This is a genomic window from Nitratireductor arenosus (assembly GCF_009742725.1).
GTDB classification, from domain to species: domain Bacteria; phylum Pseudomonadota; class Alphaproteobacteria; order Rhizobiales; family Rhizobiaceae; genus Mangrovimarina; species Mangrovimarina arenosa.
This window is the reverse complement of record NZ_WPHG01000002.1, coordinates 676325-787829: the sequence shown is the minus strand read 5'-3', so window position 1 is coordinate 787829 and position 111505 is coordinate 676325. Positions and strand designations below refer to the sequence as shown.

Annotated in this window: 113 protein-coding genes (2 of these 113 cut by a window edge); 47 read left to right on the top strand and 66 right to left on the bottom strand. The window is 64.3% G+C overall.

The annotated features are described in order from the left end of the window. The 3 genes in view from ntrC to dusB are tightly spaced (each overlapping or abutting the next) and all read right to left on the bottom strand, a layout consistent with a single transcriptional unit that may run on beyond the window. Positions 1-512, bottom strand: the beginning of a protein-coding gene (gene ntrC, locus GN330_RS10775; RefSeq protein WP_156712655.1) for a nitrogen regulation protein NR(I). It extends 958 nt beyond the left edge of the window; 512 of the gene's 1470 nt are visible here — the first part of the coding sequence; it begins with the start codon at positions 510-512; its stop codon lies beyond the left edge, outside the window. Beyond that, positions 509-1651, bottom strand: coding sequence for a two-component system sensor histidine kinase NtrB (locus GN330_RS10770; RefSeq protein ID WP_156712654.1), 1143 nt, complete (start codon positions 1649-1651; stop codon positions 509-511). The genes ntrC and GN330_RS10770 overlap by 4 nt, the downstream gene beginning before the upstream one ends. Next, positions 1648-2673 (bottom strand): tRNA dihydrouridine synthase DusB, encoded by a 1026-nt coding sequence (dusB, locus tag GN330_RS10765; RefSeq protein WP_156712653.1) that lies wholly within the window; start codon positions 2671-2673, stop codon positions 1648-1650. The genes GN330_RS10770 and dusB overlap by 4 nt, the downstream gene beginning before the upstream one ends. A gap of 161 nt (positions 2674-2834) precedes the next feature. Between dusB and GN330_RS10760 the strand changes: the two genes are divergently transcribed. Then, complete coding sequence (locus GN330_RS10760) at positions 2835-4046, top strand: bifunctional 2-C-methyl-D-erythritol 4-phosphate cytidylyltransferase/2-C-methyl-D-erythritol 2,4-cyclodiphosphate synthase (RefSeq protein ID WP_156712652.1); 1212 nt, start codon at positions 2835-2837, stop codon at positions 4044-4046. Further along, positions 4043-4531: a CinA family protein gene (locus tag GN330_RS10755; protein WP_156712651.1), complete on the top strand. Its 489-nt coding sequence runs from the start codon at positions 4043-4045 to the stop codon at positions 4529-4531. Before GN330_RS10760 ends, GN330_RS10755 begins: the two co-directional genes overlap by 4 nt. On the opposite strand, the gene GN330_RS10750 is transcribed toward GN330_RS10755, so the two are convergent. The 12 genes from GN330_RS10750 to GN330_RS10695 form a co-directional block, all read right to left on the bottom strand. Further along, entirely contained in the window at positions 4506-4982 is a 477-nt protein-coding gene (locus GN330_RS10750; RefSeq protein ID WP_156712650.1) for a type II toxin-antitoxin system RatA family toxin, read from the bottom strand. The genes GN330_RS10755 and GN330_RS10750 overlap by 26 nt on opposite strands. Before the next feature lie 6 nt (positions 4983-4988). Then, positions 4989-5960, bottom strand: coding sequence for a lipoyl synthase (gene lipA / locus GN330_RS10745; RefSeq protein ID WP_156712649.1), 972 nt, complete (start codon positions 5958-5960; stop codon positions 4989-4991). Positions 5961-5986: 26 nt separating this feature from the next. Then, positions 5987-6271: a GlsB/YeaQ/YmgE family stress response membrane protein gene (locus GN330_RS10740; RefSeq protein ID WP_156712648.1), complete on the bottom strand. Its 285-nt coding sequence runs from the start codon at positions 6269-6271 to the stop codon at positions 5987-5989. Between the two features lie 100 nt (positions 6272-6371). Beyond that, complete coding sequence (gene lpdA, locus GN330_RS10735) at positions 6372-7817, bottom strand: dihydrolipoyl dehydrogenase (protein WP_156712647.1); 1446 nt, start codon at positions 7815-7817, stop codon at positions 6372-6374. Between the two features lie 87 nt (positions 7818-7904). Continuing rightward, positions 7905-8543 carry an SGNH/GDSL hydrolase family protein gene (locus GN330_RS10730; protein ID WP_156712922.1) on the bottom strand — a complete coding sequence of 213 codons (639 nt, stop codon included), beginning with the start codon at positions 8541-8543 and terminating at the stop codon, positions 7905-7907. A gap of 24 nt (positions 8544-8567) precedes the next feature. Then, positions 8568-9125: an HdeD family acid-resistance protein gene (locus tag GN330_RS10725; RefSeq protein ID WP_156712646.1), complete on the bottom strand. Its 558-nt coding sequence runs from the start codon at positions 9123-9125 to the stop codon at positions 8568-8570. 47 nt (positions 9126-9172) lie between these two features. Continuing rightward, complete coding sequence (locus GN330_RS10720; protein WP_156712645.1) at positions 9173-10594, bottom strand: pyruvate dehydrogenase complex dihydrolipoamide acetyltransferase; 1422 nt, start codon at positions 10592-10594, stop codon at positions 9173-9175. Positions 10595-10607: 13 nt separating this feature from the next. Next, entirely contained in the window at positions 10608-12053 is a 1446-nt protein-coding gene (locus GN330_RS10715; RefSeq protein WP_156712644.1) for a pyruvate dehydrogenase complex E1 component subunit beta, read from the bottom strand. Positions 12054-12065: 12 nt separating this feature from the next. After that, positions 12066-13118 (bottom strand): pyruvate dehydrogenase (acetyl-transferring) E1 component subunit alpha, encoded by a 1053-nt coding sequence (gene pdhA / locus GN330_RS10710; protein ID WP_156712643.1) that lies wholly within the window; start codon positions 13116-13118, stop codon positions 12066-12068. Between the two features lie 182 nt (positions 13119-13300). Beyond that, a complete protein-coding gene (locus GN330_RS10705) occupies positions 13301-13627 on the bottom strand; it encodes an FtsB family cell division protein (RefSeq protein ID WP_156712642.1) in 327 nt (108 codons plus the stop codon). A 90-nt stretch (positions 13628-13717) separates the two neighbouring features. Further along, positions 13718-14992, bottom strand: a complete 1275-nt coding sequence (eno, locus tag GN330_RS10700) for a phosphopyruvate hydratase (RefSeq protein WP_156712641.1) — start codon at positions 14990-14992, stop codon at positions 13718-13720. A 142-nt stretch (positions 14993-15134) separates the two neighbouring features. Continuing rightward, positions 15135-16127: an isopenicillin N synthase family dioxygenase gene (locus tag GN330_RS10695; protein ID WP_246188609.1), complete on the bottom strand. Its 993-nt coding sequence runs from the start codon at positions 16125-16127 to the stop codon at positions 15135-15137. A 147-nt stretch (positions 16128-16274) separates the two neighbouring features. Between GN330_RS10695 and GN330_RS10690 the strand changes: the two genes are divergently transcribed. Then, positions 16275-17087 carry a dienelactone hydrolase family protein gene (locus GN330_RS10690; protein ID WP_156712640.1) on the top strand — a complete coding sequence of 271 codons (813 nt, stop codon included), beginning with the start codon at positions 16275-16277 and terminating at the stop codon, positions 17085-17087. A gap of 9 nt (positions 17088-17096) precedes the next feature. Here GN330_RS10690 and GN330_RS10685 read toward each other — a convergent pair whose 3' ends face one another. Genes GN330_RS10685 through GN330_RS10670 form a run of 4 tightly spaced genes read right to left on the bottom strand, consistent with a single transcriptional unit; the run spans position 17097 to position 19866 of the window. Beyond that, the gene (locus tag GN330_RS10685) at positions 17097-17966 is read right to left on the bottom strand and encodes an alpha/beta fold hydrolase (protein ID WP_343040536.1); all 870 of its coding nucleotides are present in this window, start codon (positions 17964-17966) and stop codon (positions 17097-17099) included. Continuing rightward, positions 17963-18718: an alpha/beta fold hydrolase gene (locus GN330_RS10680; RefSeq protein WP_156712639.1), complete on the bottom strand. Its 756-nt coding sequence runs from the start codon at positions 18716-18718 to the stop codon at positions 17963-17965. Before GN330_RS10680 ends, GN330_RS10685 begins: the two co-directional genes overlap by 4 nt. 26 nt (positions 18719-18744) lie before the next feature. Continuing rightward, positions 18745-19254, bottom strand: coding sequence for a DUF192 domain-containing protein (locus tag GN330_RS10675; protein ID WP_156712638.1), 510 nt, complete (start codon positions 19252-19254; stop codon positions 18745-18747). Positions 19255-19269: 15 nt separating this feature from the next. After that, positions 19270-19866, bottom strand: coding sequence for a cold-shock protein (locus GN330_RS10670; protein ID WP_156712919.1), 597 nt, complete (start codon positions 19864-19866; stop codon positions 19270-19272). 277 nt (positions 19867-20143) lie between these two features. On the opposite strand from GN330_RS10670, the gene gloA reads away from it, so the two are divergent. The 5 genes from gloA to GN330_RS10645 all read left to right on the top strand — a co-directional run bounded on the left by gloA (position 20144) and on the right by GN330_RS10645 (position 24312). Continuing rightward, positions 20144-20584: a lactoylglutathione lyase gene (gene gloA, locus GN330_RS10665; protein ID WP_156712637.1), complete on the top strand. Its 441-nt coding sequence runs from the start codon at positions 20144-20146 to the stop codon at positions 20582-20584. 136 nt (positions 20585-20720) lie between these two features. Further along, entirely contained in the window at positions 20721-22253 is a 1533-nt protein-coding gene (locus GN330_RS10660) for an acyl-CoA carboxylase subunit beta (protein ID WP_343040535.1), read from the top strand. Positions 22254-22335: 82 nt separating this feature from the next. Beyond that, entirely contained in the window at positions 22336-22839 is a 504-nt protein-coding gene (locus tag GN330_RS10655; RefSeq protein ID WP_156712635.1) for a LysM peptidoglycan-binding domain-containing protein, read from the top strand. 85 nt (positions 22840-22924) lie between these two features. Beyond that, positions 22925-23599 carry an RHS repeat-associated core domain-containing protein gene (locus GN330_RS10650; RefSeq protein ID WP_197435115.1) on the top strand — a complete coding sequence of 225 codons (675 nt, stop codon included), beginning with the start codon at positions 22925-22927 and terminating at the stop codon, positions 23597-23599. 341 nt (positions 23600-23940) lie between these two features. Then, complete coding sequence (locus GN330_RS10645) at positions 23941-24312, top strand: hypothetical protein (protein WP_156712634.1); 372 nt, start codon at positions 23941-23943, stop codon at positions 24310-24312. A gap of 122 nt (positions 24313-24434) precedes the next feature. On the opposite strand, the gene GN330_RS10640 is transcribed toward GN330_RS10645, so the two are convergent. Further along, a protein-coding gene (locus GN330_RS10640) for an IS630 family transposase (protein ID WP_210252320.1) occupies positions 24435-25381 on the bottom strand; the annotation gives its coding sequence in 2 pieces (ribosomal slippage) (positions 24435-25042 and positions 25042-25381; 948 coding nt in all). A gap of 455 nt (positions 25382-25836) precedes the next feature. On the opposite strand from GN330_RS10640, the gene GN330_RS10635 reads away from it, so the two are divergent. The 4 genes from GN330_RS10635 to GN330_RS23465 all read left to right on the top strand — a co-directional run bounded on the left by GN330_RS10635 (position 25837) and on the right by GN330_RS23465 (position 28149). Next, positions 25837-25980: a hypothetical protein gene (locus tag GN330_RS10635; protein ID WP_156712633.1), complete on the top strand. Its 144-nt coding sequence runs from the start codon at positions 25837-25839 to the stop codon at positions 25978-25980. Continuing rightward, on the top strand, positions 25980-26765 hold the full coding sequence (locus GN330_RS10630; RefSeq protein ID WP_156712632.1) for an RHS repeat-associated core domain-containing protein: 786 nt from the start codon (positions 25980-25982) through the stop codon (positions 26763-26765). The genes GN330_RS10635 and GN330_RS10630 overlap by 1 nt, the downstream gene beginning before the upstream one ends. A gap of 29 nt (positions 26766-26794) precedes the next feature. Next, a complete protein-coding gene (locus GN330_RS10625) occupies positions 26795-27400 on the top strand; it encodes a hypothetical protein (protein ID WP_156712631.1) in 606 nt (201 codons plus the stop codon). Positions 27401-27708: 308 nt separating this feature from the next. Beyond that, complete coding sequence (locus GN330_RS23465) at positions 27709-28149, top strand: RHS repeat-associated core domain-containing protein (RefSeq protein WP_197435114.1); 441 nt, start codon at positions 27709-27711, stop codon at positions 28147-28149. A 748-nt stretch (positions 28150-28897) separates the two neighbouring features. On the opposite strand, the gene GN330_RS10615 is transcribed toward GN330_RS23465, so the two are convergent. Then, positions 28898-29323, bottom strand: a complete 426-nt coding sequence (locus GN330_RS10615) for a hypothetical protein (RefSeq protein ID WP_156712630.1) — start codon at positions 29321-29323, stop codon at positions 28898-28900. On the opposite strand from GN330_RS10615, the gene GN330_RS23460 reads away from it, so the two are divergent. The 4 genes from GN330_RS23460 (at position 29252) to GN330_RS10595 (ending at position 31793) form a co-directional block, all read left to right on the top strand. After that, complete coding sequence (locus GN330_RS23460) at positions 29252-29803, top strand: RHS repeat-associated core domain-containing protein (protein ID WP_197435136.1); 552 nt, start codon at positions 29252-29254, stop codon at positions 29801-29803. The two genes, GN330_RS10615 and GN330_RS23460, sit on opposite strands and share 72 nt — an antisense overlap. Then, a complete protein-coding gene (locus tag GN330_RS10605; RefSeq protein ID WP_156712629.1) occupies positions 29796-30701 on the top strand; it encodes a leucine-rich repeat domain-containing protein in 906 nt (301 codons plus the stop codon). The genes GN330_RS23460 and GN330_RS10605 overlap by 8 nt, the downstream gene beginning before the upstream one ends. Positions 30702-30876: 175 nt before the next feature. Continuing rightward, on the top strand, positions 30877-31020 hold the full coding sequence (locus GN330_RS10600) for a hypothetical protein (protein ID WP_156712628.1): 144 nt from the start codon (positions 30877-30879) through the stop codon (positions 31018-31020). Continuing rightward, a complete protein-coding gene (locus GN330_RS10595; protein WP_156712627.1) occupies positions 31017-31793 on the top strand; it encodes an RHS repeat-associated core domain-containing protein in 777 nt (258 codons plus the stop codon). The genes GN330_RS10600 and GN330_RS10595 overlap by 4 nt, the downstream gene beginning before the upstream one ends. Positions 31794-32414: 621 nt before the next feature. Here the strand turns inward: GN330_RS10595 and GN330_RS10590 are convergent. From GN330_RS10590 to GN330_RS10570, 5 genes are all read right to left on the bottom strand, one after another. After that, on the bottom strand, positions 32415-33875 hold the full coding sequence (locus GN330_RS10590; RefSeq protein WP_156712626.1) for an amidase: 1461 nt from the start codon (positions 33873-33875) through the stop codon (positions 32415-32417). A 90-nt stretch (positions 33876-33965) separates the two neighbouring features. Beyond that, entirely contained in the window at positions 33966-35453 is a 1488-nt protein-coding gene (gene gatA / locus GN330_RS10585) for an Asp-tRNA(Asn)/Glu-tRNA(Gln) amidotransferase subunit GatA (protein WP_156712625.1), read from the bottom strand. Continuing rightward, positions 35450-35920: a GNAT family N-acetyltransferase gene (locus GN330_RS10580; RefSeq protein WP_156712624.1), complete on the bottom strand. Its 471-nt coding sequence runs from the start codon at positions 35918-35920 to the stop codon at positions 35450-35452. Before GN330_RS10580 ends, gatA begins: the two co-directional genes overlap by 4 nt. A gap of 5 nt (positions 35921-35925) precedes the next feature. Further along, entirely contained in the window at positions 35926-36213 is a 288-nt protein-coding gene (gene gatC / locus GN330_RS10575) for an Asp-tRNA(Asn)/Glu-tRNA(Gln) amidotransferase subunit GatC (RefSeq protein ID WP_156712623.1), read from the bottom strand. Between the two features lie 111 nt (positions 36214-36324). After that, entirely contained in the window at positions 36325-37032 is a 708-nt protein-coding gene (locus GN330_RS10570) for a metal-dependent hydrolase (RefSeq protein ID WP_156712622.1), read from the bottom strand. Positions 37033-37111: 79 nt separating this feature from the next. Here GN330_RS10570 and ruvX point away from each other — a divergent pair, with 79 nt between their 5' ends. After that, a complete protein-coding gene (ruvX, locus tag GN330_RS10565) occupies positions 37112-37597 on the top strand; it encodes a Holliday junction resolvase RuvX (protein ID WP_156712621.1) in 486 nt (161 codons plus the stop codon). Here the strand turns inward: ruvX and GN330_RS10560 are convergent. Continuing rightward, a complete protein-coding gene (locus GN330_RS10560) occupies positions 37564-37875 on the bottom strand; it encodes a DUF6105 family protein (RefSeq protein WP_156712620.1) in 312 nt (103 codons plus the stop codon). The two genes, ruvX and GN330_RS10560, sit on opposite strands and share 34 nt — an antisense overlap. Beyond that, positions 37875-38459 carry a hypothetical protein gene (locus tag GN330_RS10555; protein ID WP_156712619.1) on the bottom strand — a complete coding sequence of 195 codons (585 nt, stop codon included), beginning with the start codon at positions 38457-38459 and terminating at the stop codon, positions 37875-37877. Before GN330_RS10555 ends, GN330_RS10560 begins: the two co-directional genes overlap by 1 nt. Before the next feature lie 214 nt (positions 38460-38673). On the opposite strand from GN330_RS10555, the gene GN330_RS10550 reads away from it, so the two are divergent. Next, positions 38674-39612 (top strand): AEC family transporter, encoded by a 939-nt coding sequence (locus GN330_RS10550; RefSeq protein WP_156712618.1) that lies wholly within the window; start codon positions 38674-38676, stop codon positions 39610-39612. On the opposite strand, the gene GN330_RS10545 is transcribed toward GN330_RS10550, so the two are convergent. Continuing rightward, entirely contained in the window at positions 39594-41222 is a 1629-nt protein-coding gene (locus GN330_RS10545; RefSeq protein WP_156712617.1) for an acyl-CoA dehydrogenase family protein, read from the bottom strand. The two genes, GN330_RS10550 and GN330_RS10545, sit on opposite strands and share 19 nt — an antisense overlap. A 341-nt stretch (positions 41223-41563) precedes the next feature. Between GN330_RS10545 and GN330_RS10540 the strand changes: the two genes are divergently transcribed. From GN330_RS10540 to dprA, 4 genes are read left to right on the top strand one after another with little or no spacing between them, the layout of a single operon-like run. After that, positions 41564-42526 (top strand): aspartate carbamoyltransferase catalytic subunit, encoded by a 963-nt coding sequence (locus GN330_RS10540; RefSeq protein ID WP_156712616.1) that lies wholly within the window; start codon positions 41564-41566, stop codon positions 42524-42526. Next, the gene (locus GN330_RS10535; protein WP_156712615.1) at positions 42523-43806 is read left to right on the top strand and encodes a dihydroorotase; all 1284 of its coding nucleotides are present in this window, start codon (positions 42523-42525) and stop codon (positions 43804-43806) included. The genes GN330_RS10540 and GN330_RS10535 overlap by 4 nt, the downstream gene beginning before the upstream one ends. A gap of 30 nt (positions 43807-43836) precedes the next feature. Continuing rightward, the gene (plsY, locus tag GN330_RS10530) at positions 43837-44451 is read left to right on the top strand and encodes a glycerol-3-phosphate 1-O-acyltransferase PlsY (protein WP_156712614.1); all 615 of its coding nucleotides are present in this window, start codon (positions 43837-43839) and stop codon (positions 44449-44451) included. After that, positions 44451-45578: a DNA-processing protein DprA gene (dprA, locus tag GN330_RS10525; protein WP_156712613.1), complete on the top strand. Its 1128-nt coding sequence runs from the start codon at positions 44451-44453 to the stop codon at positions 45576-45578. Before plsY ends, dprA begins: the two co-directional genes overlap by 1 nt. Positions 45579-45670: 92 nt before the next feature. On the opposite strand, the gene GN330_RS10520 is transcribed toward dprA, so the two are convergent. Beyond that, positions 45671-46321, bottom strand: a complete 651-nt coding sequence (locus GN330_RS10520; protein WP_343040594.1) for a YiaD family glycine zipper/OmpA-like lipoprotein — start codon at positions 46319-46321, stop codon at positions 45671-45673. Positions 46322-46448: 127 nt separating this feature from the next. After that, complete coding sequence (locus GN330_RS10515; RefSeq protein ID WP_156712611.1) at positions 46449-46880, bottom strand: Fur family transcriptional regulator; 432 nt, start codon at positions 46878-46880, stop codon at positions 46449-46451. A 159-nt stretch (positions 46881-47039) separates the two neighbouring features. Here GN330_RS10515 and GN330_RS10510 point away from each other — a divergent pair, with 159 nt between their 5' ends. Genes GN330_RS10510 through GN330_RS10495 form a run of 4 tightly spaced genes read left to right on the top strand, consistent with a single transcriptional unit; the run spans position 47040 to position 50585 of the window. Continuing rightward, a complete protein-coding gene (locus tag GN330_RS10510; RefSeq protein ID WP_156712610.1) occupies positions 47040-47930 on the top strand; it encodes a metal ABC transporter substrate-binding protein in 891 nt (296 codons plus the stop codon). Beyond that, positions 47927-48877 (top strand): manganese/iron ABC transporter ATP-binding protein, encoded by a 951-nt coding sequence (locus GN330_RS10505; protein ID WP_156712609.1) that lies wholly within the window; start codon positions 47927-47929, stop codon positions 48875-48877. Before GN330_RS10510 ends, GN330_RS10505 begins: the two co-directional genes overlap by 4 nt. Beyond that, on the top strand, positions 48874-49737 hold the full coding sequence (locus GN330_RS10500; protein WP_156712608.1) for a metal ABC transporter permease: 864 nt from the start codon (positions 48874-48876) through the stop codon (positions 49735-49737). Before GN330_RS10505 ends, GN330_RS10500 begins: the two co-directional genes overlap by 4 nt. Continuing rightward, positions 49734-50585: a metal ABC transporter permease gene (locus tag GN330_RS10495; protein ID WP_156712607.1), complete on the top strand. Its 852-nt coding sequence runs from the start codon at positions 49734-49736 to the stop codon at positions 50583-50585. Before GN330_RS10500 ends, GN330_RS10495 begins: the two co-directional genes overlap by 4 nt. A 30-nt stretch (positions 50586-50615) precedes the next feature. Here the strand turns inward: GN330_RS10495 and GN330_RS10490 are convergent, their stop codons facing one another. Then, positions 50616-50825: a hypothetical protein gene (locus tag GN330_RS10490; protein ID WP_156712606.1), complete on the bottom strand. Its 210-nt coding sequence runs from the start codon at positions 50823-50825 to the stop codon at positions 50616-50618. A gap of 278 nt (positions 50826-51103) precedes the next feature. On the opposite strand from GN330_RS10490, the gene GN330_RS10485 reads away from it, so the two are divergent. Next, a complete protein-coding gene (locus GN330_RS10485; protein ID WP_156712605.1) occupies positions 51104-51640 on the top strand; it encodes a GNAT family N-acetyltransferase in 537 nt (178 codons plus the stop codon). A 22-nt stretch (positions 51641-51662) separates the two neighbouring features. Here the strand turns inward: GN330_RS10485 and GN330_RS10480 are convergent, their stop codons facing one another. The 12 genes from GN330_RS10480 to GN330_RS10425 all read right to left on the bottom strand — a co-directional run bounded on the left by GN330_RS10480 (position 51663) and on the right by GN330_RS10425 (position 64172). Then, a complete protein-coding gene (locus GN330_RS10480; protein ID WP_156712604.1) occupies positions 51663-51995 on the bottom strand; it encodes a hypothetical protein in 333 nt (110 codons plus the stop codon). Positions 51996-52114: 119 nt separating this feature from the next. Continuing rightward, entirely contained in the window at positions 52115-52804 is a 690-nt protein-coding gene (locus tag GN330_RS10475) for a L,D-transpeptidase (RefSeq protein ID WP_156712603.1), read from the bottom strand. Beyond that, positions 52789-53748 (bottom strand): ABC transporter substrate-binding protein, encoded by a 960-nt coding sequence (locus GN330_RS10470; protein ID WP_246188608.1) that lies wholly within the window; start codon positions 53746-53748, stop codon positions 52789-52791. Before GN330_RS10470 ends, GN330_RS10475 begins: the two co-directional genes overlap by 16 nt. 186 nt (positions 53749-53934) lie before the next feature. Further along, the gene (glpK, locus tag GN330_RS10465) at positions 53935-55425 is read right to left on the bottom strand and encodes a glycerol kinase GlpK (RefSeq protein WP_156712602.1); all 1491 of its coding nucleotides are present in this window, start codon (positions 55423-55425) and stop codon (positions 53935-53937) included. 111 nt (positions 55426-55536) lie between these two features. Then, complete coding sequence (locus GN330_RS10460) at positions 55537-57258, bottom strand: ABC transporter substrate-binding protein (RefSeq protein WP_156712601.1); 1722 nt, start codon at positions 57256-57258, stop codon at positions 55537-55539. Positions 57259-57326: 68 nt separating this feature from the next. After that, positions 57327-57593, bottom strand: coding sequence for a DUF2160 family membrane protein (locus tag GN330_RS10455; protein ID WP_156712916.1), 267 nt, complete (start codon positions 57591-57593; stop codon positions 57327-57329). 140 nt (positions 57594-57733) lie between these two features. Continuing rightward, positions 57734-58582, bottom strand: coding sequence for a carbohydrate ABC transporter permease (locus tag GN330_RS10450; RefSeq protein WP_156712915.1), 849 nt, complete (start codon positions 58580-58582; stop codon positions 57734-57736). A gap of 22 nt (positions 58583-58604) precedes the next feature. After that, positions 58605-59471 carry a carbohydrate ABC transporter permease gene (locus tag GN330_RS10445; RefSeq protein ID WP_156712600.1) on the bottom strand — a complete coding sequence of 289 codons (867 nt, stop codon included), beginning with the start codon at positions 59469-59471 and terminating at the stop codon, positions 58605-58607. Then, positions 59468-60559 carry an ABC transporter ATP-binding protein gene (locus GN330_RS10440; protein ID WP_156712599.1) on the bottom strand — a complete coding sequence of 364 codons (1092 nt, stop codon included), beginning with the start codon at positions 60557-60559 and terminating at the stop codon, positions 59468-59470. Before GN330_RS10440 ends, GN330_RS10445 begins: the two co-directional genes overlap by 4 nt. Next, positions 60546-61652, bottom strand: coding sequence for an ABC transporter ATP-binding protein (locus GN330_RS10435; RefSeq protein ID WP_156712598.1), 1107 nt, complete (start codon positions 61650-61652; stop codon positions 60546-60548). The genes GN330_RS10440 and GN330_RS10435 overlap by 14 nt, the downstream gene beginning before the upstream one ends. 14 nt (positions 61653-61666) lie before the next feature. Next, positions 61667-63196, bottom strand: coding sequence for a glycerol-3-phosphate dehydrogenase (gene glpD / locus GN330_RS10430; RefSeq protein ID WP_246188607.1), 1530 nt, complete (start codon positions 63194-63196; stop codon positions 61667-61669). A gap of 211 nt (positions 63197-63407) precedes the next feature. Next, positions 63408-64172, bottom strand: coding sequence for a DeoR/GlpR family DNA-binding transcription regulator (locus GN330_RS10425; RefSeq protein ID WP_156712596.1), 765 nt, complete (start codon positions 64170-64172; stop codon positions 63408-63410). A gap of 507 nt (positions 64173-64679) precedes the next feature. Between GN330_RS10425 and GN330_RS10420 the strand changes: the two genes are divergently transcribed. Both GN330_RS10420 and GN330_RS10415 read left to right on the top strand, forming a co-directional pair. Beyond that, positions 64680-65051 carry a hypothetical protein gene (locus GN330_RS10420; RefSeq protein ID WP_156712595.1) on the top strand — a complete coding sequence of 124 codons (372 nt, stop codon included), beginning with the start codon at positions 64680-64682 and terminating at the stop codon, positions 65049-65051. Then, a complete protein-coding gene (locus tag GN330_RS10415) occupies positions 65048-65245 on the top strand; it encodes a helix-turn-helix transcriptional regulator (RefSeq protein WP_156712594.1) in 198 nt (65 codons plus the stop codon). The genes GN330_RS10420 and GN330_RS10415 overlap by 4 nt, the downstream gene beginning before the upstream one ends. A 67-nt stretch (positions 65246-65312) precedes the next feature. Here the strand turns inward: GN330_RS10415 and GN330_RS10410 are convergent, their stop codons facing one another. Then, on the bottom strand, positions 65313-66224 hold the full coding sequence (locus tag GN330_RS10410) for an alpha/beta hydrolase (protein ID WP_156712593.1): 912 nt from the start codon (positions 66222-66224) through the stop codon (positions 65313-65315). A 48-nt stretch (positions 66225-66272) separates the two neighbouring features. Between GN330_RS10410 and GN330_RS10405 the strand changes: the two genes are divergently transcribed. Next, positions 66273-66725, top strand: coding sequence for a MarR family winged helix-turn-helix transcriptional regulator (locus GN330_RS10405; protein ID WP_156712592.1), 453 nt, complete (start codon positions 66273-66275; stop codon positions 66723-66725). Positions 66726-66758: 33 nt separating this feature from the next. Here GN330_RS10405 and GN330_RS10400 read toward each other — a convergent pair whose 3' ends face one another. After that, the gene (locus GN330_RS10400) at positions 66759-67601 is read right to left on the bottom strand and encodes an AraC family transcriptional regulator (protein ID WP_156712591.1); all 843 of its coding nucleotides are present in this window, start codon (positions 67599-67601) and stop codon (positions 66759-66761) included. A 125-nt stretch (positions 67602-67726) separates the two neighbouring features. On the opposite strand from GN330_RS10400, the gene GN330_RS10395 reads away from it, so the two are divergent. Continuing rightward, positions 67727-68932 carry an MFS transporter gene (locus GN330_RS10395; RefSeq protein WP_156712590.1) on the top strand — a complete coding sequence of 402 codons (1206 nt, stop codon included), beginning with the start codon at positions 67727-67729 and terminating at the stop codon, positions 68930-68932. A gap of 93 nt (positions 68933-69025) precedes the next feature. Here the strand turns inward: GN330_RS10395 and alaS are convergent, their stop codons facing one another. The 5 genes from alaS to GN330_RS10370 form a co-directional block, all read right to left on the bottom strand. Next, positions 69026-71683, bottom strand: a complete 2658-nt coding sequence (gene alaS / locus GN330_RS10390) for an alanine--tRNA ligase (protein ID WP_156712589.1) — start codon at positions 71681-71683, stop codon at positions 69026-69028. A 266-nt stretch (positions 71684-71949) separates the two neighbouring features. Next, positions 71950-73035 (bottom strand): recombinase RecA, encoded by a 1086-nt coding sequence (gene recA, locus GN330_RS10385; RefSeq protein ID WP_156712588.1) that lies wholly within the window; start codon positions 73033-73035, stop codon positions 71950-71952. A gap of 181 nt (positions 73036-73216) precedes the next feature. Then, the gene (locus GN330_RS10380; protein WP_156712587.1) at positions 73217-73567 is read right to left on the bottom strand and encodes a hypothetical protein; all 351 of its coding nucleotides are present in this window, start codon (positions 73565-73567) and stop codon (positions 73217-73219) included. An 81-nt stretch (positions 73568-73648) separates the two neighbouring features. Further along, complete coding sequence (locus tag GN330_RS10375) at positions 73649-74164, bottom strand: hypothetical protein (RefSeq protein WP_156712586.1); 516 nt, start codon at positions 74162-74164, stop codon at positions 73649-73651. 126 nt (positions 74165-74290) lie between these two features. Continuing rightward, positions 74291-75184, bottom strand: a complete 894-nt coding sequence (locus tag GN330_RS10370; RefSeq protein ID WP_156712585.1) for an IS1595 family transposase — start codon at positions 75182-75184, stop codon at positions 74291-74293. A 208-nt stretch (positions 75185-75392) separates the two neighbouring features. Here GN330_RS10370 and GN330_RS10365 point away from each other — a divergent pair, with 208 nt between their 5' ends. Both GN330_RS10365 and GN330_RS10360 read left to right on the top strand, forming a co-directional pair. Further along, positions 75393-76367, top strand: a complete 975-nt coding sequence (locus tag GN330_RS10365) for a carbohydrate kinase family protein (protein ID WP_156712584.1) — start codon at positions 75393-75395, stop codon at positions 76365-76367. After that, a complete protein-coding gene (locus tag GN330_RS10360) occupies positions 76364-77287 on the top strand; it encodes a pseudouridine-5'-phosphate glycosidase (RefSeq protein WP_156712583.1) in 924 nt (307 codons plus the stop codon). Before GN330_RS10365 ends, GN330_RS10360 begins: the two co-directional genes overlap by 4 nt. Before the next feature lie 36 nt (positions 77288-77323). Here GN330_RS10360 and cckA read toward each other — a convergent pair whose 3' ends face one another. Next, positions 77324-79912: a cell cycle histidine kinase CckA gene (gene cckA / locus GN330_RS10355; RefSeq protein ID WP_156712582.1), complete on the bottom strand. Its 2589-nt coding sequence runs from the start codon at positions 79910-79912 to the stop codon at positions 77324-77326. Positions 79913-79942: 30 nt separating this feature from the next. Here cckA and GN330_RS10350 point away from each other — a divergent pair, with 30 nt between their 5' ends. Continuing rightward, positions 79943-80944 (top strand): flagellar biosynthetic protein FliO, encoded by a 1002-nt coding sequence (locus GN330_RS10350; RefSeq protein ID WP_343040529.1) that lies wholly within the window; start codon positions 79943-79945, stop codon positions 80942-80944. A 117-nt stretch (positions 80945-81061) separates the two neighbouring features. Here GN330_RS10350 and dksA read toward each other — a convergent pair whose 3' ends face one another. Continuing rightward, the gene (dksA, locus tag GN330_RS10345) at positions 81062-81478 is read right to left on the bottom strand and encodes an RNA polymerase-binding protein DksA (RefSeq protein ID WP_156712581.1); all 417 of its coding nucleotides are present in this window, start codon (positions 81476-81478) and stop codon (positions 81062-81064) included. A gap of 211 nt (positions 81479-81689) precedes the next feature. Between dksA and GN330_RS10340 the strand changes: the two genes are divergently transcribed. The 4 genes from GN330_RS10340 to GN330_RS10325 all read left to right on the top strand — a co-directional run bounded on the left by GN330_RS10340 (position 81690) and on the right by GN330_RS10325 (position 85518). After that, positions 81690-82199: a SixA phosphatase family protein gene (locus GN330_RS10340; protein WP_156712580.1), complete on the top strand. Its 510-nt coding sequence runs from the start codon at positions 81690-81692 to the stop codon at positions 82197-82199. Positions 82200-82284: 85 nt separating this feature from the next. Beyond that, entirely contained in the window at positions 82285-83748 is a 1464-nt protein-coding gene (locus GN330_RS10335) for a YcjX family GTP-binding protein (RefSeq protein WP_156712579.1), read from the top strand. Then, positions 83745-84839 (top strand): YcjF family protein, encoded by a 1095-nt coding sequence (locus GN330_RS10330; protein WP_156712578.1) that lies wholly within the window; start codon positions 83745-83747, stop codon positions 84837-84839. The genes GN330_RS10335 and GN330_RS10330 overlap by 4 nt, the downstream gene beginning before the upstream one ends. Before the next feature lie 139 nt (positions 84840-84978). Continuing rightward, the gene (locus tag GN330_RS10325) at positions 84979-85518 is read left to right on the top strand and encodes a hypothetical protein (protein WP_156712577.1); all 540 of its coding nucleotides are present in this window, start codon (positions 84979-84981) and stop codon (positions 85516-85518) included. 54 nt (positions 85519-85572) lie between these two features. Here the strand turns inward: GN330_RS10325 and folK are convergent, their stop codons facing one another. The 3 genes from folK to folP are packed head-to-tail and all read right to left on the bottom strand — an operon-like array spanning position 85573 to position 87305. After that, positions 85573-86088 (bottom strand): 2-amino-4-hydroxy-6-hydroxymethyldihydropteridine diphosphokinase, encoded by a 516-nt coding sequence (gene folK, locus GN330_RS10320; RefSeq protein ID WP_156712576.1) that lies wholly within the window; start codon positions 86086-86088, stop codon positions 85573-85575. Next, complete coding sequence (gene folB / locus GN330_RS10315; protein WP_156712575.1) at positions 86072-86431, bottom strand: dihydroneopterin aldolase; 360 nt, start codon at positions 86429-86431, stop codon at positions 86072-86074. The genes folK and folB overlap by 17 nt, the downstream gene beginning before the upstream one ends. A 10-nt stretch (positions 86432-86441) precedes the next feature. Continuing rightward, entirely contained in the window at positions 86442-87305 is an 864-nt protein-coding gene (gene folP / locus GN330_RS10310; RefSeq protein ID WP_156712574.1) for a dihydropteroate synthase, read from the bottom strand. 117 nt (positions 87306-87422) lie between these two features. Here folP and GN330_RS10305 point away from each other — a divergent pair, with 117 nt between their 5' ends. Further along, positions 87423-88037 carry a DUF922 domain-containing Zn-dependent protease gene (locus GN330_RS10305; protein ID WP_156712573.1) on the top strand — a complete coding sequence of 205 codons (615 nt, stop codon included), beginning with the start codon at positions 87423-87425 and terminating at the stop codon, positions 88035-88037. 107 nt (positions 88038-88144) lie between these two features. On the opposite strand, the gene GN330_RS10300 is transcribed toward GN330_RS10305, so the two are convergent. The 4 genes from GN330_RS10300 to GN330_RS10285 all read right to left on the bottom strand — a co-directional run bounded on the left by GN330_RS10300 (position 88145) and on the right by GN330_RS10285 (position 92213). Next, positions 88145-89932, bottom strand: a complete 1788-nt coding sequence (locus GN330_RS10300) for a methyl-accepting chemotaxis protein (protein WP_197435112.1) — start codon at positions 89930-89932, stop codon at positions 88145-88147. A gap of 321 nt (positions 89933-90253) precedes the next feature. Next, a complete protein-coding gene (locus GN330_RS10295) occupies positions 90254-91273 on the bottom strand; it encodes an NAD(P)/FAD-dependent oxidoreductase (protein WP_156712571.1) in 1020 nt (339 codons plus the stop codon). 147 nt (positions 91274-91420) lie between these two features. After that, positions 91421-91741 (bottom strand): 2Fe-2S iron-sulfur cluster-binding protein, encoded by a 321-nt coding sequence (locus tag GN330_RS10290; RefSeq protein ID WP_156712570.1) that lies wholly within the window; start codon positions 91739-91741, stop codon positions 91421-91423. A gap of 97 nt (positions 91742-91838) precedes the next feature. Further along, on the bottom strand, positions 91839-92213 hold the full coding sequence (locus GN330_RS10285; protein ID WP_156712913.1) for an Hpt domain-containing protein: 375 nt from the start codon (positions 92211-92213) through the stop codon (positions 91839-91841). Between the two features lie 273 nt (positions 92214-92486). Between GN330_RS10285 and GN330_RS10280 the strand changes: the two genes are divergently transcribed. The 3 genes from GN330_RS10280 (at position 92487) to GN330_RS23975 (ending at position 99193) form a co-directional block, all read left to right on the top strand. Beyond that, positions 92487-98474 (top strand): apolipoprotein A-IV repeat region-like domain-containing protein, encoded by a 5988-nt coding sequence (locus GN330_RS10280; RefSeq protein WP_156712569.1) that lies wholly within the window; start codon positions 92487-92489, stop codon positions 98472-98474. Positions 98475-98733: 259 nt separating this feature from the next. Then, positions 98734-99027: a pyrroline-5-carboxylate reductase family protein gene (locus tag GN330_RS10275; RefSeq protein ID WP_156712568.1), complete on the top strand. Its 294-nt coding sequence runs from the start codon at positions 98734-98736 to the stop codon at positions 99025-99027. Positions 99028-99064: 37 nt separating this feature from the next. Further along, complete coding sequence (locus tag GN330_RS23975; RefSeq protein ID WP_281349392.1) at positions 99065-99193, top strand: hypothetical protein; 129 nt, start codon at positions 99065-99067, stop codon at positions 99191-99193. Positions 99194-99328: 135 nt separating this feature from the next. Here the strand turns inward: GN330_RS23975 and GN330_RS10270 are convergent, their stop codons facing one another. The 4 genes from GN330_RS10270 to GN330_RS10255 all read right to left on the bottom strand — a co-directional run bounded on the left by GN330_RS10270 (position 99329) and on the right by GN330_RS10255 (position 103595). Next, positions 99329-99952: an ABC-type transport auxiliary lipoprotein family protein gene (locus GN330_RS10270; protein ID WP_156712567.1), complete on the bottom strand. Its 624-nt coding sequence runs from the start codon at positions 99950-99952 to the stop codon at positions 99329-99331. Positions 99953-100016: 64 nt separating this feature from the next. Beyond that, on the bottom strand, positions 100017-101540 hold the full coding sequence (locus GN330_RS10265) for an MlaD family protein (RefSeq protein WP_156712566.1): 1524 nt from the start codon (positions 101538-101540) through the stop codon (positions 100017-100019). After that, positions 101540-102388, bottom strand: a complete 849-nt coding sequence (locus GN330_RS10260; protein WP_156712912.1) for an ABC transporter ATP-binding protein — start codon at positions 102386-102388, stop codon at positions 101540-101542. Before GN330_RS10260 ends, GN330_RS10265 begins: the two co-directional genes overlap by 1 nt. 19 nt (positions 102389-102407) lie before the next feature. Continuing rightward, positions 102408-103595, bottom strand: a complete 1188-nt coding sequence (locus tag GN330_RS10255) for an ABC transporter permease (RefSeq protein ID WP_156712565.1) — start codon at positions 103593-103595, stop codon at positions 102408-102410. Between the two features lie 86 nt (positions 103596-103681). Here GN330_RS10255 and dgcA point away from each other — a divergent pair, with 86 nt between their 5' ends. Next, positions 103682-104665, top strand: coding sequence for an N-acetyl-D-Glu racemase DgcA (gene dgcA / locus GN330_RS10250; RefSeq protein WP_156712564.1), 984 nt, complete (start codon positions 103682-103684; stop codon positions 104663-104665). Between the two features lie 66 nt (positions 104666-104731). On the opposite strand, the gene GN330_RS10245 is transcribed toward dgcA, so the two are convergent. Further along, on the bottom strand, positions 104732-105550 hold the full coding sequence (locus GN330_RS10245) for a UDP-2,3-diacylglucosamine diphosphatase (RefSeq protein WP_156712563.1): 819 nt from the start codon (positions 105548-105550) through the stop codon (positions 104732-104734). A 150-nt stretch (positions 105551-105700) separates the two neighbouring features. On the opposite strand from GN330_RS10245, the gene GN330_RS10240 reads away from it, so the two are divergent. The 4 genes from GN330_RS10240 (at position 105701) to GN330_RS10225 (ending at position 111177) form a co-directional block, all read left to right on the top strand. After that, the gene (locus GN330_RS10240) at positions 105701-106480 is read left to right on the top strand and encodes an SDR family oxidoreductase (RefSeq protein WP_156712562.1); all 780 of its coding nucleotides are present in this window, start codon (positions 105701-105703) and stop codon (positions 106478-106480) included. A 40-nt stretch (positions 106481-106520) separates the two neighbouring features. Further along, a complete protein-coding gene (locus tag GN330_RS10235; RefSeq protein WP_156712561.1) occupies positions 106521-107363 on the top strand; it encodes a fumarylacetoacetate hydrolase family protein in 843 nt (280 codons plus the stop codon). 185 nt (positions 107364-107548) lie between these two features. Continuing rightward, the gene (locus GN330_RS10230; RefSeq protein WP_156712560.1) at positions 107549-109852 is read left to right on the top strand and encodes an NADP-dependent malic enzyme; all 2304 of its coding nucleotides are present in this window, start codon (positions 107549-107551) and stop codon (positions 109850-109852) included. Positions 109853-109959: 107 nt separating this feature from the next. Then, a complete protein-coding gene (locus GN330_RS10225; RefSeq protein WP_197435110.1) occupies positions 109960-111177 on the top strand; it encodes a DUF2865 domain-containing protein in 1218 nt (405 codons plus the stop codon). Here GN330_RS10225 and gltX read toward each other — a convergent pair. Next, positions 111095-111505: the end of a glutamate--tRNA ligase gene (gene gltX, locus GN330_RS10220; RefSeq protein ID WP_156712558.1), read on the bottom strand. Its footprint extends 963 nt past the window's final position; only the last 411 of its 1374 coding nucleotides appear in the window; its start codon lies off the right edge, out of view; it ends in the stop codon at positions 111095-111097. The two genes, GN330_RS10225 and gltX, sit on opposite strands and share 83 nt — an antisense overlap.

Genomic DNA, 111505 nt, shown 5'->3' with positions numbered 1-111505 from the left:
CCCGATTCGCCGGTGATCATCACCGTCAGATCGGTCTGCATCATCCGCGCCAGCATGCGGTAGATGTCCTGCATGGCGGCCGAGCGGCCGACCAGCGGCATCGTCTCGGGCTGGTCGTCGGGGCGCGGTTTTTCCGCCGGCTGTTTCGGCTCCGCCAGGGCGCGATTGACGATCGCCAGCAGCTCGGTCAGGTCAAACGGTTTCGGCAGATATTCGTAAGCGCCCTTTTCCGAGGCCCGGATCGCGGTCATGAACGTGTTTTGCGCGCTCATGACGATGACGGGCAGTTGCGGCCGCGCCTTCTTGATGCGCGGCAGCATGTCGAAGGCGTTTTCGTCCGGCATCACCACGTCGGTGATCACCAGATCGCCCTCGCCCGCAGACACCCAGCGCCACAGCGTGGCCGCGTTCGAGGTGACGCGCACGGTATGGCCAACCCTCGACAGCGCCTGGCTCAGCACGGTGCGGATCGCCGCGTCGTCGTCGGCAACGAGGATGCTGCCTTGCGTCATGCCGCGTCTCCCGTATTTGGTCCGCCGTCGACCGGGTCGCCCTGGCCTTTCCAGGCCGGCATCAGCACGCGAAAAACGGTGCCGCGCGGCGAGGAATCGCATTCGATTACGCCGCCATGCTCGCCCACGATCTTGGCAACCAGGGCGAGTCCGAGGCCGGACCCGTTCGGCTTGCTGGTGATGAAGGGGTCGAACAGGATCGGCAGAATATCGTCGGGCACCCCGCCGCCATTGTCGTGCACGCAGAATTCGAGCGGCAGCGACACCCGGTTGCGCGTGCCGGGCACGGCGATCCGGATGCCCGGCCGGAACGCGGTCGACAGCGTGATCTCGCCGTCCGGGCGCGCCGCGATCGCCTCGGCGGCGTTCTTGACCAGGTTCAGGAACACCTGGACGAGCTGGTCGCGATTGCCGAACACCGGCGGCAGCGAGGGATCGTAATCCTCCACGATGCGGATTTTTCGGGCAAAGCCGTTGCGGGCGATCGCCTTCACGTGGTCGAGCACGACGTGGATGTTGACCGGGCCGCGTTCGATCGGTCGCTCGTCGGAAAACACTTCCATGCGGTCGACCAGCGCGACGATACGGTCGGTCTCGTCGGTGATCAGCCGGGTCAGCGCGCGGTCCTCGTCGGATGCGGCGGTCTCCAGAAGCTGTGCGGCGCCGCGTATGCCCGAAAGCGGGTTCTTGATCTCGTGCGCCAGCATCGCCGCCAGCCCGGTCACCGAGCGCGCCGCGCCGCGATGGGTCATCTGGCGGTCGATCTTGTCGGCCATCGAACGTTCCTGGAACATGACCACGACCGAGCCCGGCATTTCGGGAACCGGCGCGACCAGGATGTCGACAAGCCTGTCGCCGCCGAGTCGCGGCGAGGAAATGTCGACGCGATACTCGTTGACCGGCGACTGGCGCGCGCGCACCTCCTCGACCAGGGTCAGCAACGGACTGCCGAACGGCACGAAATGATCGAGCGGGTTGCGCGCCAGAATGACGGCGCTGGAGCGGAAAAACACTTCCGCGTCGGCATTGGCGAAGGCAATCCGGCCGTCAGGGTCGAGCATGATGACCGGATGGCGGATCGTGTTGAGCACGATCTCGGCCAGACCGGGCTGCGCCGCCGGGACTGAAACCGGTCTCATGCCGCGATCCCCGCGCCATGATCGGCGCCGGCCTCGAACAGGTCGGCAAGCCGTGCCAGCACCGCGGCCGGATCGTCGGCGATCATGATCGCCTGGCGGTCGAGCGCGGCCAGCGCCGGCGCGTGCCGGTCGAGATACCAGCCGAGATGTTTGCGGGCGTGGCGCACGCCCCTGTCGTTGCCATAGAGCGACAGCATCGCCTCGTAATGCGCGCCGACATAGTCGGCGAGCGCGGCCGGGCTCACCGGAATGCCGGTTGCGGTACCGCCCGACGACGCCGCCGCGATCGCGCCGGCCGTCCACGGCGCCCCGTAATGGGCGCGGCCGATCATGATCGCGTCGGCACCCGATTGCTGGAGGATGCGAGCGGCACCGGCGGCATCGGCCACGTCGCCATTGGCCACCACCGGGATCGTCACTGCGTGCTTGACCTGGCGGATCGCGCGCCAGTCGGCTTTGCCCTTGTAGAACTGGCAGCGGGTGCGCCCGTGCACGGTCACCATGCGCGCGCCGACGGCCTCGGCCCGGCGCGCCAGCTCGGGCGCGGCGAACTCGGTGTCGTCCCAGCCGAGCCGCATCTTGACGGTGACGGGAACCGGAACGGCGTCGACGGCAGCCGCGATCAGCGCTTGGGCATGGTCGAGGTCGCGCATCAGCGCCGAGCCGCAATAGCCGCCGGTGACCTTCTTGGCCGGGCAGCCCATATTGATGTCGATGATCTCGGCCCCCTCGCCCGCCGCGATGCGCGCGCCCTCGGCGATCCAGCACGCCTCGCGGCCGGCCAGTTGCACGACATGCGGCCCATCACCGGCCGGCGCGAGCCGGCGCGCCGATTCAGAACGCCCACGTGCCAGCTCGCCGCTGGCGATCATTTCCGACACCACCAGCCCGGCGCCGTGCGCGGCCGCCCGCGCGCGAAAGGCGCTGTCGCTGACGCCCGACAGCGGCGCCAGGAACACGCGATTGCGGATCGTCACGTCGCCGATCGCCAAGGGGCGCGAAAGCGCCTCGAATGCCAACATGCACAATTTCCGCGCAGCCAATCAATTTGCATATTCTTTAGCCAAGAGATGACGATGGTGCAATGCAAAATACAGGCGCTGTGCCCGACGCCGAACAAATATCTGGCCATTGCCCGGCGCGCTCGCTAAGCCTCACGCGAACCAACAGGGATGTGTTTTTCATGCTCGATCGGCAGGTCAACGGGATCGCCGTCGTGATCGTGGCGGCCGGACGCGGCGAGCGCGCCGGACAATCGGCCGAGGGGCCGAAACAATATCGCCGTATCGGCGGCCGCGCGGTTCTGGACCGCACCATCGCCGCCTTTCGCGACCATCCGGCGGTCGGCCGCATCGTGGTGGCGATCCACCCCGACGACCAGATGCTGTTTCGCGACGCCGTCGCCGATCCCGGCCGCCAGGTCTCGGTCGTGCATGGCGGCGCCAGCCGGCAGGCCTCCACGCGCCTGGCGCTGGAAAGCCTGGCCGATGCCGCGCCCGCCCATGTCCTGATCCATGACGGCGTGCGCCCATTCGTCGATGCCGCCCTGATCGACCGGGTCGTGGCCGGGCTGGCCGAGTGCGACGCCGTGCTGCCGGCGCTCGCCGTCGCCGACACGTTGAAGAAGGCGGACGGCGACGGATGTGTGGTGGAGACCGTGCCGCGCGCGGGCCTGTTTTCGGCCCAGACGCCGCAGGGTTTTTCCTTCGCGCCGATCCTGGCCGCGCACCGGCGCGCCCACGCGGCGGGCCTGGCCGATTTCACCGACGACGCGGCGATCGCCGAATGGGCCAAGATCCCGGTACAGATCGTGGCCGGCGCGCCCGACAACGTCAAACTCACTTTCGCACGGGAGATCGCGATGGCGGATGAACGCCTCGGCACCGCTCGAACCGGCTTTCCCGACGTCAGGACCGGCAACGGCTACGACGTCCACAGTTTCGGCCCGGGCGATCATGTGACGCTGTGCGGCGTGGCGATCCCGCACGACAGGGCCCTGTCGGGACATTCGGACGCCGATGTCGGCCTGCACGCGCTGACCGACGCCTTGCTTGCCACCTGTTCGGCCGGCGATATCGGCACGCATTTTCCGCCCTCCGACATGCAGTGGAAGGGTGCCGCCTCGCACATCTTCCTCGAACACGCCGCCCGGCTGGTGCGCGACAAGGGCGGGCGGATCGCCAATGTCGACGTGACACTGATCTGCGAGGCACCGAAAATCGGCCCGCATCGCCAGGCGATGGTCGCGGCGATGGCGGCGATGCTCGGCCTCGACGCCGGCCGGGTTTCGGTCAAGGCGACCACCAATGAGCGGATCGGTTTCGTCGGCCGCCGCGAGGGCATCGCCGCCATCGCCACGACGAGCGTGGTCTTTCCGGGCGAGTTGCCGGCATGAGCCCGCACGCGGAACTGGCCGAGGCGGTGCTGGCGGCCTGCAAGCGGCAGGGCCTGATGCTGGCCACGGCCGAATCCTGCACCGGCGGCATGATCGCGGCCGCCTTGACCGATATTGCCGGCTCCTCGACCGTCGTCGACCGCGGTTTCGTCACCTATTCCAACGAGGCCAAGATGGAGATGCTCGGCGTAACCAGCGCAACCCTCACCGCCCACGGTGCCGTCTCAGCCGAAACGGCGTGCGAGATGGCGGCCGGCGCGCTCGCCCGCTCGAGGGCGGGGCTCGCCGTTTCCGTCACCGGCGTTGCCGGTCCCGGCGGCGGCTCGGCGGCAAAACCGGTCGGACTGGTCTGGTTCGGGATCGCCCTCACGGGCCGGGAACCGGCTACGCACCGGAAAGTGTTCGCCGATCGGGATCGCGACGCGGTGCGCCAAAACACGGTCAGGACCGCGCTTGAGCTTATCCTTGCGAGGCTGGCGCGCTGACCGGCACGCCATAAATCTCGTCGGCGCGCTTTTCGAAGGCGCCGGCGAACATGCGGAAGGCGCGGTCGAACATCGCCCCCATCATCGCACCGAGAATCCGGCTCTTGAATTCGTAGTTGATGTAAAAATTGATCTGCGTGCCGCCCTTGCCGTCCGGCTCGAAACGCCAGCGATTGTCGAGGAAGCGGAACGGCCCGTCGAGATATTTGACGTTGATGGCGTTGTCGGCCTCGCGGGCGATCACCTGGCTGGTGAAGGTTTCGCGGATCGCCTTGTAACCCACCGTCATGTCGGCGATCGACACGACGACGCCGTGCGCCTGCTTGCGCGAGCGCACCGAAAGCGCCTCGCACATCGGCAGGAACTCGGGATAGCGCTCGATATCGGCGACCAGCGCGAACATCTCCCGCGGCGCGTGGGCTACGTTGCGGACGGTTTCGTATTTCGGCATGGCGTTCTACTGGTCGGCGGTCTTTGCCAGATGCGCCGCGCGCGCCGCCTGCAGCCGGGCGAAATCCTCGCCCGCATGGTGCGAGGAGCGCGTCAGCGGGCTGGCCGAGACGAGCAGGAAACCTTTTGTGTAGGCGACCGTCTCGTAGGACTTGAACTCCTCCGGCGTGACGAATTTCTTCACCGGGTGATGTTTTCGCGTCGGCTGCAGATACTGGCCTATGGTCAAAAAGTCGACATCGGCCGTGCGCAGATCGTCCATCAGCTGCTGCACCTCGTTGCGCTCCTCGCCGAGGCCGACCATGATGCCCGACTTGGTGAACATGGTCGGGTCTAGCTCCTTGACGCGCTGCAGGAGCCTGATCGAGTGGAAATAGCGCGCGCCGGGTCTGACGGTGAGATAGTTCGACGGCACGGTCTCAAGATTGTGGTTGAAGACATCGGGCTTAGCCGCAACCACGATCTCCAGCGCGCCGTCCTTGCGCAGGAAATCCGGCGTCAGCACCTCGATGGTGGTTTCTGGCGATTCGGTGCGGATCGCCCGGATGACTTCGGCGAAATGGCGCGCGCCGCCATCGGCCAGGTCGTCGCGGTCGACCGAGGTGACGACGACGTGGTTGAGGCCCATCTGCCGCACGGCGGCCGCGACATTTTCCGGCTCGTCGGCGTCGAGCGCGTTGGGCCGGCCGGTGGTGACGTTGCAAAACGCGCAGGCGCGCGTGCAGATCTCGCCCATGATCAGGAACGAGGCGTGCTTCTTGTCCCAGCACTCGCCGATATTGGGACAGCCGGCCTCCTCGCACACCGTCACCAGCTTGTTGGTGCGCACGATGTCGCGGGTTTCAAGATAGCCGCGCGAGGTAGGCGCCCTGACCCGGATCCAGTCCGGCTTGCGCAGCACTTCCTGGTCCGGGCGGTGCGCCTTTTCGGGATGGCGCGGGCGCGGCCGGTTGGCGAGGGTGTCGATGACGGTGACCATGTCTTGTCCTTGCGACTTATGGGGCGTTAACGGCGCGTACGCGCTTTCGAGCGCCCGAAAATCCACAGAATCAGGATCGCGCCGGCGATCGCGACGACCAGGCTGCCGAGAAAACCCTGATAGTGGATGCCGAGCAATCCCGCCAGCGTGCCGCCGACAAACGAACCGGCAATCCCCACCAGCACATTGGTGAACAGGCCGTGGTCGCGGTTCATCGTCCGCTCGGCCACGTAGCCGGCGAGAAATCCAACCAAAAGCATGCCGAAAAAGCCGACGCCGGGCATGCCCATGAAACCTTGCATCTCTTGCATCTCTTGCATTTCCTATCCCGTTAGTCGGTTGCCATCCGTCCGGGCCTTTGCATCACACTGTGCATATAAGGCATTTGCGCGCCGATTGAACCGGCCGGTCCTAGGCATTCAGCGCCTTGCCGTAGGCGTCGAGCACGCTTTCCTTCATCATTTCCGACAGGGTCGGATGCGGGAAGATGGTGTGCATCAGCTCGGCCTCGGTGGTCTCCAGGTTCATCGCCACCACGAAACCCTGGATGAGTTCGGTCACTTCCGCGCCGATCATGTGCGCGCCGAGCAATTCGCCGGTCTTCTTGTCGAAGATCGTCTTGACCAGCCCCTGGTCCTCGCCAAGCGCGACCGCCTTGCCGTTGGCCACGAACGGAAACCGTCCGACGCGGATGTCGCGGCCGGCTTCCTTGGCCTTGGCCTCCGTCATCCCGACCGAGGCGATCTGCGGGTAGCAATAGGTGCAGCCGGGAACCAGGTTCTTGTCGAGCGGGTGGACGCCCTTCTGGCCGGCGATCTTTTCCACGCAGATCACGCCCTCGTGCTCGGCCTTGTGGGCCAACATCGGCGGGCCGGCGACATCGCCGATCGCGTAGACGCCCTCCACAGTGGTGCGGCCGTAGTCGTCGATGACGATGCAGCCGCGCTCGGTCTTCACGCCGAGCTCCTCAAGACCGAGATTCTCGACATTGCCGGTCACGCCGACGGCCGAGATCATGCGCTCGGCGGTGATCTTTTCCACTTTGCCACCCTTGGTCTCGACATGGGCGGTAACCGAATCCTTGGCCTTGTCGACCTTGACCACCTTGGCTTCGAGCAGGAATTTCATGCCCTGTTTTTCAAAACGCTTCTTGGCCAGTTGCGAAATCTCGGCGTCTTCCACCGGCAGGATGGCCGGCATCAGCTCGACCACGGTCACCTCGACGCCGAGCGTGCGGTAGAACGAGGCGAACTCGATGCCGATCGCGCCGGAGCCGACCACGATCAGCGATTTCGGCATCGCCTTGGGCACCATCGCCTCGAAATAGGTCCAGATCAGTTCGCCGTCCGGCTCCATGCCCGGCAGCGCGCGTGGCCGCGCGCCGGTGGCCACGATGATATGCTTGGCGGTGTAGGTGCCCTCGCCTTTGGTGTTTTTGGGCGCGGGATGCTGCGGCTGCATCGGTTTTTTGGTCGGTTTCGACACGACGATCTCGCCGCGCCCCTTCAGCCTGGCCTCGCCCCAGATGACGTCGACCTTGTTTTTCTTCATCAGGAAGCCGACGCCGTTGTTCATCCGCCCGGCGACGCCGCGCGCGCGCTCGACCACCGCCTTCAGGTCGGCGGTCAGCTTGCCTTCCAGCTTCAGCCCGTAATCGGCGGCGTTTTCGCCCAGATGCATCACCTCGGCCGAACGCAGCAGGGCCTTGGTGGGGATACAGCCCCAATTGGAACAGATGCCGCCCAAGTGCTCGCGCTCCACCAGCGCGGTCTTGAAACCGAGCTGCGCGGCGCGCACGGCGGTGACATAGCCGCCCGGACCGCCGCCGATGATGATGACGTCATAGCTTTCCGACATGCCTGCTTCCTATTCTGTTTACGCGCGTCCACACAGCGGGGAACGAACATCTGCCTGCCTGCTTATCGGCTCGTCGCATCCGCTCACTCAGATCCCCAGCATCATGCGCACCAGCGGTTCGACCCCGCGACCGATGGTGCGGGTGTTGGCCGCGTCGAGATGGACGCCGTCGAGCGGCGAGGTCTCGGCCACCGATCCGGCATCGAAAAAACCGCAGCCGGCGACGTCGGCCAGGTCGGAATAGAGGCTGCCCAGCATATGCGACTGCTGGATGGCGCCGGCAAACAACGCGGCGAAATCCGGATCGCCGGTCTCGCGGATCGCCGGCGGCGCGACGATCAGGATTTCGGGCTGCTCCTGGTCGAGCGGCCAAGAATGGCCGCGCACGATGTCGACCAACCGCTCCATGCCCTGCTTGGCGGCGATCGCCGCGCCGGCCAAGAACGGCTTCATGTCGTTGGTGCCGAGCATGATGATGACGAGGTCGAGCGGCGCGTGCGTGGTGAGCAATGTCGGCAACAGCCGCGCGCCATTGCGGTCGGCCGGCCCGACATGGTCGTCGAACGTGGTGGTGCGTCCGTTCAACCCCTCTGCGATCACTTGCGCCTTGCCGCCCAGGGCCGTCTGAAGCACGTTCGGCCAGCGATCCTCCGGCGCATGGCGACCCGGCCCCTCGGGGTCGTAACCCCAAGTAAGCGAGTCGCCATAGGCAAGGATCGTTTTCATAGCGCTCACGCGGCTCCCGACCGTTTAGGCTGTCTGGCGTAGCCGGCGCAGGCCAAGCGCGACGAACAGGAACAGGACGCCGTTCGACAACAGTTCGACGCCGAGCAGGATGCCGAGGATGGAGGCGGCCGAGGCCGGGAAATCGGCCAGGATCATGATGCCGAGCGCAACCGCGATCAGGCCGGACACCAACACCCAGCCCCAGCCGGAGATCGGCCGTAGCGAAAAGGCGTACATCAGCTTGATCGCGCCGATGATCAAAAACAGCACCGCGACCAACAAGGTCAGCGAGACCATGCCCGCGAGCGGGTTGAAGATCAGCGACAGGCCGACGACAAGCGTCAGAATACCGAATAGCAGCGCCCATATGAAACCGCCCCAGCCCTTGTCCTGGAAGGCCTGAACGATCTGCAGGACGCCGACCAGCGCGAAGGTCCAGCCGGCAAGCAGCGTCGCGGCCATTGTCGCGGCAAACGGGTTGAGCAGCGCCATCACGCCGCCGATCAGCGAAATGACCGCAAACAAAGCCATCCATATCCAGGACCGGCCGACAGTCGCACTATGCATTTTCGTCTCGCTCATAGTCGCCTCTCCGGATGGTTGAAACGGCGGGCCTGAGGTTTTGATCCCTAGACCAGCATCGACATCGGATTTTCGACGAACCCCTTGAAGGCGGCCAGCAGTTCGGCGCCCAGCGCGCCGTCAACGGCGCGATGGTCGGTCGACAGCGTCGCCGACATGATCGTGGCCACGGCGACCGCCCCGTCCTTGACCACCGCACGCTGTTCGCCGGCTCCGACCGCCAGAATGGTGGCGTGCGGCGGATTGATGACGGCGGAAAAATCCTTGATGCCGAACATGCCCAGATTGGACACCGCCGTGGTGCCGCCCTGATATTCCTCCGGCTTGAGCTTGCGGTTCCTGGCGCGCGTGGCCATGTCCTTCATCTCGTTGGAGATTGTCGACAGCGTCTTTTGCTCGGCCTGTCTGACGATCGGCGTTATCAGCCCACCGGGGATCGACACCGCGACGCCGACATCGGCATGGCTGTGCTTGACCATGTTGGCGTCAGTCCACGACACGTTCGCCTCCGGCACCGCCTTCAGCGCCAGTGCCATCGCCTTGATAACCATGTCGTTGACCGACAGCTTGTACGCCGGCTCTTCGCCCTTGTCGGTCTTGACCTTGGGCGCGGCGTCGTTGAGCTGCTTGCGCAGCGCCAGCAGCGCGTCGATGTCGCAGTCGATCGTCAGGTAGAAATGCGGGATGGTCGATTTCGCCTCGACCAGCCGGCGGGCGATCGTCTTGCGCATATTGTCGTGCGGAACAAGCTCGTAACTGCCCTCCTCGAACAGTTTCAAAACCGCGTCGTCCGACATCGGCTTGGCGGCCGGGGCGGCGGGCGGCGTGGGCGCGGCCTTGGCGTCGGAGGTTTTCTTGGCGCCGCCATCTGAGGCGGCGACTGCCTCGACATCGGCCTTGACGATGCGGCCGTGCGGGCCCGAGCCCTTGATGGCCCCAAGGTCGACGCCTTCGGACTGGGCGATGCGGCGGGCGAGCGGCGAGGCGAAGACGCGCTCGCCGTTCCTGCTCGGCGCCGGGCCGGCCTTTACGTCGTCGGGGATCGCGGCCTTGGCCGCCGCTTCCTTATCCGCCTTATCCGCGCCGCCTGTCTCGGCGGCCGGCTTGGCCGGCGCTTCGGCGGATTTTTTGGCGGAGGGCTCGGACTTCGGTTCGGACTTGGTTTCGTCCTTGCCGCCGCCGTTGCCGCCGCTGGCGGCGGCCTTGGCCGCGTCCGCGGCATCCTCGCCCTCGCCGGCCAGCACGGCGATCAGCGCGTTGACCTTCACGCCCTCGCTACCTTCCGGCACGACGATCTTCGCCACCGTGCCCTCGTCGACCGCCTCGACCTCCATGGTCGCCTTGTCGGTCTCGATCTCGGCGATCACGTCGCCGGGCGCGACCTGATCGCCCTCCTTGACCAGCCATTTGGCAAGATTGCCTTCTTCCATGGTGGGCGAAAGCGCCGGCATGGTGATGTTGATCGGCATCGTCTCGCCCTCCCTAGGCTTTGTAGCTGACGGCCTTCACGGCCTGGATGACCTCGGCCACGTTGGGCAGGGCCAGCTTTTCCAGATTGGCGGCATAGGGCATCGGTACGTCCTTGCCGCAGATCGTAACCACCGGCGCGTCGAGCCAGTCGAAGGCGCGCTGCATAATCTGACTGGCGATGTGGTCGCCGACCGAGGATTGCGGAAAGCCTTCTTCCACCGTCACCAGGCGATTGGTTTTCTTCACCGACTCGATCACCGTATCGAGGTCCAGCGGCCGGATGGTGCGCAAATCGATCACCTCGACGTCGATCCCCTCGCCCGCCAGTTCCTCGGCCGCCTTGACCGCATAGGTCATGCCGATGCCGAACGAGACGATGGTGGCGTCGGTGCCCTGCTTATGGATGCGCGCCTTGCCGATCGGCAGCACGAAATCGTCGAGCTTCGGCACGTCGAAGGTCTGGCCGTAGAGGATCTCGTTTTCCAGAAACATCACCGGGTTCGGGTCGCGGATCGCGGCCTTCAAAAGCCCCTTCGCGTCGGCGGCGGTATAGGGCTGCACGACCTTCAACCCGGGTATATGGCTGTACCAGGCGGCATAACATTGCGAGTGCTGGGCGGCGACGCGCGCGGCCGCGCCGTTCGGGCCGCGAAAAACGATCGGCGCCCCCATCTGGCCACCCGACATGTAAAGCGTCTTGGCGGCGGAATTGACGATCTGGTCGATCGCCTGCATGGCGAAGTTGAAGGTCATGAATTCCACGATCGGCTTCAGACCCGCCATCGCCGCACCGACGCCGACGCCGGCGAAGCCGTGTTCGGTGATCGGGGTGTCGACGACGCGCCGGGCGCCGAATTCCTGCAACAAGCCTTGCGTGATCTTGTAGGCGCCCTGGTATTCGGCGACCTCCTCGCCCATGACCAAGACATCTTCGTCGCGGCGCATTTCCTCGGCCATAGCGTCGCGCAACGCCTCGCGCACGGTGGTCGGCACCATTTCCGTGCCGTCGGGAATGTCGGGATCGGACGCCACGTCCACCTTTTTCGGCTCGGGGTGCACCTTGCCTTCGGCAGGCACGCGACGTTCGTCCATGTCGGCGACGGCGTCGCCGCTCGCGGCGGCCGGCTTTTCCTCGTCCGCCGGCTCGGAGGCCCCTTGTTCCGCCTTGCCGTCCGGCTTGGCGGCGCCGGCCTTGCCGATATCGTCGGCGCTTTCGCCCTCTTCAAGCAGCACGGCGATCGGCGTGTTAACCTTCACACCCTCCGCGCCTTCCGCGATCAGGATCTTGCCCAGCGTGCCCTCATCGACCGCCTCGACCTCCATGGTCGCCTTGTCGGTTTCGATCTCGGCGATCACGTCGCCGGCGCTGACCGTGTCACCTTCTTTCTTCAGCCATTTGGCCAGATTGCCCTCTTCCATCGTCGGAGACAGGGCCGGCATGAGAATTTCGATCGGCATGGCGCCCCTCCCTCAGATCAGAATGTCGGTATAAAGCTCGGACACGTCCGGCTCCGGGTCGGTCTGGGCAAATTCGGCCGCGTCGGCGACGATGTCGCGCACCTGCTTGTCGATCGCCTTCAACTCGTCCTCGTCGGCCCATTTCTTCTCGACCAGACGCGCCTTGACCTGCTCGATCGGGTCGTGTTCGGAGCGCATTTTCTGCACTTCGTCCTTGGAGCGGTATTTCGCCGGATCGGACATGGAATGGCCGCGATAACGGTAGGTCATCATTTCCAGGATGATCGGCCCCTTGCCGTCGCGGCAATGCGCCAGCGCCATCTCGCCGGCCGATCTGACGGCGCGAACATCCATGCCGTCGACCTGGATGCCGGGGATCTTGAAGGAAATACCGCGATGGGAAAAATCGGTTTCCGCCGATGAGCGCGCCACCGAGGTTCCCATGGCGTAGCGGTTGTTCTCGATGACGTAAATCACCGGCAGCTTCCACAGCGAGGCCATGTTGAAGCTTTCATAGACCTGACCCTGATTGGCCGCGCCGTCGCCGAAGAAGGTTAGCGACACGGCCTTGGTGTCGCGGTAGCGGTTGGCGAAGGCAAGTCCGGTGCCGAGCGAGACCTGCGCGCCGACGATGCCGTGGCCGCCGTAAAAATTCTTCTCCTTGGAAAACATGTGCATCGAGCCGCCCTTGCCCTTGGAGTAGCCTCCCCGGCGCCCGGTGAGCTCGGCCATCACCCCGCGCGGCGACATCTCCATGGCCAGCATGTGGCCGTGGTCGCGGTAGGCGGTGATCATCTGGTCGCCATCCTCCATCGCCATCTTCAGGCCGGTGACCACCGCTTCCTGGCCGATATAAAGGTGGCAGAACCCGCCGATGAAGCCCATCCCGTAAAGCTGGCCGGCCTTCTCCTCGAAACGGCGGATCAAAAGCATGCCACGATAGGCGTCAAGCTCGTCCTGCTTGGAAAAATTCGCGGGTTTCGGCGTGCTCATGGCCGGAGCCAGGCCGCTTTCGGATTTGGGTTTCGAAGAGCTGCGCTTCGTCCGTTTCGGCGCTGCGGTCATGCATCACTCCCTGATGGCGTCTCTTTGGCGGACACACGGGAGGCGGCATGATCCCACCTCCCACATTCTTGATAGGGAGGCTATCATGCGCACACAAAAACGGCCATGCGGAAAAACGCATGGCTGACATGCAGCTAAACCATTCTAATTCTTGAAACTATCAAGAATTAACTTGCTTCCAGTTAATTATCGCTTCCGAACGGGCGCATAATGGTGATCTCGTCGGCGGCCGACACATTGAGCGCACGCCGCGCCTGCTCGTCGAGCATGTCCTTTTCCAGCGTACCGTCGCGCATCAGCGCCACGCGCTCCTCCAGCGCCAGCCGCCGCGCCGTCGTCTCGGCGAGTACCTTTTGCATCTCGGCGGTGCGTTCCTCCAGGCGATATTTGGCATAGATGCCAAACTCGCCGTTGAAGGCGTGGTAGCCGAAATAGCTCAAAAACAGCGCGGTCAGCGCCGGCACGATCAACTTGCCGCTGTTGCGCTTTTTGTGCTGACGCGTCCACATGGGCGGGGGAATCCTTTCCCCGTCACCATGCCTGCTTTGTGCTTAACACCCGGTTACGCGGCGCCGTCGGCGCCGCGCAGAACACGGATTTCAGCCGCGCAGGATCGACGCGCCGGCATAACGCGCCTGGCGGCCGAGCTCTTCCTCGATGCGCAGCAGCTGGTTGTATTTGGCCAGCCGGTCGGAGCGGGCGAGCGAGCCGGTCTTGATCTGTCCGCAATTGGTGGCGACGGCCAGATCGGCGATGGTGGAGTCCTCCGTCTCGCCGGAGCGGTGCGACATCACCGCCGTGTAGCGCGCCTTGTGCGCGGTTTCGACCGCATCGAGCGTTTCCGACAGCGTCCCGATCTGGTTGACCTTGACCAGGATCGAATTGGCGACGCCCATCTTGATGCCGTCGCGCAGGCGCGCGGAATTGGTGACGAACAAATCGTCGCCGACCAGCTGACAGTTTTTTCCGGCGAGATCGGTCAATTGCTTCCAGCCTTCCCAGTCGTCCTCGGCCATGCCGTCCTCGATCGAGATGATCGGATAGTCGGCCACCAGCTTGGCCAGATATTTCGCCTGCGCTTTGGGATTGCGGGTCTTCTTCTCGCCTTCGTAGACGTAGTCTCCATCCTTGAAGAACTCGGTCGCGGCGCAGTCGAGCGCGAGCGCAACGTCGTCGCCCGGCCGGTAGCCGGCCTTCTCGATCGAGGCCATGACGAAGTCGAGCGCGGCCTGGGCGTTCTTGATGTTGGGGGCAAACCCGCCCTCGTCGCCGACATTGGTGTTGTGCCCGGCCTCCTTGAGCGCCTTCTTCAGCGTGTGAAAGATTTCCGCGCCCCAGCGCAACCCCTCGCGGAAACTGTCGGCGCCGACCGGCATGATCATGAATTCCTGAAAGTCGATCGGGTTGTCGGCATGCGCGCCGCCATTGACGATGTTCATCATCGGCACGGGCAGCACATGCGCGCCGGCGCCGCCGACATAACGGTAAAGCGGCAGGCCGGACGCCTCGGCCGCCGCCTTGGCCAGCGCCAGCGACACGCCCAGAATGGCGTTGGCGCCCAGCCGGCTCTTGTTGGGCGTGCCGTCGAGCTCGATCATGATCTGATCGAGATGGAGCTGCTGCTCGGCCTCCATGCCCGACAGCGCGTCGAAGATCTCGCCGTTGACCGCGTCGACGGCCCGCTCGACGCCCTTGCCGAGATAGCGCGGCCCACCGTCGCGCAGCTCGACCGCCTCGTGCGCGCCGGTCGAGGCGCCCGATGGCACCGCGGCGCGACCCATCGAGCCGTCTTCCAGCACCACGTCGACCTCGACGGTCGGATTGCCCCGGCTGTCGAGAATTTCGCGGCCGATAATGTCGATGATGGCGGTCATGGTCGGGTATCCCTCGCTGCGGCGGAAAATCGGGCTTGTCTTAACGCAAGCCGGTCAAAAGGCAATGCGCGGCGCGCCACAGCGGGGGCCGGAACGCGCCCCGTCTGCGGCCTCGGGACTGGCCGGCACCGGACAGCCCCTGTCAGGCCGCCTTCACCGTCGACTTGAACTTGCCCATCAGATAGGGCCCCGACAGAACCGGTTCGTATTTCGGCGTCGTGCCCGGCTCCAGGCAGGACGGGATGCAGGCGATCTCGTAGTCCCAGTTCGGCTGGTGGAAAAAGGCGAAGGACTGGCGGCGCGCAGAGCCCGATCCGTCCGGCTCGGGGTTGACCACCCGGTGCAGGGTCGAGACCCAGCGGTCGTTGGTCCACAGCGCCATCAGGTCGCCTATATTGATGACGAAGGCGCCCGGCACCGGCGGCACGGCGCGCCACTCGCCTTCCGGCGTAAAGATCTCCAGCCCGCCCGAACCGACCTGTGGCAGCAGGATGGTCAGGCTGCCATAGTCGGTATGCGCGCCGGCGCGCAATTGTCCCGGTTCGGGCGGTGTCTCCTGGTCTGGATAGTTGAGCGCGCGCAGGGCGCTGATCGGCCGGTCGATCGCGGCGGCGAAAAAACTTTCCGGCAGGTCCAGCGCAACGGCGAAGACGCGCATGATGCGCGCGGCCAGATCCTCCATCGCCGCGTAATAGGCCTGCCAGGCGTCGCGAAACCCGTCCGGCGCTACCGGCCAGATCGTCTCGGCATAGCAGAAGGCGAGCGCGTCCTTGTCGGTCAGCCCGCCGGGCACGGCGGCCGGCCCGCCGTTAAAACTCTCCTTCAGATCGGGCGGCGTGTCGACATTGCGCGACTTGGCGAGCGCCTCGGATTGCGGCCCGAGATAGCCATAGGGATAACCGGCATAAGGCGCCCGCGCCTCGTTTTTCTCCTCGGCCGGGCGGTCGAAGAAATCGCGGGCCGCGTTCCAGGCCTTATCGATGGTCGCCTGCGGAACCCCGTGGCCGCTGACGGCCAGAAAGCCGGTGTTGCGGCAGATCGCGTCGACCTCGGCGCCGAGCCGCCGGCGTTCCTCGGGCGCGGCGTTTTCGAAACCCGACAGGTCGAAGACGGGAAAATCCGGGACGGCCATCATGTCATCCTTCTTGCCAGTGTTCACTTGAGTTTAGAACCCGGACCGACGTCGCGAAAGCATCGGGTCTTGGTCCAAGCCGAAAAGCGTCCGCGACCCAACTCTCCAGGGACCGCGTGCGCCAGGACGCAAACCGTGGTTTAAAACCGCATGAGCAGACCCGCACGCCTGACATCGTTTTTCATCCTGGTCGTTGTTCTGGCGCTGGGCGCCGCGACGCCGCCGGCTGCGGCCACGTCTGAACGGATCGCGGGCGACGGCTGGGCAATGACAGTGCATTATCCGGCCGGCGACGGTCCGTTTCCGGCCGTGATCGTCATGCCCGGCTGCGGCGGCAACAGCCCGCCTGCCGTTGCGCGCGGCCTTCGCGCCCATGCCCGCGCGCTCAACGCGGCCGGCTTCGCGGCGGCGATCATCGATGTCTTGTCGCCGCGCGGGCTCGACACGATCTGCGCCCGCGCGGCCCTGCTGGCGCGGTTGACGAAAGCGGTTCCAGCCGACATCGCCGACGCGGCGGCGCGGCTCGGACGGCTTCGGCGCGTCGATGCGCGGCGGCTGGCCTTTCTCGGCCAGAGTTTCGGCGGTTCGGTCGCGCTCGAGATGGCGGCCGGCGCCGGCGGCCGCTTCGCGGCGATCGTGGCCTATTATCCCTGGTGCGCCGACGGTTATGGCAGGGCCGGTATGAGCCGCTTTACCACCCCGGTTCTGATCCTGACCGGCCTCGACGACGACTGGACGCCGGCCGAGCGCTGCACGCGTCTTCGCCCCGCTTCGGGTTCGTATCCGGCGCGCATCGTGGCCTATCGCGGCGCGCACCATTCCTTCGACCTGCCCGGCCTGCCGCGGCAAAAAGTCCCCGGCGTGGGCGGCGCGAAGACTGTCGGCGGCAATCCGGCGGCGGGCGCCGACAGCCGCCGGCGCTATCTCGCATTCCTGAAAGAGAGGCTGGAAGACCGGCGCTGACGAAAACCCTCAGGCCGCCTCGCGGTCGGTCAGGAACTCCAGTACCGCGTTGCAGAACAGATCGTTCTTGTCGCCCGCCACCATGTGGCCGGCGCCGGACACGTCGACATAGGACGCATTCGGCGCCTGCTCGACGAATTCGCGGGCGAAATCCTCCTGTACCAGTTCCGAATTCATGCCGCGCACCAGAAGCACCGGCAAATGCAATTCGGGCACAGCGCCGATCAGGCCTTCGGCGAATTCGCGCGCATTGTCGTTGATGGTGTTGTCGCCGCGCATGAAGGCCGGATCCCAGTGCCAGCGATAGCGGCCGTCCTCGCCGAGGCGCAGATTCTTGCGCAGGCCCTCGAGCGAGCGCGGGCGCTTGCGGTGCGGCAGATAGGAGGCGATGGCGTCGGCGGCGTCTTCCAGCGTCGCGAAGCCCTCATCCATGCGCTCGGCCATAAAGCCCTGGATCTTGGCAACGCCGTCGGGGTCCATGCGCGGGGTGATGTCGACCAGCACCAGCGCCTCGAGCAAGGGGCCGTTCCTGACCTCGGCGGCGAGTGACGACAGACCGCCGAGCGAAGCCCCGACCGCCGACGGCGCGGCATGGAAGCGTTCGGCCGTCTGGCGGATGATGGCGGCGACGTCGTCGGCGAAATCGGAAAACCGGTATCTGCCGCTCTCCACCCAGGCGCTTTCGCCATGGCCGCGCAGATCGACGGTGATGGCGCGCATGCCTTCCTGGGCGACACGGCGCGCGGTCAGGTCCCAGGCTCGGCGGGTCTGGCCGCCACCGTGGAAAAACAGCACCGGGTGCCCGCGCCCGTCCCAGAAGTCGGCGACAAGTCGATTGTCCTCGGCGCCGGAGAATTCCAGCCGATGCGGTTCGCTCACAGCGGGTTCTCCTCGAAAAACGCCAAAGTCCGTTTCTTGAAGGCGCGGTCACCGACCGACAGCATGTGGTCCCGGCCCTCGATCGCAAAAGCGGTTGCGTTCGCCATCAGCGCGGCCAGTTCGTCGGGCGAGCCGGCGATATCGTCGGTCGTTCCGACCGCGACCAGGGTCGGCTGGACGATGCGCGCGACGTCCTCGCGCGCCAGCAATTGGCGCGACGTCTCGATACAGGCCGCCAGCGCCTGGCGGTCGCTTTTGGTCTGGTCGGCGAAGGCGCGGAACATTTTGGCGCGCGGGTCGGTGATCGTCGCCGGATCGGCGGCGGTCAGCGCGGCGGCGATCGTGTCCCACTCTCCAACGCCCTCGACCATGCCGATGCCCAGCCCGCCGAAAACCAGCGTGGCCACTTTTTCGGGAAAGGCCAGCGCCATGAAGGCGGCGACGCGGGCGCCCATCGAATAGCCCATCACATGCGCGCGTTCGAGGCGGAGATGGTCGAGCAGCGCCGCCGCGTCGGCAGCCATCTTGTCGGGATGGTAGTCGGCGCTGCGATGGCTCTTTGAGGAGGCGCCGTGGCCGCGATTGTCGAGCGCGATCGCCCGGTAGCCGGCCTCCGTCAGCGTCTTGACCCAGCCGGGCGAGACCCAGTTGACGCGCGTGTTGGAGGCGAAGCCGTGAATGAGGAGGACCGGGTCGCCCTCGCCTTCGTCCAGATAGGCCAGATCGAAACCGTCATGGGAAAAATGCTGCATGCGCGATCCGGCTTCCGTGCGTGCGGTCAACGCCCGCGCGTAACCGACTCGATGATCGGATGGCGCACGCGATCGCCGACCTTGATCCCCGTCTTTTGCGCAATGCCGGCATTGAGTTCAAGCACAAATCGGACCGGCTCGTCGGCCGCGATCAGATCGGTGGAAAACGGCCGGCCCGGCAGGATCGCGCGAACACGGCCATGGTCGGAAATGAACAAAAGGTCGAGCGGCAGGCTGGTATTTTGCATCCAGAACCCGACCGGACGCGTCTCTTCGAACACAAACAGCATGCCCCGGTCGGCCGGCATGGTCTTGCGGTACATCAGGCCCCGGCTGCGCTCGTCGGGACGGGCGGCGATCTCGACCGAGAACAACCTGTCGCCGCCGGCCGCCTCGACGACCAGCGCCGACGGATCGACGGCCAGCTGCTGGGCCCGGCCGCTTGTCTGGGCCGTGGCCGGGCGGTGGATTGGCGCTGCCAGCGCTGAAAAAGCAAGCAACGCCACCGCGAGCGCCAGCCGGAGAAAGAGTGTCATTCAGTTCGGACCCGGTCAATTGGTGAGCGGAAGCGTCCCAACATCCGGGTAGATTTCGGCAGCCATAAGGCCTTTGTCGGATTGTCCGTAGCGCACCAGTACCACCTGGCCCGGCCGCAACTCGGCGATGCCGTATTGGCGCAGCGTTTCCATATGGACAAAAATGTCCTCGGTGCCCTCGCCGCGCGTCAAGAATCCAAATCCCTTGGTGCGGTTGAACCATTTGACGATGGCGCGTTCGATGCCGCTTTCGGGTGTAACGGCCGTGCGCGTGCGCGCGGCCTCCTGGTCCTGGGGATGCGTGGCCGTGCTCAAATCCATCGACAGGACCTTGAAGCACTGGAAACCGCGGTCACCGCGCCGGATCAGGCATGCGAGACGCGCGCCTTCCATAGCAGTCGGGAAGCCGTCCCGTCTCAGACAGGTCACGTGAATAAGAACATCGCCGTACTGCGATTCATCGGGAAGGATGAAGCCGTACCCTTTGGCGACATCGAACCATTTGATCGATCCGGCGATTTCGACAAGGTCGGTCGCCTGCCCGCCATCCGCCGCGCCCAGCGCACCGGACCTGACCGCGTCCCGCCCCTCCGAAGAGGACTTGTCCCCCATCCGAACGCACCTTCCATCACGAAACCGACTGATTCTTGCTGAAAGGATAACACCCTGCCGGCCGCTGTCAGCAGCCCGAGGCCATTTTTTTGCAGTTATCGGCAGTTCATACAAGCCTCGCGCAAGCTTCGCCAAGAATTCGTCGCTGAATGGGTGAATTGGACGCCGTCGCGGCCAAATCAGCGAAAACGGCCACGCCGGCCCGCCTTGTTGCCAACCTGGCGTGCGCGGGCCATATCAGCGGCAACGCTTTCAACCTCGAACGGGGGAACACGACATGCGCTATCTGCACACGATGGTCCGGATTTCGGACATCGACGAATCGTTGGATTTTTATTGCGACAAACTCGGGCTGGAGGAAGTGCGGCGGATCGACAACGACAAGGCCCGCTTCACCCTGATCTTTTTGGCCGCGCCGAAAGACAAGGCCCAGGCGGCCGAAACCAGCGCCCCGCTCCTGGAGCTGACCTATAATTGGGATCCGGAAACCTATCAGGGCGGGCGCAATTTCGGCCATCTCGCTTTCCGCGTCGACGATATCTACCAGACCTGCCAGCGGCTGATGGACAACGGCGTGACGATCAACCGGCCGCCGCGCGACGGCCACATGGCGTTCGTCAAATCGCCCGACGCAATTTCGATCGAGCTGCTGCAGGAGGGCACCCCCCTGCCCGCAAAGGAGCCGTGGGCGTCGATGCCCAATACCGGCACCTGGTAAGGCGAAAACCCCGCTTCGCCCCGGACCCGGCCTTAGCGGCCGGGTTTTCGTTTGCCAGCGGGGCCCGGTGACCTTGCCAATACCGCCGCGCGTGCTAGACGAAAGCCCGGTTTATTTGCGCACGGGAGGATCGTTGGTGAAGGAAGTCCTGGTAGAACTCGAACGTCGCCGCAGCAACGCCCGCAAGGGCGGCGGCCAGGAGCGCATCGACGCCCAGCACAAGCGCGGCAAGCTGACGGCGCGCGAACGCATCGACATCTTCCTCGATGAAGGCTCGTTCGAGGAGTTCGACATGTTCGTCGAACACCGCTCCACCGATTTCGGCATGGACAAGACCAAGGTCGCCGGCGACGGCGTGGTCACCGGCTGGGGCACCGTCAACGGCCGCACGGTGTTCATCTTCGCCAAGGATTTCACCGTGTTCGGCGGCTCGCTGTCGGAGGCGCATGCCGAAAAGGTGCAGAAGGTCCAGGACATGGCGCTGCGCAACCGCGCGCCGATCATCGGCATCTACGACGCCGGCGGCGCGCGCATCCAGGAAGGGGTGGCCGCGCTCGGCGGTTATGCTGAGATCTTTCAGCGCAACGTGCTCGCCTCCGGCGTCATTCCGCAGATTTCGGTGATCATGGGACCGTGCGCGGGCGGCGACGTCTATTCGCCGGCAATGACCGACTTCATCTTCATGGTGCGCGACACCGCCTATATGTTCGTCACCGGTCCCGACGTGGTCAAGACCGTCACCAACGAGACGGTGACGGCCGAGGAACTCGGCGGCGCGTCCATCCACACCGTCAAATCCTCGATCGCCGACGGCGCCTACGACAACGATGTCGAGGCGCTGTTGCAGATGCGCCGCCTGATCGACCTTCTGCCGGCCTCCAACACCGCGCCTTTGCCGGAGATCGAGGTCCACCAGCCGATCGACGAGCCCGACCATTCGCTCGACCGTCTGGTGCCCGACAACGCCAACAAGCCCTACGACATCAAGGAACTGATCTGGAAGACCTGCGACGAGGGCGATTTTTTCGAGATCCAGGAGGCCTTCGCCAAGAACATCGTCACCGGCTTCGGCCGCGTCGAGGGCCGCACGGTCGGCTTCGTCGCCAACCAGCCGCTGGTGCTGGCCGGCGTGCTCGACAGCGACGCCAGCCGCAAGGCGGCCCGTTTCGTGCGGTTTTGCGACTGTTTCTCGATCCCGATCGTCACCTTCGTCGACGTGCCCGGCTTCCTGCCCGGCACCAGCCAGGAATATGGCGGGCTGATCAAGCATGGCGCCAAGCTTCTGTTTGCCTATGCCGAGGCGACCGTGCCCAAGATCACCATCATCACCCGCAAGGCGTTTGGCGGCGCCTACGACGTGATGGCGTCAAAGCATCTGCGCGGCGACATCAACTATGCCTGGCCGACGGCGCAGATCGCGGTGATGGGCGCCAAGGGCGCGGTGGAGATCATTTTCCGCAAGGATCTCGGCGACCCCGACAAGATCGCCGCCCACACCAAGATGTACGAGGACCGGTTCCTGTCGCCCTTCGTGGCCGCCGAGCGCGGTTATGTCGACGAGGTGATCATGCCGCATTCGACCCGCAAGCGCGTCGCCCGCGCGCTCAGGATGCTGCGCAACAAAGACCTCGAAAATCCCTGGAAGAAACACGACAACATCCCGCTGTGAGCGGCTGCGCCGCCGCCATGCGTGAAGTTCGTCGCAGACGGGCGCACAGGAGGTTTTAGGATCGCGGCATGGAGGTATCGCCATGTCCCTGATCGTGAAGAATCTCGTCCAGCAGCCGCAGCCCTTCGACCTCGTCGGCGATCCGGTACAGATCGCCGGCGCGGGCAGCGGCTTCGAGGCGACGCTCGACTGGCGCGTCCATGACGGCCACGACGAACGCACCGGCTTCGTCACCGTCGGCGGCGGCACCGGCGAGCACGGCCAGTTCCAGATCGCGGCCGCGATCGGCGACGCCGCCTTCCAGCTCGACCGGCTGTTTGTCGAAATCTTCGAAACGAGCGCCCGCGACGGCGCCGAGATCAACAAGGTGATCGTGCCGGTGATCTACGGCCCGCGCATCGTGGCGAATTATGTCGGCTACCGGCTGCATGTCGTCGAAGCCGGCGACACCTTGTCGAAGATCGCCCGCGACGCCTACGGCGACGCCGGCCTCTACCAACGGATCGCCCGCGCCAATCCGCAGCTGATCAGCGACCCGGACCTGATCGTCGTCGGCCAGGAGCTGAAAGTGCCGATCGGCGCCTGAGCCGCGCCCTTGTCGAAGCGCCTCAGCGCACGCCCCAGGGCGTGAGGCGCTCGTAGCCGGCGGCAAGATCGACGATTTCGGGACGGTGACCGGCGCCAATGCCTATACGCGCTATCCGCACATGGATCTGAAGGTCGTCGGCAGCACCAAATATTTCCTCCACCGCGATCATCTGGCAACCGTGCGCATCGTCACCGACGCCGCCGGCGCGGTGGTCGAGCAGACCGGCTACGCCGCTTTTGGCGAGCGGCTGAATACCGGCTTCCAGACCCAGAAAGGCTTCATCGGCGAGCGCCACGATCCCGAGACGGGGCTGATCTATCTCAATGCCCGTTATATGGACCCGGTCTTCGGCCGCTTCATCTCACCCGACGACTGGGATCCGACCATGGAGGGCGTCGGCACCAATCGCTATGCGTATGCTGGAAACGATCCGGTCAACAAGAGTGATCCGAACGGACATAATTTTGAACCGGATGGAACGGACTATGGCGGCAACGACGAGGACGGAGACGGAATCCCCGACGTTGCGCCATCCGGGCACGGGGTCGGCGGGAGAACAGCGGCAAATCCGGGCCCAAACTTTGGTGTGGAAGCGCATCCGAGCGAAGCCAAACAGAACAAGAGTCTGCATGGCAAGTCATACCATGTTGACCAGTTGTCTCTCTTGGGATCACAATATGCGGCTGCCCCATCCGCTGTAACCGCAGAAAATGAGGCCAGACAGCAACAACACGCGAAGGAAGCGCAATTGGACTAGCCGTCCTCGGGAGTGCCGTTGTAGCGCCTGAAACGATCGCTGCAGCGATGGTGTCCAGAGCTGGCATAACGGGATCGGTTGCAGTCGCACGAGCGGGTGTCCAAGCTGCAAAGAGCGCGAAAGCGCATGTTGCAGAGGCAGCCGCGGTTGCCAAAAGCAAAGCCGCCAAGGCTATTGACGCAGCAAAGAAAAGTGGGCCCGATTTTGCCCGAGGATTTACCGCTGGTATGACAGATGAGTATGGCGCCAATGTCGCCGTACCCGACACAAGGGCAGGACGCGCTGGACAATTGGCAGGCACAGCAACCTCCATCGGTTTGGGCTTCTTCGGGCTAAAGTAGATGAAATACTTTCTGATAACGATTATATCTGTTGTATTGCTGGTGCCAGCGATATTTATGGGATACGGTATATTTGTTAGGAGAAAGTATGAAAAAACTGGCGTAAACATCAATGATATAAACATCGATAATGCGATAGATAGCTACATCAAAAGCAATTCTAGAAAAAAGAGGTTATGCATACTGGATAAAGATGGGAATATTATTGTAAAATTCAAAGAGTGCGCAAATAATATAAGAGTCTATGATAATGAAAGTGATGATTTTATAATCATTAAAAAATCAAGTGAGAATTTAAGAGATTATATAAATAAAATTAAGAATGATATTGGCAATGAAAAGGAGATTCGGATTTTTGTAGACATACGATAAATCGATATATTCGTTATCACAAGCTCGCGCGTTCATTGCGACCAAGCCCACCTACTCGCCAGGCCCGGCGCTGGCTGACGCGCATCACCACCAAGCGGCCCGGCGGCTAGAGCAGATTCGACTTAATCCGGGTCATATCCGGCTGCCTCGAAATAGTGCCGGCATTCCTCGGCGATGAAGGCGGAGGGGCAATCGGCGACAACTGACCACAATTCGTCAACGGTTCTCGCGGCGGCCTTTCTGAGCAAGGCTTTGAGCTTCGAGAAAGCCATTTCGATGGGGTTGAAGTCCGGCGAGTATGGCGGGAGGAACAGGAGCCGCGCCCCGACCTTCTCGATGGCCTCGCGCACGCTGCTGATCTTGTGAGCCGGCAAGTTGTCCATGATCACGATGTCACCAGGGCGCAGCTCTGGCGCGAGCACTTGCTCGGCATAGGCCAGGAACGCGGGACCATTCATCGGGCCGTCAAGCAGCATCGGCGCCGCCATGCCGGACAGTCGCAGGCCGGCGGTGAAGGTGGTCGTTTTCCAATGACCATGCGGAACGGCCGCCCGGCATCGTTCGCCACAAGGCGCGCGCCCTCGTAGCCGGGCCATCTTTGTGGATGCCGCGGTCTCGTCGATGAAGATCAGCTTCTCGGGATTGAGATCGAGCTGGCTATCGAACCAGGCTATGCGGCGGCGCAGGACATCGGGGCGCTGCTGTTCGGCAGCATGCGCCGACTTTTTTTGAACGTGATGCCGCGCCGGTCGAGGAACAGCCAGACTGTCGAGGGCGCAGCCCGCACGCCGCGCTCGGCGGCAAGGCGCTCGCCGATCTCGGCAAGCGTGATGTCCGGCGCCGCCTCGATCAGGCCCACAATGAAAGCCTCGTGCGCATCGAGCTTCGAGTGAGACGGCTGGCCCTGCTTGCGCGCCTCGGTCTCGCCGGTCTCGCGATAGCGGCGATACCAGGCCCCGGCCGTCGAGATCCCGATGCGAAAGCGACGCGCCGCCTCCCGCGTCGAAACCCCATCCTCGATCGCCGCAATCACCCGACCGCGAAGGTCGCCGCTCAGGCTCCTCGTCATCTTCACCTCCTGCCAAATCGCCAGCGTCAGTGAATCAGACAAACACGACCGCGTGAATCCCAAAACCGACTCTGCGTTCTTCGAAGATGCTCTAGGTCATCCTCGACAATAAATATGCGCGCGACGATGCCGGCGCATCACCGCCATCACCGGGCTGACGGCGGCCGTAAGCTGGGCCTCCAGCTACGATTCGACTGGCTCTGACGGCCGACAATCTCGGCAACAACGCGCTCGACGAGAGTTTCACCTATTCCAATACCGGCACCGCAGCCGCAACGGCGTCGCCGCTGCACCTGCCAACGACACCCAGAGTTCGGTTGCTTGATGGTGCTTCCACCCAGAAGCCGTCCGCCAACACGCCAAAGTTGCTTGTGGAAACCCCGTCAAACTGACGGACCGGTCGTGGCGACTATCGCGCAAAACCTTAAGATAGACTCTCATCGAGGGACATTCCCATGCGGCCGGCGCGTTCCATCCTGCTGATTTCAGCCACGTTTTTCGCCGGCTGCACGTCGACGCCGGTCAAGGATTCCTTTCCCGACATGGTCGACCGGCTGCATGCCAAAAACTCGCCTTTACGTGGTGACGAGGCCGGTTGATGACCGGCACGGTGGTCGAGCAGACCGGCTACGCCGCTTTTGGCGAGCGGCTGAATACCGGCTTCCAGACCCAGAAAGGCTTTATCGGCGAGCGCCACGACCCCGAGACCGGGCTGATCTATCTCAACGCCCGCTACATGGACCCGATCTTCGGCCGCTTCATCTCACCCGACGATTGGGATCCGATCATGGAGGGGGTGGGCACCAACCGCTATGCGTATGCGCTGAACGATCCGGTGAATAAGGCTGACAACAATGGGCATACTGCCATATCGCTCACCGAATGGGGAATGATCGCTATCGGGCTTGCTGTCAGTTACGGTGCTAAGAAGGCAATTGACGAAATCAACGATCGGTTTCCGGGACTTTTTTCCGAAGAAGCTCCAGATGAAGAAGCCGTCGATATGGGCGGTGAAGGACAAGAAACCGCGAGCGCAGCGGACGTCGTTGATACGGTCACGGAAGGCGCAATCGAGGGGCCACATGGCCTCGAAGTTACGCCGGAACAGGGTGACCGCACAATGGAGAATGTCAAAGGATTGGCAGGGGCGTCGAAACCGAAGTCGATCACAACGCAAGCAGGACCTGGGGTTGCCGTAGACATCGGCCCAACGAGAGTTGTTGACAGGCCGGGCTCAAAGAAAACAAGCGGGCGTACGATTGAAGTTCAACGCGGCCCTCGGCACAACAGAATTGGACCTAAAGTGCGTGTACAAGAACAACCTGAGCCGGTTGCGAAAGAGGAAGAGCAAGCGGAAGGTGATGACGATAGCACCGAGCAATAATCATCGCAAACGTGCGTAAGGTAGCCCCTATGAGAAATACTAGAGAGTATTTTGGCAGCATAATTCCTCCGTCCTCTACATTGCCTATGAAGGAAGATATCGAAAATTGCAAAAAAATACTTGGATACTTGTATCATGAAGAAGTTGTAGATATCGGAAAAGGCCGTAAATATACTTTGATGAAACCTGAGTCAACCAGCCAAACGAGAATCATCAGAGGATCTGTTTCAAGCATTTACGAATCACCGCAGGAAAGCGACGTAGAAAAATTTGCTGAGCTATCTGATCTGCTCCACAAGCGCGAATGCTATTTCTGGAATTCTTTCGGCCTTTCTGACTTAGATGTTATTTTTGTAGACAAGTTTTCCTTGAAAAACATAGTATGGATGTCGAACGCAAGGGTGAGAGAGACGCAAGGTATAACATGTGTTGATGGGTCGTTCTCGATAGTGAGCTTTATGTTCTTTGATTTTTCGATTGTTGTTGCTTCGAGTGAACTAACATATGATTTTGACAAGATATGGGATTACAAAAATCGTGGTCGAGCCGAATTCGAGCGATACATTGGTACGTATGCGGATGGCGAGCAATCAAGGAAATGGCTGGCAGCGCGCATCCTTCCTTTGATAAAATAGAAAAAGAAACGTGCTGGTAATCTTCACAAGATTTTCTGCGATGGTTGATCGATCTGTTTGGTCACCAAGAAGTAGCTTGTGGATAGCGCGCGAAAGTGGCCATCCTTTCGTAGCGACTATCGCGCAAGGGCCTAAGATGGATTCTCATCGAGGGACATCCCCATGCGGCCGGCGCGTTCCATCCTTCTGATTTCAGCTATGTTTTTCGCCGGCTGCACATCGACGCCGGTCAAGGATTCCTTCTCCGACATGGTCGACCGGCTGCATGCCAAGAACTCGCCTCTACGTGATGACGAGGCCAGTTCACGATGGTTGACGACCGGCCCGGTGGCCGCCGGTCCGGCTACCCCGTCTATGGCGAGCGGCTGAACAGCGGCTTCCAGACCCAGAAGGGCTTTATCGGCGAGCGCCACGACCCCGAGACCGGGCTGATCCATCTCAATGCACGCTATATGGACCCGGTCTTCGGCCGCTTCATCTCGCCCGACGATTGGGATCCGATCCTGGAGGGCGTCGGCACCAACCGCTATGCCTATGCCGGGAACGATCCGGTTAACAAGGCGGACAACAATGGGCATTTTTCGGTTGGCTTCACTGCCGCTTTCGAAGCAACGTATGGGTTTGGATTCAAAGGACGGATTGAGATAGAAGTGACAGTTCCAACATCCCCGGACGAGGCTATAGACATGGAAGTGTCAATCGGAGCGGGTGGCAGAGCTGGATATCTGGCGCGATGGGCGTTGGAGTAGTGGCATCACCCAAAGGCCAGCAAAAGGGAACGAGCAAGGCCGTTTCGCTCGAGAATGAGGTGGACGCCACAGTAGCAGCAGGAGCGGTTTCGGCTTCGGTGGCCCAATCTCTCGAGTCTCCGGGCTTGGAACTCGCTGATCCACTTACGTCCGGAAGCTTAAAAGGCCGAGTACGCGGGGGATTGATCACGCCGGGAGCATCAGTCGGTAACACAACAACTGTAAGCATTTCTGTGCGCGGGCTGATCCAGAGTCTTTTTGGGCTAGAAGAAACGGGAGTAGACCAACAGCCCTCGATTGAGACTAGTGAAGGTTCAGATGGTTCTGAATCAGACACGGCGGCAGAGGAGAATGGAAATTGAAGAGAGTTTATGGCGCTCTTTTTCCGCATGCAATCGTTCTGTTGATCTATTTCATGGCACTATCCGCTATGATAATTTACTTCTCGAGCACATGGTATGTTTATTTTCTAATATGTATTCTTGGAATTTCGGCTGCGATATCGTTTAAGATGAAGATAGTGGGGTTTGAACCAAGAGAGTTCGGGTTTTTTGTTATAAATTACGTACCTATAATACTTTTCTTGATAATGGTATTCCTTGGATTTATGACGATGGAAATATCGAGAATATTAAATTTGATCTTTGCCGCGCTGATATATGCGATCGTAATCTATCTGATGAAGCCTCGACATTAGCTCGTATCGACATGTTCTCACCCGCGCAGTTGGCCGCTCATGAGGTTGCCGTCATCGGCTGTTGTAAGCGTCGTCCTCACATATGCGTCGCAAGTGCTCCCAACACGCCAAAATTGCTTGTGAACAGCCCGCGAAAGTGGCGATCAGTTCGTGGTGGGCGCCCCGCAAGGCTCTAGAATAGCCGTCCATCGAGGGACATCCCATGCGGCCGGCGCGTTCCATCCTTCTGATTTCAGCCATGTTTTTCGCCGGCTGCACGTCGACGCCGGTCAAGGATTCCTTTTCCGAAATGGTCGACCGGCTGCATGCCAAAAACTCGCCTTTACGTGATGACGAGGCCGGTTCGCGCCGGCTGACGACCGGCCCGGTGGCCGCCGGTCCGGCTGCGCCGCCTATGGCGAGCGGCTGAACAGCGGCTTCCAGACCCAGAAGGGCTTTATCGGCGAGCGCCACGACCCCGAGACCGGGCTGATCCATCTCAATGCACGCTATATGGACCCGGTCTTCGGCCGCTTCATCTCACCCGACGATTGGGATCCGATCATGGAGGGGGTGGGCACCAACCGCTATGCCTATGCCGGCAACGATCCGGTGAACAAGGCGGACAACAACGGGCACAACTACGAATATAGCGGTGTCGAAGTGGCCTTTGGGTTACTTGGTGTTGTCGAGGTTGAAATTGGGTTCTACTCGAGTGACGAAACCGGCGAGTACAGATTGTCATTGGGAATTGGCGTCGGAATAGGGCAGGCTGCAAGTGCTAGTGGGAAGTACGGTCAGCAGGTCGGACCTGCTACAAGCCCCAAGGGGACGACTGTAGAAGTAGATATCGACGTGCCAGGCTTGTCGGCTGTAGGTGCTGGTATTGAGGTAAGGTCGCCAGCCAATTTCTCGGAACCAGGCCGTCAAAGTGTTCCGGAAAATGGGGCCTTCTTGGAGTGGTCGATTAATGGATAGAAATATAAAATCATACGGAAAAGTCATCGAATTAAGAAGTGGCGCTGATACGCGAAAAATTCTTGAGATAACAGGCAGATGGAGCGACGATATAATAGACGAAATGCTGAAGTGCGGGGTATATTATCTTACGCTTAACGTGGCAGACGGGTGGCGTTGTACTGACTACTCGTTTTTGTCAAAAATACCCCACATCAAGGGGTTGCAGATCATAGCGGAGACTGCCACGAATTTGGAGGCAGTCAGCGATCTGGCATCTCTTGAGATGTTAAACTTATCGGTTTTGACCGATTCTGTGATTGAATTTGGAGCCCTAGAAAACCTCCGAGAGGTATATTTAGACTGGCAGCCAGGATATTATAAGGTATTCGATTCTAGAAATATCTGCGATATAACTCTAAGAGACACCAAATCTACAAATATATCTAGGATGGGTAATCTAAAAAATCTAAGGTCTCTAGAGTTGGTAAACTCTGAAATATGTGAATTACCTCACATTTCGCCAAAACTTTTCAAAATTGTTCTTTCAAAATGCAAGAAACTAAAAAACATTGAAAGCATCCAGCAAGCTAGTAACTTGCAGTGGCTTGAGATTAGAGAGTGCAAGAAGATTGAAGAAATAACTTTCATCGGCAATATTAGTGGAGTTAGTTATCTTTTTCTAGAAAACATGGGAGAAATTGAGAATATAGAATTCGTTTGTCGCCTCAAAAAACTAAAAGCCCTCTGGCTTGCTGGTGATACAAATGTTATTGATGGGAATTTTGGGTGCCTTGAGGCATTGCAAGAACTTACGATGGTCGCCTTTGCTCAACGAAAGCATTACTCTCACAAGATTTCCAGAAAATGGAACTGGGATAATTTAGAAGTACCGGGAGATATTCTAAAAAGGACGTAATGGCGCAGTGCGCATTGCGTGCTGCATAAGATACTATGCATTCTTGGTAGAGACTGCGTATAAATATTAGAACCATATGCCAAAATTGCTTGTGAACAGCCCGCGAAAGTGGCGATCAGTTCGTGGTGGGCGCCCCGCAGGGCTCTAGAATAGCCGTCCATCGAGGGACATCCCCATGCGGCCGGCGCGTTCCATCCTCCTGATTTCAGCCATGTTTTTCGCCGGCTGCACGTCGACGCCGGTCAAGGATTCCTTTTCCGACATGGTCGACCGGCTGCATGCCAAAAACTCGCCTTTACGTGGTGACGAGGCCGGTTGACGACCGGCACGGTGGTCGAGCGGACCGGCTACCCCGCCTATGGCGAGCGGTTGAACAGCGGCTTCCAGACCCAGAAGGGTTTTATCGGCGAGCGCCACGACCCCGAGACCGGGCTGATCTATCTCAACGCCCGCTACATGGACCCGATCTTCGGCCGCTTCATCTCACCCGACGATTGGGATCCGATCATGGAGGGGGTGGGCACCAACCGCTATGCCTATGCCGGGAACGATCCGGTGAACAAGGCGGACAACAACGGGCACAACTACGAATATAGCGGTGTCGAAGTGGCCTTTGGGTTACTTGGTGTTGTCGAGGTTGAAATTGGGTTCTACTCGAGTGACGAAACCGGCGAGTACAGATTGTCATTGGGAATTGGCGTCGGAATAGGGCAGGCTGCAAGTGCTAGTGGGAAGTACGGTCAGCAGGTCGGACCTGCTACAAGCCCCAAGGGGACGACTGTAGAAGTAGATATCGACGTGCCAGGCTTGTCGGCTGTAGGTGCTGGTATTGAGGTAAGGTCGCCAGCCAATTTCTCGGAACCAGGCCGTCAAAGTGTTCCGGAAAATGGGGGTTATGCCGCGGGGAGCATTGGTATTGGTGCTGGCTTCTATTCAACAATCGGCGAAACCTTTACGCTTGACCTTAGCGCGATATTTGGCCCCGTTGCCCCTTCGGTAGGAACAAAACCGGCGCCTGAGGTCGAAAATGAATCAGCTTTGTCGAACGATGAGGCTGCTAGAGGAACAGAGTCAAGTGAGGAGTCGGAGTAATGACGTTGATCTACCTTTTTGTATTCATGGTTGTCGTTCTTTGTGCCGCGCTTTATATTAGATTGAGGGATCATGTAAAGCAGAAGCGTGGTTCGTATCAGAATCAAATTTCTGACTACGTTGTACCCATCGCATGTTTTTTCGCCTTTGTGATAAGCACGTCTATCGAAAAAAACGCGGACATTTTAACAAAGATCGGTATATTTTTATTTTTGATTGAATATTACTTCATATGGCGCTGCGTAGAATTCATAGCAAAAAAAAATAAGAATAGGCTCTGAGATTCGCGATTCATTCATTTCAAGATTCCCGGGTAAGTTCCGGTGCCGGCATAGGATATTAATTCAGCCTCGCAAGCCAATCCAACACGCCAAAGTTGCTTGTGGACAGCCTGCGAAACTGACGAGGCAGTCGTAGCGGCTTCCGCATGAAGCCCTAAGATGGATTCTCATCGAGGGACATTCCCATGCGGCCGGCGCGTTCCATCCTCCTGATTTCAGCCATGTTTTTCGCCGGCTGCACGTCGACGCCGGTCAAGGTGTCGCGCGGACAACGCCAGCCAAATCGGTTCCATTATCGGCGGCAAAGCACGAGGCGCAGCGCCTGTCGGATCACGCCGCCTCAGCGCACGCCCCAGGGCGTGAGGCGCTCGTAGCCGGCGGCGAGATCGAGCACGGCCTGGTCGCCGCGCGGGCGCCCGATCAGCTGCATGCCCATCGGCCGCCCCCGCGCGTCGAAGCCGACCGGCACGTTGACGGCCGGGCAGCCGGCCATGGTGGCGAGCGCGCAGACCTCCATCCAGCGATGATAGCTGTCCATCGCCCGGCCGGCGATCGCGTCGGGCCAGTGGCGCTCGAGGGCAAACGGAAACACCTGCGCCGTCGGCGCGGCCAGAAAGTCGAAGCGCTCGAACAGGCCGACCACGTGGCGGTACCACTCCGTGCGCCGCTGCGAGGCGGCAAAAATCCGCTCGGCGCGCAGGTCGAGCCCCCCCTCGACCTCGAAAATCGCCTCCGGCTTCATCAGGGCGCGTTTTTCGGGGTCGTCATAGTGGATCTTGAGCGCGCTGCCGCTGGTGAAATGGCGCAGCGTGACGAAGGCCTGCCACAGCGCCTCGAAATCGAATTTCGGCGTGAAATCATCGATCTGCGCGCCTTCGTTCTGCAAAAGCCGCAGCGCGGCCGTGCACAATTCTGCAATCCCGGGCTCGAGCGCCAGATGCCCGCCCAGATCGCCCAGCCAGGCGATCCGCGCGCCCTCGACCCGCGGCGCGAGCCCGGCCGCGAAATCGCTGTCGCCGCCGAGCGACAGCGGCGCGCGCGGGTCGTGGCCGGCCTGCACCGACAACAGCAGCGCCATGTCGCGCACGCTGCGGCCCATCGGCCCGTCGACGCCCATCTGGGCCACGAACGCGTCCGGCGCAGGGCCGCCGGGCACCCGGCCCTGCGAGGGGCGCAAGCCGTAGACATTGTTGTAGGCGGCCGGGTTGCGCAGCGAGCCGCCCATGTCGCTGCCGTCGGCGACCGGCAGCATGTGCAGCGCCAGCGCCACCGCCGCGCCGCCGCTCGAGCCGCCGGCCGTCAGCGCGGGATCGTAGGCATTCGCCGTCGCGCCGAAGACCGGATTGTAGGTGTTGGAGCCCAGGCCGAATTCCGGCACGTTGGTCTTGCCGATCAGGATCGCGCCGGCCGCGCGCAGCCGCTCGACGAAATAATCGTCGACATCCGGCACGTGGGCGGAAAAAAGCGGCGAGCCGAACGTGGTGCGCAGCCCCTTGGTCTGGGCGAGATCCTTGACCGCGACCGGCACGCCGAACAGGGCGCCGACGCTCTCGCCGGCGGCAAGCCGCGCATCGGCCCGGTCCGCCTCGCGCAGGACGTCGGCGGCCGGGCGCAGCGAGACCAGCGCGTTGACGTGGCCGTTGACGGTCTCGATGCGGTCGAGATAGGCGGCCGCGACCTCGGCGACCGACACGGACCGCCCCCGGATCTTGGCCACCAGATCGGCCACGCCGAGCCGGCAGATCTCGTCCACGGGCGCAAAGCGCCCCTCGCCCGGTTGCGGCGCGGTGTTTTTCAGCATCGGCGATCCTCCCTCGCCGGCACGCTAAAACCTTTCCGTGCCGGATAGAAGAGGCCGCGATCGCCGCGACCGGGCCGGTTCAGGCCGGCCCTACCACCAGCGCTCGGGCGAAAACCGGCCCGCCGCCTGCTCGATGACGTGGCCGGCCTGAAACAGCGTTTCCTCCTCGAACGGGCGCCCGATCAGCTGCAGGCCGAGCGGCAGGCCGCTCTTGTCGAGACCGGCGGGCACGGCGATGCCAGGCAGGCCGGCCATGTTGACCGTCACCGTGAAAATGTCGTTCAGGTACATTTTCACCGGATCGGCGGCCATGTCCTGGTCGGCGATGCCAAAGGCGGCCGACGGCGTCGCCGGCGTCAGGATGGCGTCGACGCCGTCGGCGAACACGGTTTCGAAATCGCGCTTGATCAGCGTGCGCACCTTTTGCGCGCGCACATAATAGGCGTCGTAATAGCCGGCCGACAGCACATAGGTGCCGATCATCACGCGCCGCTTGACCTCGCGGCCGAAGCCGGCCGCGCGCGTCTTTTCGTACATGGCGGTGATGTCGGCGCCCGCCTCGCGCAGCCCGTAGCGCACGCCGTCGTAGCGCGCCAGGTTGGACGAGGCCTCGGCCGGGGCGACGATATAATAGGCCGGCAGCGCGTATTTGGTGTGCGGCAGCGAGATGTCGACGATCTCGGCGCCGGCATCGCGCATCCAGTCGATGCCTTTCTGCCACAAGGCCTCGATCTCCTCGGGCATGCCGTCGAGGCGGTATTCCTTCGGCACGCCGATCTTCATGCCCTTCACCGACTTGCCGAGCGCGGCCTCGTAGTCGGGCACCGGCCGGTCGACCGAGGTCGTGTCCTTGTCGTCTACGGAGGCCATCGACTTAAGAAGGATCGCCGCGTCGCGCACGTCGCGGGCGATCGGGCCGGCCTGGTCGAGCGAGGAGGCGAAGGCAACCGTGCCCCAGCGCGAGCAGCGGCCATAGGTCGGCTTGATGCCGACCGTGCCGGTAAAGGCGGCCGGTTGGCGGATCGAGCCGCCGGTGTCGGTCGCGGTCGCGCCGGCGCACAGGAACGCCGCCACCGCCGACGCCGAGCCGCCCGACGAACCGCCCGGCACCAGGTCGAGATTGGAGCCCTTGGCGCGCCACGGGTTCTTGACCGGGCCGTAATAGGAGGTCTCGTTCGACGAGCCCATGGCGAACTCGTCCATGTTGAGCTTGCCGAGCATGACCGCACCGTCGGCCCACAGATTGGCCGTCACGGTGGATTCGTAGCGGGGCAGGAAGGAATCGAGAATGTGGCTGCCTGCCTGGGTGTGCACGCCCTCGGTCGCGAATAGATCCTTGATCCCGAGCGGTATGCCCTCCAGCGCACCGGCCTCGCCGGCGGCCAGCCGCGCGTCGGAGGCGGCGGCCATCGCGCGCGCCTTGTCGTGCGTGACAGCCACATAGGCGTTGAGCGCCGGGTTGGCCGCGTCGATCGCCTCAAGATAGGCCTCGGTCAGTTCGACGGCGGAGACGTCGCGTCCACGCAGCCTGGCGCGCGCATCGGCTATGGTCAGTCGGGTCAGTTCGCTCACGGTCATTGGCCAATGCTTTTCTGATAGAATTTCGAGTAGCCGGAATCGGGATAGCCGAGCACCGCACCGCACGGCGCGAACCCGCCGCGCTCGTAGAGCCGCCAGGCCGCCTCGAAACCCGGCGCGTCGCCGGTCTCCAGCACGAGCCGGCTAATCTGCGTGTCACGCGCCAGCGCCTCGATCGCCTCCAGCAGTTTTGCGCCGAGCCGCTGGCCGCGCAGTGTCGGCAGCGTATACATGCGCTTCACTTCGCCCAGCCCCCGGCCGTGATCCTTGAGCGCCCCCATGCCGACCGCCCGGCCCTTGGCGTCCCGGGCCACGAACAGCGTCACGTCAGGGGCCGCCATCTCCTCGACGGTGAGCTGGAACTGGAACTGGCGCGGCGTCAGCGGCATCATATAGGCGTTGAGGTCGGCAACCAGCGCGCGCACATCGTCCTGCAGCGGGGTCTCGATGGCGATCGACACCTCCATCGGCGCTACTCGACGACCTTGGGAACCAGGAAGAAATCCTCCTCCGAGGCCGGCGCGTTGGCGACCACGTCCTCGGCGCGGTCGCCGTCGGTGACGACGTCGCGGCGTTTTTTCATCGTCATCGGAATGACCGACGTCATCGGTTCGACGCCGGTCACGTCGACCTCGTTCAACTGCTCGACGAAACCCAGGATCGTGTTGAGCTCGCCGGTCATGCGTTCGGCCTCCTCGCCGGTCACGGCGATGCGGGCAAGGCGCGCCACGCGTTTGACGGTGTCGGGATCGACGGACATGATCTTCTCCTCAACGGACCTGAGCCGCCCGTCTCGCGGCGGACGGCACCAGCCGCGCTATAGCGGGCGGCGCCGGCCGGTGCAACCGCATGCGCGGACGCCGGGCCGCCGTTACAGCTCCAGGGCTTCGCCGCTCTGCGGCACGACGACCTTGACCCCGGACCCGTCCATGCCGGCGACGAACTTGTCCGGCGTTTGGTCGATGACCGGGAAGGAGCCGTAATGGCACGGGATCACGGTCTCGAACTTGAAAAAGCGTTGGCAGGCGAGCGCGGCCACCGCCCCGCCCATGGTGAACCGGTCGCCGATCGGCACCAGGCCGATCTGCGGCGCATGCAGTTCGTTGATCAGCGCCATGTCGGAAAAAATGTCGGTGTCGCCCATGTGGTAGAGCGTCTTGTCGTTCGGAAAATGCAGCACCAGGCCGGCCGGGTTGCCCAGGTAAATATTGGCGCCGCCCTCGCCGCCGAAGGACGACGAATGCAGCGCATTGACGAAGGTGGTGGTGAAACCGCCGCACTCCACCGTACCGCCGTGATTGCCGGGATTGATCTTGCCGTCGTCGACGCCCTGTCCGACCAGATACATGCAGATCTCGAAATTCGCGACCAGCATGGCGCCGGTCTTTCCCAGGATTTCGAGCGCGTCGCCGACATGGTCGTTGTGGCCGTGGGTCAAAAGCACGTGGCTGACCCCGTTGCAGGCCTCGTCCACACTGCCGTCGAAGAACGGATTGCCGTTCAGGAACGGATCGATCAGGATCGTGGCCCCGCCCGCCTCGACGCGAAACGCCGAATGCCCGTACCAGGTGATTTTCATCAAACCTCTCCACTATGATTGTCGCGCCACGTTAGGGTTTAGACCATGACGGCGCGTGGAGAAAAGGATGCTTGGCCCGATGCCGATAATTTCGATCGACGACCTGCCCGCCGCCCTCGATCCGGGGCGCACACTCGCCGGACTGGACCTGGGCGAAAAGACGATCGGGCTTGCCGTGTCCGACAAGAGCCTGTCCTTTGCCCATCCGCGCCAGGTGCTGGCGCGGGGAAAATTCACCCGCGACGCCGAGGCGCTGGCGCGCGCCTTTGCCGCCGACGATGTCGGCGCGGTGATCATGGGCCTGCCCGTCAACATGGACGGCAGCGAGGGCCCGCGCGCGCAGGCAAGCCGGGCCTTCGTGCGCAACATGCAGCGGCTGAGCGCGCTGCCGTTCGTTTTCTGGGACGAGAGACTGTCGACGGTAGCGGCCGAGCGCGCGCTGATCGAAATGGACGTATCACGGAAAAAGCGCAGCGGCCGCATCGATTCGGCCGCGGCCGCCTTCATTTTGCAGGGCGCGCTCGACCGGCTTCAGGCCCTGGGCGCGGCCGCCTCTTCCGTGTGATCCTGGCGCCGGGCCGAAACCCAGGCCGCGATTTGCTTCCTGCGGCGGAAGGCAAAAATGCCGAAGATCAAAAACGTGTCGACGACACAGGCGCGGGCGATCAGGACCGGCAGCTGGTCGGGCGCGATCCCGGTGATCTGGCCGTAGACCTCGAAGACATGGTCGTAAAGCACGCGGCTGAAAAACAGCATGCCGAAATTCCAGTCATTCGACGCAAGCAGGAACCAGGACCAGAAAAGGCCCATCGGCACGGCCCAGAAACCCAGAATGTAACGCATCAGCTCTGCCGTTCCCCGCCCGCCTCGGAGCGCCCTGAAAGTTTCGAAAGCATGGAATTGTGGGCCGCCCCGAGCGCCATCAGACGCACGACCGGCTGCTGCGACAGTCCGTCCGGATAGTCCTGCGGGCGCGGCACATCGGTCTCCACGGCGCGGCGCGCCTCGGCGCGCATGGCCATATAGGACACCATCAAGGCAACGATATGGATCGATGCGGCGACGAACGGTCCCTGCCCGCCGATCGCGACGCCGGTCGCCATCAGCACCATCATCATGCCGGTTCCCACGCCGAAGGACAGGCGCGCCAACTCGTCGGTGTCGCGATTGCCGTCCACCTTTTCGAACAGGGCCGACAGGAAGGTCCAGATAAAAAGCACGGCCGACAGGATCAGACCGAAGGCGAGACCGCTGGCATAAAGTGGCGAATCGATAGACGTCGCCCGCTCCGTCCACTGGCCGATGTCGAGCGCGCGATGGATCGGCGCCACCACGCCGCCATCCGTCAGCGCGATAAAGGCCAGAACGCCGAAAAAGGCGGACCAGTAGGCCAGAATAAAAAGCGCGAGAATCCGTTTCATCATCATCCGATCTGTCCCCCGCACAGTGCCGGGGCGACCACACGGCCGCAATGCAAACCATTTGTTAAGGTTAATGACGGCGGCGGTGCGCACGCTGGCCGGGCGGGCTGGGCACTTGCGTGAGTGTACCAGGCCCGCGACATTCCGGCGGTCGATAGATTCCATTTCAAGATGAACGACTTTAAAAGCCGGGGACATTGATGAGAAAGCCCCCGCCCGCATGCTCGCCACCTTCGAAGCCACGCTGCCGATCTTTCTGCTTCTGGTCGCCGGCAATCTGCTGCGCCGGCTGCCGCTGGTCGACGATGCGGCCTGGCCGGGGCTGGAGAAGCTCGGGTTCTGGTTTCTCTATCCCGCGCTCTTGTTCGTCACGATCCTGAACGCGGATTTCTCCGGCCTGCAACTCGACGCGATGATCGCCGCGCTGGTCCTGTCGATCGTGGCGATGGGGGCGCTTACGCTGGCGTTGTGGCCCCTCCTGCGCGCCGGCGGGCTGGCGACGGCACCGGAATTCTCCTCCATCTTCCAGACCTCGGTGCGCTGGAACGGGTTTATGGCGCTGGCGATCGCCGAGCGCAGCTTTCCGGCCGCCGGCGTCGCCGTGGTCGCGCTTGTGATGGCGGCGATCATCGTTCCCATCAATATCCAGTCAATCGCGGTCGTGACCCGTTTTGCCGACCGGACCGCGTCCTGGGGCTATGTCGTGCGCTCGGTCGCGCGCAATCCGCTGATCCTCGCCTCAGTGGCCGCGCTTTTGCTGCGCGCTGCGCCGTTCGATCTCTACGACCCGCTCAACCAGACATTCGACCTGGTCGGTCGCGCCGCCCTCGGCATGGGCCTGTTGACCATCGGCGCCGGCCTGCGCCCGGCCAAATTGCTGCGGCCACGCGTGGCGGTCTGGGTTCCGGTCGTGCTGAAACTCGCCGTCTACCCGGCGCTGCTGATCGGGCTGGCGATGCTGTGCGGCGTCGGTGGACCCGAATTGCGTTATCTGGCGCTGTGCGCGGCGGTACCCACCGCGATGAACGGTTTTCTCCTGGCGCGCCAACTCGGCGGCGACGCCGAACTCTACGCCACTGTGACCACCATGCAGACGGCGGTGTCGTTCCTGTCGATCCCGGCCGTACTGTCGGTCGTGGCCTATATCGGCTCGGGATAAAGCGTGTCGACGATCATGCGTGCGTCGTGGCGGGCGTCGAGCATGCCGTAGGTGCTGCGCCACTGGCCGGCGAGCCGGGTTTCCACGAAGGCGTCGGCGATGTGGCCGGCGCCGAGCCGCCGCAGTTCGGCGGCCGCGGCTGCGAGCGCGAGCTGTTCGGCCAGGATCCGCCCTGCCCCTTCGTCCGACCGCGCCACCCCCATCGCCGCCCGCAGCACCTCGGTCGTGCCAGGCCCGCTCGGGCCCAGATCGGCGGCGATGCCGTCCAGAACCGCTTCCAAGAGGTTCGGCGCCTGCCGGATCACGCGCAGAAGGTCGAGCGCCATGACGTTGCCAGACCCTTCCCAGATCGCGTTGAGTGGCGCCTCGCGATAAAGTCGCGCCAGCGGCGCTTCCTCGACATAACCGTTGCCGCCCAGACACTCCATCGCCTCGTAGACGATGCTCGGGCAGATCTTGCACACCCAGTATTTGACCACCGGCGTCATGGCGCGGGCAAAGGCGGCCGCGCCGCGATCCTCGGCCGCTTCGTCGAAGGCGCGGGCCAGGCGGAACGACAGCGCCGTCGCGGCGGCGACGTCGAGGGCGAGATCGGCCAGAACACGGATCATCAGCGGCCGGTCAAGCAACTTTTCACCAAAAACCGCCCGATGGCGCGTGTGGTGCACGGCCTCGGCCACGGCCGCGCGCATGATGCCGGCCGACGCCAGGGCGCAGTCGAGCCGGGTCATGGTGACCATGTCCATGATCGTGCGCACGCCGCCGCCCGGTTCGCCGACCAGTTCGCCGATCGCGTTGACGAACTCGACCTCCGAAGAGGCGTTGGAGCGGTTGCCGAGCTTGTCCTTCAGGCGCTGAAAGCGGAAACCGTTGCCTTCGCCGCCGCTGAGAATACGCGGCACCAGGAAACAGGACAGCCCCTCCGGCGCCTGCGCCAGAACCAGAAAGGCGTCGCACATCGGCGCCGACATGAACCATTTATGGCCGGTGATGCGGTAAAACCCCTTGCCGACCGGTTCGGCCCGGGTGGTGTTGGCGCGCACGTCGGTGCCGCCCTGCTTTTCCGTCATGCCCATGCCGAGGGTCAGACCGGCCTTTTCGACCGGCGGACGGTGCGACTGGTCGTATTTGCGCGTCGTCACGCGCGGCGCCCATTCGCGAAACAGTTTTGGCGAGGCCATCAGCGCGGCCAGCGAGGCGCTGGTCATGGTGATCGGGCACAGATGGCCGCATTCCAGACCCGCCGTCATGAAGAAGCGCACGCCGCGCACCTGGTGGCGCTGGCCGGTTTCAGCCTGGCCGTTCTCCCAGATCGAGGCATGCAGCCCGTTGGCGACCGAGCGGCGCATCAGCGCGTGATAGGCGGGGTGGTACTCGACTTGGTCGAGGCGATGCCCGTAACGGTCGTGGGTGCGCAGCCGCGGCGCTTCGCTATTGGCCAGCCGCGCCAGGTCTTGCGCCTCCGCCGACAGTGCGAAGCGGCCGACGACATCGAGATCCTTCCTGACCTCGGCGGAGAAATCCTCGCATAGCTGGACGAGCAGCGGGTCGCCGCGCCAGGCATTGGCGCCCCACAAAGGTGGAGGCTGGTTGGTCACCTCATGCGTCAACGAAGAATCCCCTCACCTCTGGCATGGTGTATTTTGACGTTCGCCTCTTCCGGTTTCCAGCCTGCCGACACAAACGTCAACTTGGAAACCATACCCGAACCGTTGCATTTGCGTGGGTCCCCCGTCGAATGCGAAATTCGATCGATGCCCGCAGGATACGGCGACGAATTGCGGATTCGGCACATCGATCGGTTCGTTATAGCGTAGGTATCGCCTTGTACGCGAACACTATTCCGTCGCGAGCGCAAGCGCGCGCCGGGCCGATTCCCTGGGGAGAAGCCGCCAGCGCCGCCGCGACGGCTTGCGGCACGCCGCGCCCGGCCCTATAGCAGCGCCTTGAGATGACCCAGCACCCGGCCTTTCCGCTTTATCCGCACCGCCATCTGTTGGGCATCAAGGGGTTGTCGCCGCAGGATATCGAACTGCTGCTCGACCGGGCCGACCGCGCGGTGGCGATTTCGCGCCAGCCGGAGAAAAAGACCTCGACGCTGCGCGGGCGCACCCAGATCAATCTTTTCTTCGAAGCCTCGACCCGCACCCAGTCCTCGTTCGAACTGGCCGGCAAACGGCTCGGCGCCGACGTGATGAACATGGCGGTGGCGAGTTCGTCGGTCAAAAAGGGCGAGACGCTGATCGACACGGCGATGACGCTGAACGCCATGCGGCCGGACATTCTGATCATCCGCCACGGTTCGGCCGGGGCGGCCGCGCTGCTCGCCCAAAAGGTAGGCTGCTCGGTCGTCAATGCCGGCGACGGCGCGCACGAACACCCGACCCAGGCGCTGCTCGACGCGCTCACCATCCGCCGGGCCAAGGGGCAGATCGCACGGCTGACGGTGGCGATCTGCGGCGACATCCTGCATTCGCGCGTCGCCCGCTCCAACATCATCCTTTTGAACGCGCTCGGCGCGCGCGTGCGCGTGGTCGCGCCATCGACGCTGCTGCCGGCCGGCATCGCGCGGATGGGCGTGGAGGTGCATCGCTCAATGGCGGAAGGCCTCGCCGGCGCCGATGTCGTGATGATGCTGCGGCTGCAGCGCGAACGCATGGCCGGGGCGCTAGTGCCGTCGGTGCGCGAATATTTCCGCTATTTCGGCCTCGACGCCGAAAAGTTGACGCTGGCCGCCGAGGATGCGCTGGTCATGCATCCCGGCCCGATGAACCGCGGCGTCGAAATCGCCTCCGAGATCGCGGACGGTCCGCAAAGTGTGATCGAGGAACAGGTGGAGATGGGAGTGGCGGTGCGGATGGCGGTGATGGAGGCGCTGCTCGACCCGCGCCGCAGCCGGGACGAAGCGGCATGATCACCGCCTTCACCAACGCAAGGGTCGTCGACCCCGCCCGCGGCCTCGACGAGCTCGGTACGGTGATCGTCGACGGCGCCGTCATCGCGGCCGCCGGTGCCGAGGCCCGCAACCAGGGCCTGCCCGAGGGGGCGAAAACCGTGGATTGCGGCGGCCACGTCGTCATGCCGGGCCTGGTCGATGCCCGGGTCTTTGTCTCCGAGCCCGGCGCCGAACACCGCGAAACCATCGCCTCGGCGAGCGCGGCCGCCGCCGCCGGCGGCGTCACCTCGATCGTGATGATGCCCGACACCGACCCGGTGATCGACGACGTGTCGCTGGTGGAGTTCGTGCTGCGCACCGCGCGCGACACGGCGATGGTCAATGTGTGGCCGGCCGCGGCGATCACGCGCCGTCTCGACGGACGCGAGATCACCGAATTCGGCCTGCTCAGGCAGGCCGGCGCGGTCGCGCTGAGCGACGGGCGCCGCACGATCGCCAACGCGCTGGTGATGCGCCGCGCGCTCACCTATGCGCGCGATTTCGACATCGTGCTGGCGCATCAGACGCATGATGTCGACCTCGCCGCGTCGGGCGTGATGAACGAGGGCCTGTTCGCGAGTTGGCTCGGCCTGCCCGGCATTCCGCGCGAGGCCGAGGTGATTCCGCTCGAGCGCGATCTCTATCTGGCACAGCTGACCGGCGGCGCCTATCATGCCGCCTCGATCTCCACCGCGCTGTCGGCGAACGCCGTCGCCCGGGCCAAGAACGACCGCGCCGACGTGACGGCGGCGGTTACCATCAACCATCTCTCGCTCAACGAGCTCGATATCGGCGAATACCGCACCTTCTTCCGCCTGGCGCCGCCGCTGCGCGCCGAGGAGGACCGGCTGGCCATGGTCGAGGCGGTGCGCGACGGCACGATCGACATGATCGTGTCCTCGCACGATCCCCAGGATGTCGACACCAAGCGCCTGCCGTTTGCCGATGCGGCCGATGGCGCGATTGGCCTGGAAACCCTGCTGGCGGCGGCGCTGCGGCTTCATCACAATGACGAGGTGCCGCTCTTGCGCCTGGCCGAACTTCTGTCGACCGCGCCGGCGCGGCGCTTCGGCCTACCCGGCGGCACGCTGGCGCCGGGCGCGCCGGCCGATCTCGTCGTGGTTGACCTGGACGCGCCGTGGATCGTGCGCGAGAACGACATTCGCTCGAAATCCAAGAACACGGCGTTTGAAGGCGCGCGCATGCAGGGCCGGGTCTTGCAAACCATGGTGGCAGGCCGCACAGTGTTTGCAACCTGACATCGGGCGCCGCCCCTAACAGGAACCGTCATGCCCGATCCTATCAGCTGGCAACTGGCCCTTCCCTATCTCATAGCGGCCCTGGTCTTCGGCTATTTTCTCGGCTCGATTCCCTTTGGTCTGCTGATCACGCGGCTCGCCGGCCTTGGCGACGTGCGCAAGATCGGGTCCGGCAATATCGGTGCCACCAACGTGTTGCGCACCGGACGCAAGGGGCTGGCGGCGCTGACGCTGCTGGCCGATGCGCTGAAGGGGGTTTTCGCCGTGCTGATCGCCGGGCTCTACGGACCGGACCAGGCGATCGCGGCCGGGCTCGGGGCCTTTTTGGGTCATCTGTTCCCGGTCTGGCTCGGTTTTAAGGGCGGCAAGGGCGTTGCGACCTATCTCGGCGTTCTGGTCGCGCTCGTCTGGCAGGGCGCGCTGGCCTTCGCGCTGGCCTGGCTGTCGATCGCCGTCATCACCCGCTATTCCTCGCTTGCCGCCCTGGTCGCTGCGATCGTGGTGCCGGTCGTGCTTTACCTTCTCAACCACGTCCAGGCTGCGGAACTGTTCACGCTGATGAGCCTGATCGTGTTTTTCAAGCATCGCGCCAACATCGTCCGTCTGCTCAAGGGCACCGAAACGCGCATCGGGGCCAAGGGGTGATGTCGGGCGCTGGCGCCGGTCGCCTGAGCGACCGTCAGCGTCTCAATTGGCTGCGTCTGATCCGCACCGACAATGTCGGACCGGCGACCTTCCGCGATCTGATCAACCGGTTCGGCTCAGCCGAACGCGCGCTCGAGGCATTGCCGGATCTGATGCGCGGCGGCGGCGCGCGCCGCGTGGCTGTGTGCACGGCGGAGGCGGCTGAGGCCGAGATGGAGGCGACGGCTAGGCACGGCGCGCGGATGATCGCCGTCGGCGAGCCCGACTATCCGCCGCTGCTGCGCGTGATGGGACATCCCCCGCCGCTGATTACGGTGATCGGCGTGCCGGCCGTGTTCGCTTTGCCGACAATTGCCATCGTCGGCGCCCGCAATGCCTCGCTGGCAGGTATCAAGCTCGCGCGCACCTTCGCCGCCATCCTCGGCCGCGAAGGCTACGCGGTCGCCTCCGGCATGGCGCGCGGCATCGACGCGGCCGCGCACCAGGGCGCGTTGTCGACGGGCACGATCGCTGTCCTGGCCGGCGGCATCGACAAGCCCTACCCGCCTGAAAATCGCGGGCTCTACGATGAGATCCCGAACCATGGCGGCGCGGTCATGACCGAAATGCCGTTCGGATGGGAGCCGCGCTCGCGCGACTTCCCACGCCGCAACCGGCTGATCGCGGGGCTTGCCCATGGTCTCGTCGTGGTGGAGGCGGCGCGGCGTTCCGGCTCGCTGATCTCGGCCAGGCTTGCCGGCGACATGGGCCGGCTGGTCTTCGCCGTTCCCGGCTCTCCGCTCGACCCGCGCGCGGCCGGCGCCAACGGGCTCTTAAAAGAGGGCGCGCTGCTGGTAACGGATGCCGACGACATTCTCACCCATATCGCGCCGCTGCTCGGCCGCGATATCCCGTCGGCCGACGAACTCGACGAACCGCCCGATTTCACCGCCACGCCGCCACCCGGCGACGACGACCGCGCCCGGGTCGCCGAAGCGCTCGGCCCGACGCCGACCGCCGTCGACGACATCATCCGCCATACCGGCCTGCACGCCGCCCAGGTGTTCATGATCCTGCTGGAGCTCGACCTCGCCGGCCGTCTCGAACGCCATCCCGGCAACCGGGTTTCGATCGTCTACGACGAATAGGCCGGCGACCTGGTCTCCGCGACGACCTATCCACGAAAAAGGGCCGCGCGGGGCGGCCCTTTTGTCGTCGGGAAAATCGCCGTTCGGCCCGTTCAGGTGATCGGCGCCAGGTGGATTTCCACGCGCCGGTTCTGCGCCCGGCCGGCCGCCGAGGCGTTGGAGGCGATCGGCTGGGTCTCGCCGAGGCCGACGATGGCGAAGCGGCGCGGATCGACGCCCTGCCCGCTCAGATAGCCGGCTACCGACGAGGCGCGGCGCTGCGACAGGTTCAAGTTGTAATTGTCGTCGCCGGTCGAATCGGTGTGGCCGTAGACGTCGACGATGGTGCGGTTGTATTTTTTCAGCACCAGCGCGACCGAATTGAGCGTGCCGTAAAAGCCCGGCTTGACCGCATCCTGGTCGCTGTCGAAGGTGATGTTGGAGGGCATGTTGAGCACGATCAGATCGCCCTGGCGGGTGACGCCGACGCCGCTACCACGCAGATCGGCGCGCAGCTGGGCTTCTTGCTGGTCCATATAGGAACCGACGGCCGCGCCCGCGAGCGCACCGATGCCGGCGCCGATCAGGGCGTTGCGGCGGTCGTTGCCGCCGGCCAGGGTTCCCAGGCCCGCACCGGCCAGAGCCCCAAGTGCCGCGCCGCCGGCCGTGTTGGAGACCTTGCGTTCGCCCGTATAGGGGTCGGTCGTGCAGGCGCTGGCCGCGAATGCCGCGACAAAGGCGGCGGCCACGAATTTCTTGTTGATCATCAAAATCCCTCTCCTCGTCGACCGCCGTTGACGGACGGTCCTTCAAATGTGGCCGGTATCGCCAAATTGCGGCGAAAACCCGGCCTCGGCTGGTTTCGCGGCTATTGGGCCAGCGGCGGAAAACTCATGCGGAGCGCCTTTTGCGCCCATAGAGTTCCAGTTTGTGATGCAGGATGTCGTAGCCGAGTTCGCGCGCGATCTCATCCTGCAATTTCTCGATCTTGTCGGACCGGAACTCGATCACGTCGCCGGTTTCCACATCGATCAGATGGTCGTGGTGCTCCTCGCCGGCATGTTCGAACCGCGACGGCCCACCGGCAAAGGCGTGGCGCTGGATCGTGCCGTGCTCCTCCAAAAGCTTCATCGTTCTGTAGACCGTCGACAGGGAGATGTTCTTGTCCACCTTCACCGCGCGGCGAAAGATCTCGTAGGCGTCGGGATGGTCGTCGGTTTCCGAAACGATCCGCAAAATGATACGGCGCGGGCGCGTGATGCGGATGCCGGCCTTGCGCAGATCCGCTTCGTGGTCGACCCGTCCTGTCGTGTGTTCCGTCATCGCCGGACTATGGTCCAGATGACAATCAGTTGCAAATGACGCGGTCGTCCGTTCCAACGCTTTTTTGTTGCAAACGATTTGCATTTGCATTGACAAGCAAGGCCGAAGCGGTATTGTCATGATCGACATCATCCTTCCCGATCCGCACCGGAGACATATATGCGCCTGACCACCCTGGCCTTCGCCACTCTCCTCGCCTTCGCGGCATCCTCGTCCGGTGCGGCCGCGGCGGAACGGCTAAAGGTCGTGACCACTTTCACCGTGATTGCCGACATGGCCCGCAACGTCGCCGGCGAAGCCGCCGACGTCGTGTCGATCACCAAGCCGGGCGCCGAAATCCATAACTACCAGCCCACGCCGGGCGACATCCTCAAGGCGCAGGACGCCGATCTCATCCTGTGGAACGGCCTCAACCTCGAATTGTGGTTCGAGCGTTTCTTCCGCAATCTCAGGGATGTGCCGGGCGTCGTCGTGTCGGAGGGTGTGGATCCGATGGGCATCTCCGAAGGCCCCTATTCCGGCAAGCCGAACCCGCATGCCTGGATGTCGCCGACCAACGCGCTCACCTATGTCGACAATATCCGCGAGGCGCTGATCGAGCACGATCCGCAGAACGCGACGACCTACGACGCCAACGCCAAGGCCTATTCCGATGAGATCATGGCGACGATCAGACCGATCCGCGAGCGACTGCGGCGGATTCCCGAGGAACGGCGCTGGCTGGCGACCAGCGAAGGCGCCTTCAGCTATCTGGCACGCGATTTCGACCTCAAGGAGCTTTATCTCTGGCCGATCAATGCCGACAGCCAGGGCACGCCGCAACAAATCCGCAAGGTGATCGACACCATGCGCGACAAGAATGTTCCCGCGATCTTTTCCGAAAACACCGTATCGGACAAGCCGGCTAGGCAGGTCGCGCGCGAGACCGGCGCAGCCTATGGCGGGGTGCTTTACGTGGATTCGCTCAGCGAGGCTGACGGCCCTGTACCGACCTATCTCGACCTGTTGCGAGTGACGACCGAAACGATCGCCGAGGGGCTTTCGGAATGAATCTCGCTACACTGTCCGGCGCCAACACGAGCGCCGGCCAAAATGGCCTCGTCGCCGACAAGGTGACCGTGACCTACCGCAACGGCCACACCGCCCTGTTCGATGTCGACTTCGCGATTCCGAAAGGCACGATCACCGCCCTGGTCGGCGTCAATGGCAGCGGCAAGTCGACGCTGTTCAAGGCGATCATGGGCTTCGTGCCGCTCGCCAGGGGCTCGGTCTCCATTTTGGGCGAACCGGCCGGACGCGCGCTCAAGCGCAACGTCGTCGCCTATGTGCCGCAATCCGAGGAGGTCGACTGGAATTTTCCCGTCCTGGTCGAAGATGTGGTTATGATGGGCCGCTACGGCCACATGAATTTTCTGCGCATCGCCTCGCGCCAGGACCGCCGCCTGGTCGACGCCGCGCTGGAGCGCGTCGGCATGGGCGCGTTCCGCAGGCGCCAGATCGGCGAACTCTCCGGCGGGCAGAAAAAGCGCGTCTTCCTGGCGCGTGCGCTCGCCCAGGAGGGCGATGTCATCCTGCTCGACGAACCGTTCACCGGCGTCGACGTCACCACCGAGGCCACCATCGTCACGCTGTTGAAGGAGCTGCGCGACGAAGGTCGCGTCATGCTGGTGTCGACCCACAATCTGGGCAGCGTACCGGAATTCTGCGACCGCGCGATCTTGATCAACCGCACTGTTCTGGCCGCCGGACCGACCGAAAAAGTCTTCACCAGAGCCAATCTGGAAGCCGCGTTCGGCGGCGTGCTGCGCCATTTCGTGCTCGGCGGCGCCGACCTGCACGACGACGCCGACACCCGCCAGGTCACCGTCATCACCGACGACGAACGGCCGTTCGTGCTTTATGGCGAAAAGGGCGAGGACGGCGCGCCGAGCCGGCCGACGGCGCTCGACGCCGAACCCGACGCCGAAGGCGAGTCCGCCGGGCGGGCAGAATCATGATCGCGACGCTGCTCGAGCCGTTTTCCTACGGCTACATGATCAACGCCATCTGGGTCAGCGCGCTGGTCGGCGGCGTGTGTGCCTTCCTGTCGGCCTATCTGATGCTGAAAGGCTGGTCGCTGATCGGCGACGCGCTGTCCCATTCGATCGTGCCCGGCGTTGCCGGCGCCTATATGCTCGGCCTGCCGTTCTCGCTCGGCGCCTTCCTGTCGGGTGGGCTGGCCGCCGGCACGATGCTGTTCTTGAACCAGCGCACCAAGCTGCGCGAGGACGCCGTCATCGGACTGATCTTCACCTCGTTCTTCGGCCTCGGCCTGTTCATGGTCTCGCTGTCGCCGGCCTCGGTCAACATCCAGACCATCGTTTTGGGCAACATTCTGGCGATCACGCCGGGAGACACGCTGCAGCTCGTCATCATCTCCGGCGTCTCGCTGATCGTGTTGCTGGCCAAGTGGAAGGATCTGATGGTGGTGTTTTTCGACGAAAACCACGCCCGCTCGATCGGCCTCAACCCGTTCTGGCTCAAGGCGGTGTTTTTTACGCTTCTGTCGGCTTCCACGGTCGCCGCGCTGCAGACCGTCGGCGCCTTTTTGGTGATCGCCATGGTGGTTACGCCGGGCGCCACCGCCTATCTGCTTTGCGACCGGTTTCCGCGTTTGATCCTGGTCTCGGTCGCCATCGGCGCGCTCACCAGCCTGTCAGGCGCCTATCTGTCCTATTTCCTCGACGGCGCGACCGGCGGCATCATCGTCGTCATGCAGACGCTGGTGTTTCTCGTCGCCTTCGTCTTCGCGCCCAAACACGGCATGCTCGCCGCCCGCCGCAAAGCGCGCGCCGTCCTGGAGGCCACGCCGTCATGATCGACACGCTTCTCCTGCCATTCGCCTTTGCCTTCATGCAGCAGGCTTTTGTCATCGCCGTGCTGGTGGCGCTGCCGATGGCGCTATTGTCGACCTTCCTGGTGCTGAAGGGCTGGTCCCTGATGGGCGACGCGGTCTCGCACGCCGTCCTGCCAGGGATCGTGCTCGCCTACATGGCCGGCATCTCGCTGGCCATAGGCGCCTTTGCGGCCGGCATGATCTGCGCGATCGCGACCGGTTTCTTGAAGGAAAACAGCCGCGTCAAGGAGGACACGGTCATGGGCGTGGTGTTTTCGGGCATGTTCGGCCTCGGCATCGTACTTTATCTGTCGATCGAGACCGACATGCATCTCGACCACATCCTGTTCGGCGACATGCTGGGCGTGGCCTGGGCGGATGTGGCCGAAAGCGCCGTAATCGCAGCGCTGGTGTGCGGCCTGCTCATGCTGCGCCGGCGCGACCTTCTGCTTTTGTCCTTCGACGAGCAGCACGCGCGCGCCATCGGTCTGCCGGTGCGCCTGCTTCATTACGGGCTCCTGGCGGTACTGTCGCTGACGATCGTCGGCGCGCTCAAGGCCGTCGGCATCATTTTGGCGATCGCCATGCTGATCACGCCGGGCGCGACCGCCTTCCTCCTGGCGCGCCGCTTCGGCCCGATGATGGCGATCTCGGTGCTGGTGGGGGTCGGGTCGAGCTTCTTCGGCGTCTATCTGTCGTTTTTCATCGACAGCGCGCCGGCCCCGACGATCGTGCTTTTGATGACGGCGACTTTTATCGCCGCCTTCATCCGCACCCGGCTCGTCGCGGCACGCACCCAGGGCGCGTCTTCCGGGCCGGTGGGTGTTTGAAAGACAGAGAGTTCCGCAAGGGGCAGGCCGCTATGTCTTGCGGTTGGCTCCGGCAACCGAGGAGGAAATGGCGGAAATGGAATCGCTGGCTGGAAACGTGTCCTCCAGCCCTTCCTGCAATTCCTCCTCCAGATTCTCGGCAAGGTCGTTGCCGCCGGCGGCGCGGGCCTTGCGAAAGGCGTCGGCGGCCGGCGACGAGCGCTGCTTGCCGTGTGTTCGACCAGATTGCTTGCCGGACATGAGCGTCTCCTTCGCAACGGCGCGGCCTGTCCCCAAGATAGGAAGCGCAGCCGTCGCGGCCAAGCACTATCCGGCACAAACGCCCGCGACCGACCGCACCGGGAACCGCAGGCGCCGGTTACGCGTTAGGTTCGGTCTGGCCTCTTTCAATCGGGACAGGCAACGGCCGGCAGCGCCAATCGCCCCCTCGCGGCGCTGCCGGTCACCCCGCACAGCCCGAATGGTGCCTGCGCGGCGATCGCGCGTTATGATTGCCGCCGGCGAGCGGGAAACAGTTCATGAGCGGGGCGCGACATAACGACGATAAGACCGGCAGCGGCTCAATCATTGTGCGACCGGCGACGGCGGCCGATAGCGCGGCGATAACCGGTCTTTTGGCGCGCTGCTACCCGCTTGCCTATGCCGGCTGGTACGAGGCGGAGCTGCTCAGCCGCGCCCTGCCCTTCATGATCAGCGCCAATCCAGGCCTGATCGCGTCTGGAACCTTCCATGTCGCCTTCTTGGACAGGCGGCTCGCCGGTTGCGGCGGCTGGTCGCCCTGCGCACCCGACGGCCGGCAACGCGCCGGCACGGCCAATCTGCGCCATTTCGCCGTCGATCCGGCAGCGATGCGCCGCGGTATCGGCCGGGCGCTCTTCCTGCGTTGCCGCGACGAGGCCCGCGCGCGCGGCTTCACCCGCTTGGAATGCCAGTCGAGCCTGCCGGCCGAGGCGTTTTACCGCCGGCTCGGCTTCGAGCGTGCCGAGGCGATGGCGATCACCCTGCCGGACGGCACGGCGTTTCCCGGCGTGCTGATGCAAGCCGCGATTACCTGAGCCACCGCGCCGAAAGCGCCGTTTACACCGGCTGCACGGATTTCACGTTGCCGTCGCTGTCGACGATGCAGCTCGTGCGTTGGCCGTTGGCGTCGACCTCGACCTGATAATTCTGCGAATCGAGCTGGCGCGAGGAAACCGGCAGCACCTTGTCGCCCGGCGCGCCGGTGGCCTCGGCGGCCGCGCCCGCGCACAGCAATTGCAGATCGGCCGGTGCGGTGTTGAGCGTGGTGCGCGCGCGCTGGTCGGGTTCGGGATCGCTGGTCGCGCATGCCGACAGCGCAACCGCCAGCGCAGCGCTCGCAAGCGCCGCCGCTACCGATCCCGACCGGCCCGATCTTGCTTTATGCTGCATTGTCCCCTCTCGCGGCCTGTTTTTCCTGTTTGTCTGTCTGCCTTGCGGCCGCCGCGACAGGCGGCGATCCGCCGACGCGAGATCGGACGTGGCGCAAGACGCGCCTCGCACGCCCCGCTTCAGACGCCCTTGTAGAGCGCGGCGCCCTGCATCAGCACGATCACCTTGGCGCCGACCTGTACCCGCTCGTGCAGGTGCACGATGTCGTCATTGTTCATGCGGATGCAGCCCGACGACACGTCGAGACCGATGGTCCACGGTTCCGGCGTCCCATGGATGCGGTAGATCGTGTCGCGGCCGCCCTCGTAGAGATAAAGCGCGCGCGCGCCGAGCGGATTGTCGGGGCCGCCCGGCATGCCGCCGGCCCATTTGGCCGCATTCGGGTCGCGCGCCACCATCTCGGCCGGCGGCGTCCAGGTCGGCCATTCCGCCGTCCGGCCGATCTTGACGATACCAGCCCAGCCAAACCCCTCGCGGCCGACGCCGATCCCGTAGCGGATCGCCTTGTGACCGGGCTGGACCAGATAGAGAAAGTGCTGGTTGCCGTCGATGATGATGGTGCCGGGCCTTTCGGCGGTGCGGAATTTCACCACCTGGCGCCGGAAGGCTTCCGGCACCTGCTTGTGCGCGGCATAATATTTGTGCGCCTTCTTGCGATCGTAATCGATCCATTTGCGGGTGATGGGATCGAATATCTGGGTTTGGGCGGCGATCGCCACCGCGCTGCCGAGGCCGAGCGCGGCCGCCACCAGCCCGACCGTCACGGAGCGCCGGGAAAAGCTTCTGCTCAAATTCATGGTTTGGCCCATCCCTTAACCCGCTGCTCGTGCTGGCCGATCCACTGCTCGGCCAGCGCCTCAGGTTCGACCCGGTCGACCTGCAAGGCATAGGTCATCGCCGTGATCTCGGCCGGCGTGAAGTCGATCTTTTCCAGAAACGCCGCGACCTCGGGCCGTTTCGTGGCCAGCTCCGTGGCGTAGGCGATGTGGAAATGGGCGATGTTCCAGGCAACCGGCGCGCTCGATTTGGAAATCCACAGCGGATCTTCTGCAGGCGAGACGATCTGCCATTTGGTCCGATCATAGTCCGGTTCCGTCAAACGCACGACGTCGTGCAGCTTGAAGACGTGATGCGGCGCGTAACACGCAAACACCATCGGCCGTTCTGTCGCGACCGCCGCGTCGACGGCAGCCATGCCGACGTCCTCCTCGGCCTCAACCAGCGTCAGGTTGTCGGCATAGCCGTAGCTGTTGGCGCGCACCTTCTCGATGCCTGTGGACGACCACGTCGTCGCGCCGACCCACATTTCGCCCTGTCCGTCGCCATCCGTATCCAGCATGGCGGTCTTTTGCGGGTCGCTCAAATCCTTCACGTCGCGCAGCCCGGCCGCCGCCGCATCCTGCGTGGCGCACAGGCCCTGCCAGGCGGGAACTCCGAACAGGCTCACCGTCACGCTGCCGCGATCAACGGCGTAGCGCTTGATCAGATCGTCCAGATTGGGGCGCCAGACCTCGGGGTGAATGTCGACCTCGCCCGAATCCAGCCCGGCAAACGCCGTCAGCGTGCCGAGTTGGCGCGTCTCGACATCGAGGCCGAACTCGCGCTCGATCGCCGCCGACACGATATGGGCGGTGGCCCGTCCGGACGGCCAATTCGGCTCGGCGATCACCAGGTCTGCCGCCAGGCCCGGCCCGGCAAGGGCGAAAACCGAGGCCAGCGCCGAAAGCGCCGCGGCCGGCATAGCAATGCGCATCTGTTTCTCCTCCACTGCCGCAAGGGTAGTTTTGGGGCGCGGCATGTCAAGCGGATTGCGGCAACGCGGAGCGCAGCCTTCAGCAATGGAGAGGATCACGCCTGCTTTTTCCGACATGGAAAATCCGGCGACCAACCGTGCCGCAACGTCTACGGAACGGCACGGGCGCCGGCCTGACGCCCTCTGTCAGCGCGACAGCGTTCTTTTGACCGCGTCCGTCCAGCCGCGGATCTTGCGCTTGCGGATGCTGGCATCCATGCGCGGCTCGAACCGGCGCTCGATCGCCCAGGTGTCGGCGAAGGCCTGCGCGTTCGGCCACGCGCCGACCTGCGAGCCGGCCAGCCATGCCGCCCCGAGCGCGGTGGTTTCCAGGATCTGCGGCCGGTCGACGGCGGCGTCAAGAATGTCGGCCAGGCACTGCATCGTCCAGTCGGAGGCGACCATGCCGCCGTCGACCCGCAGCACGGTCTGCGAGGCGCCCGCCTTCCAGTCCTTGCGCATCGCCTGCAAAAGGTCGCGGGTCTGGTAGGCGACCGATTCCAGCACCGCGCGGGCCAGTTCCGCCGGTCCCGAATTGCGGGTCAGGCCGAAAATCGCCCCGCGCGCGTCGGCGTCCCAGTGCGGCGCGCCGAGCCCGACAAAGGCGGGCACCACATAGACCTGCTGGGTCGGGTCGGCCTGCTCGGCAAGCTTGCCGGTCTCGTCCGCCTTCTCGATGATTTTTAGCCCGTCGCGCAGCCATTGCACGGCCGCGCCGGCGATGAAGATCGAGCCCTCCAGCGCATAGGTGGTACGGCCGTCGAGCCGGTAGGCGATGGTGGTCAATAGACGGTTTTTCGAGCGCACCATGTCGGCGCCGGTGTTGAGCAGCGCGAAACAGCCGGTGCCATAGGTCGACTTCATCATGCCCGGCTCGAAACAGGCCTGGCCGATCGTCGCGGCCTGCTGGTCGCCGGCCACGCCGCGGATCGGGATTTCGGTACCGAACAGATCCGCGCGCGCGGTGCCGAAATCGTCGGCGCAGTTCTTGACTGTCGGCAGCATAGCGGCGGGAATGCCCAGAATTTCGAGCAGCTCGTCGTCCCAGCAATTGTCGGCGATGTTGTAGACCAGCGTGCGCGAGGCGTTGGTGGCGTCGGTGGCGTGCACGGCGCCGCCGGTCAGCCGCCAGATCACAAAACTGTCGATCGTGCCGGCCAGAAGCTCGCCGCGCTCGGCGCGGGCGCGCGCGCCCTTCACCTTGTCGAGCAGCCAGGCGATCTTGGTGCCGGAAAAATAGGGATCAAGCAGCAGGCCGGTCTTTTTGGTGAATTTCGGCTCGAGCCGCTTCTTCTTCAGCCGCGCGCACAGCGGCGCCGTGCGCCGGTCCTGCCACACGATCGCGTTGTGGATCGGTTCCCCGGTCGCCTTGTCCCACACCACCACGGTCTCGCGCTGGTTGGTGATGCCGATCGCGGCGATGTCGCCGGCAGCAAGCCCGGCCTTTTCAAGTGCCGTCTTCACCGTCGACACCACGGTCGTCCAGATGTCCTCGGGATCGTGCTCGACCCAGCCGGAGGCCGGATAATGCTGGGTGAATTCCTCCTGGCCGACGGCGACGATCTTCATGTCGCCATCGAACACGATCGCGCGCGAGGAGGTGGTGCCCTGGTCGATGGCAAGAATATGTCTGGTCATGGGACGGTCGTATCATATGCGGGTTGAACGGCGCAGCCCCTGCCGGGCCTGCCCGGCACTGGACAGAAACGGGGGGCGGCCATGCCGCCCCCGCCGCCGGCCATGCCGGACTTACTGCCAGCTCTTGACCAGATCGTCGTAATTGACGGTCTGCGGCTGTTCCTTCTCGTTCTCGACCTTGAGCTGCGGCGCCAGGTTGCCCTTTTCGACCGCGTCCTTGTTCCAGTACTCGAGATCGTGCTCCTCGGCGAGCTTGGGGCCGAACTCGCCCTGCACGCCGGCCCGCTCCAGGCGTTCCAGAACCCGTTCCTGTTCGGCACACAGCGAATCCATCGCCTCCTGGGCCGATTTGGCGCCCGACGAGGCATCGCCGATCGCCTGCCACCAGAGCTGCGCCAGCTTGGGATAATCGGGCACGTTGGTGCCGGTCGGCGACCATTGCAGCCGTGCCGGCGAGCGGTAGAACTCGATCAGGCCGCCGAGCTTGGGCGCGCGGTCGGTGAAGCTTTCATGATCGAGCGTGGACTGGCGGATGAAGGTCAGGCCGACATGGCTCTTCTTCACGTCGACGGTCTTCGACGTCACGAACTGGGCGTAGAGCCAGGCCGCCTTGGCGCGGTCGTCGGGAGTCGATTTCATCAACGTCCAGGAGCCGGCGTCCTGATAGCCGAGCTTCATGCCGTCCTTCCAGTAGACGCCGTGCGGCGACGGGGCGAAACGCCATTTCGGCGCGCCGTCCTCGTCCACCACTGGCAGCCCGTCCTTGACCATGTCGGCGGTGAAGGCGGTGTACATGAACATCTGCTGGGCGATCTCGCCCTGGGCCGGAACCGGGCCGGATTCGGAGAAGGTCATACCCTGCGCGGCGGCCGGGGCGTAGGCCTTCATCCAGTCGAGATATTTCTGGATGGCGTAGACGGCGGCCGGGCCGTTGGTGTCGCCGCCGCGAGCCACGCACGAGCCGACCGGACGCGAATTCTCGTCGACCTTGATGCCCCATTCGTCGACCGGCAGGCCGTTCGGGATGCCCTTGTCGCCGTTGCCGGCCATCGACAGCCACGCATCGGTGAACCGCCAGCCGAGCGACGGGTCCTTCTTGCCGTAGTCCATATGGCCGTAGACCTTCTTGCCGTCGATCTCGCGGCCGGTGAAGAACTCGGCGATGTCCTCATAGGCCGACCAGTTGACCGGCACGCCGAGATCGTAGCCGTATTTCTCCTTGAAATCGGCCTGGTTCTTCTCGTCGTTGAACCAGTCGTAGCGGAACCAATAAAGGTTCGCGAACTGCTGATCGGGAAGCTGGTACAGCTTGCCGTCCGGCGCGGTGGTGAACGACTTGCCGATGAAGTCGTCGATGTCGAGGTTCGGATTGGTGACGTCCTTGCCCTCGTTTTCCATCCAGTCGCTCAGATTGCGCGCCTGCTGGTAGCGCCAATGGGTGCCGATCAGGTCGGAATCGTTGATGTAGCCGTCATAGATGTTCTCGCCCGACTGCATCTGCGTCTGCAGCTTTTCCACCACGTCGCCCTCGCCGATCAGATCGTGCGTGACCTTGATGCCAGTGATGGCGGTGAAAGCTGGCGCCAGCACCTTGGATTCGTATTCATGCGTGGTGATCGTTTCCGACACCACCTTGATGTCCATGCCGGCCAGAGGCTTGGCCGCGTCGATGAACCATTGCATCTCGGCTTCCTGCCCGGCCCGGTCGAGCGCCGACATATCGCCGATTTCGGCGTCGAGGAAAGCCTTGGCGGCATCCATGTCGGCAAAGGCCGACCCCGCCGATAAAAGCAGCGCCAGGGCTGCGGTCGATGTCATTAGATCGCGTCTCATCAATTCCTCCCAAGGTTACCGATGAAATCCGAACGCGGGCCTTGCGCCCGGCCGGTCAGTTGCCCGCCCTAGACGAAACGGAATACGCCGATCGCGTAGACCGCCGACAGGGCGAGAGCCCACCACAGGCCGGGTCCGACAAGACCCAGCCAAGCGAGATGGATGAAGGCGCTGCCGAGCAGCGAAACGAACAGCCGGTCCCCGCGCGTCGTCTCGAAACGCAGGATGCCGACGCGCGGATGGCCGCCGGGGCGCGCATATTCCCAGATCGCCATCAGCGCCAGAAACAGAAAAATGGTCAGGAAGAACAGCGCGCTCGGAAACGACCACGCCATCCAGGAGCCCGGAAACAGAGAGGCCTGCCAGTCGATCGCCCCGTCCTTGACCGGCAGCCGGTTGGCCAGCAGCCAGGCAGCGAGCCCATAGGCGCCGAGCAGGCCGGCCAGCGGCAGCTTCCAGTTGCGCGTGTACTCCATCACACCCTCCCCAGGGCGAAGCCCTTGGCGATATAGTTGCGCACGAACCAGATCACGAGCGCGCCCGGGATGATGGTCAGCACGCCGGCGGCGGCCAGCACGCCCCAGTCGAGCCCGGACGCCGACACGGTGCGCGTCATGGTCGCCGCGATCGGCTTGGCGTCGGTGGTCGTCAGCGTGCGCGCGATCAGCAGCTCGACCCACGAAAACATGAAGCAGAAGAAGGCGGCCACGCCGATGCCCGAGGCGATCAGCGGCATGAATATCCTGACGAAGAAGCGCGGGAAGGAATAGCCGTCAATATAGGCGGTCTCGTCGATCTCCTTGGGCACGCCGGACATGAAGCCTTCCAGGATCCACACCGCCAGCGGCACGTTGAACAGGCAGTGCGCGATGGCGACCGCGATATGGGTGTCGATCAGGCCGAAGGCCGAATAGAGCTGGAAGAACGGCAGCGCGAACACGGCCGGCGGCGCCATGCGGTTGGTCAAGAGCCAGAAGAACAGGTGCTTGTCGCCAAGGAAACGGTAGCGCGAGAATGCGTAGGCCGCCGGCAGCGCCACGGTGACCGAGATCACCGTGTTCATGACCACGTAGATGATCGAGTTGATGTAGCCCGAATACCAGGATGGATCGGTGAAGATGACGGCGTAGTTGCGCAGCGTCGGCTCCTGCGGCCACAGCGAGAACGCGCCGAGGATCTCCTGATTGGTCTTGAAGCTCATATTGGCGAGCCAGTAGATCGGCAACATCAAAAAGACGATGTACAGCGTCGGCACCAGCCAGGCGAAGCGCGCGCGCTCGCCGCGCCGGCGGATGCGCACGGCCGGGGCGCGGGTTGCGGTCATCGTGTCGTCGGTCGCGGCCATCTCACTTCTCCGCGTCGTAATTGGTCATGACGGTGTAAAACACCCACGACAACAGCAGGATGATCAGGAAGTAGATCAGCGACATCGCCGCCGCCGGGCCGAGGTCGAACTGGCCGATCGCCGTCTTGACCAGGTCGATCGACAAAAACGTCGTCGAATTGCCCGGCCCGCCGCCCGTGACGACGAACGGCTCGGTGTAGATCATGAAGGAATCCATGAAGCGCAGCAGGATGGCGATGGTCAAAACCCGCTTCATCTTCGGCAGCTGGATGTAGCGGAATACCGCCCAGCGCGAGGCCCCGTCGATGCGCGCGGCCTGGTAATAGGCGTCGGGAATGGAGACCAACCCGGCATAACACAACAGCACCACCAGGCTGGTCCAGTGCCAAACATCCATCACGATCACCGTGATCCAGGCGTCGAACGGATCGTTGACGTAATTGTAGTCAATGCCCAGCGCCCAAGTGGCCCGGCCGAGAAGGCCGATATCGATGCGGCCGAAGACCTGCCAGATCGTGCCGACCACGTTCCAGGGAATGAGCAGCGGCAAGGCCATCAACACCAGGCACACCGACACGCCCCAGCCGCGGCGCGGCATGTTGAGCGCGATCAGGATGCCGAGCGGCACCTCGATGGCCAGAATGATCCCCGAAAACACCAGATTGCGGCCCATCGCGGCCCAGAACCGGTCGGACGACAGGATTTCCTCGAACCATTCCGTGCCGGCCCAGAAGAACTGGTTGCCGCCGAACGTGTCCTGGACCGAATAGTTGACCACCGTCATCAGCGGGATCGCGGCAGAAAACGCCACCAGCGCCAGCACCGGCAGCACCAGGAACCAGGCCTTGTTGTTCCAGGGCTTGTTCATGCCGCTTCTCCCTCGGACGCGTTCTCGTAATCGACGCGCCATGACCCGGCATAGATGTTGATGCCTTCGGGCGCGAAGCTGACGCGCGGCTCGGCCGGTATCTCGCCGTCCTCGCCGAGCACCGCCGCCACCGCGTGGCCGTTGACCACGGCGCGAACGATCTTCTGGCGGCCGATATCCTCGACCTTGTGGATCGTCGCCGGCATGCCGCGGTGGCCGATGCGCACGAATTCGGGGCGCACGCCGAGCTCGATCGCCCCGCCCATCGGCGTTTTCGGCGTGCCGGGCAGCTCGATGGTTTCCTCGCCGAAACGCGCCTGGCGCCCGGCCACCGAGACCGGCATGACATTCATGCCCGGCGAACCGATGAAATAGCCGACAAAGGTGTGCCTGGGCCGATTGAAAAGATCGGCCGGCGTGCCGATCTGGACGATCTCGCCCTCATACATCACCACCACGGAATCGGCGAAGGTCAGCGCCTCGGTCTGGTCGTGCGTGACATAGACCATGGTGTGGCCGAAGCGCTTGTGCAGCAGCTTGAGCTGCGAGCGCAGCACCCATTTCATGTGCGGATCGATCACCGTCAGCGGCTCGTCGAACAGGATGGCGTTGACGTCGGAGCGCACCAGGCCGCGTCCGAGCGAGATCTTCTGCTTCTGGTCGGCGGTCATGCCCTGGGCCTTGCGGTCGGCCCAGTCGTTCAGGTCGATCATGTCGAGCGTCTCGCGCACCTTGCGTTCGACCTCGGCCTCGCCGACGCCGCGATTGCGCAGCGGAAAGGCGAGATTGTCGTAAACCGTCATCGTGTCGTAGACGACGGGAAACTGGAACACCTGGGCGATGTTGCGCGCTTCGGTCGGATAGTGCGAGACATCCTCGCCGTCGAACAGAAGCCGGCCCTCGGAGGCGTGCAGCAGCCCGGAGATGATGTTGAGCAAGGTGGTCTTGCCGCAGCCCGACGGGCCTAAGAGCGCGTAGGCGCCGCCATCCTTGAAAACGTGATGCACTTCCTTCAGCGCATAGTCGTCGTCGCGCGCCGGGTGGGCGAGATAGGAGTGGCGGATATGGTCGAGTTCAATCCTGGCCATCGTGCCCTCCCCGCCCCGTCCCTGCGTCGACGCCGGCGACCGTGCGGCCGTGCGCGTCGAAGATCATCAGGTGGCGCGTGTCGATAAACGCCCTGATCTGACTGCCGACCTCGAAATCGTGGATGCCGGGCGCCAGCATCACCCAGCTCTGGCCGGCGAAATCGAGGTGCACGAAGCTTTCCGAGCCGGTGAGTTCGGTCACCGTCACCGTTGCCGTCAGTTCGCCGGCGTCCGGCGACGGGCTTTCCAGCGCAAGATGGTGCGGGCGGAAACCGGCGCGGTAGGCGCCGTCGGCAAGCGCTGCAAACCCGTCTACGGCTTTGAGGCGCACGCCGTGGCCAAGCTCGAAGGCCGCGCCCGCCTTGACGACGTCGATCGTGTTCAGCGGCGGATCGGAAAAGGTCTGCGCGGTGACGAGGTCGACCGGATTGCGGAACACGTCGATCGTGGAGCCGAACTGCGTCACCCGGCCCTGCGACAGCGTGGCCGTGTTGCCGCCCAGAAGCAGCGCCTCGTGCGGCTCGGTGGTGGCGTAGACGAAGATCGCGCCGGATTCGGCAAAAATCTTCGGCAATTCGTCGCGCAGTTCCTCGCGCAGCTTGTAGTCCAGATTGGCGAGCGGCTCGTCAAGCAGCACCAGGCCGGCATTCTTCACGATCGCGCGCGCCAGCGCGGTGCGCTGCTGCTGGCCGCCCGACAGGTTGAGCGGCGTGCGCTCGAGATAGGGCGACAGCCGCAACAATTCGGCCGCGCGGCGCACCTCCTTGTCGATCTGGTCGGCGGCGGCGCCGGCCACCCTGAGCGGCGAGGCGATGTTTTCGTAGACCGTCATCGCCGGATAGTTGATGAATTGCTGGTAGACCATGGCGACGTTGCGCTTTTGCACCGCGACCCCGGTCACGTCGGCGCCGTCGAACCACACGCTGCCGGTGGTCGGCACGTCGAGCCCGGCCATCAGCCGCATCAGCGTCGTCTTGCCGGCAAGCGTGGGGCCGAGCAGCACGTTGAGCGTGCCGCGCTCGACCGCCAGCGACACGTCGCGGATATGCGTGTCGCCGCCGACGATCTTGGACACGTTCCTCAGTTCAAGCATCCGCCCGCTCCAGCCTAGCCCGCGGCCGCGGTATCGGCCCGCCCGCCGGTCTCGCGCATGAACGCCTCCAGGGCCGCCGCCTCCTCGCCCGACAGCCGCAGTCCCCGCTTGGTCCGGCGCCACAGCACGTCCTCCGCGCCGACCGCCCATTCGTTTTCCATCAAATAGCGCACCTCGCACTCGTAAAGGTCCGCCCCGAAACAGCGGCCCAGATCGGCCTGCGTGCGCGCGGTGCCGAGTATGGAGCGCGCGCGCGTGCCGTAAAGACGCACCAGCCGGCGGGCATGCGCTGGTTCCAGAAAGGCGTAATCCGCGCGCAGCCGCTCGACCTCGTCGGCAAAGCCCGCGACCGGAAAATCCCCGCCGGGCAGCGGCGCGTCGGCCGTCCACGGCTCGCCCTTTTTTCCGATCTCAACGCCGATCCTGTCCAGCATCGCCTCGCCGAGCCGCCGATAAGTGGTGATCTTGCCGCCGAAAATATTCACCAGCGGCGCCTGGCCGTCGCCGCCCTCACCCTTGAGCACATAGTCGCGGGTCGCCTCCTGTGCCTTGGAGGCGCCGTCGTCGTAGAGCGGGCGCACGCCCGAATAGGTCCACACGATGTCGGCGCGGCGAACCGGCTCGGCGAAGTATTCGCTGGCCGCCGCGCACAGATAATCGATTTCCTCGTCGCTGATCGCCGCCTTGCCGGGTTCGCCGTCATAATCGCGATCGGTGGTGCCGATCAGCGTGAAATCCTCCTCGTAGGGGATGGCGAAGATGATGCGGCCGTCGCGGTTCTGGAAGAAATAAGCGCGCGGATCGTCGAATTTGCGCGTGATGACGATATGGCTGCCCTGGACGAGCCGCACATTGGCGACGCCGTTCCTGCCGAGCGCGCCGGCCAGGACCTCGTCGACCCAGGGACCGGCCGCGTTGACCAGCATGCGCGCGCGCACCGTCTGCTTGAACCCGCTGTCGCGATCCTGGGTTTCGATGCGCCAGACGTCGCCGTCGCGACCGGCGCGCACGATTTTGGTGCGGGTGCGGATATCGGCGCCGCGATCGGCGGCGTCGCGGGCGTTGAGCACCACGAACCGGGCGTCGTTGACCCAGCAGTCGGAATATTCGAAGGCGCGCGAGAACAGCGGCTTCAGCGGCTTGCCGGCCGCGTCGCGGCGCATGTCGAGCGTTTTGGTGGCCGGCAGCAATTTGCGTCCGCCAATATGGTCGTACAGAAACAGGCCGAGACGCAGCAGCCAGGCCGGCCGCAGGCCCTTGTGATGCGGCAGCACGAAACGCATCGGCCAGATGATGTGCGGCGCCAGGCGCCACAACACCTCGCGCTCCATCAGCGCCTCGCGTACCAGCCTGAATTCGTAGAATTCCAGATAGCGCAGGCCGCCATGGATCAGCTTGGTCGACCATGATGAGGTGCCGCTGGCGAGATCGTTCTGCTCGGCCAGAAACACCGAATAGCCGCGCCCCGCCGCGTCGCGGGCGATGCCGCAGCCATTGATGCCGCCGCCGATGACGGCGATGTCGTAGAGCCGGTCGTCGCTCAAGAAATCCTCCCGGCTTTCGCAATGCAACATAAACGCGAGGCGAAAGCGTTAAAAAGAACTAAATCGAAATAAAAGCGCGTGTCAAACGAAAGTTGCCATCAAAGTGCCGCTAAAGCGCTTCCAGGCGAAGTGGAAACCGGCCCATCGTTCAAAAGCGCGTCAAAACAACAAATTAGAGCCGGTCTGCGAATCCGCGAAAAGCGGAACGGCTCTACCGGCCCGATTCGATCAGCCGCACCTCGGCTTCGGCGCAGATGGCGCGGATCGCCTCGAAGCCGCACTGGTCGGTGATGAAGGTGTCGACCTGCGACAGATGGCCGATGCGCACCGGCGCGGTGCGCTCGAACTTGGTCGAATCGGCGACCAGGATGACGTGGCGCGCATTGGCGATGATGGCTTGCGCGACCTTGACCTCGCGAAAGTCGAAATCCAGCAGCGCGCCGTCCTGGTCGATCGCCGACGCGCCGATCACGGCATAATCGACCTTGAATTGGCGGATGAAATCGACCGCCGCCTCGCCGACAATACCGCCGTCGGCGCCACGGACGACGCCGCCGGCGATCACTACCTCGATCGAAGGATAGACCCGCATCCTGTTGGCAACGTTGATGTTATTGGTGATTACCATCAATCCGTTGTGATCGAGCAGCGCCCGCGACACCGCCTCGGTCGTGGTGCCGATATTGATGAACAGCGAGGCGCTGTCGGGGATCAGGCGGGCGGCCGCCCGGCCGATCGCTGCCTTTTCGTCGGCCGCGATCTTGCGCCGCGCCTCATATTGCATGTTTTCGATGCCCGACGGGTAGAGCGCGCCGCCATGGATGCGGGTGAGATGGCGCTGATCGCATAAATCGTTGAGATCCTTGCGGATCGTCTGCGGCGTGACGCCGAACTCCGTCGCCAGATCCTCCACGGTGACGCGACCGTGCTGCTTGGCCATGTCGATGATGGCAGTGTGGCGCGGCGTCAGATACATGACTCAGGCCTGCTTTCGTTTCTCTTTCGAAGAAGAGAAAGCGAAAATCGGTGGATTGCAAGCGATTTGTTGTCCCGCCCGCGCGCCACGCCTAAACCTGCACCGCCCACTGGCCCCTTCGCCGAGGCCGGCCCCCCTTGGACGACAGCAATTCGGTGACGTGGTTTTTTCGGCCAGGCTGATGAAAACCGTCCGTGCCGAGAGCACGGCACGCTGCTGATGTCGTGTGTCGACCACAATCGACCGGTTTGGTTTTTTCCCGCTGGACGGTGTCGCGCGCCGCTCACGACGCCGCCACCGCGCTCCTGGCCGGATCATCAAGTCCAGGCGGTCAAACGCGCCCGTGTTGAGACGGACGACACCGGATCCTGTCTGCAGGGACGCAAAATCCGGCTTCGGGGGAAGATGCGGCAGGACGGCCGGATCCGACGATCCGCTGCCTCCTTCAACATCGACCCGGAACCATCATATCCCCTCAACGTAAAGCACGCTTTACAAAGGTGCCCTATGAAACGAAGCTTGTTCTTAATGCTGATCGGATTAGCCGCCTATGCCGCCGCGCTGGTCGTCTCAGAAAAACTGTTGACCGGCGGGATCGAAGGCGCGGTTTTCCGCACGGTGGTATCGCTCAGTCCCATGCTTCCCGTGATCTTCATTTGCGGCGTCGTCGTTCGCAGCATCCGCAAATTGGACGAAATGCAACGCAAGTTGCAGTTTGAGGCCCTGGCGCTCGCTTTCGCCGGGACGGCATTGATTACGTTCGGTTACGGTTTCCTCGAAGGCGTTGGACTTCCCAGGCTGTCGATGTTCATCGTGTGGCCGATCATGGCGACATTGTGGGTCATTGGCGTTGTGCTTGGGCGAGTGCGATACGGATGAACAACAGCATCCAGCAACTGCGCCAGCAGCACGGATGGTCGCAGGCCGATCTCGCCAGGCATCTCGGCGTGTCCCGACAAACGGTCAACGCCTTGGAGCGAGGTCGCTATGATCCGAGCCTGCCCCTTGCCTTCAGCATCGCGCGCCTCTTCGGCATGGCGATCGAGGACGTTTTCCAGCCCGTACGGGATTGAGGCCAACGACCTTACCTTTATCAAAATCGCCTGTAACCGGATATTGCTGCCATCGGGGTTTCACGTCCTAATCCACCAGCGACAACGCGCGTTCGCCGGCCGCAAATCGGGTCAGTTCGGCGAGCACACCGGGACCGGCCAGGATGCGCCTGTGGCCGAGGCCAGGCGCCCAGACCAGCCGCACATGCGGCCCCGCGTCGTCATAGGCCCTGGCGTTTTCGGCCGGCACCTCCTTGTCGCAGGGCGCGTGAAGCACGAGGGTTGGAAACCGATGCCGGGCAAGCTGGTCGGCGCCGACATAGTCTTCCAGTGGGCGGCCGGTCAGCCTCTCGACATGATCGAACAGCGCGGTCTGGGCGCGCGGACCGAGGTCGAGCATGCGGCCGAATTCGGCGAAGAAGGACGGCATGGAATTGGGCGCCGAAACCAGCACCAGCCGTTCGGCCACCAGCTTCTCGACGCCACTGACCGAACCGACAAGCGCGTTAACGGCGACCGCGCCGCCGAAGGAATGGCCGATCACGGCCTCGAACGGACCGAACCACGCGCCGGCGGTCGCCGCCGCCTCGACCGCGTTGGCCATGTTGAGGCGTCGCCCCGCCGACTTGCCATGGCCGGGCAGGTCGATCGCGATCACCCGTGCGCCGTCGCGGCGCAAGGCATCGATGATCGCCACCATGTGGTCGCTGCGCGAGCGCCAGCCATGGATGACAAGCACCGTGCGCCGCCTTTCGGTGCCCGGCGGCGGGCGGAAATCGTACGCGGCGACACAGCCCGACCGGGTTGTGAGCCGATGCAGTCGCGCCTCGGCCATGAAGGGCGCCGCCTGATCGAGCGCCCGCCTTTCCCTGTCCGAAACCCGTTGCGGATGCGGGGTACGGCAGAAAAGCTCGAAGGCGGCGCGACCGGCGAGCCGGGGCGCGATATGGTCGGCGATGCGGAACGCGGAACGGATGACAGTCAACGGAAATGATGCCATGGTGGGCCACCGTGAATTAGTTCAACCGTGAACATTATTAGTTCAAGAATGAACAAAAAACAAGACCTGCCGTGGGACAATCCGCGCTTTCGCAACTGGATCGCCGTAGTGCGCGCCGAAAAGGCGGTGGTACGCGCGTTGTCGAAGGCGCTGGCGCCGCTCGACCTGAAGCTCGCGCAGCTCGACATGCTGATGAATCTCTACCGCCACCCGGGCCAGTCGCAGCACGATCTGGCGCGCCGGCTGCTGGTGGGACGCTCCAACATCACCATGTTGCTGCCGCAGCTCGAATCGCAAGGCCTGGTGCGGCGCGAGAGCGATTCGTCCGACAAGCGCGTCATGCGCCTTTATCTGACGCCGGCGGGCGAACAGCGGCTGATGAAGGCACTCGCCGTCTATACCGAGCTGATCGACACCGTCATGGCGCGATCCTCGCCCAGCGAGTGCGACGCCATGGGCGAGCAGATGCGCCGCATCGTGGACACGCTCGCCGAGGAGTGAAGCCGGGGCCGGCCGTTTCCGACCGCCGCGGCTTCACTCTCGGCCGGCCGCCGGCGCGTTCGCCGACAGATAATCGCGCGGCGAGGTGCCCAGCATGCGCTTGAACATGGTGGTGAAAGCGGCCACGCTCTCATAACCGAGATCGAGCGCGACGGAGGTCACCGCCTCGCCTTCCGACAGGCGCGGCAGTGCGGCGAACAGGCTGGCCTGCTGACGCCAGACGGACAGGCTAAGCCCGGTTTCGCGCTGAAACCGCCGGGTGAATGTGCGCCGGCTCATGCCGGTCTCGCGCGCCCAGCCGTCGATGGTCACCGCCGGCGTCGGCGCGTCAAGATAACGGCGACACAGCGCGACAAACCGCGGATCGCTCGGAAACGGCAGGCCGAGCGGCAATTCCTCAAGCCGCGGCATCTCGTGCAGGATGAGCCCGAGCAGCAGGGCGTCGCGGCCGTCGACGCTCTTCGTTTCGCCGATCGCGACCGCTTCGGCCATCAAGCTGCGCATCAGGCCGGTCATAGCGACGACCCGCAGCGATGCCGGCGGGCCGGCGATCGCCGCCGGCCGCACATAGGCCGACTGCATGCGCACACCGCCCATCATGTCAACGGCATGGATGGTGCCCGCCGGAATCCATAAAGCCTGGCCGCCCGGCACCATCCAGCGGCCGACATCGGTGGTGGCGAGCACGATGCCGGAGCGCACGTGAAGCAGCTGCGAACGACCATGCCGGTGCGCCGCCACGTGGTGACCGTCCGGATAGGCACTCGCAAGTGCGACCACCGCCCCGCCGGCGCGCTCGATGAAATCCCGCCGGTCGTCGTCGCGCCGGTTCAAGGCATGGGTTTCGTGAATCGCCCTGATCGCGGCATCGCGCATCGTCTGTCACTCAAATCGCTGGCCCACACACGAAACAAATAGACCAAACCAGCAAAGAAGGTCACGGCCAGCCCATCTATAACCGTTCGGCCACGGCGCGCGACCGTGCGCAGAAGGAGCCTGCCTTGACCGACACCTTAGCCGCCCCCGCCCGGCTTGCGCCCGAGCGCACCGTCTACGCGGTCATCCTGGCAGTTAGTTTCTGCCATCTGCTCAACGATGTGATGCAGTCGCTGCTGGCTGCGCTCTATCCGATGCTGAAAGGCGATTACGGCCTCGATTTCTGGCAAATCGGCCTTTTGACGCTTGCCTTCCAAGTCACCGCCTCGCTGCTGCAGCCGCTGGTCGGCATCGTCGCCGACAAGCGGCCGATGCCCTATTCCCTCTCGGCCGGCATGGGTTCGACGATGATCGGGCTGCTGCTTTTGGCAACGGCCGGCACCTATCCGCTGCTGTTGCTCGGCGCAGCCTTTGTCGGTCTGGGATCGGCGATCTTTCATCCCGAATCCTCGCGCGTGGCCCGCCTTGCCTCCGGCGGACGCTACGGCCTCGCCCAGGCCCTGTTCCAGGTCGGCGGCAATTTCGGTACCGCGATCGGTCCGCTTCTGGCCGCCTTCATCGTCGTGCCGCGCGGCCAGGGCTCGGTCGCCTGGTTCTCGGTGGCCGCGATGATCGGCATGGTGATCCTGTGGCGCGTCGGCGGCTGGTATTCGGCCTACCAGAAGCGCGCCGCGTCGCGGCCGTCCGCGCCGATGACGCTCGACCTGTCGCGCCGGCGGGTGATGCTGACATTGGCCGTGCTGATCGTGCTGGTGTTTTCCAAACATGTCTATCTGGCCTCGATCAGCAGCTATTACACGTTCTATGTCATCGAAAAGTTCAACGTATCGGTGCAGGAATCGCAGGTCCTGCTGTTTGTCTTCCTCGGCGCGGCGGCGGCCGGGACGATCCTCGGCGGCCCGATCGGCGACCGCTTCGGCTCCAAGACAGTGATCTGGTTCTCGATCCTGGGCGTGCTGCCGTTCACACTCGCCCTGCCCTATGCCAGCTATGCTTGGACACCGGTGCTGACGATCATGATCGGCCTGATCCTGTCGTCGGCCTTTCCGCAGATCGTGGTGTTCGCGCAGGAATTGCTGCCGGGTCGGGTCGGCATGGTCGCCGGCCTGTTTTTCGGCTTCGCCTTCGGGCTCGGCGGCCTTGGCGCGGCGGTGCTGGGCATCGTCGCCGACGTCAAGGGGATCGGCTATGTCTACACGGTGTGTTCCTTCCTGCCGCTGCTCGGCCTGTTGACGATCTTCCTGCCCAATCTGAAAAACGCGCGTCGTTAGAGCCGGGCCCAGGAGCAGGATCGCGAAAAGCGGAGCCGGCCTCCACTTTTCAGGGTCACGACCCAGAGCCGTTCCTCTTAAATGGGGACGGCTCTAACCGGCGATCGCGGCCCTGACCGCGGCGATCGCCTCATGTGCTTTTGAAGCGTCCGGGCCGCCGGCCTGAGCCATATCCGGCCGCCCGCCGCCGCCCTTGCCGCCGAGCGCGGCCGAGGCGATCCGCACCAGATCGACGGCGCTGAAGCGCTCCGTCTGGTCCTCGGTGACGCCGACCACCACGCTCGCCTTGCCGTCTTCGCCCGTGCCGACGAAAACCACCACGCCCGATCCCAGCGAGGTCTTGCCCTCGTCGGCCAGCGGTTTGAGTTCCTTCGGCGAAACACCCTCAACGACGCGGCCGATGAAGCCGGTGCCGGCGATGCTCTCGCTTTCGGCCTGAGCCTGTTCGCCTCCGCCGAGTGCGAGTTTTTTTCGGGCTTCGGCGAGCTCGCGTTCGAGCCGACGACGCTCCTCGATCAAGGTTTCCACACGACCTTCGGCATCGGCCGGCGCGACCTTCAGCGCCGCCGCGATCGACTTCAGTCGGCGCTCCTGCGTGTCGAGATGGCGCCTGGCCGCCTCGCCGGTCAGCGCCTCGACGCGGCGCACGCCAGACGCGACCGCGCCTTCCGACACGACACGCACCAACCCGATATCGCCGGTCGCCGCGACATGGGTGCCGCCGCACAGCTCCACCGAATAGGTTTTGCCCGCCTTGTCGCCGTGGAGCGCGGTGCCCATCGACACCACGCGGACCTCGTCGCCGTATTTTTCGCCGAACAGCGCCATCGCGCCTTCCGCGATGGCGTCGTCGACCGCCATCAGCCGGGTGGTCACCGGCGCATTCTGTACGACGATTTCGTTGGCTATGCGCTCGACGCGCTCGATCTCGTCGGCCGAAATCGGCTTGGGGTGCGAAAAGTCGAAACGTAGCCGCTCCGGCGCGACCAGCGAGCCCTTCTGGGCCACATGCGTGCCCAGCACCTCGCGCAGCGCCTCGTGAACGAGGTGGGTGGCGGAGTGATTGGCCCTGAGCCGCGCGCGGCGCGCATGGTCGACCTCAAGATGCACGACCGCGCCCGGCGCGACGGTGCCACGCTCGACGCGGCCGAAGTGCACGATCAGCCCGTCGACTTTCTTTTGCGTGTCGGTGACCACGATCTCGAACCCCTCGCCGGCGATGCGGCCGGTGTCGCCGACCTGGCCGCCGGATTCGCCGTAAAACGGCGTCTGGTTGACGACCACGGCAACCGCCTCGCCGTCCGCGGCCGCATCGACCCTGGCGCCGTCGCGCACCAGCGCCCGGACCACACCCTCGGCGCCCTCATTGGCGTAACCCAGAAACTCGCTCGCCCCGACCTCCTCCTTGATCTGGAACCAGACCGTTTCGGTCGCCGCCTCGCCGGACCCGGACCAGGAGGCGCGCGCTTCCGCTTTCTGGCGCTCCATGGCCGCATTGAAACCGTCGAGATCGACCGAAATACCGCGCTGGCGCAACGCATCCTGGGTCAGGTCGATCGGAAAACCATAGGTGTCGTAGAGCTTGAACGCGGTTTCGCCGTCAAGCCGGTCGCCGTCGCCGAAACTGTCGGTGGCGTCCGAAAGCAATGTCAGGCCGCGCGCCAGCGTCTTGCGGAAGCGGGTTTCCTCCAGCCTGAGCGTTTCGGTGATCAGCGCCTCGCCGCGCACCAGCTCGGGATAGGCCTGGCCCATCTCGCGGGTGAGCGCCGGCACCAGCTGCCACATCAGCGGATCGGCGGCACCAAGAAGTTGGGCATGGCGCATGGCGCGGCGCATGATGCGGCGCAACACGTAGCCGCGGCCCTCGTTCGACGGCAACACGCCATCGGCAATCAAGAAGCTCGACGCCCGCAGATGATCGGCAATGACGCGATGGCTCGCCCGGGCCTTGCCCTCGGCGGCAACCCCGGTCGCCTCGACGGCCGCCGCGATCAGCGCCTTGAACAGGTCGATGTCGTAATTGTCGTGCTCGCCCTGCAAGACGGCCGCGACCCGCTCCAGCCCCATGCCGGTGTCGATTGACGGACGCGGCAGGTCGACGCGCTCGTCCCGGGTCAGCTGCTCGAACTGCATGAAGACCAGGTTCCAGATCTCGATGAAGCGGTCGCCGTCCTCGTCGGGGCTGCCGGGCGGGCCACCGGGGATGGCCTCACCATGGTCGAAAAAAATCTCCGAACACGGGCCGCACGGCCCAGTATCGCCCATCGCCCAGAAATTGTCGTGGGTGGGAATGCGGATGATGCGTTCGTCCGGCAGTCCGGCAATCTTCTTCCACAAATCGAAGGCCTGGTCGTCGGTATGATAGACGGTGACCAGGAGCCGGTCCTTGGCAAGGCCGAACTCCTTGGTGATCAGCGTCCAGGCGAGTTCGATGGCGACGTCCTTAAAATAGTCGCCGAACGAGAAATTGCCGAGCATCTCGAAAAACGTGTGATGGCGTGCGGTGTAGCCGACATTGTCGAGATCATTGTGCTTGCCGCCTGCGCGCACGCATTTCTGCGCCGTCACGGCGCGGTTATATGGGCGCTGCTCGAGGCCGGTAAAGACGTTCTTGAACTGCACCATACCGGCATTGGTGAACATCAGCGTCGGGTCGTTGCGCGGCACCAGCGGCCCGGACGCCACCACCTCGTGGCCGTTCTTTTTGAAGAAGTCGAGAAAAGCCGACCGAATCGCGTTGACGCCGCTCATGGATGTGCCTTCTTGAAAACCGCCGGAAAAACCCGGAAATTGCGAACCGGCTTCTTATCGCCCGCCCGGATGGCTGTCCAGAAACCGTTTTAAAGCCAGGTCGCAGCCCGCGCCCGCCCGGCCGCGAACATCTCCGCGGCAACGCACTGCGCGTCGGCAACAAGGCGCGCTCCCGCCGCCCGCCCGGCCGCAAAATCCATGCACGACAAAAGGCCGCCCGGCATCGACCGCGGCGGCCTTTTCGTCAGGCGCTTTGGGAGAAGAATTTACATCTCCGCGACGTCGTCGCCATCTTCCTCCGGACCGCCCTCGTCTAGGAACTTCTCCGCGATCAGACCCGCATTCTGGCGCAGCGCCAGTTCGATCTCGTCGGCCATCTCCGGATTGTCGCGCAAGAACTGCTTGGCGTTTTCGCGGCCCTGGCCGAGCCGCTGCGAATTGTAGGAAAACCAGGCACCGGATTTTTCCACGATGCCCGCCTTCACCCCGAGATCGACCAGTTCGCCGGTCTTCGACACGCCCTCGCCATACATGATGTCGAACTCGACCTGCTTGAAGGGCGGCGCGAGCTTGTTTTTCACCACCTTGACCCGGGTCTGGTTGCCGGTGACTTCGTCGCGATCCTTGACCGCGCCGATGCGGCGAATGTCGAGTCGGACCGAGGCGTAGAATTTCAACGCATTGCCGCCGGTGGTGGTTTCGGGCGAGCCGAACATGACGCCGATCTTCATGCGGATCTGATTGATGAAGACGACCATGGTGTTGGAGCGCGAGATCGAGGCGGTCAGCTTGCGCAGCGCCTGGCTCATCAGCCGCGCCTGCAGACCCGGCAGAGAATCGCCCATCTCGCCCTCGATCTCGGCGCGCGGCGTCAGGGCGGCGACAGAATCGATCACCAGCACGTCGATCGCGCCGGAACGCACCAGCGTGTCGCAGATCTCCAGCGCCTGCTCGCCCGTGTCGGGCTGCGAGATCAGAAGGTTTTCCAGGTCGACGCCGAGCTTGCGGGCATAGACCGGATCGAGCGCGTGCTCGGCGTCGACGAAGGCGCAGATGCCGCCCTTGCGCTGCGCCTCGGCCACCGTGTGTAGCGCCAGCGTCGTCTTGCCCGAGCTTTCCGGCCCGTAAATCTCGATGATGCGGCCCTTGGGCAGCCCACCCACGCCGAGCGCGATATCGAGCCCGAGCGAGCCGGTCGACACAGTCTCGATCTCGACCACCTGCTCGTTGCGGCCAAGCCGCATGATCGAGCCCTTGCCGAACGCACGCTCGATCTGCGAAAGCGCCGCATCCAGAGCCTTGGTTTTATCCACCGAATTGTCCTCAACCAACCGCAATGAGTTCTGAGCCATGATACATTACCCTTCGATCGTCAATGAAGCCCGGTCGCTTCTAATTCCTTGCCGATTTGTACCTGTTTTGTTCCATTTATGCAAGTCTACAAATTTTTCTTAAAATCAATGATTTGACTATAATGTTCGATTTTTGTTCCGATTTCCACTCTTCCGGATGTATCCCCTTGAAGCATGTAAGTTAGAAGGTTGGCTTCTCCGAATCGTTGTGTTTGCTTGTCTGGTATTCGCGAACATACAGATCGCCCACGCGCACTTTCGTAGTTTCGGGCGGCTGGGCGAAATCCGGGTGACTACTCAGTTCGGTTCTAATTGCCCCTCGATTTTCAAAGACATCAAGCCATTCGAGATTACAGGATATAATGACATCTGTGCGGTCAGACCTGATCTGCCCGACAAGGTTTTCGCTAAGTTGATTGTGCAGCCAGTGAAAATGGAAACGAGAGCTCGCCCCGGCTTGTATCCTTCGCTTGCGTGCCTCAATAGCTGGGTGGCGGTTGACGCTTGCGATACCCTTTCTGAGATCGCCCAATCCGGTATCCACGAAAGAACCGCCGGACCATTTGGTCCTCGCCGACAGGCTTATGTAGATTGCGGGCCAATTAGCGGGCGTCTACCCATGGTTCTTGACGTTGACCCATCCGTGAAAGGATTGTTCGGTCAATGTGAACTCACCACCCTCAATGGCAAGATAGGCGGCGACTTGCGCTTGGCCGATGCGACGTGCGTCTTTGACCCCCTGCATCGCAGCGTTTGCCGCCTGCACGGCGGATTTGTTGGCGTAAATCATCAGTACCAACGTGCCGGCGACAAGGATCGCGCCGACCCAAGTCGCAACAGTTTGCCACCAAGCGTAGTTGGCCATCAGCTCCGTGGCCGAGTTCATACCCTGTTGGGCGATAAGGTCATCTTCCTCGCGTTTCCGGCTTTCGGCTTCGCGGCGCTGGCGGGTATCGGCCTCGGCTTGATCCTCGACAATTTCAACACGGAATGGCGCATAAAGATTATCGGCTGGTGCCTGTTCGGCGTCTTCCTGCCTTTGGGAGGAATCGCTCTGTTCTTGGGCCTGCCCTGATGCGCAAAGGCAGAGCCCAATGGCAAAAGCCGCGATTAGAGATCGAATTGCCATCTACACCGCACAGAAACCCACCAAATCGCCTCTTTATCCGCTACAATGCAGAGTTCTGCAACTTGAGATAGGCTATGGATCAACCGGACGGGAATGACCGCTTCAACACCCTCCTAAAGGCGATGCTTACGCGTCCGCCTTTGGAGCCGGACGCGGGAAAGACTGCAAAAGCAGGTCGAGCATCAGATGCGGGTGCTTCCGAAGGTTCTGGCGGTACTCGAACTCCCAAAGATAGGTCTGGAGCCACTTCTTCGACACCGAAACGTAAGTCCCCTCGATAGACCGTTTCACGTTCGCCCAGAACGCTTCGATGGTGTTGGTGTGGACCTGACCCGAGACATACTGGCCTTCGGAGTGATTGACGGTACCGTGGCGATAGCCGTACTCGCCAAGGTTCCTGAACGCCTTGGCCTCGTCGGTCGCGATGCGCGAACCTTGCCGGACCCATTTCGCGATGGCGGGGAGCACGTCCTTTTCACGGCGTGAGGGAATGACGCGTGTGACCGTTTCGCCGCCGCGCTCGGTGATGCCGATCACGATGGCTTTGTCGTCGTGGCCGCGTTTGTCCTTGCCGCCGATAAACGCCTTGTCGGCCTCGACGATGCCGCCGCCCTTGCCGCCAAGCGAATTATCGCCATCGACATAGCCCATGTACTGGCGGATCAGGTTGCACATGCGCCAAGCGGTCTTGTACGTCACGCCGATGGTGCGCTGGACTTCCTTGGCGGACACCCCGTTTCGGGAAGTCGTGAACATGAACATGACGTGGAACCAGTCCCGCAGGGATGTGCGGGTGTTCTCGAACGGCGTCCCGGCGGTCGGATAGACCTGATAGCCGCAGAAATCGCATTCGTAGCAGCGGCGCGACTTCACGCGGTGGAAGTTGGCGAGCCTGCCGCACTTGGCGCATTCGTGGCGCTTTCCGTAGCGGGTAGCCATCAGATGATCGAGGCACGAATCATCGTCGGGGAACTGTGCGAGGAAATCTTTGAGTGTCGGGGCTTTGGGCTTCTTGCTCATTCTCCGAATATAGGGATTCGCTCTACATGTTTCAAGGGGATACATCCGCACTCTTCCGGATGTATCCCCTCGCCCGCCGTGTCCCGCCCCCGCCAAGGGTGCGGCTCGGCCGATTCGGCCGGGCCCGTTGCCAGCGCGAAACCCGGCCGGTAAGGTCGCCGCGCCGGCCGCGCGCCGGCCCGCCTTGTCCTCGCAGTCCGGCACCCCGATGCCTTCACCGCCTTGCACCATCCTCGCCATCGGCGGCGCCCATATCGACCGGCGCGGCCGGGTCGCCGGCCCGTTCGTGCCCGGCGCCTCCAACCCCGGCGCAATGCGCGAGGAGGTCGGCGGCGGCGTCTTCAACGCCGCGCGCGTTATCGCCGGGCGCGGGGGCCGCGTCGCGCTGGTGTCGGCACGTGGCGGCGACGCGGCCGGCGAGGCCGTGGCGGGCGCGATCGCAGCGGCCCGCATCGAGGATCTGTCGGCGGTCTACCTCGACCGCACCACGGCGAGCTACACCGCCATCCTCGACGCCGACGGCGACGTGGTCGCCGCCCTTGCCGACATGGCGCTTTACGACGCCGCCTTCGACAGGCTGGTGCGCCGCGCCAAGCCGCGCGCGGCGATCGCGTCAGCTGACGCGGTTTTATGCGATGCCAATCTTTCCGCCGCCGCCCTCGAACGGCTGGCCGGCCTCGCCGCCGGCACCCCGCTTTACGCGATCGCGATTTCACCGGCCAAGGTCGGCCGCCTGGCCCCGCTCGCCGACCGGCTCGCCTGCCTGTTCATGAACCGGCGCGAGGCGGCGGCGCTGACGGCGACGGACGCGGGCGCGGCGCCGCACACTCTGGTCGAAGCGTTGCGCGCGGCGGGCCTCGCCAGCGCGGTGGTGACGGCCGGCGGCGGCGAACTTATCGCCTTCGACGACGAGGCGCTTTATCTTCTGACACCGCCGCCGCCGCGAAAGATCAGCGACGTCACCGGTGCCGGCGACGCGCTCGCCGGCACAATGGTCGAGAGCCTGACGGTAAAAATCCCGTTTTCCGAGGCACTGCGCCGGGGGATTGCCGCGGCCGTGCTGTGCATCGAAAGCCCCGCCGCGATCGCCGATTACAACGCGCTTGCTTTCGCACGGACGCTGACGCGGGTGCCGCAGGCCGTTCCTCTCCCGCTCCCGCAAGACAAAATGGTTTGCCCATGATCCCGCACAGAGCCCAGGCCTTCATCGACATCGCCGCCCCGGTGGCGCGCGCGCTCGCCGACAAAAAACCGGTGGTCGCGCTCGAAAGCACCATCATCACCCACGGCATGCCCTATCCGCAGAACGCCGAGATGGCGGCCAATGTCGAAACCATCGTCGCAGCCGAAGGCGCCGTGCCGGCCACGATCGCCGTCATCGACGGGCGTCTCAAGATAGGCCTGTCGGACGAGGAACGCACCGCGCTCGCCAAGACCGGAGCCGCGATGAAACTGTCGCGCGCCGATCTCGCCTTTGCGGTGAGCCAGCGACGGACCGGCGGCACCACGGTCGCCGCCACCATGATCGGCGCGGCACTCGCCGGCATCGAGGTGTTCGCCACCGGCGGCATCGGCGGCGTGCACAAGGGGGCGGAGACCAGTTTCGACATCTCCGCCGATCTCGACGAACTCGCCCGCACGCCGGTCATCGTGGTATCGGCCGGCGCCAAGGCGATTCTCGACATCGACAAGACGCTCGAGGTGCTGGAAAGCCGCGGCGTGCCGGTGGTCGCCTATGGCAGCGACACAATGCCGGCCTTCTGGTCGCGCCGCTCGCCGCATGCCGCACCGCTGCGGCTCGACACACCGGAGGCGATCGCCGGATTTTTCGAGACCCGTGGCGCGCTCGGGCTCGGCGGCGGCATGCTGGTCGCCAATCCGGTTCCCACCGAACACGAGATCCCGGCCGACGAGATGGCCGGTTTCATCGCCGCCGCGCAGGCCGACGCCGAAGCCGAGGCGGTTTCGGGCAAGGCCGTCACCCCGTTCCTGCTCGCCCGCATCCTGGAGTTGACCGGCGGACGCAGCCTTGCCACCAATATCGCGCTGGTGGAAAACAATGCACGGCTGGCCGCGCGTATCGCCGCAGCGCGCGGCTCCTGATCGCCGATACAGGCGCCGGCTGCGCCGACGCCCGCCTCACTCGCCGTTTTCCAGCATGTCCTTGACCACGGTCGCCAACTGCTTGAGCGAGAACGGTTTCGGCAAAAAGCCGAACTTGGCTTCCTCGGGCAGGTTTTTGGCGAATGCGTCCTCGGCGTAACCGGAAACGAAGACGAAACGGATATCGGGCTGCAGCTTGAGCAGTTCGCCCAAAAGCGTCGGCCCATCCATCTCCGGCATCACCACGTCGGAGACGACGATGTCGATCTTGCCGTCGAGCTCCTTGAATATCTCCAGCGCCTCGATGCCCGACGTCGCCTCGTGGACGGTGTAGCCGCGCGAGGTGAGCGCGCGCATACCGCCCATGCGCACGGCGTCCTCGTCCTCGACCAGAAGCACCGTGGCCGATCCTGACAGGTCCTTTTGCGGCGCGGCGGCGGCCGGTTGTGCGCCCGGCGCCTTCTCGGCCGCGGCGGCGGCCTCTTCGGTCTCGTCCGACTTGGTTTCGATATGGCGCGGCAGGAAGATGCGGAACGTCGTGCCGGCGCCCTCCTGCGAATCGCAGAAGATGAAACCGCCGGTCTGCTTGATGATACCGTAGACCATCGACAGGCCGAGCCCGGTGCCCTTGCCGACCTCCTTGGTGGTGAAGAACGGCTCGAAAATCTTCTTCAAAACGTCGGCGGGGATACCGGTCCCGGTATCCTGGACCTCGACCAGCACGTAATCCGCCGGCGCAAGTTCGCGATACGAAAGGCCCGCGCATTCGTCCGCCGCGAAATTGCGGGTGCGCACCGCCAGTTCGCCGCCATCGGGCATGGCGTCGCGGGCGTTGACAGTGAGGTTGACGACGACCTGCTCGAACTGGCCGAGATCGACGCGCACCGGCCACAGATCGCGGCCGTGCTCGATCCTGAGCTTGATCTCGTTGCCGATCAGCCGCGCCAACAGCATGCGCAGATCGGCGAGCACGTCGGTCAGGCTCAAGACCTCCGGACGCAGCGTCTGGCGCCGCGAAAAGGCCAGGAGCTGCCGCACCAGCGAGGCGGCGCGATTGGCGTTCTGCTTGATGTTCATGATGTCGGGAAAGGACGGATCCGACGGGCGGTGATTGGTCAGCAACAGATCCGAGGCCATGATGATGGCCGTCAGCACATTGTTGAAGTCATGCGCGATGCCGCCGGCGAGTTGACCGACCGCCTGCATTTTCTGGCCCTGGGCCATCTGCGCCTCAAGCGCCTTCTGCTCGGTGGTCTCGACGGCGTAGACGATCGCTGCTTCCTCGGCGTCCTCGCCCGCATCGGCCACGGCATTGACGTAAAAACGCATGTGACGCTCGTCGTCGCCGGGAAGCACGGTGTCGATCGGCGCGATGTCGGCCTGGCGCAGCTTGGCTTTCTCGAGCGCGGCGGTGAAGGTCGCGCGATCGCGCTCATGGATGACCGTCTCCAGACGCAGCTTGCGTTCCACCGAGGCGCGATCGACAACCGAGCCGAACAGCGACAGGAAGGGCGCGTTGGTGCGCAGAATGCGTCCCTTGCCGTCGACGCCGGCGATCGCCATCGGCGTGGAGTTGAAGAAGCGCGTGAAGCGCACTTCCGAGGCGCGCAGATCGGCGGTCGCGTCCTCGCCCTTGGCGCGATTGAGCACGATGGTGCGGGTCGCGCCGGGCAGGCCGTCGCGGCTGGCCATGGTTTTGTGCATGAAACGCACCGGCAGCGCTTCGCCGCCGCCCGTCAACAGATCGAGGTCGATGACGGCGTTGCGCACCGAGCCGGGCTCCGCCTTGACCGAGCGGATCAGGGCCATGCCGTCGCCGGCGACGATTTCCGGCAGTGTGACGGAACCGGGCGTGAAACTGGCCAGGTCGATGCCCAGCCATTCGGCGAGCGTGGCGTTCACGTAGGTCACGCGATCGTCCGCGTCGGTGGAAAAAAAGCCGGCGGGTGCGTGATCGAGATGGTCGATCGCCTGCTGGAGATCGAGAAAGAAACGTTCCTGTTCGGCGCGCTCGGCCGATATGTCCTCGATCTGCCAGGACAATAACGGCTGACGCTGAACCGGCGCGGCGAAGCTGCGGGCCCTGGCGCGATACCACCGCGCGCCCGGCTCGGAGCCCGGCCTTATCGACTGGGACAGCCTGAATTCGCCCTCGCCGCTCTGCCCGTCGCGCAGGCTGGACGCGATCCGTTCCACGACCGGCGCGGCATCGGGATTGTCGGCCAACAATCCCTCGACCGACCGGACATCGGCGGCCGAACTGGCTCCCGTCAGCTCGGCATAGGCGCGGTTGGCGTAACAGACCCGGCCCTTCAGGTCGCTGACAATCAGCCCCTGCGGCATGGAATCGACATAGGCTTTGGCGAGTTCGTCGCCACTCGAGCGCGGGGCGATTTGCACGAAACCGATCGCGGTCGCGAACAGGTAGCCGATGCCGATCATCGCCAACACGCCGAGCATGCCAAGCAGAAACGGATCGCCGAAACGGTCGCGCATGAGCACGAACAAAAAGGCGGCGCAAATCAGGACGACGATGAACACGACCAGACGGGCAATCGTGCCCGGGCGCGCATTCTGGTCGACGATCGGGTCGGGATAGCCCTTCCCCCGGCCTTCTCCTGCCATTGACGCTCCGTCCTGCCCGATTCCTGTCGATTGACCCCGACCGGTATGAATCACATTCTGCACGCAGGCGAAAGCCCGTCCGCCCGCTTCAAGGCAGATTCCGGCCGTTTGCCGCGGCGGGCACGACCGGTGACCGGTATCCGCCGGAAAGACCAGCCGAAGCGTTTCCTTTTACACATGAAACGTTTTAGTGTTCGCCACCAAAATGAGGGGCGAAAGGAATCAGCAATGACGGCATGGCTGGAAGGGATGATCGGACCTCAATATGCGCCGCTGGTCGGATGGGTCCTGTTGGCCCTCGTCATCATCGTCATCGCGCTGATCGCTTTGCGTCTTCTGCGGGGAATAACGGCAGGCACCTTCATTGCCGGCGGGCGCAACCGCAAGGCCCGGCTCGCAGTCATGGACGCCACCGCGATCGACACCCGCCGCCGCCTCGTGCTGGTTCGACGCGACGACGTGGAACATTTGATCCTGATCGGCGGCGCGAACGACATCGTTGTCGAACAGGATATCCGCATGATCCACAAATCGTCGCGGTCGATCACCGACGAGGCTGACGCGCCTCCACGCCAGGCACCGCCGCCGTCGCCGTCCGTGCCGGAAAAGTCCGAACCTGCCCCGGCCCGTCCGTTTTCGGGTTTGCGCGGGCCTGAGCGCGCGGCGACCACACCGCGCCCCGCCGCACCGCCGGCCCGACCGGCAGCGTCGCAACCCGCGCCACCCGGCGCCAAGCAGGCTCCTGCCTGGCGCCCGGCCCAGCCTGCATCTGCCCCCAGGACCCAGCCGGCCCCGGCGCGGCCAGCGACACCTGCCCCCGCCGTCGCACCAGTCGGCGCGCCCGCGCCGAAACCGGAGCCCAAGCCCGCGCCCGCGCCCGCAATCCATGACGATGGCGACCTGGACGACGCGCTCTTGCGCGAGCTCAATCAGTCCTTGGGCGTGGAAACCCCGAAAGCGCATGCCAAGGACGGGTCGCTCGACGACGAAATGACAAAACTGCTCGGCGAGCTTTCACGCGACCACAAATAGATTTCGATAAAGGCACGGCCCGGGTCGCGTCGCGGCTGGCGGAAAGTGGCACGGCCCGCATATGAAAAAGACGGCCTCGTCAGCCGCCTGTTTCCACCTTCCTGCCTATACGTCGTCTCAATCGTCGCGATAGACTTTTTCGCGCCGTTCGTGCCGCTCTTGCGCCTCGATCGACAAGGTCGCGATCGGGCGCGCGTCCAGGCGCTTGAGCGAGATCGGCTCGCCGGTCTCTTCGCAATAGCCGTAGGTGCCGTCATCGATACGCTGCAAGGCAGCGTCGATCTTGGAGATCAGCTTGCGCTGGCGATCGCGGGCGCGCAATTCGATGGCCCGGTCGGTTTCCGACGACGCCCGATCGGCGAGATCGGGATGATTCGCGTTTTCCTGCTGCAGCGATTCAAGGGTTTCCCTCGCTTCGCGCAGGATCTCGGTCTTCCAGGAGATCAACTTGGTCCTGAAATAGGTCTTCTGCCGTTCGTTCATGAACGGCTCGTCCTCGGTAGGGACATAATTTCGTTCCTTGGTTCCACTCATTCGAGTCACCCCGCACAATGAACCGGCGCTTATATATTCGGGCGAATCTGACGGCACAAGCACAAAGGTCGGAGAAATCACGTCTTTGTCAGTCACGATCCTCGCCGGCTCGCGCGGAACCGGGGCTGGTGCCGATATTGCGTGAGGCATGGCGGATGACTTACGAACGAACTCGGAGACGGTGCGCGTGGCGCCGGACGGGGAGACCAGAATGAGCCGCCTCTTTCTGCTGCGCCATGCCAAGGCGGCCTGGGCCGAGCCGGGCGGGCGCGATTTTGACCGGGCCTTGACCGAAGACGGCCGGGATGAGGCCACCGCGATCGGCGCAGCGATGCGGGCGGGCGGCCACGTGCCGAGCCGCGTCATGTGCTCGCCGGCCCGCCGGGCGCTCGAGACCTGGCAGGGCGTCGCGAACGCGCTCGGGCACAAGGCTGGCGCGGCATTGATGTCGAATTCCCTCTATGGGTCAGATCCCAGCGCCTATCTGACCATCATGCGCAACAATGGCGACGCCGAAGCGCTTTTGATCGTCGGTCACAACCCGATGATCGAGGAACTGGCCTTCGCTTTCGCCCGACACGGCAACGACGACGCCCGCCAGCGCCTGGCACGCGGTTTCCCGACCGCCGGGCTGGCCGTGTTTTCTTTCGCCAGACCGCTTTTCGAGGCGTCGGCGGCCGACGCGCGGCTCGAAGCGTTCCTGACGCCCGAGCGGGCATGAACCGGGTCCGCGCCGCCGCTCCATTCCAATTCGCGGTCGCGCTGCCTATATCGGTGACGTTTCAGCGCAACTGGATGGAGGCGACTTGGCGTCCCTGACAACCTATGCCGACGAGGCGCTGATCGCGCTCGACACGCTCGCCAGCCGCGCCGCCGGATTCGTCGCCCCGAATATCAGGCTCGGCGTGACCGGCCTGTCGCGGGCGGGCAAGACGGTCTTCATATCCTCGCTGGTGCACAATCTGATCCATGGCGGACGATTGCCCCTGTTCGAGGCGCAGAAAACCGGCCGCATCGCGCGCGCCTTCCTGGAGGAACAGCCCGACGACGCGGTGCCGCGCTTTCAATACGAAGAGCATGTCGACGCCTTGGTGACGGAGCGCCGCTGGCCCGAATCGACGCGCGCGATATCGGAACTGCGCCTGACGATCGCTTATGAATCGGCCTCGGCCTGGGGGCGAATGTTCTCGCGCGGCCAATTGTCGGTCGATATCGTCGACTATCCGGGCGAGTGGCTGCTCGACCTGCCGCTGCTCGGCAAGAGCTACGCTACCTTCTGCCGCGAATCGCGCGAACTGGCCGAACTGCCCGCGCGCGCCGACCTCGCCGCCGACTGGCTGGCCGCGGCAAGCGCGGTCGATCCCGAGGCCGATGCCGACGAGATGACGGCCAAGGCGCTTGCCGACCGCTTCGCCGCCTATCTGAGAGCCTGCAAGGAAGACAGCCGTGCGCTGTCGACGCTTCCGCCCGGCCGTCTGCTGATGCCCGGCGACCTCGACGGCTCGCCGGCGCTCACCTTCGCCCCGCTGCCGCAGGAAAAGACCGGGCGCACCCGGCCGGGTTCGCTCTACGCGATGATGGAGCGCCGCTTCGAGGCCTACAAGACCCACGTCGTGAAGCCGTTCTTTCGCGATCACATCACCCGGCTCGACCGGCAAATCGTACTGGTCGACGCGCTGCAGGCGCTCAATGCCGGGCCGGCTGCGCTCGCCGACCTCGAGCGCGCCCTGACCGACATCCTGTCCTGCTTCCGGCCCGGACGCGGCAATCTTCTGACCGACCTGGTGACGCGGCGGATCGACCGCATCCTGGTCGCGGCGACCAAGGCCGACCATCTGCATCACGAAAACCACGACCGGCTACAGGCGATCGTACGGCGGCTCGCCGACCGCGCCGTGGCCAAGGCGCGGCTGACCGGCGCCCAGGTCGACGCCGTCGCAATGGCCGCGCTGCGCGCCACCCGCGAGGGCACGGTCCGGCAGGGCCGCGAGGACCTGCCGGTGATCATCGGCACGCCGCTCGCTGGCGAGACGATCGGCGACGAGACGTTCGACGGCGAAACCGAGACCGCGGTCTTTCCCGGCGATCTGCCGGACAATATCGGGCCGCTCTTCGACGCAGCCGCCGACACGGCGCCTGTCGAGACGGTGCGTTTCGTACGCTTCCGCCCGCCGCGTCTGGAACGGTCCGCCGACGGCCTGTCGCTGGTGCTGCCGCATATCCGGCTCGACCGGGCCCTGCAATTCCTGCTCGGGGACCGGCTGGCATGAGCAACGAACGCAAGCCCGCCGCCTTCCGCCTGCCGGCGCGCGAGGGGGCGCCCAAGCCGGCGGCATCGCGCAAGACGGCCGCGACGTCCGGTTCTCAAAAGCCTCGCCAGCCGCGCGCCGTGCGCGGCGAGGATTTCGTCGCCGTCAAGACGGACGAGATCGACTATTTCGAAAACGGTACCGAACCCGAACTTAGGCCGCTGCCGCCGCCGCCGCGACGGTCGCGGCTTGCCGCGTTGTTTTTCGGCGCCACCGGCATCCTGATATCGCTCGCCGTCGGCCTGTGGGTCGACGGCCTGGTGCGCGACCTGTTCACCCGCGCCGACTGGCTCGGCTGGACCGCGATCGCCCTGACGGCGCTTGCCGGCGCGGCGCTGGCCGCGATCCTGCTGCGCGAAGTCATGGCCCTGATGCGGCTTGGATCGGTCGAGCGCATGCGCCGGCGCGCCGATGACGTCGTGGCGCACGCGGACGCCAAGGCGGCCCGGGACCTGACCGACGATCTGGCCGGCTTTCTCGCCGCCAAGCCCGAAACCGCCGCCGGCCGCGCGGCACTCGAGGCATTGCGCGACGACGTCATCGACGCGCCGGACCTGATCGGCCTTGCGGAGACCGAATTGCTGGCGCCGCTCGACAGGCGTGCGCGCCAACTGGTGCTGGACGCGGGGAAGCGCGTGTCGCTGGTCACCGCCGTCAGCCCACGGGCGCTGGTCGACCTTGTCTACGTGCTTTATGAAGCCGTTCGGCTCGTGCGCCGGATCGCCGATCTTTACGGCGGGCGTCCAGGCACGCTCGGCTTTTTCCGCCTGATGCGCTCGGTGCTCGCCCATCTCGCGGTGACCGGCTCGATCGCCGCCGGCGACAGTATCGTCCAGCAGATTCTCGGCCACGGCCTGGCCGCGCGCCTGTCGGCGAAGCTCGGCGAAGGCGTGGTCAACGGCATGATGACGGTTAGGATCGGCATCGCCGCGATGGAGGCCGCCAGACCGCTGCCCTTCCGCGTGCAAAAGCGTCCCGGCGTCGGCGATTTCCTCTCCGCGCTGACGCGGCTGGTCGGGGAAAAGGCGGAAAAGCAGCCTCCTTCCGCATGAGAAGCCGCGAATTCGACGCTTGAAAGATGGCGCGGAGTTGCGCATTCTGCGGCAAAGGCGCGCGGCCTAGACAAACCATTAACCATTCTGGGGCAAGGATCGGTCGTCGCGTCCAGTATTCCGGTGACCGGGTAGCCAGATGAATCGTGTTCTTCGCACAGTCTTGCCGTCGGCAGCCGCGGCATTGTTTTTCTCGCAGGTCACGGCATTTGCCACGGATCGCGACCACACATTTTTCAAGTCGGTGCGCGGCGAATGGGTCGGCCCCGGCGAGATCGTCGCCGGCAAGTACAAGGGCACGAAATTCACCTGTACGCTCACCGGCACCACCCATTCCAAAAAGGTCGGCATGACGCTCGGCGGAAGCTGCCGCGTCGGCGTGTTTTCGCAAAAGATGTCGGCCTCGATCGAGCGCCACGGCAAGAGTTACCGGGGCAGTTTTCTTGACGGCGCCAGCGGCAAAGGCCTCGACATTGTCGGCGGCAATGTCACCGGCTCGCGCGCCGTGATGTCGCTCAACCGCGACAAGCTCAACGGCGCCATGCTGGCCCGCATGAAGGGCAATGACGCGATGAACGTCACCGTGTCCGTGCGCGTAAACAAGGAACTCGTGCCGGTGATCGGCATGAACCTGAAGCGGGTCGACGCCACCGCGGTCGGAGCCGTTTCACGCAAATAGCTTCTTTGCGAACCGACACCGACGCATGCCGAACCGTCGCTCCGGCGAAATTTCTCAGCCTTTCCACCAGTCGCCGCCGGTTTCGGCGACGATGATGCCGGCCGCATCCGTCCTGTCGAGATAATGGTCGAAACCGAGACCGTCGAAGGTCAGGTCAGGCGCGATTTCCCGCAGCGGTATCAGCACAAAGGCGCGTTGCAGCATGCGCGGATGCGGAAGCTCGAGTCCGCCTTCGCAAAGCCTTGCCTCGCCGTGGCATAGCACGTCGACATCGATCACCCGTGGACCGCCCGGTATGGTGCGCACCCGCTTCAGTTCCCGCTCGGCGCCAAGGCACAGTTCGAGCAGGGCGCGCGGGGAAAGCGTGGTGCGAAGTTCGGCGACGCAGTTGAGAAAATCGGGCTGCGCCACCGTGCCCCAGGGCGGCGTGCGATAGACGGAGGAGACTGTCACCACCCGGGTCGAAACATCGGCGTCCACCATACGCAGCGCCGCCGCCATCGCCGCCAGCGGGTCGCTGAGATTGCCGCCGAGCCCGAGAAAGGCGCGGACCTCATTGCGGCCAGACAAGCGTCACCTCCACATGGTCGAGCACGCCCGGCACCGGCGCGTTCGGTTTCCTGACGGTGATTTCCGCCTGTTTGATCTGCGGGAAGCGAGCGCAAAGCTGCCTGGCGACATCGCGCGCCAGCGCCTCGATCAGGAAACGGCGTTTTCCAGTCACAATCTCCTCGATCACCTGGAACGCCGCGCCATAATCGACGGTGGCGCCGATATCGTCTTCCTCGAGCGGCTTTTGTGGGTCGACGGTCAGCGCGGCGTCGACATAAAAGCGCTGCCCAAGGATCTCCTCGGCGTCGTACACGCCATGGCGCGCGAAAAAGGCGCAGTTCTTCAATCGGATGACATACATGGCTGCGCTCTCAGCGTTGCGGCCGGGCGGCCAGCATAGCATCAGCCATTTTGAGCGCATCCACATTGATTGCGACGTCGTGCACCCGAAAAAGCGCGGCACCCTTCATGCGCAGGAAAACGCTGGTCGCGGCGGTTCCCGCACCGCGCGCGCCCGGCTCGCGGCCGGTGACATGGCCGATGAAGCGCTTGCGCGAGGTGCCGGCCAGCAAGGGGCGTCCAAGCGCGTGCAACTCGCCGAACCGGGCGACAAGCTCGAGATTGATCCCGGCCGTTTCCTTGCCGAATCCGAAGCCCGGATCGAGCACGATACGCGCCGCGCCGAGCCCTGCGGCGCGCGCGATGGCGAGCGAGCGTTGCAAAAAGACGCGCTGGTCCTCGACGAGGTCGGCCGCGAGCGCGCGCTCGCGGCTATTGTGCATCAGCACCGCGCCGGCACCGGTCTCAACGATCGCGGCCGCCATATCGGGATCACGCTGCAAGGCCCAGATATCGTTGACTATATGCGCGCCGGCCGCGACTGCCTTGCGCGCCGTTTCGGCGCGATGGGTGTCGACGGAAATCAAAACGTCGGAGCGGCGCGCCACCGCCTCGATCACCGGCAGCACACGCGATTGCTCCTCGTCGGCGCCGATCGCGCCGGCGCCCGGCCGGGTCGATTCGCCGCCAATGTCGACGATCGCGGCCCCCTCCGCTTCCATTTTTAGCGCCGCTTCGACCGCGGCGTCACGAGTGGGAAACAGACCGCCATCGGAAAAGCTGTCCGGCGTGACGTTGACGATACCCATCACCACCGCCGCGGGGCCGAGCGTGAGGCTACGGCGGTGAGCGAGCGGCCACAAAACCGGTTCCGTCGTGATCACGTCGTCGTTCATTGCCGCTCCGCTCCGGTTGCACGGGCCACCGGCGCGCACGGCACGCCGGCTTTTTTGTTGCGCCTTCCCCCGGTCTGGCGCATGGTCGCCCCTTGGCCTTAACCGGGATCGGCCGTGATGAGAAGGTCAGTCTTCGCCCTGACGATACTGCTAGCCGGCACCGCCACTTTGGCGGCCCAGACCGTGTCGCGCAGCTACAGCTATTTTTCGATCGGCGGACGCACGCTCGAGGAAATCGATGGCGAACTCGCCCGGCGCGGCCCGCAGGTGCAAAGTACGGGCCAACGCCATCCCGGCGCCACGCGCATGAAATTCTCCACCAAGCTGACCCATGCCAGCACGGATCGCTGGTGCGCGATCGACAAGGTCAAGGTATCCGTTAGTGCCCGCATCATCCTGCCGCGCTGGGTTCAGCGCCGGCGCGCCGATGGCGACACGCGGCTGATCTGGGACACGCTTTCCGCCGACATCAAACGACACGAGGAATTCCACGTCCAGATCGCCAAAAGGCACGCGCGCGAGCTCGAACAGCGGCTTGGGCGCATCGACCGGCGCCGCGACTGTGCGGCGCTGAAGGAAAAGGTCGACCGCGTCACCGCCTATGTCATGCAAAAGCACGACCAGGCCCAGGAACGCTTCGACCGCGTCGAAGGCAAGACCTTCGAGGACCGGATGATGCGGCTTTTGACCTATCGCCTGCAGCAGATCGAGAAGGGTCGGCTGTCGAAATAGACCGGCGCTATCCGGTCGTCGGCTGCCGGGTTGGGCAAAGGCAACCCCCGCCATGTCCGGGCGAAAAGACGCCCAGCGCGGGTTGCTGCTCGGTCACGGGCGAGACGTCAGTACTCTTCCCAGCCATCGCCAGCCGCGACCGCGGCCGCGCCGAAAGCGGTCCTGACCTCGCCGGCCATGCGCCGGGCGGGCGATTCGACCGCATGGGCCGACGAGGTCGCCAGGGCGATCGGCCGAGCCTGAGCCGCCGACTCCAGCCGGAAGCGACCGAGAAGGGTGAACAATGCTTGCGCCTCCTTGGCAAGGCTATGGCTGGCCGCGGTCGATTGCTCGACCATGGCCGCGTTTTGCTGCGTGGACTTGTCGATCTCTCCCACGGCTTCGTTGACTTCCTTGAGGCTGATCGATTGTTCGCGCGCGCTTTCCACGATCGCGGCGACATTGTCGCTGATCCGCTGCACCTGGCCGACGATCTCCTCCAGCACCGTGCCTGTTTCGCCAACCAGCGACACCCCGCTCCTGACCTGTTCGCCCGACCCGCCGATCAGGGATTTGATCTCCTGCGCCGCACTGGCGGAACGCTGAGCAAGCTCGCGCACCTCCTGGGCGACCACGGCAAAACCCCTGCCGGCCTCGCCCGCCCGTGCGGCCTCCACGCCGGCATTCAGCGCCAGAAGATTGGTCTGGAAGGCGATTTCGTCGATCATGCCGATAATGTTGGAGATTTCCTGGGAGGACGATTCGATCTGCCCCATGGCCTCGACCGCCTTGCGCACGACCTCGCCCGAGCGCTCGGCATTGGCGCGTGTCTGCGCGACCAGCGTCCCGGCCTCCTCGGCACGGCACGCCGCCTCGGTGACGCTGGCCGTTATTTGGTTCAGCGCCGCGGCCGTCTCCTCCACCGAGGCAGCCTGCTGCTCGGTGCGGCGCGACAGGTCGTCGGCGGCGGAACGGATCTCGTCAGATCCGGAAGTGATCGCGCGGGCATTGTCGCCCACAGCCTGCATGGCGGTGCGCAACGTCACCACCGAATCGTTGAAATCATTGCGCGTCCCTTCCATTGTCGGCACGAAGGGCTCGTCCAGGCGATGGTGCAGATCGCCGTCGGCCAACGCCCGCAATCCCGCTCCCAAAGTGGCGATCGCACCCATGCGCTCCGAGACGTCGGTGGCGAACTTGACGACCTTGAACACCCTGCCATCGAGGTCGAGGATCGGATTGTAGGCGGCCTGGATCCAAATTTCCTTGCCGGCCTTGCCGACACGCAGAAATTCGCCCGACATCGGCTCGCCCTGAGCGAGCTTTTGCCAGAAGAGCCGATAGTCGTCGCTGCCGGCGTAGCCCGGTTCGCAGAACATACGATGATGTCGACCGCGAATCTCGGCAAGCTCGTAGCCCAGCGTGGCGCAGAAATTTTCGTTGGCGGCGATGATCTCGCCTCGCGGCGTGAACTCGATCACGGCCTGCGAGCGCGAGATGGCGTCGAGCTTGCCCGCGTCCTCGACCGCCTTCATCTTCTGGTCGGTGATGTCGGTCGCGAACTTGACCACCTTGTACGGTTTGCCGCGGCGAAACACTGGATTGTAGGACGCTTCGATCCAAATGCCCGAACCATCCTTGCGAATCCGCCGGTACTGGCGCTGATCGTGCTCGCCGCGCGCCAGCTTCGCCCAGAATTCGCGATAGTCGGCGCTTTCGGCATACGCGGGCTCGACAAACAAACGATGGTGCTTGCCGACGATTTCGGAAAGTTCGTAACCCAGCGCGGTACGAAAATTCTCGTTGGCATGCAGGATCGTGCCCTTGAGGTCGAAATGGATGACGGCCTGCGACGCGTCCATGGCCGCCACAATGGCCCTGGCGTCGGAATGAAACCCCGGTATCAGGGCGCCCATGAGATGTTCCTTCCATCGTTCGAACGCCACGCCCGGAACCGGACGAGGCAGCCATATCGCGATCGGGACCCTGGTTGGGGAGCGGCCGGCGCCGTCACCGGCATTGTCCGCCTCCGTCCCGCATCGAGAGTGCCACGGCGCGGCGCTTCCCGAAGTCGGGTTTGTCCAAATCGGCGACATCCGACACGCGAATTGCTTCGTCGGATCGCCTCATTGTTGCAATCGGTGCTGAACGCCCCCTTAAGGGGAAATACTACCTTTACGCGAAACCGCTGACGGCGAAAGACCGGCTCGACCGGCCTTCGGCGTCGGCCCGCGTCCTCAGGTCACGCCGAGCTTTTTCTGCAGGCTGGTCGACGAGGTCGTGTACTGAAAAACCACTCGTTCGCCGGGGTTGCAGATGCGTTTTGCGGCCTGCGTCATCAGTGCTGCTTCGTGGAAGCCGGACAGGATCAGTTTGAGCTTGCCCGGATACCAGTTGATGTCGCCGATGGCGAAGATGCCAGGCTCCGAGGTTTCGAATTTCTCCGTGTCGACCGGGATCAGATTCTCGTGGAGATTGAGCCCCCAATCCGCGATCGGCCCGAGCTTCATCGTCAGTCCGAAGAATGGCAGCATGCGCGTGCAGGCGATTTCGACATCGCCTTCCGGCCCCTTGATCACCGCGGCCCTCAATATTCCGTCTTCGCCGATCAATTCCTTGACCTGGCCAACCTGAAAATCGAGCGCCTTCGTCTCCTGCAGCGCGTACATCTTGTTGACGCTGTCCGGCGCGGCCCGAAATTCCGGCCGCCGGTGCACCAGCGTCAAGGTTTTGGCGACCGGCTGCAGGTTGAGTGTCCAGTCGAGTGCGGAATCGCCGCCGCCGACGACCAGCAGGTCGTGTCCGCGGAACTCTTCCATCCGCCGCACCGAATAAAACACGCTCGTGCCCTCATAAGCATCAATGCCGGGGATAGGCGGGCGTTTGGGCTGAAACGAACCGCCCCCGGCGGCGATGACCACGACCTTGGCCTCGAACACTTCGTTTTCGTCCGTGGTGACGCGAAAGCCGTCCTCATCCAGCCGTTCCAGCCCATTCACCATGCGATTGAACGTAAAACCGGGATTGAAGGGGGCGATCTGCTCCATCAGCTTGTCGACCAGTTCCTGGGCGGAGATGATCGGCCAGGCGGGAATGTCGTAAATCGGCTTTTCGGGATAGAGCTCGGCGCATTGGCCGCCCGGACGGTCGAGAATATCGATCAGATGACATTTCAGGTCGAGCAAGCCCAGTTCGAACACCGCGAACAGGCCGACGGGCCCGGCGCCGATGATGAGAACGTCGGTTTGTGTCGTCATGGTTGGTCTCGCGCTCCGGCCGCTGGGATCGGCAGCACGCTAGAGTGCTTCCGGCCGCCGGTGCAAACGGATTTTCGCCGCACCCGGCGACGCGTCGCGGTCAGCGGCGCAAGCGATACCGACGAAATCGGGAAGCGGTTCCTGCGCTCAGGCCTGACGCTCGGGCACGGTCACGACCAGCCCGTCGAGCTCGGAGCGCACTGTGATCTGGCACGACAGCCGCGAAGTCGGGCGCACGTCGTAGGCAAAATCGAGCATGTCCTCTTCCATCGCCTCGGGCTCGCCGACCGTTTCACTCCAGGCCTCGTCAACATAGACATGGCAGGTGGCGCAGGCGCAGGCGCCGCCGCATTCTGCCTCAATGCCGGGAACCGCGTTCTTGATGGCGTTCTCCATCACGGTCGAGCCGTCCTCGGCGTCGACAACGAACTCTGTTCCATCATGCGCGATATAGGTGATCTTGGTCATGCAGCCGATCCCGACAGGAAATGACCTGCCGACTTAACGGCTCCGCCGCATGTGTCAACCGCGTCGTCGTCGCACCGGCAGGAACTCGCGGTCCGGATTAGCGGCTGATCGCGGCGACGAAATCGCGCACATCCTCGATGGCTTCGGCGAGCCGTCCGATCGCACCCTTGTCGCCCGGATCGTTTTCGAGCGCGTCGGCCAACTCGGCCACGATGAAAGCGCCGACGCCGCGCGCGGAACCTTTTAGGCCGTGGGCGAGGAACCGGCGCTGCTTGTCGTTTGAGCGCCCGATCTGGTCGCGCACACTCTGTGCCTGCTGCACGAACATCGACAGGACTTCCTGCTCGAGCGCCCTGTCACCCATCGTCTGCCTGGCCAGGTGCACCAGATCGATCGGTCGGCGCTGCGACGGAACGCATGCTTCGCCGCCTGGCATCGCAAACGGCACGACCTCTACGCTCGGATACGCCATACTCTTCACCCGTTCTGTCCCATACACCCCAAACCCTAAGCCACGGGCGTGGATAACGGGTTAATCGAAACGGCCCCTTTGTGACGGATTTTGGGCCAGGACCGTGAAAGCGCGTTAACCCTATGTTTAAACTTTTAGGTATGCGCACAAATGCGTGTTTTCTTTACCCCTGTGTGCCACTACGATACGCCCAGCAGTATTGTGTGGCGTATACGGGGCGTAGCGTGCGGACGCGAGGCGGGTCCGGGCGTAGAATAACAGGGTATCAGCGGCATGGCTCGCAAGACAACGACGACCAAGAAGCTTGAAAGCGATGTCGAGAAGGATCTCGCTGAATCACTCGAATTCGATCTGAACGATCAGGAAATCGATCTTTCCGCTTCGATGGCCGAACTGGAGGCGCAGATTTCTGCCGCCGCCGAGGAGTTGGCGCGCGAGGGCCGCGGCGACGAGGCGCCGCAAAACGCCGACGAACCGCAAAAGCCGCAGGAAAAACAGCCCCCGGCGGCGAAGGCCGAGTCCCCGGCCGCCACCGACAAGTCGCGAGCCGAACTGCGACCGGCCACCCCGGACGCCACCACGGGTTCAGCGCGCGCTTCTTTTTCGGCGGCCAATGACGACCGCCAAAAGTCCTATTCGAGCATGCTCGCCACCCTCAACCGCCGGCCGTCGGGAACCGTCTACTGGATCGCCGCGACCCTGTCGGTACTTTGGATCAGCGCCGGGCTGGCGCTCGGACATTATCTGTTCGCTCCCGCGATCTGGCAGGTGCGCGGTTTTGACCAATTGCTGGCCACGCCGGGCGCGATCGCGATCGCCGCCGGCATCGTCGTGCCGGTGCTGCTGTTCTGGGCATTCGCGCTGATGGTGCGCCGCGCCCAGGAAATGCGCCTGGCCGCCCAATCGATGACCGAGGTCGCCTTCCGCCTGGTCGATCCCGAGGCATTGTCCCAGGAGCGCATCACGACGGTGAGCCAGGCTGTCCGGCGCGAGGTCCAGGCCATGGGCGAAGGGATCGAACGGACCCTGGCGCGCGCGGTCGAACTCGAAACGCTCGTCCATACCGAGGTCAACGAACTCGAAAACGCCTATTCCGAAAACGAAAGACGCATCAGGCTGTTGGTCGACGGACTTGGGACCGAACGCGAAGCGGTTATCAGCCACGCGGAACGTGTGCGTGCCTCGATCGCCGGTGCGCATGAACTGATCCGCGACGAACTCAACACCGCCAGCGACCTGATCCAGGACACGGTCTCCAACGCCTCCGGCACGCTTAATTCCACCATCGCCAATGCCGGCGAGACACTGCTTATGCAGATCGGCGAACGCGGCGACACGCTGCGAGGCGCGATCGACGAGCGTGTCGAAACCATCGCCAGCCGCATTTCCGTCTCCGGCGAGGCGTTCGCGAGCCTGCTCGACGAGCGGATCGTGTCGCTGACCGAAAAGACCGAAACCGCGGCGCGGTCGCTGTCGGATCTGCTCGATGCGCGCACCAGTGGCATGGTCTCGCTGCTGGGCGCGTCGACCGAAACCCTGACGCGCGAATTCGACGGCCGCCTGCAGGAGATCGAACGCACGCTCGCCGAGCGCGGCCAGTCGCTGATCAGCGAATTCGAGACCAGGGCCCAGGCTGTCGACACCGGCGCCGAAAAGCTCAACGCCGCGCTTGAGGCGCGCGCGCGCCAGATCAACGAGACGCTGGCCGAACGCTCGCGCGAACTCGCCGACGCCTTCCGCACCGGCCGCGATGAAATCTCGACCGCCGTCGACGAGGGCAAGGCGCGCATCGGCGGCCAGATGGCGGAACTCGTCGAGTCGACCGCGACCATGCTCGACGATCGGGCCACGGCCTTCGGCGAGAAGCTGGAGGCCGGCCGCAGCCGCATGTCGCAATTGCTCGAGGCGGACCTTGAACGCCTGCACGGCGAGCGCACGACCATCGACGACGTCGTTACCGGTTATGTCGACAAGCTCGCCGAAGGTCGCTCGCAACTCACCGCCGCGCTCGATTCCGATCTGCAGCACCTGGCAGAAGCCAGGACCGAGATCGACGGCGTGGTCGCCGGCCATATCGGCAAGATCGCCGAAGGGCGCAAGCTCTTCCGCCAGGCGCTCGACGACGATCTTTCCCACCTGTCGCAGGCCCGTTCGGAAATCGACGGCGTGGTATCCAGTCATCTGGAACAGATTCAGCAGGGCCGCGCCGAAATCACCCGCGCCCTCGACGAGGACATCGCCCGCGTCGAACATTCGGTCGCCACACAGATCGACAAGCTGTCAGAAAACCGCACGTTCTTCCGCCAGGCGCTCGATGACGATCTTACCCACCTGTCGCAGGCCCGTGCCGAGATCGACGGTGTCGTCTCCAGCCATCTGGAAAAGATCCAGCAGGGCCGCGGCGAGATCACGCGCGCGCTCGACGAAGATATCGCGCGGGTCGAAGGCGTGGTCGCCACACAGATCGACAGGCTTGCCGAAAACCGCAACGTCCTGACGCAGGCGTTCGAGGGCGAAGCCGAAAAGATGGGCACCCTGGTGTCGGGGCAACTCGACCGGCTGAGCGACGGCCGCGCACGACTGACCCAGTCCCTGGAGGCCGATCTGCTGCAGCTTACCGAGGCGCGCGCCGAGATCGACGGCGTGGTCGTCAGCCATATCGGCAAGCTGGCCGAGGGCCGCAAACTCTTCCGCCAGGCGCTCGACGACGATCTCGGCCGGCTCGCCGACACGCGTGCGGAAATCGATTCGGTTGTGTCGCAGCACGTCGACAAGCTGGTCGAAGGCCGCGGCGCCCTCACCCAGGCGCTGCAGGACGACCTGTCCGGCATCGAAACCGTGGTCCAGACCCAGATCGACAAGCTGGCCGAACATCGCAATGCAATCACCGACACCGTCCAACGCGACATCGCCCATGTCGAACAGGCGGTCGCCTCGCATCTCGACAAGTTGGCCGAAGGCCGCAGCACGATTTCCGGCGCCCTCGACGAGGATCTGCAAAAACTGTCCGAGACACGCGCGGAAATCGATACCGTCGTCATGAAACATCTCGGCACATTGTCGGAACGCCGCAAGCTGTTCCGCCAGGCACTCGACGAGGACCTCGGCCGCCTGACCGACGCGCGCTCGGAAATCGATGGGGTCGTCACCGCCCATGTCGGCAAGCTGGCGGAGGGCCGCAACATCCTTTCGCAGGCGCTCGACGCCGACATGCAGCAGATCGAATCGACCCGCTCAAGCATCGAGGCGATGGTCGGCGAGCAGCTTGCCCGGCTATCCGAGGGCCGCGACCAGGTCGCAGCCTCGATAGAGGCCGATCTTGTGCGGCTGTCCGAAACCCGCGGCATGATCGACCAGGCGATCGCCGATCATGTCGCCCGCCTGGCCGACGGCCGCAACGTGCTGACCCAGGCGCTGGAAGAGGACCTTTCCAAGCTCGCCGATACGCGCTCGCTGATCGATTCAGTCGTCAACGAGCACCTCGAAAATCTCGCCGGCCGCCGCCACGAGCTGTCGCGCGCGCTTGACGAGGATCTCAACAAGCTCGCAGACGCCAACCGCAACATCGATTCCTCGGTGACGGCGCATGTCGGCAAGCTTGCCGAAGGCCGCAACATCATGGCGCGCGCCCTGGAGCAGGATCTGGAGAAACTCTCCGAGACCCGGTCGGCGGTCGATGCCGCGGTGCAGGCCCATATTGAGCTGTTGTCGAGAAGCCGCGGCGAGATTTCGCACGCGCTCTCCGACGACGTCGAAAAGATCGAGGAAACCTTCCGCCGCCAGACCGGCGTCATCGAGGAACGCACGGGCACCATGCAACGCGCGCTCGATGTCGGGGTGGAAAATGTCCGCACGACGATCGAAAACACGGCCATGGTCGTGGCCGGTTCGTTGCGCGACAAGGTGCTGGAAATCACGACCGCTCTTTCGGCCGATGCCGGCAAGGTCTTCGAGGATGCCGACCAGCGTATCGCCAAGCGGGTCGAGGAGACCGCGACAACGCTTCTCGGCCGTGCCGATGAGGTCACGCAGGCCTTCGACGAAGCCGGGCGCAATCTCGACCAACGTGTCGCCGAGACCGGCGAGAAGCTGTCGCAGCGTGCCGTCGCGCTATCGAGCGCTTTCGACGCGGCTGACGACAAGCTCGCCACCCGCGCCGGCGAGACATCCAGGACGCTGACCGAACGCGCGGAGGCGATCTCGCGGGTGTTTGAGCAGGCCGACGAAAAACTGGCCGCGCGCGCCGAAAATTCGGCTAGGACATTGCTCGAACGCTCGGGCGGCATCGTGCGGGCCTTCCAGGAGGCCGACGAGCGCATCGTCCAGCGCACCCAGGAAACCTCGGGCGAATTGGCCAAGCGCGCCGAACAGATCGCCGCGACGCTCACCGATGTCGAGAAACGGCTCGGAGACGGGGCCGATTCGATCGTCAGCACGGTCGGCGGCCAGATCCAGAACGCCGAGCAACGGCTTGCTGGCAGCGCCGAGCGGATCGGCGAAAAGCTGGTCGAGCAGGTGTCGAAGACCGAGACCCAGCTTGTATCGCGCGCCAATGTGATCGCGGAGACCTTCTCGGCGGTCAACCAGCATATCGGCCAGCGCACCGAGGAAGCCGCCAAGACGCTGGACGAACGCACCCGCGAACTCAACGACTTGCTGGCGAGCCGTTCGGCCGACATCGCGCGCATCATCGACGAAAAGGCACGGCCGCTGATCGAGAGCTTCGAGGAATCGGGCGGTGAACTCCAGAAAAGCCTCGAAAACGCCACCCAAAAGGCGACCGAGCGCCTGCGCAGCGAAAATACCGCACTGGTCAACGCCATCGCCAGCCGCACCGCCGAATCGCTTTCGGCGATGGAAGGCGCACGCGAATCACTGGCCCAGAAGGTCAACGAACTGCTCGACCGGCTGTCGCTTTCCAACGGCCGGCTCGGCGAATTGATTGAGGGGGCGACGAGCAATCTCGGCGCCGTCGACGAGCGCCTGACCGGCGCGACTCAGAACTTCGCCGCGTCGACCGAAAAAGCCGCCCAGACCTTCGCCAGCTCGGCGCGCATGATCGACACCAACGCCACGCGCCTGTCGGATCTGTCGTCGCAGACGCTCAACGAGATCGCAGGGATCGCGAGCCGTTTCGACGATCACAGCAAATTGCTGGCGCAGGCGCAGGACCTAATCGGTTCGGCCCAGTCCAACCTCACCTCCACGCTGGAGGACCGCCAGAAGGCGCTCGAGGAACTGGCGGTGGGCCTGGTCAAGAAATCGGAGGACATTGAGGGCCTGATGCGTTCCTTCGAGAACGTCGTCGGAAACGCCATCGAAAAGGCCGAGGGCCGTACGATCGCCACCACCGACCAGATCCGCAACGCGATCTCGGAAGTGATCGATGCGGCGACCGAGCGGTTTGCCGACGCCACCCAGGAAATCCGCAGCACGGCCGGCGCCATCCGTTCGGAACTGGAGGAAACCCGCTCTGAACTGAAGCGCGGCGTGCTTGAGATGCCCGAAGAGGCAAAGGAATCGACCGGCGCGATCCGGCGGGCGGTGTCCGAACAGATCGCCGCGCTCAAGGAGTTGGCCGATATCGTGGCCAAGTCGGGCCGCATGTACGACGTGTCGGACCCGGCAACGCAGCGTGACGCCGCGCCGGCGCCCGCGCCACGCCCGGTCGATGCAACGCCGCAGCCGGTGCGCACACCACAGCCCGCGCCGACCGCGCAGCCGCGTAGTCGCGACACCACTGACGAGCCCGCCCTGCGTGGCAGCTTCGGTCCGGCTGGCGCCGATGTCGCCGACCGCGACGAGGGCGACAACGAACAGGAAGGCGGCTGGGTGAAAAACCTGCTGCGCCGCGCCTCGCAGGAGGAGGAAGCCCCACCGCCGGCCTCCCGCGCCGCCGCGCCGCGCTCGGCGCTGCATGTGGTGGAATCGCTCAACTCGCTATCGGTCGACATTGCCCGCGCCATCGACCACGAGGCCTCGGTGGAGTTGTGGCAGCGCTATCGGCGCGGCGAGCGCAACGTCTTCACGCGCCGGCTCTACACGCTGAAAGGCCAGCAGACCTTTGACGAGATCCGTCGCAAATATCAGGTCGACGGCGAATTCCGCGCCGCGGTCGACCGCTATTGCGAGGATTTCGAAAAGCTGCTGCAGGACGTTTCACGCAACGACCGCGACAACATGGTGTCGGAAACCTATCTCACCTCCGACACCGGCAAGGTCTACACCATGCTCGCCCATGCGAGCGGGCGGCTGCGTTAGAGCCGGTCCTCTGTAGATGGATGCAGTTTGACGGAAGGGGTTTTTCGGTCCGGCAAAGAGAAGTCCGCAGCGCGATATGACTTATCGAGCAAGGGCTTCGACGGTGAGGTCTGGTTAATCGGGCTTGCCCGAAAGGCCGGCGGTCAAACGATTCGATTTAAAGAGGAACGGTTCCGGTCGACGCCAGCGACCTGATATTGCTGTCCCTGCCGCCGGCACAGTTTTCCGCGCTCTCCGTCACCATTCGCGACCAGCTGCCGTGTCGATGATGGCCGGCATCGCTGCGGCGCGAATCGCGCGCCACACCGGCGCAGCCAAGGTCATACGGGTCATGTCGAGCCCGGTCGTGGCACGTGGACTTGCCTATTCGTCCAGGTTTGCCACGGACGCGGTCTCACAGGCCGAAAGGGCGGCGGTGCGCAAGCCGTTTGCGGCATGCGGGCTTACCGACGAGATCGCCGAGGAAGGTCAGATTGACCACTTCACCGCCCTCACCGGCCCGGTTCCCGGTTTCCTCGTTTATTTCGCCGACTGCACGATCGGCCACGCCTAGGACCGAGGCATCGCGCCCGCGATCGCCGAGCGCGCATATGCGCGCGATGCCCGACTATGCCGGCACGATGGCGGCGGGGCTGGAGGTCATGCCCGCCTCGCCGCTTGCCGAAAACATCGCCAGCGGATTGGCGGCAGCAGCCAAGAAGGCACGCGACCTGGGCTGAAGCCAGTTGAGCCGGATCGGGTTAACGCCGGTTCCCGAGGGCACCCGAATTTCCTGTTTGCGCACGTTCGGACGCAAAACCGCTTCGCATTTTGCCGGAACCGGCTGAAGGGCCGAAACCGCCGGCGGCGCGCGGTCAGATCGAGGACACAGTCCAGTCGACGATCTCGGCCGCCACGCTGCCAAAGGCGGCGTCGAGCGCGGCGGCGAAGCCGTCATTGCCGCTGCCGGCGACCGGCACTTCGGCCGAAAAGCTGCGCGCCGCGCGCACCACGCCGTTGCGGTCGTTCAAGATGCGCACGAACAGTTCCGCCCGCGCGCGCTGACCGCCGCCAACCACGATGTCGAAGGCGCGGATTTCGACGATGACCTGATAGTCGATCGCCAGCCCCTCGCCGGGCTTGCCGACGCCGCCGAAACGCCCCGAACGCTGGAAGGTTTCGGCCAGCCGCGCCTGTACGACCTTGGGCAGGCGGTCGCTCCATTGCGCGCCCTTGAGGAATTCCACCGAACCGGGGCCTGGCTTGACGACGATATTTTCGCCGTCGAGCGGTTTCAGCGCCGAAGGCTCGGCTACCAGTATCTGGGTGCGTGTCCGGCGCCGGCCGGCGGAATCGATCGCCGGCGCGCTCAATTCGTAGGTGTCGAGCGGTGTGGGCGCACCACCCGGCAAGGCGGCGCACCCGGAGAGCAACGCGGCAAACACCCATACGCCAATCGAACTGCGACCGCGCCTCAAACACTTGCTCCCGCCAGACATTACACGGCAGGTCCCTGCTGCCTCGCCCTCTCGTCTCTGTTCTTGAGGCGGTGCGAGGCGGATGTCAACGGCGCACGCGCCCGTCATACTGGCGCACGCCGCCTTCTCCCCCGGTCAGAATGCGTTGAGGATTGCGTTCCAGCGCGGTGATCGCCTGCTCGATGCGGTTGATGGAGCGCCGGCTGTCGCGGATCAGCGCCTCGACATCGCGCAGCCCCTGGCCGGAGAAGCGCGCCAGGCCGTCGGTAATGGTGCCGATACGCGCGTTCAGCGTCTCGGCGACCTTGCGGAATTCCTTCACCGTCTGACCGGCTTCGGCGATCACGCCTTCGGTGTTTTCCGAACCGAGCAGCGAATCGACCTTGGCCAGCACGCCGTCGACACGCGTGGAGGCCTGATTGAGCCGTTCGGAGATTTCGCGCGCATTGACGATGATCTGGTCAACGTCGTCGCCGCGCTGGCTGAAGCGATCGGCGAGCGCGGAAACGTCGGCTGCCGCCTTGCGCGCATCAACGCTTGCGCCCTCGATATTGGCCAGCGCCGAGCGGACCTGTTCGGGATCGACGCCGTCAAGCACCTTGTCGACTTTGGCCAGCGTTTCGGAAGCTCCGTCGCCGACCTTGCCGATCGAGGCGACCGCGCTGTCGATGCCCGACGTGGCACTATTGGCAATCCGGTCGATCGAGGCGACCGCCGTATCGACCCCGCCCTTCACGTCTTCCAGAATACCGTCGACCCTGGCCAGCGACTTGCCGGCGTTTTCCGACAATTCGCGCACCGAGCGCGCGCTGGCGTCGACGTTCTTCATGATGCCGTCGAGGCCGGCGCTCGCCGTATCCAGCCGCTTGGTGAAGGTTTCGACATTGGTAACGATGGTTCCAACCTTGTCGCGGTCGACCGCGTCGAGCAGTTCCTCGGCCGAGGCGAGCGTGGAATCCAGCCGGCCCGAGACCTTGTCGATCGTCTGCGACAGCTCCGACACGCTGGCCAGGAAGCCGTCGACGCCGTCCGCGTTGCGCGACAGGGCTTCCGAAAAAGTCTTGGCGTTGCCGATCGTTTCGGTCAGCGGCGCGCGCACTTCCGTCACGAAGCCCTCAAGTGCGTCGAGCACCGAGTTGGTGCGGGTGAAAATATCCTGCGCGGTCTGCAAGAGATTGGTCACGGCCGAGGGATTGGCCGTCAATTCGGCGATGCGATCCTCAGCGTCTGCCTGCTCGAGCAGGTTGGGTTCGGACAGATCGCCTCCCTTGAGCTCGATATTGGCCTGGCCGGTCAGGCCCGCCAGCCCGATATCGGCGCGCGTGGAACGGGTGACCGGCGTCAGACGGTCGATCTGGGTGTCGGCGACCACGACATCGGGGTTCTTCACGTCGATGAAGACCCGGCGCACGTCGCCCACCTTGACGCCGTTGAACAGTACCGCGCTGCCCCGGCCGAGCCCCGACGCGGAGCCGGGAATACGGATGCGCAATTGCGCGGTTTCGCCGCCCTCCCCGAAACCCGACTTCCAGTAGACCAGCCCGAATCCGGCCAACACGAGCAGCAAGGTGAAGATGCCGACGGCGACATAATTGGCTCTGGTTTCCATCAGCGCATCATTCCTGCGGTTTGGCCGTTGCTACGGGTTGCCGGGTCGATCTGGCGAGCCCGCTTGCCGCGGAAATAAGACTTCACCCACGGGTCCTCGACGGTCAGCATCTTGCTGATCGTACCTTCCACCAGCACCTTGCGGTTACCCAGCACCGCCACGCGGTCGCAGACCGAAAACAGGCTGTCAAGGTCGTGCGTGACCATGTAGACGGTCAAACCCATCGTATCGCGCAGCTTGGCAACCAGTTCGTCGAACTCCGCCGCGCCGATCGGATCAAGGCCGGAGGTCGGCTCGTCGAGAAAGACGATATCGGGGTCCAGCGCCAGGGCGCGCGCCAGCGCGGCGCGTTTGATCATGCCGCCGGATAATTGCGACGGAAATTTGTTCGCCGCCGTCGCCGGCAAGCCGACAAGCTCGATCTTCAAACGAGCCAGTTCGTTCATCAGTTCCTTGGGCAGATCGAGATATTCACGCATCGGCACCTGGATGTTTTCCAACACCGTCAAAGCCGAAAACAGTGCGCCATGCTGGAACAACATGCCAAGCCGCATGTCCAGGCGCAGACGCTCCGCCTCGCTCGCTCTGTCGAGGTCGACGTCGAACAGCGTGATCGTGCCCGACTGCTTCCGGTTGAGACCCAGGATCGTGCGCAACAGGACCGACTTGCCGGAACCGGACGCGCCGACGAATCCCAGAATCTCGCCGCGATAGACATCGAGCGACAGATCGTCGAGCACGACCTGCTCGCCGAAGGCGACGGTGATATCGCGCGCCGACAAAACGATTTCGCGGTCCGTCGCGGCATTGACGGCCTCGTTGGTCCGGCCTTGCGGCGCCTGTTCCATCTCTATCCCGGCCATGGCGTCAAAATCCGATCGCGGCGTAGAAGATGGCGAAAATGCCATCGACGACAATCACGACAAAGATCGCCTTCACGACGGCGGCGGTGACGTGGCTGCCGAGCGATTCCGCGCTGCCGCCAACCTTGATGCCCTCCACCGAAGCGATCACGCCAATGATAAGAGCCATGAAAGGCGCTTTTATGAGGCCGGCGAAAATCGTCGACAGGTCGATCGCGTCGCGCATGCGGTCGATGAAGGCGCTGGGCGCGATGCCCGAATAATACCAGCTTACGGCCATCGCCCCGCCGACGGCGGCGAAATCAGCGGCGATGGTCAGGCATGGCAGGGCGATTAACAACGCGACCAGGCGGGGAAACACCAGCACGCCGACGGGGTTGAGACCGATGACCGTCAACGCGTCGATTTCCTCGCGCATCTTCATCGAGCCGATTTCGGCTGTGATCGCGCTGCCCGACCGCCCCGCGATCATGATCGCGGTCAACAGCACACCCATCTCGCGCAGAACCAGAATGCCGACCAGATCGACGACAAAAATCTCGGCGCCAAAATAGCGAAGCTGGAAGGCCCCCTGCTGGGCGACGATGGCGCCCACGATCGCCGACATCAACAAGATGACCGGGATCGCGCCGACCCCCATCCTGTCGATCTGATGCACGATCGCGGCCGGATTGACGCCGTGGCCGCGGCCTCGCTTCATCTGCGCGCCCGAGATGGTGGCGCCGAGAATATGCATACCGAGCAGGAACTCGTCGCGAAAAGCATAGACCAGGCGACCGATCGCCTCGAGCGCCGGCACGATGCCCCAGCGTCCGCTGTCGGCATCGTGAGGAACCTGTTGGCGAATCGCATCGTCGACCGCCGCCAGGAGCACGCCATCCGTCTCGCCTTCTCCTCCAATCTCGACCCGGGCGCCGGACTGTTCCTGCGCTGCGGCGAGCCGCTTGATCACCCAGGCTCCCGCGGTATCGAGCCTGGAAACATCCGACAGGTCGATCTGGAGGCCGGCGACGCCTTGGCGTGCCGCCAGACGGCGCATCTCGGCATCGACGTGGCCGACCGTGTGCGTCGTCCACGGGCCGGCCAGGGCGACGCGCAGCACGCCCTCGCCCGCCTGCGTGTCGATAACCGGAACCGCGCCGGTCTCCCGGCGCCCGGCGGCACTTGCATCGTTGCGCTCTTTGGTCAACATGACCGCGATTCTTAGACCATGGCCTCGATTGAAGCCATGCCGATCTGCCAACAAGTTCGGCCCGCCGAAACAGGAGCACCGCTGCCATGGCCCGTTCATTTCGCGTCGACATCGAACGGTTCCCGATCGCCGGCGGCTTCACCATCTCGCGCGGCACCAAGACCGAAGCCGAGGTCGTCACCTGTTCGATCGGCGAGGCCGGCTATGTCGGCCGCGGCGAATGCGTGCCCTACCCGCGCTATGATGAAAGTCAGCAAAGCGTGAGCGCGGTGCTTGAAGGGATCGCGGCCGACATCGAGAACGGCCTGACCCGAAAGGATCTGCAATCGGCGCTTCCGGCCGGTGCGGCGCGCAACGCGGTCGACTGCGCCCTGTGGGATCTGGAGGCGAAAATGGCGAGCCAGCGCGCCCACCACGCCGTATGCCGCATCCTGCCGCGGCCGGTGGTGACCGCCTACACGATCTCGCTCGGCTCACCCGAAGACATGGCCGCCCAGGCGCGCCAAGCCTCCCACCGGCCGCTTCTGAAGGTCAAGGTTGGCACCGACGATGATTATGCACGCATCCATGCCGTCGCCAGCGTAGCGCCCAACAGCCGCATCATACTCGACGCCAACGAGGGCTGGACGAAAGACAATATCCGCGACCACCTGCTCGCCGCCGCGCAGTTCCATGTCGCCCTGGTAGAGCAGCCGCTGCCGGCCGGCCAGGACGAGATCCTGCGCGACATTCCCCATCCCGTGCCGATCTGCGCCGACGAAAGCGTCCACACTGCCGACAGCCTGGACGCGCTTGCCGGTCTCTACGATGCCGTCAACATCAAGCTCGACAAGACCGGCGGCCTGACCGCCGCGCTCGACCTGCGCGATCAGGCGCGCAAGCGTGGTTTCGGTGTCATGGTGGGCTGCATGGTGGGAAGCTCGCTGGCGATGGCACCGGCGGTGCTGCTTGCCCAGGACGCCGATTATGTCGATCTCGACGGACCGCTGCTTTTGGCCCGCGACCGCTCGCCCGGCCTGCGCTATTCCGGCTCGCTGGTGTCGCCGCCGGAACCGGCTTTGTGGGGGTAAGCGTCCGGCCGACCGCGGCGACCGCGCCCGGCGCTTTTGCCGACGAGGGTTGCTGATTGATCGGCGTCAGGCGGCTTCGGCGGTCTTCTTGCCCTTGAACGGCACGATCGTATCGGACCTGTCGCGTTCGGCGCCGCGCGCTTGCGTCCAGGTGATGATCTCGAACGAGCCGTCCTCGTTCTCGCCCACCGCCGTGCAGCTTTCCACCCAGTCGCCGGTGTTGATGTAGTCGATGTCGCCCATCCTTGTGATGGTCGCGTGGTGGATATGCCCGCACACCACCCCCTCCACGCCCGAGCGGCGCGCTTCCTGGGTCACCACCTCCTGGAAGGCGCCGATGAAGTTGACCGCCTGTTTCACGCGTATCTTGGCCCAGGACGAAAACGACCAGTAGGGCATACCGAACAGCCGCCGGAAGACCCCGACCCCGCGATTGACGACAATGGCGATATCGTAGGCCTTATCGCCCAGATAGGCGAGCCAGCGCGCATTGTGGACGACCGCGTCGAACTGGTCGCCATGAATGACGAGAAACCGCCGCCCGTCGGCCGCCTCGTGGATCGCACGGTCGGCGACCACGATCCCGCCGAAATGCACGCCTTGAAAGGCGCGCAGGAATTCGTCGTGATTGCCGGCGATATAGACGATCTTCGTGCCCTTGCGCGCCTTGCGCAGCAATTTTTGCACCACGTCGTTATGGGCCTGGGGCCAGTGCCACGAGCGCCGCAGGCGCCAGCCGTCGACGATGTCGCCGACCAAATAGATCGTTGCGGCATCGTGATGGCGCAGAAAGTCGATCAGCAGCTCGGCCTTGGCCGGTTTCGAGCCCAGATGGATGTCCGAGACGAAAAGCGTCCGGAAGGTGCGGATCCGTTCACCGGCCATGAAGCGCCCACCTCTTGTTGCCGGCCTTCCAAAACACGATTCATGTCACAGCCATGTGACGACGCCTGCATGGCCGCTGCGGCTTTTGGGGGAGTTTTCTCAAGAGCCTTCTGACACTAGTGTGCGGCCGACAAGCGGGAGGAAACGAAAATGGATCTGGGAATTCGGGGCAAGTCGGCGATCATGTGCGCGTCGAGCCGGGGTCTCGGCCTTGGTTGCGCCAGCGCCCTGGCCGAAGCCGGCTGTGCGTTGGTGATCAACGGCCGCGACGCCGACACGCTCGCTGAGACTGCGGCCGGCCTGCGCACACGCTACGGGGTTACGGTGACGGAAGTCGCCGGCGACGTGTCGAAGGCTGAGGTCCAGGAGGCGCTGCTGGCCGCCTGTCCGGCGCCGGACATTCTCGTCAACAACAATGGCGGCCCGCCCTTGCGCGATTTTCGCCAGCTCGACCGCGAGGCGCTGCTTGACGGCGTGACGCAGAACATGGTGACGCCGATCGAACTGATCCGCTCCGTCATCGACGGCATGGCCGAACGCGGATTCGGACGCATCGTCAACATCACCTCGCTGTCGGTCTACCAGCCGATTCCCGGGCTCGACCTGTCGTCGGGCGCGCGCGCCGGACTGACCGCCTTTCTCGCCGGCATCGCCCGCACGGTCGCCGGCAGCAACGTCACCATCAACAATATCCTGCCCGGCAAATTCGACACCGACCGCATCCGCAGCACGTTGGTGTTTGCCGCCGAAAAGGCCGGCGTCAGCGTGGAGGAGCAGGCAAAAAAGGTCGCCGCCGACATTCCCGCAGGCCGCCTCGGCACGGCGGAGGAATTCGGCAAGGCGTGCGCGTTTTTGTGTTCGGCGCATGCCGGCTATATCACTGGTCAGAACCTGATCCTCGACGGCGGGCTTTATCCGAGCGCCTTTTGAACGCCGTTGAATCCACTCTCAAAGAACGAGGAACAAGCCTTTGAAACTGGTTCGCTTTGGTGAAATGGGGAACGAACGGCCAGGCCTGGTCGAGGCCGACGGTACGATCCGCGACATGTCCGGCATCGTCCCCGATTACGGACCTGAATCGGTCTCGCCGGCGCTTTACGAAAAACTCGCCGGCGCCGACCTGTCCTCGCGCCCGGCCGCGCCGGCCGGCGCACGCATCGGCGCGCCGCTATGCCGTATCGGCCATTTCATCGCGATCGGCCTCAACTATGCCGATCATGCCGCTGAGACCGGCGCGCCGATCCCCAAGGAGCCGATCGTGTTTTCCAAGGCGCCGAGTTCCGTGTCGGGGCCCAATGACGACGTGCTGATCCCGCGCGGGGCGCAAAAACTCGATTGGGAGGTCGAGCTTGCGGTGGTGATCGGCAAGCGCTGCGACTATGTCGGCAAGAACGACGCCCTGTCGCACGTCTTCGGTTATGCCGTATGCAACGACGTGTCGGAACGCGCCTATCAGGCCGAGCGCGGCGGTCAGTGGATCAAGGGCAAGAGCGCGCCGACCTTCGGGCCGCTCGGCCCGTTTCTGGTGACGGCCGACGAGATCGCCGATCCGCAGGCTCTCGACATGTTTCTCGACGTCAACGGCCAAAGACGCCAGACCGGCAACACGGCGACGATGATCTTTTCGGTGGCCGAAATCGTCTCCTACCTGTCGCAGTTCATGGTGCTGGAACCGGGCGACGTCATCACCACCGGCACGCCGCCCGGCGTCGGCCTCGGCTTCAAGCCGCCGGTATTCCTCCGCGACGGCGACACCATGCATCTGGGCATCGCCGGCCTCGGCGAACAGCGCCAGACGGTCGTGGCGCGCTGACCCGCGGCCTGCCCCCACGACCCGCGCGCGCTAAGGCCCCAAGTGCGAATCGAACGGACGGGCTCGGACACCGGAACCGCATCCGGCCGCTAGCGCCGCCGGCTGCGAAACAGCTTCAAGCCGACCGCTCCCCATGACGGGATGCGGCGTGCTAATTTGGCCGTTCAGGCATTGGACATCGCGACATGACGAAGAAGCAGGACAAGACCGAGCGCAGCGAGTTCGACGAGGCGGCGCTGTTCTTCCACCGTTACCCCTCGCCCGGGAAACTCGAGATCCAGGCGACCAAGCCGCTCGGCAACCAGCGCGACCTGGCGCTGGCCTATTCGCCGGGCGTGGCGGTGCCGTGCCTGGCCATCCACGACGATCCTGCCAGCGCGGCCGACTACACCGCACGCGCCAATCTGGTCGGCGTCGTCTCAAACGGCACGGCCGTTCTCGGCCTCGGCAATATCGGCCCGCTCGCGTCCAAGCCGGTGATGGAAGGCAAGGCGGTGCTGTTCAAGAAATTCGCCGGTATCGACGTGTTCGACATCGAGATCGACGCGCCCGAAATCGAACGCATGGTCGAAACCATCGCCGCCCTCGAGCCCACCTTCGGCGGCATCAATCTCGAAGACATCAAGGCGCCGGAATGTTTCGAGGTCGAGGAACGGCTGAAGAAACGCATGGCGATCCCGGTCTTCCACGACGACCAGCACGGTACGGCGATCATCGTCGCGGCGGCGGTGCTCAACGCGCTCGAACTGGCCGAAAAGGACATCGCCGCCGTCAAGATCGTCACCTCGGGCGCCGGCGCGGCCGCAATCGCCTGCCTCAACCTGCTCGTCTCGCTCGGCGCCAAACCCGACAACATCTGGATCACCGACCGCCACGGCGTCGCCTATATAGGCCGCGTGGAGGAAATGGACCGGTGGAAGGAGCCGTATCTCAAGGACACCGACGCACGCGCGCTTGCCGACGTCATCGGCGGCGCCGACGTTTTTCTGGGCCTGTCGGCTGCAGGCGTTCTGAAGCCGGAGCTGTTGGCGGAAATGGCCGAGCGGCCGCTGATCCTGGCGCTCGCCAATCCGGTGCCGGAAATCATGCCCCAGGTCGCGCGCGAGGCGCGGCCCGACGCGATGATCTGCACCGGGCGCTCGGACTTTCCCAACCAGGTCAACAACGTGCTGTGCTTTCCTTACATCTTCCGCGGCGCGCTCGATGTCGGCGCGACCGCGATCAACGAGGATATGAAGATGGCGGCGGTCCAGGCAATCGCCGCTCTCGCCCGCGAGGAGCCATCCGATGTCGCCGCCCGCGCCTATTCGGGCGAAACCCCGACTTTCGGCCCGGATTTCCTGATCCCCTCGCCGTTCGATCCACGCCTGATCCTCAGGATCGCGCCCGCCGTCGCCAAGGCGGCCTGCGAGACCGGAGTCGCCGCGCGGCCGATCGCCGATTTGGATGCCTATATCGACCGGCTGAACCGCTTCGTGTTCCGCTCCGGCCTGGTCATGAAGCCGGTCTTTTCGGCCGCGCGCCGGGCCACGGCCAAACGTGTCATCTATGCCGACGGCGAGGACGAGCGCGTATTGCGCGCCGCCCAGGTGGTTGTCGAGGAAGGCATCGCCGAACCGATTCTGATCGGACGCCCGCATGTGATCGAGGTCCGTTTGCGGCGCCACGGGCTCAGAATCCGACCGGGCGCCGATTTCGATCTGGTCAATCCCGAGGACGATCCGCGCTACCGTGACTATGTCGAGATGCTGATCGGCGTCGCCGGCCGTCGCGGCATCACCCAGGAGGCCGCGCGCACCATGGTGCGTACCAACACCACGGTGATCGCAGCCCTCGCGCTGATCCGCGGTGAGGCGGATGCGATGATCTGCGGCCTGGAAGGCCGTTTCGAGCGCCATCTGCGCAATGTTGACCTGATCGTCGGCCACAAGCCCGGCGTACGCGACCTATCCGCCCTGTCGATGCTGATCATGCAGCGCGGCGTCACCTTCTTCACCGACACTTATGTCAGCGTCGAGCCGAGCGCGGAGGAAATCGCCGAGATGACCGTGCTCGCAGCGGCCGAAATCCGCCGCTTCGGCATTGAGCCCAAGGCGGCCTTGCTGTCGCTGTCGAATTTCGGCTCGCGCGACACGGCCAGCACGCTGAAAATGCGCAAGGCGGCGAGCCTGATCGCGGCGTTGGCGCCGGAGTTGGAGGCCGATGGCGAGATGCACGGCGATTCGGCGCTTTCGGAAATGCTGCGCCAACGCGTCTATCCGCATTCCAGGCTGAAGGGAGAAGCCAATCTGCTGGTCTTCCCTGACCTCGATGCCGCCAATATCGCGCTGACCACGATCAAGCAATTGACTGATGCGCTGCATGTCGGCCCGATCCTGCTTGGCGCGGCCCGCCCTGCCCATATTCTGACACCATCGGTCACCTCGCGCGGCGTGGTCAACATGACCGCGCTTTCTGTGGTCGAGGCCTCGCAGACGGCCGACGGCTGAAGCCGCCAACCGCGCATATGCTAAAGACCGGGTTAACCGGTTTCGGCTAGGTTGCATCGGTCCGCGACTGCGAGACCGGGACCGACATGGCGACTACGCGAACATCGATGACAGGGGGCTGGCTCGGCCCGATACGTTGTGCCGTGCTGCTTGTCGCCGTCTCTTTCGGTATTTTGTCACCTGGCTCCGTCGAGGCCGCCTCGCGTCTTTGCCGCGACCTGGAGGCGCGCCTGGCCACGCTCGGCCAGACGCGCATTGTCGCTTCGCCCGCAGCGCGTCGTTATGAAAAGGCGATCCGCGACCAAAGGGGACAGATCGCCAAGGCTGAGCGCCAGCAACGTCGCGCCGGCTGTTCCGGCGGCTTTTTCCGCCGCGACACCGGCAATGTCTGCCAATCGCTCGACAACACGCTGAAGCGCATGCACGACAACCTCGCCACGCTGGAGCGCAAACATGCCGGTCTATCTCGCAGCGGCGGCGATACGAGGCGCGAACGGCGGCGTCTGATGGCCTCGATCGCAGCGAACGACTGCCGCGACCAGACCGTGGCGACGCGGCGCGCGCGCGAGGACCAGCGCGGCCGGCCGCTGTTTGAGCAGCTTTTCGGCGGTCCGGTCGACGCCGACAAGGACAAGTCGCGCCGGCGCTCTCCCCTCGACGACGACGACCGGGTGCGCGCCGTCATCAATCGCGACGGCCCGATCCAGATCGCGCCCGGCGTAACCGGCCGCTTCCGGACATTGTGCGTGCGCACATGCGACGGCTATTATTTTCCGGTGTCGTTTTCGACCCCGGCAAGCGCTCTCGACCGCGACGAGGCGGCGTGTAAGGCGATGTGCCCGGGTACGGAGGTCGCGCTCTACCTGCATCGCGTTCCCGACCAGGAGACCGACCAGATGGTCTCTCTGGCCGGTGCACCCTATACCGAGCTTCCCGCCGCGTTCCTTTACCGGCGCCCCGACTACGAGCGGCCGGCAAGTTGCGGCTGTAACCCGGCGCGTGGCTTTTCCGTCATCGCCGGCGAGGCGGAAAAACCCGACAAGGACGCGCCGGCGGCCGCCGAACCGGTACTGCCGGTGCCGCTGTCGCGCCCCGATCCGGCGGCCGATCCTGAAACGCTGGCAAACCAGGCAGGCGGCCTCGACGAGGACATGATCAAGTCATTGCTGACACCGGCCGAACCGGCGCCCGAGCCGGCCGGCTCGCTTCCCGGTGACGTCCAAGACGATGACGACCGCAAGGTCAGGGTCGTCGGGCCAGTGTTTCTTCCCGACCCAGAAGCGGCAATAGATCTGACAGCTCCGGCCCGGACTCAAGCCCGGTAAGGGCAAGCCGCAAGGGCCGAAACAAGGCCTTGCCCTTGCGCCCGGTCTTATCCTTGACCGCGCTCGTCCAGGCCTTCCAGGTCTCGCCGTTCCACGGCTCGTCGGGCAGGAGTGCGAACGCATCGGCAAGAAAGGCCGCGTCGGCTTCGGCGAAAGGCACATCGGGGCGATAGTCCTTCGACACCACCTCCCACCAGCGCGCGGCGTCGCTGAGCCGGTCCAGATTGCCGCGCACCGCCAGCCAGAACGCCTCGGCCCGCTCGCCGCCGACGCCGAAGGCGACCAACCGGTCGCGCACGGCGGTAAACGGCATCGTCTGAAGCAGCGC

What these genes read in the sequence shown, in the direction of transcription:
- GN330_RS10715 (WP_156712644.1), bottom strand. Translation starts at nt 12,053, where the DNA reads ATGCCGATCGAAATTCTCATGCCGGCCCTGTCTCCGACGATGGAAGAG.
- GN330_RS10480 (WP_156712604.1), bottom strand. Translation starts at nt 51,995, where the DNA reads ATGCAGCATAAAGCAAGATCGGGCCGGTCGGGATCGGTAGCGGCGGCG.
- glpK (WP_156712602.1), bottom strand. Translation starts at nt 55,425, where the DNA reads ATGACCAGACATATTCTTGCCATCGACCAGGGCACCACCTCCTCGCGC.
- GN330_RS10490 (WP_156712606.1), bottom strand. Translation starts at nt 50,825, where the DNA reads ATGTCCGGCAAGCAATCTGGTCGAACACACGGCAAGCAGCGCTCGTCG.
- GN330_RS10340 (WP_156712580.1), top strand. Translation starts at nt 81,690, where the DNA reads ATGAGCCGCCTCTTTCTGCTGCGCCATGCCAAGGCGGCCTGGGCCGAG.
- GN330_RS10750 (WP_156712650.1), bottom strand. Translation starts at nt 4,982, where the DNA reads ATGCCGAAATACGAAACCGTCCGCAACGTAGCCCACGCGCCGCGGGAG.
- GN330_RS10755 (WP_156712651.1), top strand. Translation starts at nt 4,043, where the DNA reads ATGAGCCCGCACGCGGAACTGGCCGAGGCGGTGCTGGCGGCCTGCAAG.
- GN330_RS10760 (WP_156712652.1), top strand. Translation starts at nt 2,835, where the DNA reads ATGCTCGATCGGCAGGTCAACGGGATCGCCGTCGTGATCGTGGCGGCC.
- GN330_RS10365 (WP_156712584.1), top strand. Translation starts at nt 75,393, where the DNA reads ATGCCTTCACCGCCTTGCACCATCCTCGCCATCGGCGGCGCCCATATC.
- folB (WP_156712575.1), bottom strand. Translation starts at nt 86,431, where the DNA reads ATGTATGTCATCCGATTGAAGAACTGCGCCTTTTTCGCGCGCCATGGC.
- alaS (WP_156712589.1), bottom strand. Translation starts at nt 71,683, where the DNA reads ATGAGCGGCGTCAACGCGATTCGGTCGGCTTTTCTCGACTTCTTCAAA.
- GN330_RS10675 (WP_156712638.1), bottom strand. Translation starts at nt 19,254, where the DNA reads ATGACACTCTTTCTCCGGCTGGCGCTCGCGGTGGCGTTGCTTGCTTTT.
- GN330_RS10635 (WP_156712633.1), top strand. Translation starts at nt 25,837, where the DNA reads ATGCGGCCGGCGCGTTCCATCCTGCTGATTTCAGCCACGTTTTTCGCC.
- dprA (WP_156712613.1), top strand. Translation starts at nt 44,451, where the DNA reads ATGTCGGGCGCTGGCGCCGGTCGCCTGAGCGACCGTCAGCGTCTCAAT.
- GN330_RS10285 (WP_156712913.1), bottom strand. Translation starts at nt 92,213, where the DNA reads ATGGCGTATCCGAGCGTAGAGGTCGTGCCGTTTGCGATGCCAGGCGGC.
- GN330_RS10580 (WP_156712624.1), bottom strand. Translation starts at nt 35,920, where the DNA reads ATGGAGGTGTCGATCGCCATCGAGACCCCGCTGCAGGACGATGTGCGC.
- GN330_RS10360 (WP_156712583.1), top strand. Translation starts at nt 76,364, where the DNA reads ATGATCCCGCACAGAGCCCAGGCCTTCATCGACATCGCCGCCCCGGTG.
- GN330_RS10705 (WP_156712642.1), bottom strand. Translation starts at nt 13,627, where the DNA reads ATGTGGACGCGTCAGCACAAAAAGCGCAACAGCGGCAAGTTGATCGTG.
- GN330_RS10600 (WP_156712628.1), top strand. Translation starts at nt 30,877, where the DNA reads ATGCGGCCGGCGCGTTCCATCCTCCTGATTTCAGCCATGTTTTTCGCC.
- GN330_RS10435 (WP_156712598.1), bottom strand. Translation starts at nt 61,652, where the DNA reads ATGCTTGAACTGAGGAACGTGTCCAAGATCGTCGGCGGCGACACGCAT.
- GN330_RS10290 (WP_156712570.1), bottom strand. Translation starts at nt 91,741, where the DNA reads ATGACCAAGATCACCTATATCGCGCATGATGGAACAGAGTTCGTTGTC.
- GN330_RS10255 (WP_156712565.1), bottom strand. Translation starts at nt 103,595, where the DNA reads ATGTTGACCAAAGAGCGCAACGATGCAAGTGCCGCCGGGCGCCGGGAG.
- GN330_RS23975 (WP_281349392.1), top strand. Translation starts at nt 99,065, where the DNA reads ATGCGCGCGATGCCCGACTATGCCGGCACGATGGCGGCGGGGCTGGAG.
- GN330_RS10460 (WP_156712601.1), bottom strand. Translation starts at nt 57,258, where the DNA reads ATGAGACGCGATCTAATGACATCGACCGCAGCCCTGGCGCTGCTTTTA.
- GN330_RS10420 (WP_156712595.1), top strand. Translation starts at nt 64,680, where the DNA reads ATGAAACGAAGCTTGTTCTTAATGCTGATCGGATTAGCCGCCTATGCC.
- lpdA (WP_156712647.1), bottom strand. Translation starts at nt 7,817, where the DNA reads ATGTCGGAAAGCTATGACGTCATCATCATCGGCGGCGGTCCGGGCGGC.
- GN330_RS10270 (WP_156712567.1), bottom strand. Translation starts at nt 99,952, where the DNA reads ATGTCTGGCGGGAGCAAGTGTTTGAGGCGCGGTCGCAGTTCGATTGGC.
- GN330_RS10720 (WP_156712645.1), bottom strand. Translation starts at nt 10,594, where the DNA reads ATGCCGATCAACATCACCATGCCGGCGCTTTCGCCCACCATGGAAGAA.
- GN330_RS10655 (WP_156712635.1), top strand. Translation starts at nt 22,336, where the DNA reads ATGTCCCTGATCGTGAAGAATCTCGTCCAGCAGCCGCAGCCCTTCGAC.
- eno (WP_156712641.1), bottom strand. Translation starts at nt 14,992, where the DNA reads ATGACCGCCATCATCGACATTATCGGCCGCGAAATTCTCGACAGCCGG.
- GN330_RS10485 (WP_156712605.1), top strand. Translation starts at nt 51,104, where the DNA reads ATGAGCGGGGCGCGACATAACGACGATAAGACCGGCAGCGGCTCAATC.
- GN330_RS10300 (WP_197435112.1), bottom strand. Translation starts at nt 89,932, where the DNA reads ATGGGCGCCCTGATACCGGGGTTTCATTCCGACGCCAGGGCCATTGTG.
- GN330_RS10230 (WP_156712560.1), top strand. Translation starts at nt 107,549, where the DNA reads ATGACGAAGAAGCAGGACAAGACCGAGCGCAGCGAGTTCGACGAGGCG.
- GN330_RS10725 (WP_156712646.1), bottom strand. Translation starts at nt 9,125, where the DNA reads ATGAGCGAGACGAAAATGCATAGTGCGACTGTCGGCCGGTCCTGGATA.
- GN330_RS10405 (WP_156712592.1), top strand. Translation starts at nt 66,273, where the DNA reads ATGAACAAAAAACAAGACCTGCCGTGGGACAATCCGCGCTTTCGCAAC.
- pdhA (WP_156712643.1), bottom strand. Translation starts at nt 13,118, where the DNA reads ATGACCGCAGCGCCGAAACGGACGAAGCGCAGCTCTTCGAAACCCAAA.
- GN330_RS10605 (WP_156712629.1), top strand. Translation starts at nt 29,796, where the DNA reads ATGGATAGAAATATAAAATCATACGGAAAAGTCATCGAATTAAGAAGT.
- GN330_RS23465 (WP_197435114.1), top strand. Translation starts at nt 27,709, where the DNA reads ATGGTTGACGACCGGCCCGGTGGCCGCCGGTCCGGCTACCCCGTCTAT.
- GN330_RS10400 (WP_156712591.1), bottom strand. Translation starts at nt 67,601, where the DNA reads ATGCGCGATGCCGCGATCAGGGCGATTCACGAAACCCATGCCTTGAAC.
- GN330_RS10370 (WP_156712585.1), bottom strand. Translation starts at nt 75,184, where the DNA reads ATGAGCAAGAAGCCCAAAGCCCCGACACTCAAAGATTTCCTCGCACAG.
- dgcA (WP_156712564.1), top strand. Translation starts at nt 103,682, where the DNA reads ATGGCCCGTTCATTTCGCGTCGACATCGAACGGTTCCCGATCGCCGGC.
- dksA (WP_156712581.1), bottom strand. Translation starts at nt 81,478, where the DNA reads ATGAGTGGAACCAAGGAACGAAATTATGTCCCTACCGAGGACGAGCCG.
- GN330_RS10265 (WP_156712566.1), bottom strand. Translation starts at nt 101,540, where the DNA reads ATGGAAACCAGAGCCAATTATGTCGCCGTCGGCATCTTCACCTTGCTG.
- GN330_RS10450 (WP_156712915.1), bottom strand. Translation starts at nt 58,582, where the DNA reads ATGACCGCAACCCGCGCCCCGGCCGTGCGCATCCGCCGGCGCGGCGAG.
- GN330_RS10740 (WP_156712648.1), bottom strand. Translation starts at nt 6,271, where the DNA reads ATGCAAGAGATGCAAGGTTTCATGGGCATGCCCGGCGTCGGCTTTTTC.
- GN330_RS10470 (WP_246188608.1), bottom strand. Translation starts at nt 53,748, where the DNA reads ATGCGCATTGCTATGCCGGCCGCGGCGCTTTCGGCGCTGGCCTCGGTT.
- GN330_RS10625 (WP_156712631.1), top strand. Translation starts at nt 26,795, where the DNA reads ATGAGAAATACTAGAGAGTATTTTGGCAGCATAATTCCTCCGTCCTCT.
- GN330_RS10240 (WP_156712562.1), top strand. Translation starts at nt 105,701, where the DNA reads ATGGATCTGGGAATTCGGGGCAAGTCGGCGATCATGTGCGCGTCGAGC.
- GN330_RS10730 (WP_156712922.1), bottom strand. Translation starts at nt 8,543, where the DNA reads ATGAAAACGATCCTTGCCTATGGCGACTCGCTTACTTGGGGTTACGAC.
- GN330_RS10570 (WP_156712622.1), bottom strand. Translation starts at nt 37,032, where the DNA reads ATGAAAATCACCTGGTACGGGCATTCGGCGTTTCGCGTCGAGGCGGGC.
- GN330_RS10540 (WP_156712616.1), top strand. Translation starts at nt 41,564, where the DNA reads ATGACCCAGCACCCGGCCTTTCCGCTTTATCCGCACCGCCATCTGTTG.
- dusB (WP_156712653.1), bottom strand. Translation starts at nt 2,673, where the DNA reads ATGTTGGCATTCGAGGCGCTTTCGCGCCCCTTGGCGATCGGCGACGTG.
- GN330_RS10475 (WP_156712603.1), bottom strand. Translation starts at nt 52,804, where the DNA reads ATGGGCCAAACCATGAATTTGAGCAGAAGCTTTTCCCGGCGCTCCGTG.
- GN330_RS10550 (WP_156712618.1), top strand. Translation starts at nt 38,674, where the DNA reads ATGCTCGCCACCTTCGAAGCCACGCTGCCGATCTTTCTGCTTCTGGTC.
- GN330_RS10645 (WP_156712634.1), top strand. Translation starts at nt 23,941, where the DNA reads ATGAAATACTTTCTGATAACGATTATATCTGTTGTATTGCTGGTGCCA.
- GN330_RS10560 (WP_156712620.1), bottom strand. Translation starts at nt 37,875, where the DNA reads ATGCGTTACATTCTGGGTTTCTGGGCCGTGCCGATGGGCCTTTTCTGG.
- GN330_RS10680 (WP_156712639.1), bottom strand. Translation starts at nt 18,718, where the DNA reads ATGCAGCATTTTTCCCATGACGGTTTCGATCTGGCCTATCTGGACGAA.
- GN330_RS10375 (WP_156712586.1), bottom strand. Translation starts at nt 74,164, where the DNA reads ATGGCAATTCGATCTCTAATCGCGGCTTTTGCCATTGGGCTCTGCCTT.
- GN330_RS10615 (WP_156712630.1), bottom strand. Translation starts at nt 29,323, where the DNA reads ATGGATCAGCCCGGTCTCGGGGTCGTGGCGCTCGCCGATAAAGCCCTT.
- GN330_RS10670 (WP_156712919.1), bottom strand. Translation starts at nt 19,866, where the DNA reads ATGGGGGACAAGTCCTCTTCGGAGGGGCGGGACGCGGTCAGGTCCGGT.
- ruvX (WP_156712621.1), top strand. Translation starts at nt 37,112, where the DNA reads ATGCCGATAATTTCGATCGACGACCTGCCCGCCGCCCTCGATCCGGGG.
- GN330_RS10245 (WP_156712563.1), bottom strand. Translation starts at nt 105,550, where the DNA reads ATGGCCGGTGAACGGATCCGCACCTTCCGGACGCTTTTCGTCTCGGAC.
- GN330_RS10305 (WP_156712573.1), top strand. Translation starts at nt 87,423, where the DNA reads ATGAGAAGGTCAGTCTTCGCCCTGACGATACTGCTAGCCGGCACCGCC.
- GN330_RS10630 (WP_156712632.1), top strand. Translation starts at nt 25,980, where the DNA reads ATGACCGGCACGGTGGTCGAGCAGACCGGCTACGCCGCTTTTGGCGAG.
- GN330_RS10410 (WP_156712593.1), bottom strand. Translation starts at nt 66,224, where the DNA reads ATGGCATCATTTCCGTTGACTGTCATCCGTTCCGCGTTCCGCATCGCC.
- GN330_RS10515 (WP_156712611.1), bottom strand. Translation starts at nt 46,880, where the DNA reads ATGACGGAACACACGACAGGACGGGTCGACCACGAAGCGGATCTGCGC.
- GN330_RS10455 (WP_156712916.1), bottom strand. Translation starts at nt 57,593, where the DNA reads ATGGCGTGGTCGTTTCCGAGCGCGCTGTTCTTCCTGACCATTTTTCTG.
- GN330_RS10535 (WP_156712615.1), top strand. Translation starts at nt 42,523, where the DNA reads ATGATCACCGCCTTCACCAACGCAAGGGTCGTCGACCCCGCCCGCGGC.
- gatC (WP_156712623.1), bottom strand. Translation starts at nt 36,213, where the DNA reads ATGTCCGTCGATCCCGACACCGTCAAACGCGTGGCGCGCCTTGCCCGC.
- GN330_RS10225 (WP_197435110.1), top strand. Translation starts at nt 109,960, where the DNA reads ATGACAGGGGGCTGGCTCGGCCCGATACGTTGTGCCGTGCTGCTTGTC.
- plsY (WP_156712614.1), top strand. Translation starts at nt 43,837, where the DNA reads ATGCCCGATCCTATCAGCTGGCAACTGGCCCTTCCCTATCTCATAGCG.
- GN330_RS10500 (WP_156712608.1), top strand. Translation starts at nt 48,874, where the DNA reads ATGATCGCGACGCTGCTCGAGCCGTTTTCCTACGGCTACATGATCAAC.
- GN330_RS10280 (WP_156712569.1), top strand. Translation starts at nt 92,487, where the DNA reads ATGGCTCGCAAGACAACGACGACCAAGAAGCTTGAAAGCGATGTCGAG.
- GN330_RS10695 (WP_246188609.1), bottom strand. Translation starts at nt 16,127, where the DNA reads ATGATGGCCGTCCCGGATTTTCCCGTCTTCGACCTGTCGGGTTTCGAA.
- GN330_RS10505 (WP_156712609.1), top strand. Translation starts at nt 47,927, where the DNA reads ATGAATCTCGCTACACTGTCCGGCGCCAACACGAGCGCCGGCCAAAAT.
- GN330_RS10295 (WP_156712571.1), bottom strand. Translation starts at nt 91,273, where the DNA reads ATGACGACACAAACCGACGTTCTCATCATCGGCGCCGGGCCCGTCGGC.
- recA (WP_156712588.1), bottom strand. Translation starts at nt 73,035, where the DNA reads ATGGCTCAGAACTCATTGCGGTTGGTTGAGGACAATTCGGTGGATAAA.
- GN330_RS10425 (WP_156712596.1), bottom strand. Translation starts at nt 64,172, where the DNA reads ATGTATCTGACGCCGCGCCACACTGCCATCATCGACATGGCCAAGCAG.
- GN330_RS10690 (WP_156712640.1), top strand. Translation starts at nt 16,275, where the DNA reads ATGAGCAGACCCGCACGCCTGACATCGTTTTTCATCCTGGTCGTTGTT.
- GN330_RS10770 (WP_156712654.1), bottom strand. Translation starts at nt 1,651, where the DNA reads ATGAGACCGGTTTCAGTCCCGGCGGCGCAGCCCGGTCTGGCCGAGATC.
- GN330_RS10445 (WP_156712600.1), bottom strand. Translation starts at nt 59,471, where the DNA reads ATGAACAAGCCCTGGAACAACAAGGCCTGGTTCCTGGTGCTGCCGGTG.
- GN330_RS10555 (WP_156712619.1), bottom strand. Translation starts at nt 38,459, where the DNA reads ATGATGATGAAACGGATTCTCGCGCTTTTTATTCTGGCCTACTGGTCC.
- GN330_RS10495 (WP_156712607.1), top strand. Translation starts at nt 49,734, where the DNA reads ATGATCGACACGCTTCTCCTGCCATTCGCCTTTGCCTTCATGCAGCAG.
- GN330_RS10330 (WP_156712578.1), top strand. Translation starts at nt 83,745, where the DNA reads ATGAGCAACGAACGCAAGCCCGCCGCCTTCCGCCTGCCGGCGCGCGAG.
- cckA (WP_156712582.1), bottom strand. Translation starts at nt 79,912, where the DNA reads ATGGCAGGAGAAGGCCGGGGGAAGGGCTATCCCGACCCGATCGTCGAC.
- GN330_RS10440 (WP_156712599.1), bottom strand. Translation starts at nt 60,559, where the DNA reads ATGGCCAGGATTGAACTCGACCATATCCGCCACTCCTATCTCGCCCAC.
- GN330_RS10260 (WP_156712912.1), bottom strand. Translation starts at nt 102,388, where the DNA reads ATGGAACAGGCGCCGCAAGGCCGGACCAACGAGGCCGTCAATGCCGCG.
- GN330_RS10590 (WP_156712626.1), bottom strand. Translation starts at nt 33,875, where the DNA reads ATGCTGAAAAACACCGCGCCGCAACCGGGCGAGGGGCGCTTTGCGCCC.
- GN330_RS10510 (WP_156712610.1), top strand. Translation starts at nt 47,040, where the DNA reads ATGCGCCTGACCACCCTGGCCTTCGCCACTCTCCTCGCCTTCGCGGCA.
- gatA (WP_156712625.1), bottom strand. Translation starts at nt 35,453, where the DNA reads ATGACCGTGAGCGAACTGACCCGACTGACCATAGCCGATGCGCGCGCC.
- gloA (WP_156712637.1), top strand. Translation starts at nt 20,144, where the DNA reads ATGCGCTATCTGCACACGATGGTCCGGATTTCGGACATCGACGAATCG.
- GN330_RS10415 (WP_156712594.1), top strand. Translation starts at nt 65,048, where the DNA reads ATGAACAACAGCATCCAGCAACTGCGCCAGCAGCACGGATGGTCGCAG.
- GN330_RS10325 (WP_156712577.1), top strand. Translation starts at nt 84,979, where the DNA reads ATGAATCGTGTTCTTCGCACAGTCTTGCCGTCGGCAGCCGCGGCATTG.
- folP (WP_156712574.1), bottom strand. Translation starts at nt 87,305, where the DNA reads ATGAACGACGACGTGATCACGACGGAACCGGTTTTGTGGCCGCTCGCT.
- lipA (WP_156712649.1), bottom strand. Translation starts at nt 5,960, where the DNA reads ATGGTCACCGTCATCGACACCCTCGCCAACCGGCCGCGCCCGCGCCAT.